Source organism: Paenibacillus etheri (assembly GCF_001012825.1).
Classification (GTDB): Bacteria; Bacillota; Bacilli; order Paenibacillales; family Paenibacillaceae; genus Paenibacillus_AQ; species Paenibacillus_AQ etheri.
On sequence record NZ_LCZJ02000014.1, the window covers coordinates 115,344 to 210,014 of the forward strand.

The 94,671-nt window shown below is 43.7% G+C and carries 79 protein-coding genes and 1 other RNA gene (1 of these 80 cut by a window edge); 71 read left to right on the plus strand and 9 right to left on the minus strand.

Going from position 1 to position 94,671, the window contains the following annotated elements:
* Both mtaB and UQ64_RS02610 read left to right on the plus strand, forming a co-directional pair.
* Positions 1-284, plus strand: partial view of a tRNA (N(6)-L-threonylcarbamoyladenosine(37)-C(2))-methylthiotransferase MtaB gene (gene mtaB, locus UQ64_RS02605; RefSeq protein ID WP_060621970.1) — the 3' end only. Its footprint begins 1,063 nt before the window's first position; the window shows 284 of its 1,347 coding nt (coding positions 1,064-1,347); its start codon lies beyond the left edge, outside the window; its stop codon occupies positions 282-284.
* 167 nt (positions 285-451) lie between these two features.
* Entirely contained in the window at positions 452-793 is a 342-nt protein-coding gene (locus UQ64_RS02610; RefSeq protein WP_060621971.1) for a hypothetical protein, read from the plus strand.
* A 222-nt stretch (positions 794-1,015) separates the two neighbouring features.
* Here UQ64_RS02610 and UQ64_RS02615 read toward each other — a convergent pair whose 3' ends face one another.
* Positions 1,016-1,342: an AzlD domain-containing protein gene (locus UQ64_RS02615; RefSeq protein ID WP_060621972.1), complete on the minus strand. Its 327-nt coding sequence runs from the start codon at positions 1,340-1,342 to the stop codon at positions 1,016-1,018.
* Entirely contained in the window at positions 1,333-2,067 is a 735-nt protein-coding gene (locus tag UQ64_RS02620; protein WP_060621973.1) for an AzlC family ABC transporter permease, read from the minus strand. The genes UQ64_RS02615 and UQ64_RS02620 overlap by 10 nt, the downstream gene beginning before the upstream one ends.
* A 210-nt stretch (positions 2,068-2,277) precedes the next feature.
* Here UQ64_RS02620 and UQ64_RS02625 point away from each other — a divergent pair, with 210 nt between their 5' ends.
* The 4 genes from UQ64_RS02625 to UQ64_RS02640 all read left to right on the plus strand — a co-directional run bounded on the left by UQ64_RS02625 (position 2,278) and on the right by UQ64_RS02640 (position 7,876).
* Entirely contained in the window at positions 2,278-4,506 is a 2,229-nt protein-coding gene (locus UQ64_RS02625; RefSeq protein WP_060621974.1) for a hypothetical protein, read from the plus strand.
* A 165-nt stretch (positions 4,507-4,671) separates the two neighbouring features.
* Positions 4,672-5,232: an ECF-type riboflavin transporter substrate-binding protein gene (locus tag UQ64_RS02630; RefSeq protein ID WP_042190972.1), complete on the plus strand. Its 561-nt coding sequence runs from the start codon at positions 4,672-4,674 to the stop codon at positions 5,230-5,232.
* A 110-nt stretch (positions 5,233-5,342) separates the two neighbouring features.
* A complete protein-coding gene (locus UQ64_RS02635) occupies positions 5,343-7,049 on the plus strand; it encodes an ABC transporter ATP-binding protein (RefSeq protein ID WP_060621975.1) in 1,707 nt (568 codons plus the stop codon).
* The gene (locus UQ64_RS02640; protein ID WP_060621976.1) at positions 7,046-7,876 is read left to right on the plus strand and encodes an energy-coupling factor transporter transmembrane component T family protein; all 831 of its coding nucleotides are present in this window, start codon (positions 7,046-7,048) and stop codon (positions 7,874-7,876) included. Before UQ64_RS02635 ends, UQ64_RS02640 begins: the two co-directional genes overlap by 4 nt.
* Positions 7,877-7,928: 52 nt before the next feature.
* Here the strand turns inward: UQ64_RS02640 and UQ64_RS02645 are convergent, their stop codons facing one another.
* Positions 7,929-8,915 carry a Na/Pi cotransporter family protein gene (locus UQ64_RS02645; protein ID WP_060621977.1) on the minus strand — a complete coding sequence of 329 codons (987 nt, stop codon included), beginning with the start codon at positions 8,913-8,915 and terminating at the stop codon, positions 7,929-7,931.
* A 99-nt stretch (positions 8,916-9,014) separates the two neighbouring features.
* Here UQ64_RS02645 and UQ64_RS02650 point away from each other — a divergent pair, with 99 nt between their 5' ends.
* The 40 genes from UQ64_RS02650 (at position 9,015) to rnpB (ending at position 59,452) form a co-directional block, all read left to right on the plus strand.
* Positions 9,015-10,439, plus strand: a complete 1,425-nt coding sequence (locus UQ64_RS02650) for a class I SAM-dependent rRNA methyltransferase (RefSeq protein WP_060621978.1) — start codon at positions 9,015-9,017, stop codon at positions 10,437-10,439.
* Between the two features lie 290 nt (positions 10,440-10,729).
* Positions 10,730-14,242 (plus strand): helicase-exonuclease AddAB subunit AddB, encoded by a 3,513-nt coding sequence (gene addB / locus UQ64_RS02655; RefSeq protein ID WP_060621979.1) that lies wholly within the window; start codon positions 10,730-10,732, stop codon positions 14,240-14,242.
* The gene (addA, locus tag UQ64_RS02660) at positions 14,239-18,366 is read left to right on the plus strand and encodes a helicase-exonuclease AddAB subunit AddA (RefSeq protein ID WP_060621980.1); all 4,128 of its coding nucleotides are present in this window, start codon (positions 14,239-14,241) and stop codon (positions 18,364-18,366) included. Before addB ends, addA begins: the two co-directional genes overlap by 4 nt.
* 41 nt (positions 18,367-18,407) lie before the next feature.
* Positions 18,408-19,589, plus strand: coding sequence for an exonuclease SbcCD subunit D (locus UQ64_RS02665; protein WP_060621981.1), 1,182 nt, complete (start codon positions 18,408-18,410; stop codon positions 19,587-19,589).
* 1 nt (position 19,590) lies between these two features.
* Positions 19,591-23,007, plus strand: coding sequence for an AAA family ATPase (locus UQ64_RS02670; protein WP_060621982.1), 3,417 nt, complete (start codon positions 19,591-19,593; stop codon positions 23,005-23,007).
* A gap of 368 nt (positions 23,008-23,375) precedes the next feature.
* Positions 23,376-23,735 (plus strand): histidine triad nucleotide-binding protein, encoded by a 360-nt coding sequence (locus UQ64_RS02675; protein WP_042130338.1) that lies wholly within the window; start codon positions 23,376-23,378, stop codon positions 23,733-23,735.
* 139 nt (positions 23,736-23,874) lie between these two features.
* Positions 23,875-24,048 carry a 30S ribosomal protein S21 gene (gene rpsU, locus UQ64_RS02680; protein WP_036657994.1) on the plus strand — a complete coding sequence of 58 codons (174 nt, stop codon included), beginning with the start codon at positions 23,875-23,877 and terminating at the stop codon, positions 24,046-24,048.
* A 15-nt stretch (positions 24,049-24,063) separates the two neighbouring features.
* Entirely contained in the window at positions 24,064-24,507 is a 444-nt protein-coding gene (locus tag UQ64_RS02685) for a GatB/YqeY domain-containing protein (protein ID WP_060621983.1), read from the plus strand.
* Positions 24,508-25,406: 899 nt separating this feature from the next.
* Positions 25,407-25,811 carry a hypothetical protein gene (locus UQ64_RS02690; protein ID WP_060621984.1) on the plus strand — a complete coding sequence of 135 codons (405 nt, stop codon included), beginning with the start codon at positions 25,407-25,409 and terminating at the stop codon, positions 25,809-25,811.
* Between the two features lie 373 nt (positions 25,812-26,184).
* Positions 26,185-27,273 carry a hypothetical protein gene (locus tag UQ64_RS02695; RefSeq protein ID WP_060621985.1) on the plus strand — a complete coding sequence of 363 codons (1,089 nt, stop codon included), beginning with the start codon at positions 26,185-26,187 and terminating at the stop codon, positions 27,271-27,273.
* Positions 27,274-27,859: 586 nt separating this feature from the next.
* Positions 27,860-28,732, plus strand: coding sequence for an ABC transporter ATP-binding protein (locus tag UQ64_RS02700; RefSeq protein WP_060621986.1), 873 nt, complete (start codon positions 27,860-27,862; stop codon positions 28,730-28,732).
* Entirely contained in the window at positions 28,726-29,946 is a 1,221-nt protein-coding gene (locus UQ64_RS02705; RefSeq protein WP_060621987.1) for a hypothetical protein, read from the plus strand. The genes UQ64_RS02700 and UQ64_RS02705 overlap by 7 nt, the downstream gene beginning before the upstream one ends.
* A 1-nt stretch (position 29,947) precedes the next feature.
* Entirely contained in the window at positions 29,948-31,960 is a 2,013-nt protein-coding gene (locus tag UQ64_RS02710) for a DUF5050 domain-containing protein (protein ID WP_245237835.1), read from the plus strand.
* 380 nt (positions 31,961-32,340) lie between these two features.
* Entirely contained in the window at positions 32,341-32,889 is a 549-nt protein-coding gene (locus tag UQ64_RS02715) for an RNA polymerase sigma factor (protein WP_060621989.1), read from the plus strand.
* Positions 32,890-33,061: 172 nt separating this feature from the next.
* A complete protein-coding gene (locus UQ64_RS02720; RefSeq protein ID WP_060621990.1) occupies positions 33,062-33,469 on the plus strand; it encodes a hypothetical protein in 408 nt (135 codons plus the stop codon).
* A 91-nt stretch (positions 33,470-33,560) separates the two neighbouring features.
* Positions 33,561-34,619 carry an ABC transporter permease gene (locus UQ64_RS02725; RefSeq protein ID WP_060621991.1) on the plus strand — a complete coding sequence of 353 codons (1,059 nt, stop codon included), beginning with the start codon at positions 33,561-33,563 and terminating at the stop codon, positions 34,617-34,619.
* Positions 34,616-35,902, plus strand: coding sequence for a hypothetical protein (locus UQ64_RS02730; protein ID WP_060621992.1), 1,287 nt, complete (start codon positions 34,616-34,618; stop codon positions 35,900-35,902). The genes UQ64_RS02725 and UQ64_RS02730 overlap by 4 nt, the downstream gene beginning before the upstream one ends.
* A complete protein-coding gene (locus UQ64_RS02735) occupies positions 35,899-36,582 on the plus strand; it encodes an ABC transporter ATP-binding protein (protein WP_342447559.1) in 684 nt (227 codons plus the stop codon). Before UQ64_RS02730 ends, UQ64_RS02735 begins: the two co-directional genes overlap by 4 nt.
* Before the next feature lie 530 nt (positions 36,583-37,112).
* Positions 37,113-38,444, plus strand: coding sequence for an NfeD family protein (locus UQ64_RS02740; protein WP_082650953.1), 1,332 nt, complete (start codon positions 37,113-37,115; stop codon positions 38,442-38,444).
* A 63-nt stretch (positions 38,445-38,507) separates the two neighbouring features.
* A complete protein-coding gene (gene floA / locus UQ64_RS02745; RefSeq protein ID WP_060621995.1) occupies positions 38,508-39,509 on the plus strand; it encodes a flotillin-like protein FloA in 1,002 nt (333 codons plus the stop codon).
* 18 nt (positions 39,510-39,527) lie between these two features.
* Positions 39,528-40,079 carry a hypothetical protein gene (locus UQ64_RS02750; protein ID WP_060621996.1) on the plus strand — a complete coding sequence of 184 codons (552 nt, stop codon included), beginning with the start codon at positions 39,528-39,530 and terminating at the stop codon, positions 40,077-40,079.
* A 172-nt stretch (positions 40,080-40,251) separates the two neighbouring features.
* The gene (gene yqfC / locus UQ64_RS02755) at positions 40,252-40,545 is read left to right on the plus strand and encodes a sporulation protein YqfC (protein WP_060621997.1); all 294 of its coding nucleotides are present in this window, start codon (positions 40,252-40,254) and stop codon (positions 40,543-40,545) included.
* Positions 40,542-41,723 carry a sporulation protein YqfD gene (gene yqfD, locus UQ64_RS02760; RefSeq protein WP_060621998.1) on the plus strand — a complete coding sequence of 394 codons (1,182 nt, stop codon included), beginning with the start codon at positions 40,542-40,544 and terminating at the stop codon, positions 41,721-41,723. The genes yqfC and yqfD overlap by 4 nt, the downstream gene beginning before the upstream one ends.
* 15 nt (positions 41,724-41,738) lie before the next feature.
* Positions 41,739-42,710 (plus strand): PhoH family protein, encoded by a 972-nt coding sequence (locus tag UQ64_RS02765; RefSeq protein ID WP_060621999.1) that lies wholly within the window; start codon positions 41,739-41,741, stop codon positions 42,708-42,710.
* 14 nt (positions 42,711-42,724) lie between these two features.
* The gene (locus UQ64_RS02770) at positions 42,725-44,980 is read left to right on the plus strand and encodes an HD family phosphohydrolase (protein ID WP_060622000.1); all 2,256 of its coding nucleotides are present in this window, start codon (positions 42,725-42,727) and stop codon (positions 44,978-44,980) included.
* Positions 44,977-45,474 (plus strand): rRNA maturation RNase YbeY, encoded by a 498-nt coding sequence (gene ybeY / locus UQ64_RS02775; protein ID WP_060622001.1) that lies wholly within the window; start codon positions 44,977-44,979, stop codon positions 45,472-45,474. The genes UQ64_RS02770 and ybeY overlap by 4 nt, the downstream gene beginning before the upstream one ends.
* A complete protein-coding gene (locus UQ64_RS02780) occupies positions 45,474-45,869 on the plus strand; it encodes a diacylglycerol kinase family protein (RefSeq protein ID WP_060622002.1) in 396 nt (131 codons plus the stop codon). The genes ybeY and UQ64_RS02780 overlap by 1 nt, the downstream gene beginning before the upstream one ends.
* A gap of 269 nt (positions 45,870-46,138) precedes the next feature.
* Positions 46,139-46,558, plus strand: a complete 420-nt coding sequence (locus UQ64_RS02785) for a cytidine deaminase (RefSeq protein ID WP_060622003.1) — start codon at positions 46,139-46,141, stop codon at positions 46,556-46,558.
* 521 nt (positions 46,559-47,079) lie between these two features.
* Positions 47,080-47,973, plus strand: a complete 894-nt coding sequence (era, locus tag UQ64_RS02790; protein ID WP_042130317.1) for a GTPase Era — start codon at positions 47,080-47,082, stop codon at positions 47,971-47,973.
* A 112-nt stretch (positions 47,974-48,085) separates the two neighbouring features.
* The gene (locus tag UQ64_RS29825; RefSeq protein ID WP_082650952.1) at positions 48,086-48,229 is read left to right on the plus strand and encodes a YqzL family protein; all 144 of its coding nucleotides are present in this window, start codon (positions 48,086-48,088) and stop codon (positions 48,227-48,229) included.
* 36 nt (positions 48,230-48,265) lie between these two features.
* Positions 48,266-49,021 (plus strand): DNA repair protein RecO, encoded by a 756-nt coding sequence (recO, locus tag UQ64_RS02795; protein WP_042190931.1) that lies wholly within the window; start codon positions 48,266-48,268, stop codon positions 49,019-49,021.
* A gap of 423 nt (positions 49,022-49,444) precedes the next feature.
* Positions 49,445-50,332 carry a glycine--tRNA ligase subunit alpha gene (gene glyQ, locus UQ64_RS02800; RefSeq protein ID WP_042130314.1) on the plus strand — a complete coding sequence of 296 codons (888 nt, stop codon included), beginning with the start codon at positions 49,445-49,447 and terminating at the stop codon, positions 50,330-50,332.
* Positions 50,325-52,400: a glycine--tRNA ligase subunit beta gene (glyS, locus tag UQ64_RS02805; protein WP_060622004.1), complete on the plus strand. Its 2,076-nt coding sequence runs from the start codon at positions 50,325-50,327 to the stop codon at positions 52,398-52,400. Before glyQ ends, glyS begins: the two co-directional genes overlap by 8 nt.
* 264 nt (positions 52,401-52,664) lie before the next feature.
* Positions 52,665-53,141: a YaiI/YqxD family protein gene (locus UQ64_RS02810; protein ID WP_060622037.1), complete on the plus strand. Its 477-nt coding sequence runs from the start codon at positions 52,665-52,667 to the stop codon at positions 53,139-53,141.
* 39 nt (positions 53,142-53,180) lie between these two features.
* Positions 53,181-55,001, plus strand: coding sequence for a DNA primase (gene dnaG, locus UQ64_RS02815; RefSeq protein WP_060622005.1), 1,821 nt, complete (start codon positions 53,181-53,183; stop codon positions 54,999-55,001).
* A gap of 40 nt (positions 55,002-55,041) precedes the next feature.
* Complete coding sequence (gene rpoD / locus UQ64_RS02820) at positions 55,042-56,175, plus strand: RNA polymerase sigma factor RpoD (protein WP_042130309.1); 1,134 nt, start codon at positions 55,042-55,044, stop codon at positions 56,173-56,175.
* Positions 56,176-56,281: 106 nt separating this feature from the next.
* Positions 56,282-57,106, plus strand: a complete 825-nt coding sequence (locus UQ64_RS02825; protein ID WP_060622006.1) for a hypothetical protein — start codon at positions 56,282-56,284, stop codon at positions 57,104-57,106.
* 5 nt (positions 57,107-57,111) lie between these two features.
* Positions 57,112-57,882 carry a tRNA (adenine(22)-N(1))-methyltransferase gene (locus UQ64_RS02830; RefSeq protein WP_060622038.1) on the plus strand — a complete coding sequence of 257 codons (771 nt, stop codon included), beginning with the start codon at positions 57,112-57,114 and terminating at the stop codon, positions 57,880-57,882.
* A complete protein-coding gene (locus UQ64_RS02835; protein WP_060622007.1) occupies positions 57,858-58,973 on the plus strand; it encodes a Nif3-like dinuclear metal center hexameric protein in 1,116 nt (371 codons plus the stop codon). The genes UQ64_RS02830 and UQ64_RS02835 overlap by 25 nt, the downstream gene beginning before the upstream one ends.
* A gap of 63 nt (positions 58,974-59,036) precedes the next feature.
* An RNA gene (gene rnpB / locus UQ64_RS02840) (RNase P RNA component class A) lies at positions 59,037-59,452 on the plus strand.
* A 1,673-nt stretch (positions 59,453-61,125) separates the two neighbouring features.
* Here the strand turns inward: rnpB and UQ64_RS02845 are convergent.
* Positions 61,126-62,346, minus strand: a complete 1,221-nt coding sequence (locus UQ64_RS02845; protein WP_060622008.1) for an aminotransferase-like domain-containing protein — start codon at positions 62,344-62,346, stop codon at positions 61,126-61,128.
* A gap of 92 nt (positions 62,347-62,438) precedes the next feature.
* On the opposite strand from UQ64_RS02845, the gene pdxR reads away from it, so the two are divergent.
* Positions 62,439-63,878, plus strand: a complete 1,440-nt coding sequence (pdxR, locus tag UQ64_RS02850) for a MocR-like pyridoxine biosynthesis transcription factor PdxR (RefSeq protein ID WP_060622009.1) — start codon at positions 62,439-62,441, stop codon at positions 63,876-63,878.
* 9 nt (positions 63,879-63,887) lie between these two features.
* On the opposite strand, the gene UQ64_RS02855 is transcribed toward pdxR, so the two are convergent.
* Entirely contained in the window at positions 63,888-65,825 is a 1,938-nt protein-coding gene (locus tag UQ64_RS02855; RefSeq protein WP_060622010.1) for a S8 family peptidase, read from the minus strand.
* Between the two features lie 309 nt (positions 65,826-66,134).
* On the opposite strand from UQ64_RS02855, the gene UQ64_RS02860 reads away from it, so the two are divergent.
* The 6 genes from UQ64_RS02860 to thiI all read left to right on the plus strand — a co-directional run bounded on the left by UQ64_RS02860 (position 66,135) and on the right by thiI (position 70,984).
* On the plus strand, positions 66,135-66,632 hold the full coding sequence (locus UQ64_RS02860) for a YpuI family protein (protein WP_060622011.1): 498 nt from the start codon (positions 66,135-66,137) through the stop codon (positions 66,630-66,632).
* 240 nt (positions 66,633-66,872) lie between these two features.
* Positions 66,873-67,094 carry a DUF1540 domain-containing protein gene (locus tag UQ64_RS29830; protein ID WP_082650954.1) on the plus strand — a complete coding sequence of 74 codons (222 nt, stop codon included), beginning with the start codon at positions 66,873-66,875 and terminating at the stop codon, positions 67,092-67,094.
* A 12-nt stretch (positions 67,095-67,106) separates the two neighbouring features.
* On the plus strand, positions 67,107-67,520 hold the full coding sequence (locus UQ64_RS02865) for a DUF5353 domain-containing protein (protein WP_245237836.1): 414 nt from the start codon (positions 67,107-67,109) through the stop codon (positions 67,518-67,520).
* 182 nt (positions 67,521-67,702) lie between these two features.
* Positions 67,703-68,413 carry a lytic transglycosylase domain-containing protein gene (locus tag UQ64_RS02870; protein ID WP_060622012.1) on the plus strand — a complete coding sequence of 237 codons (711 nt, stop codon included), beginning with the start codon at positions 67,703-67,705 and terminating at the stop codon, positions 68,411-68,413.
* Between the two features lie 129 nt (positions 68,414-68,542).
* Positions 68,543-69,694, plus strand: coding sequence for a cysteine desulfurase family protein (locus tag UQ64_RS02875; RefSeq protein ID WP_060622013.1), 1,152 nt, complete (start codon positions 68,543-68,545; stop codon positions 69,692-69,694).
* A gap of 3 nt (positions 69,695-69,697) precedes the next feature.
* Positions 69,698-70,984 (plus strand): tRNA uracil 4-sulfurtransferase ThiI, encoded by a 1,287-nt coding sequence (gene thiI, locus UQ64_RS02880; protein WP_209445700.1) that lies wholly within the window; start codon positions 69,698-69,700, stop codon positions 70,982-70,984.
* 34 nt (positions 70,985-71,018) lie between these two features.
* On the opposite strand, the gene UQ64_RS02885 is transcribed toward thiI, so the two are convergent.
* Complete coding sequence (locus UQ64_RS02885; protein ID WP_060622014.1) at positions 71,019-71,711, minus strand: TerC family protein; 693 nt, start codon at positions 71,709-71,711, stop codon at positions 71,019-71,021.
* Between the two features lie 171 nt (positions 71,712-71,882).
* On the opposite strand from UQ64_RS02885, the gene UQ64_RS02890 reads away from it, so the two are divergent.
* The 6 genes from UQ64_RS02890 (at position 71,883) to UQ64_RS02915 (ending at position 77,437) form a co-directional block, all read left to right on the plus strand.
* Positions 71,883-72,542, plus strand: a complete 660-nt coding sequence (locus UQ64_RS02890) for a TerC family protein (protein ID WP_060622015.1) — start codon at positions 71,883-71,885, stop codon at positions 72,540-72,542.
* Positions 72,543-72,726: 184 nt separating this feature from the next.
* Positions 72,727-73,224: a hypothetical protein gene (locus tag UQ64_RS02895; RefSeq protein WP_060622016.1), complete on the plus strand. Its 498-nt coding sequence runs from the start codon at positions 72,727-72,729 to the stop codon at positions 73,222-73,224.
* A gap of 216 nt (positions 73,225-73,440) precedes the next feature.
* Positions 73,441-75,282, plus strand: a complete 1,842-nt coding sequence (typA, locus tag UQ64_RS02900) for a translational GTPase TypA (protein WP_060622017.1) — start codon at positions 73,441-73,443, stop codon at positions 75,280-75,282.
* Between the two features lie 126 nt (positions 75,283-75,408).
* The gene (locus UQ64_RS02905) at positions 75,409-75,705 is read left to right on the plus strand and encodes a YlaH-like family protein (RefSeq protein ID WP_060622018.1); all 297 of its coding nucleotides are present in this window, start codon (positions 75,409-75,411) and stop codon (positions 75,703-75,705) included.
* An 83-nt stretch (positions 75,706-75,788) separates the two neighbouring features.
* Positions 75,789-76,886 carry an LCP family protein gene (locus UQ64_RS02910; protein WP_060622019.1) on the plus strand — a complete coding sequence of 366 codons (1,098 nt, stop codon included), beginning with the start codon at positions 75,789-75,791 and terminating at the stop codon, positions 76,884-76,886.
* A 98-nt stretch (positions 76,887-76,984) separates the two neighbouring features.
* On the plus strand, positions 76,985-77,437 hold the full coding sequence (locus UQ64_RS02915; protein ID WP_060622020.1) for a PNPOx family protein: 453 nt from the start codon (positions 76,985-76,987) through the stop codon (positions 77,435-77,437).
* Positions 77,438-77,464: 27 nt separating this feature from the next.
* Here the strand turns inward: UQ64_RS02915 and UQ64_RS02920 are convergent, their stop codons facing one another.
* Entirely contained in the window at positions 77,465-78,037 is a 573-nt protein-coding gene (locus UQ64_RS02920) for a YhcN/YlaJ family sporulation lipoprotein (protein WP_060622021.1), read from the minus strand.
* 105 nt (positions 78,038-78,142) lie between these two features.
* Between UQ64_RS02920 and UQ64_RS02925 the strand changes: the two genes are divergently transcribed.
* Positions 78,143-79,474 (plus strand): PhoH family protein, encoded by a 1,332-nt coding sequence (locus tag UQ64_RS02925; protein WP_060622022.1) that lies wholly within the window; start codon positions 78,143-78,145, stop codon positions 79,472-79,474.
* Between the two features lie 370 nt (positions 79,475-79,844).
* Positions 79,845-81,071 carry an extracellular solute-binding protein gene (locus UQ64_RS02930; protein WP_060622023.1) on the plus strand — a complete coding sequence of 409 codons (1,227 nt, stop codon included), beginning with the start codon at positions 79,845-79,847 and terminating at the stop codon, positions 81,069-81,071.
* Here UQ64_RS02930 and UQ64_RS02935 read toward each other — a convergent pair.
* Positions 81,063-82,190, minus strand: a complete 1,128-nt coding sequence (locus UQ64_RS02935) for a coiled-coil domain-containing protein (RefSeq protein WP_245237837.1) — start codon at positions 82,188-82,190, stop codon at positions 81,063-81,065. The genes UQ64_RS02930 and UQ64_RS02935 overlap by 9 nt on opposite strands.
* A gap of 140 nt (positions 82,191-82,330) precedes the next feature.
* Positions 82,331-82,567 (minus strand): DUF2626 family protein, encoded by a 237-nt coding sequence (locus tag UQ64_RS02940; protein WP_042130273.1) that lies wholly within the window; start codon positions 82,565-82,567, stop codon positions 82,331-82,333.
* Between the two features lie 345 nt (positions 82,568-82,912).
* Between UQ64_RS02940 and UQ64_RS02945 the strand changes: the two genes are divergently transcribed.
* The 10 genes from UQ64_RS02945 (at position 82,913) to UQ64_RS02990 (ending at position 94,285) form a co-directional block, all read left to right on the plus strand.
* The gene (locus tag UQ64_RS02945; protein WP_060622024.1) at positions 82,913-83,563 is read left to right on the plus strand and encodes an RsfA family transcriptional regulator; all 651 of its coding nucleotides are present in this window, start codon (positions 82,913-82,915) and stop codon (positions 83,561-83,563) included.
* Between the two features lie 164 nt (positions 83,564-83,727).
* Positions 83,728-84,690, plus strand: coding sequence for a ketopantoate reductase family protein (locus tag UQ64_RS02950; RefSeq protein ID WP_060622025.1), 963 nt, complete (start codon positions 83,728-83,730; stop codon positions 84,688-84,690).
* Positions 84,691-84,712: 22 nt separating this feature from the next.
* Positions 84,713-85,099: a DUF3397 domain-containing protein gene (locus tag UQ64_RS02955; RefSeq protein ID WP_060622026.1), complete on the plus strand. Its 387-nt coding sequence runs from the start codon at positions 84,713-84,715 to the stop codon at positions 85,097-85,099.
* 150 nt (positions 85,100-85,249) lie between these two features.
* Positions 85,250-86,959, plus strand: a complete 1,710-nt coding sequence (locus UQ64_RS02960) for a peptide ABC transporter substrate-binding protein (protein WP_060622027.1) — start codon at positions 85,250-85,252, stop codon at positions 86,957-86,959.
* Between the two features lie 221 nt (positions 86,960-87,180).
* Positions 87,181-88,113, plus strand: coding sequence for an ABC transporter permease (locus tag UQ64_RS02965; RefSeq protein WP_060622028.1), 933 nt, complete (start codon positions 87,181-87,183; stop codon positions 88,111-88,113).
* A gap of 36 nt (positions 88,114-88,149) precedes the next feature.
* Positions 88,150-89,064, plus strand: a complete 915-nt coding sequence (locus tag UQ64_RS02970; RefSeq protein WP_060622042.1) for an ABC transporter permease — start codon at positions 88,150-88,152, stop codon at positions 89,062-89,064.
* Positions 89,065-89,075: 11 nt separating this feature from the next.
* A complete protein-coding gene (locus UQ64_RS02975) occupies positions 89,076-90,071 on the plus strand; it encodes an ABC transporter ATP-binding protein (protein ID WP_060622029.1) in 996 nt (331 codons plus the stop codon).
* Positions 90,068-90,988 carry an ABC transporter ATP-binding protein gene (locus tag UQ64_RS02980; RefSeq protein WP_042190873.1) on the plus strand — a complete coding sequence of 307 codons (921 nt, stop codon included), beginning with the start codon at positions 90,068-90,070 and terminating at the stop codon, positions 90,986-90,988. Before UQ64_RS02975 ends, UQ64_RS02980 begins: the two co-directional genes overlap by 4 nt.
* A gap of 229 nt (positions 90,989-91,217) precedes the next feature.
* The gene (gene bshC, locus UQ64_RS02985) at positions 91,218-92,849 is read left to right on the plus strand and encodes a bacillithiol biosynthesis cysteine-adding enzyme BshC (RefSeq protein ID WP_060622030.1); all 1,632 of its coding nucleotides are present in this window, start codon (positions 91,218-91,220) and stop codon (positions 92,847-92,849) included.
* Between the two features lie 164 nt (positions 92,850-93,013).
* Positions 93,014-94,285 carry an adenosylhomocysteinase gene (locus UQ64_RS02990; RefSeq protein ID WP_209445701.1) on the plus strand — a complete coding sequence of 424 codons (1,272 nt, stop codon included), beginning with the start codon at positions 93,014-93,016 and terminating at the stop codon, positions 94,283-94,285.
* Positions 94,286-94,671: the final 386 nt, after the last annotated feature.

Consider the following 94,671-nt stretch of genomic DNA (forward strand, 5'->3'; position numbering starts at 1 on the left):
TTCAGGAACTGATTGATCTTTCTGAAGAGATGCAAATAGCTTATGCCCGTAAGTTTGTAGGACAGACGCTTAGCGTAATTCCAGAAAGATCGGCCAAAGGTGCGCCGGGCCGCAGTACTCAACATGGTTTCAGTGATAACTACTTGCAGGTATTCTTTGAGGGTGAAGATTCACTTCAAGGTGAGTTATGTCAGGTGAAGATCACTGAAGCTGGTGTGAATGAATGCCGAGGCGAACTGGTCGGGGTAAGTCAGAGTGGTCTTAAGCAAGCTGTCCTTAAGTAATAGACTTTAGTTAAAAGACAGCAAAGGAGCAAATCTCCCGTTAATGGAGAATTGCTCCTTTGTGTGTTTGGCGTTAGCTGAGAAATGCAACCGCATAGCAGAGGAATAGCTGCTACATGGGAGAGGCATAGCTCTCCTAATCTTGCGGTTTTCTATAGGATACTAGCATGCTTTTTAGTCATTTGAGCATACTTTCGGACACTAGGGACAATATTCTTGGGAAAGTGGTACATATATTAGCAGTGATTTTGCAAAGAAGCCCAAAACTGCACCCGTATCGCCCGGAAGGTGTGAAAGGTGAAAAAGAGGGGTATAAATCCCCCAGATATCGCCCGGAAGGCGCAAAAGGTGAAAAAGAGGGGTATAAATCCCCCAGATATCGCCCGGAAGGCGCGAAAGGTGAAAAAGAGGGGTATAAATCCCCCAGATATCGCCCGGAAGGCGCGAAAGGTGAAAAGAGGGGTATAAATCCCCCAAATATCGCTGAGAAGGTGGTGCGGAACGCCTGAAAGAGAAGCTCTCGCTTACAATCACTATAAATGACTTGTACTACGTCATCTTTTTAACTCTTTTATGGACGAAACTGGCATGATGAATTCTGATCGTTACGCAGAAATAATGCAGCTATTCCTGATAACGAATTCTTACGAGAAGCGCCAAGAAGTGGTCAGATAAGAGACGGGGGGACCAGCAGCCACAGTAACTCATTGCTTTTGGGGTCCCCTGCATGGTCAAAAAAACATCCGCAGGATCATAAGGGAAATAACACCTACCAGCACAGTACCTAGCAAACTCCGGGTCTTTACCGCGATCCAAAAAGTAGGGATTGCCGCAAAAAGCTCAACGTTATTAGCTATAGACGAGAATTTTCCATCATTTAAGAGGATCTCCTGACCTATTAGTGCCGCCATAACAGAGATAGGAACATAATTTAACCAGCGCATTCCCCATTCAGGCAGTTCGAATCGGCTTAGAATCATTAATGGAACCACCCTTGGAATGAAGGTTACCAATGCTGCCCCTAGAATAATTAAAAATACTTCCCATCTCACTTCCATTTTTCAAGCACCATCCCTACTGTTGACGCAATGAGCGTTGCAAGAATGACACCTACACTACCGGAGAATACGAAGGAGCTAGCTACAGCAATGATTACTGCTAGGATTGCGACAACCAAATCGAGTTTTATTTTATTACGATCCATCATGGAAATAACAAGGATGCCAATGAACATGGCAGGTAAAGCAAACTGTAGACCGAATTGATCTGGATCAGAAATCCACTGTGCCAAAAAAGCTCCCGCTATATTCGCAATAAACCAATTTAAATAAGCAGTGATATTGAGGCCATGCATCCATTTTTCACTGATTTGTTGCTTATTCACCGTTTGATTAATAGCAACCCCAAAGGTCTCATCTGTCAATAAGGTTCCAACCAGCATATTTCGTAGTGGGGTAAGATGCCGGAAATAAGGTGAAAGAGCTGCACTAAGCAAAATGTGCCGAAGATTCACGATAAATATCGTAACGATAATAGCAACAGGCGAGCTGCTTACTGCTATCATTCCAGCAGCTATAAACTGTGCAGAACCGGCATAAAGCATCAGACTTATCAAGGCAATCTCAGCAATGCTCAGCCCGGCTGTCTTTTGAACAACACCTGCTGCAAGTCCAATGCTTAAATAACCAAGTAGTGTGGGAATACAATCTTTTACCCCTTTAAGGAAGCTATCTTCCTGCTTTGGAGAAGGGATTGCATCTAGTTGAATGTTCTGTGTACTCATCGTAACCCCCTTGGTTCATTAAAGAATGTAGTAGCTAGCATATTACTTCCTAATATATTGATCAACCCTTCACCTGATTATCTAGTCTGAAAGTCCTGAATTTGGCTTTATGGAGATATAAGGTAAACACTTGGTGTACAATTGTCGATATAAGTAAAAGAGTGTGGGGATAAACCACCAAACGACATTATAGCCCAAGGGAGAGAACAAATGACTGTGTACAGGAAAATGACGAAAATGCTCCTCATCATGATATTGTTAGCTACTGCGGTTTTTCCGGTAAGTGTCTTTGCAGCTGCCGGCGACATTAACTCGATCGAATTCGAAAGCTCAGCCAAAGTGCAGCTTACGGTTGGACAAACGCCAAAGCAACTGAAGGTATATGCGAATGTGGAAGGGTCCTCCTCCAAAAGAGATGTGACTGGTGCAGTGGTATGGAATTCTTCTAACACTAACGCTGTGAAAGTAGTAAATGGCTTATTGACTCCAATAGATAGCGGAAAAGCTATTATTACAGCTACTTATAATAATGCGCTCGCTACTATTGAAGTAGAGGTAACACATCCGATCAAAGAATTGAAGCTCGAATATAGCTCCGAAGGGAACTATAAATTGGGTGACGAAGAGGATAAACTGTTGGTCAAGGCCAATGCGATTGGTGGCGAAACAGCGACTTCTGCTAAGGATGTAACGGCTGATACCACTTGGAGCAGCTCCAATACAAGCGTATTGACGATTGCAGAAGGTAAGATCAAACTGGCAGGTGAAGGTACCTCAACCATTACTGCCAAATACAAGGACTTAACAGCAACCTTTAAAGCTGTAGTGAAATTGCCTTATTCTGAAATTGAGCTTAAAAATGATAAGGGCATCGTAATTAAGGAAATTGAAATGCTCGTTGGCGATAATCCGGTGAAAGTAGCTGCGTTTACCAAAGAGACTACAAAGACGACCGCAAATGATATTTCAGAAAAAGCGGAATGGTCTTCTTCTAATACGAGTGTCGCTACTGTAGACAAGGGAGAAATCAAAGTACTGTCCGCAGGAAAAGCTGTAATTACAGTATCTTATCTGGGGATTACACAAACTGTGGATGTATATGTACGTGCTCCTTACGAGGCGTTATTGCTTACTCCATCAGGCGATCAATTCTTGTTTATGGGTGAGAGTTTGAACGTTAAAGCAGAGGTTCGAGATGCTGCGAATTCCACTCCGAATGTATCGGGTAGTGCAGTATGGAGTTCGGATAACCAGCTCGCGGCAACGGTTACTGCGGGAAGTGATGCTGCAGCGATCACCGCAAAAGCAGTGGGAACTTCGGTTATTAAAGCAGAGTACAGAGGGATTAGTAAAAGCTTTAAGTTGACGGTATTCCCTACGATTACTGAGTTGGAAGCTGATAAAAAGGAACTGGACATGTACACAGAGGATTCCGTTAGTTTGCCAAAGGTAAACGGAACTAAACTAGATGGAACGAAGCTGGATTTCAGTCAAGAAATCGAGTGGACTTCTGCCAACGATGAGATCGCCATCATCAAAGATGGCAAGCTCGTTGCTGAAATGGCTGGTACTGTTAATATTGTCGGCAAGATAAAATCGGAGAACCCTACCTCCTCTAAAGCAGCAATTCGTGAAAAAAGTGTTGTAGTGAGTGTTACAGTTAAAGATAAGGTTCATATTTTGCTCGGACCAGAGGAAAACTTTGTGATTGTTACTGGTGAAGAGAAGGCTGTTCCTGAAGTTAAAGCTGTAATGGAAAATGGGAATGAACTCGATGTTACAAGTACTATGGAATGGGAGATTACCGGTACGAATGCCATTATCAAGACAACATCTTCCGGCAAGGTAATCAAAGGATTGGTGAAGGGTTCTGCCACTTTAAAGGGAACCTACGCTAATAAGACCATCAGTATCCCGGTTACTATTGAACAAAAGGTTACTAAGATTGTTGTAGAACCGAATGCGATTGAATTGAATATTAAAGGTTCTAAATCCGTAAAGGTAACGGCTTACTACTCTAATGGTAAGACGGGGAATATCTCCAGCAGCATGAATTGGGAGTCCTCGAATGAGGCAGTTGCCACGGTTAAAAGTACATCTGTTAAAGCCATAACAGAAGGAACTGCGACGTTATCAGGTTCTTACCAAGGGCTCGCTGCTAGTGTCAAAATTAATGTTGTTCCTAAGCTAATGAAGTTGACTGTTAATGAGAAGAGACTGAAGATGGCTCCGGGCGCTGTTCAGAACGCAGTTGTGATTGCGCAGTATGATACGGGGAAGACAGCTGTTGTTACTGGAAGTGCGGCGTGGACTAGTTCTAAGCCTTCTGTAGCTAGAGTATCTGCTAGCGGTCAGATTGTAGCTGTGAGCAAAGGAACGGCATCCATTAAAGGAAAGATTGGCACCAAGACAGTGACGGTAACCGTTACTGTGAAATAGATAGAGCAAATCATTTGAATAATGAATCTATAAGTGGTCTGGGTCTGCAAAGCCAACATTAATGTTGCTTTGCAGATTTTTTTATTATTTTATTCTATAGTAATTCATACTATTCCGATGTATAATCACATAATATAAAAAAGATGCATTGGGGGAGATGAAAACATGGCAAAACAAAAGGTGTTATCGATTAAGACGATTGTTGCGATTGGTATCGGTTCTGCTCTATTCGTTATTTTGGGCAGGTTCGGTTCGATTCCATCCGGAATTCCAAACACTAACATTGAGACTACATATGCTTTACTGGCATTGTTCGCACTGTTATACGGTCCTTTTGCCGGATTACTCATTGGCCTGATCGGACATACACTGAAGGATGCGATTTTTTATGGTTCCCCTTGGTTCAGTTGGGTGATCGCTTCTGGAATTGTTGGGCTCGTTGTGGGTCTGCTTGTGGCTAGAATTGGGATTCATGATGGGGAGTTCGGACGAAAGGAATTGATTCGTTTTAATCTGGCCCAGATTGTAGCGAACGCAATCGCCTGGTTCTTAGTAGCACCTGTACTGGATATTCTAATCTATGCGGAACCAGCGAATAAAGTATTCACACAAGGACTTATCGCCGGAGCATCCAATATAGTCACTGTGGCAGTGATTGGTTCACTACTCGCAATTGCATATGCTAAGACAAGAACGAAGCAAGGCAGCTTGACCAGAGAAGCCTGAGTAGCATATAATCCAAACCAAAAGCCGGTGGAGATCACCGGCTTTTTCATGGCTATAAAACATATAATGGAAGTGGAATTCTTCAAACGAAGCTAAGAGGAAGGTCAAGGATGAAAAAAGCAGTGATTGAATTTAAGGATTTCAGTTTTCAATATCGGGCACAGCAGGAACCTACACTCGCAGACATCAACTTAACGATTGCCGAAGGGGAGAAGGTACTTATTGTAGGACCCTCAGGTTCTGGAAAAAGTACACTGGCCCATTGTATAAACGGACTCATCCCTTTTGCATATAAAGGTGAAATGTCTGGGTCATTGCGAATTATGGGTCTGGAGCAGAAAGAACTTAGTATTGCAGCATTGTCGGATCAGGTAGGGACTGTATTGCAGGACCCGGATGGACAATTTGTTGGATTAACGGTTGGAGAGGATATCGCCTTCAGTCTGGAGAATCACGCAGTTCAGCAGGCTGAGATGATAGAAAGGGTAGTGGCTGCAGCAACAGCGGTGGATATCCACGAATATTTGGAATCTTCGCCCCAGGAATTATCAGGCGGTCAGAAGCAGAAAACGACCTTAGCTGGTGTTCTAGTTGGTGATGTGGACATCCTGTTGTTTGATGAGCCTTTGGCAAACTTAGATCCTTATACCGGCACAAAAGCGATAGAGCTTATTGATCGAGTGCAAAAAGAGACCGGTAAAACGGTTATTATTATCGAGCACAGACTCGAGGAAGTACTTCACCGTGCGGTGGACCGCATTATTGTGATCCATGATGGACGCATTGCGGCGGATATGCCAGCAGCTGAGCTGTTAAGCACTAGCTTACTTTCAGAAGTAGGTATTCGGGAACCTCTCTATTTAACAGCTTTAAAGTATGCAGGATGTACGATTACATCAGATATGAATCCACAGCATATAGATGAAATTCGGCTGGACTCCTGCTCCAGTAAGCTTGAGTACTGGTATGATGACAATAAAGCGCGGCAGGATAAGATCGAGAATCTACCTATCCTGGAGTTAAGAGATATTTCATTCGGTTACGAAAAGAATCGACCAGTGCTTCATAAGCTTAACCTCCTTATTAATAAAGGAGAAATGGTCTGTATAGCCGGTCGAAACGGGGCAGGGAAATCCACGGTATCTAAGCTCATCTGTGGATTTTATAAGCCCACCTCCGGATCGATACGGATGAACGGAAGGGACATTGCAAAGGATACGATTAAGGAGCGGGCAGAGCGGATCGGTTTCGTGATGCAGAATCCTAATCATATGATTTCCAAGACGCTCATATATGATGAGGTTGCGCTAGGTCTTAAATTACGAGGAGTGCCAGAGGAGCTTATTCGTGATCGAGTGCATCATATTTTGAAAATATGTGGTCTATATGCTTTTCGTAGCTGGCCTATCTCGGCGCTCAGCTATGGTCAGAAGAAACGAGTTACTATAGCGTCTATTATGATCCTGGAGCCGGAAGTCATCATATTGGATGAGCCGACTGCAGCTCAGGATTATAGGCACTATAACGAGATGATGGAATTCCTTCTCACGCTGCGGGAGCAGGGAATGACGGTCATTATGATTACGCATGATATGCATCTTATGCTTGAGTATGCTGATAGAGCGGTAGTGTTATCTGATGGCGTGAAGCTTGCGGATGACAGCCCTGAGCGAGTACTAACCAATATAGAAGTAGTGAGAAATGCTAACTTGAAGGAAACCTCACTATTTACACTGGCTATGAAGGCCCAATTGGATCAGCCTGAAGAGTTCGTAAGAAGATTTATTGCATACGATAGGAGGAGCCGGGGCGGATGAAGGCCACAATGTTAACTTTTACGAAGCAAGATTCACCTATTCACCGTCTTACAGGCGCCACTAAGTTGATTCTATTTGTAGTTTGGTCTGTGACTGGGATGATTACATATGATACAAGATGTCTAATAGTGATGCTCTTATTTAGCTTGGTTGCCTTTAGAATCTCTAAAGTTCAATTTCAGGATTATGCCTTTGTGCTATATTTCATCTTGATCTTCTTTGTACTTAATCATATAGCTATCTTTATTTTTTCTCCATTGGAAGGTGTAAAGGTCTACGGTTCACGCCATGATATTGTTCATCTTGTAGGTCGGTATACCGTTACATGGGAGCAGCTATTCTATCAATTTAATATTGCCCTTAAATATGCAGTAGTCATTCCTATGGCATTGTTATTTCTTTTAACCACAAATCCTAGTGAATTTGCAGCATCCTTAAACAAGGTTGGAGTGAATTACAAAATCGCATATTCTGTATCGCTAGCTCTGCGGTACATTCCGGATATCCAAAGAGATTATGAGAACATATCGTTTTCTGCACAGGCACGTGGAATAGACATCTCTCGAAAAGAAAAGCTGCCTAAGCGGCTTAAAAATATCATTTCGATTCTTATGCCCTTGATTCTGACTAGTATCGAGCGAATTGAGAATATTAGTACGGCCATGGAGTTACGTGGCTTCGGAACTAAGAGTAAACGGACTTGGTACAGCAGTCGTCCGTTCTCAAGGAACGATTATATTGCTTTGATCTTATTTGCTCTGATCGCAATATCTTCGACAGTAATCACTTTTTACGATGGATCGCGGTTTTATAATATTTTCGATTGAAGTATAATAGTACAGTTGTGGAAAGTTTGGGTTCAGGCATTACAACATATAGTTACGATTGAAGACGTTTCTCCAGTCTTGACCAAACAGGCAGGTAACATAATGGTAGTGCGATTAGCGAGCATACTACATTAAAAATAGTCTGTGCATGGGCGATTTGTGAGGCGGGTCCTCCGCCAATCCATGCAGCAGTTGCTTGTAGGGGCCCGATTAGAGGTAGGAACAGTAGCGCACCGCCTACATTGAGCGCAACATGCGACCAAGCGACGAAGACGCCGGAAGATGAGCCGCCGATGGAAGCAATGACTGCCGTGAAGCAGGTACCGACATTAGCACCGAGCACGATGGCTATGCCGAGCTCTGGCGGCATGGCACCCGAGGCAGCAATACCCATGGCCATGGCTATAACTGCTGCGCTGCTATGTAACAGGGCAGTTAAGCAGGCACCTGCGGCGAGTCCCCATAGGGCACTTGTGGCAGCATGATTCAGGAACCAGAGGAATAGGCCACTCTCTTGAAGAGTACCGCCGATGGATTGCATGACTGCGATTCCCCATAAGACTAGGGCGAATCCTGATACAGCCAGGCTGATGAATTGCAGCGGCTCTGATATTTTCCGGCACAGTGCTGCCGCCCGTGACGTATGTGGTAACTCGCCTGCTATAACCGCAGCTGCCCACAGACTCAGCGAGGCAGCCAGCAATGGGGAGGCCATGGAATTGATCTGAAGTCCGATCAGTTCTGTGGTCAAAGTAGTGCCGATGTTGCTACCTAAGATAATGCCTAGTGTACGAGCATAGGTGAGCAGGCCGGCATTCACCATACCGATCGTCAACACGGTTACAGCCGTGCTGCTCTGAAGCAGGGCCGACAGCAAGCTGCTGGCAATCATTCCTTTGATTGGCGTTGAGGTAGCCTTATTAAGGCTTCTAGTCATCAGAGGGCCCGCGAGCTTGGACAAAGCTGTTTCCATTAGCTTCATGCCAGCCAGAAAGATAATAAGACCATATATGATAGGGAAAAGCAGTTCACGGAACATAGGGCATACTCCTTTGGACGAGGGTTGTACACCAATATATGAAAGTAACGAGTAGGACATGTATAAAATCATTTTTAGAAAAACAGGGAGTTGAAGTCATTGGCATCGGTTATTTTAGAACGCAATCGTAAAAAAAGACTGGAACAGGGTCATCCATGGGTCTACGCAGGTGAAGTTGCATCAGTAGAAGGAAACCCAGAGGCTGGGGGATTAGTCGATGTCCTTAACCATCAAGGTCGGTTTCTAGCTGTAGGATATTACAATCCAGCATCGCAGATTCGGGTAAGAATTGTATCACAGGGACCGTTGGCTATCATGGACACCGCTTTTTTCGCAGAACGGTTTACGAATTGTCTACAGCATAGAGAACGTTTCCTTCCTGAGGCAGATGCTTACCGGTTGGTTTATGGAGAGGCGGACTTTTTGCCAGGGCTTATTGTGGATCGATTCGGGGATATTCTGGTTGTGCAGCTCCTTACACTTGGAATGGACAAGCGCCGTTCAGAGATTGTTGAAGCACTTGTACAGGTTATGGCACCGCGTGGTATTTATGAACGCAGTGATGTTAGCGTGCGCGAACTGGAAGGGATGGAGCAGACTACAGGCGTGCTGTATGGGGAATGCCCACGGCATGTTACCGTAAGTGAGAATGGCCTGAAGCTGGTAGTAGATATCGAAGAGGGCCAGAAGACAGGTTATTTCTTTGATCAGCGTGAGAATAGAGCATCCATTGCGCCACTCATGAAGGGCTGGGGTGGACGAAGCGGCATTACACTGCAACAAATCGAAGCAGAAGATGGATCTCTACAGACTTTGCCAGTAAATAAGAGTGGTAAACATGTAACCTTCCCTTATTGGGATGGTGCTACAGTGCTGGAATGCTTCTCGCACACAGGCAGCTTCACTCTGCATGCTTGCAAGTATGGCGCGAAAAAAGTAACCTGCCTCGACGTTTCCGCTCATGCTATAGAGAGTGCCAAGGTCAATGTGGAGCTGAATGGTTTTAGTGACCGAGTGGAATTTGTAGTGGATGATGCTTTTGCCTACCTGCGCAATCAGGTTAAAGGGCTGGAGGAACGTTCGGAGCGGGCTACGGTTGCAAGCGGAACGGAATCAACAGTAGTGACTACAAATGCTAAATCTGGAGGCAAAGCAACCAAAACCGATACCTCCAAGCCGATGACAGCAGGTGGAGGCAGAACTTGGGATGTAGTTATCCTAGACCCGCCAGCGTTTGCGAAAACTAAAAGTGCAGTAGCAGGTGCTTGCCGTGGTTACAAAGATATTAATCTGCATGGTATGAAGCTGGTGAATGAAGGTGGATATTTGGTTACCGCAAGTTGTTCTTACCACATGCAGCCGGATCTGTTCCTTGAAACGATTGCAGATGCAGCTAAAGATGCTGGTAAAGTATTGAGACTTGTGGAATGGCGTGCCGCAGGCAAAGACCATCCGCAGATTCTAGGCGTTAACGAAGGTCACTACCTGAAGTTTGCGATTTTTGAAGTGAGAAGTAAGAAATAAGCTGGTTGTTCATATAGACAATGGACGTTGATCCGTAAAAGGAATCTTTAAACAAGGATTCCTTTTACGGATTTTTTGCTATGTTCTGAAAAGAGTTGGATTCGTGATTTACAAGATTCTTATTGTAAATCATTAGAAAATAATAGCAAACGCATGTTCTGATTTGTGCAGTTATGCTATACTGAGGGGACGAGGAACGACTGAACTTTTTCAATTAAACATCATCAAACGGTGAATATTTCACCTTATATCTTATACATTTTCTCCGCTACGGAAGGAGTCTATCATTTATGTCGGTAACCTTTTTACTAGGCCGCTCGGGCAGCGGCAAGACAACAAAAATATGGGAGTCTATCTCTTCTTCATTAGAGAAGGAGCCTCTTGGCGCACCGATCATTATTCTTGTACCGGAACAAGGTTCCTTTGGAGCAGAACGGGGGCTTCTGACCGTAGGGAACGTAAAGGGAAGCATTCGGGCGCAGACACTAAGCTTTTCTCGGCTTGCCTATCGAGTGAAACAGGAAACTGGAGGCAGCGCTAGTCTGCCTATCAGTGAAGAAGGTAAAAAGATGTTAATTTACAAAATCATCCGTCGTCGCAAAGAGGAACTGAAATTGTTCGGTGCCTCTGCAGACAGACCGGGTTTTGTGGAACGGCTTAATCAACTGCATACGGAGATGAAGCGTTGCTGCTTGGCTTCCTCTGATTTAGAGGAGCAGTTATCCGCAATGCGAGGCGCTATTGCAAAAAGTCCTATTCTTGAAGGCAAGCTGGATGATTTACAGCTGGTATTCAGCGATCTAGAGAAGGAGATGTCACGTCTCTACATCGATGAAGAGGATCGTTTAGCGGAACTAGCTGAGCATATTCCTGACTCCTCCTACATTCATGGAGCGGAGATTTGGGTAGATGGGTTCCACGGCTTTACCCCGCAGGAATTCGTAGTGCTTCGAGAATTGATGCAGCAAGCGTCGAAGCTGACCGTCTCCCTTACGCTTGATCGTTCGTATCCCTATGGAGATCAGTTGAATGAGCTAGAATTATTTCACCCAACTGCGGTTACTTACATTAAACTGCGTGGAATAGCCGAAGAGCTAGGCATCGATGTGTGGGACGAGCTTCTGGAGCCAGCGGTTCTTCCGCGTTTTGAAGAAAGTCCTGTTCTTGCTCATCTCGAAAGGGGATATGACCGCCGAAAGATCTGGATGGGTGCAGATGAACTGGCAAATGAAGCGATATCTATAGGCGCGGCAGTTTCTCACAGAGCAGAGGTTGAGGGAGCACTACGTGAAATGATCAGGCTGGCACGGGATGAAGGTGCAAAATATGGCGAGATGGCCGTATTGATGCGTAATATTGGAGATTACGAGCAACTGATTAAACCTTTGTTCCAAGATTACGGAGTGCCATTTTTTCTGGACCAGAAGGTAAATGAGCTACACCATCCATTGGTGGAGTTTGTACGTTCAGCACTGGATGTGGTGCGCCGACGTTGGCGTTACGAGGATGTATTTCGCTGCGTAAAGACGGATCTTTTGCGACCGCTGGATGGTAGTATTACGCGTGAGGATATGGATGCCTTAGAGAATTATGTGCTGGCTTGCGGGATTCAGGGGTATCGCTGGACGGATGGCCGCTCATGGAAAGGGATTCCTAGCTTGTCGCTTGAAGGCGGCAGACAGATGGATGAAGAACTGCTTGCTGCGATGGAGCGATGCCGTGCTAGTATAACGGATCCTCTATTTGCTTTTGAGAAACGGATACAGAAGAGTAGAAGCGGTCTTGAACTTTCTACCGCAGTGTACAAGCTGCTAGATGAAACGGATGTAGCTCGAAAGCTGGAGAAACTTAGCGTTGAAGCTATGGAGAAGGGGCAACCAGAGAAGGCTAGAGAACATAGTCAGCTGTGGGGTGCAGTGCTTGATCTGCTAGATCAGATCGTCGAAATGATGGGCAACGAAAGACTTGAATTTGATGTGTTCACTGGAGTCCTAGAGACAGGACTTGCAGAGCTTAAGATGGGACTTGTTCCTCCCGCGCTCGATCAAGTACTGGTTGGTAACATGGATCGGACTCGACCAACGGGAGTTAAATACGCTTTTTTGCTTGGATTTAATGAAGGTGTTGTGCCTGCGCAGTTTAAGGAAGATGGAATTCTCTCGGAAGGCGAACGCTCCGTGCTTGAGAACGCCGGTATGGAGCTTGCTCCTGGTGCTTCTCGTAAACTGCTGGACGAGCGGTTTTTGATCTATAATGCGCTAACGACAGGAAGTCGAAAGCTCTGGATTAGCTACGCCACTGCTGATGATGAGGGCAAGGCGCTTCTTCCCTCCGAGGTAATCCGTCATTTGCATAGAATGTTCCCAAGGGTTCAAGAGCACAGCTTATCCGCACTTCCCTCTGCAGGACTACCAGAAGAAGTCAGAGATTCTATTCACCTCGGTTACATTGGTCATCCAGAACAGAGTCTTCGTGCATTGATTATGCAGCTACGCCAGTGGCGCCAGGGGACGGAGATACCTGAATTATGGTGGGATGTGTATAACTGGTTCGCTGCTGATGATATTCGTAGTCTCGAATTGAAACGTCTGCTCAGTTCATTGTTCTATCGTAACGTGGGAACGAAGCTAAAGCGTGGAACAAGCCTTAGATTGTACGGTGGATCGACACTGCGAGGCAGTGTTTCCCGAATGGAGAAGTTTGTTGCCTGCTCCTTCTCCCATTTTGCATCCTATGGACTTAGACTGAAGGAACGCCAGCTATATAAGCTGCAAGCACCTGATATTGGACAACTGTTCCATGCTGCGTTAAGTGACATGGCGGTCAGACTGAAAGAAGAGGGCCGCGGCTGGGGAAGCTTGTCTCCAGAGGAGTGCCGGCGTGAGGCAAGTGAGACGGTAGAACGTTTATCGCCTATGCTGCAGGGTGAAATTCTGATGAGCTCTAAACGTTACGGATACATTTCACGTAAGCTAAAAAACATTGTTGGACGTGCTTCTGTAATTCTGGGCGAGCATGCCCGCCGAGGTAGCTTTGAGCCGGTAGGGCTGGAGCTGGATTTTGGACCGGATAAGGAGTTGCCTCCTTTAAGAATTACGCTGCCGAATGGCTGTGTGATGGAGGTAGTTGGACGGATTGACCGAGTAGACATGGCGCGTGGAGAGAATGGAATTCTTCTGCGAGTAATTGATTATAAATCGAGTCAAAAAGACCTCAAGCTGCACGAGGTGTACTATGGATTATCGCTACAGATGCTGACCTATCTGGATGTGCTGCTTACGTACTCTGAGCAATGGCTTGGGCAGCCGGCACTTCCAGCAGGGACGCTGTATTTCCATGTGCATGACCCACTGTTAACCTCATCTAATGGGATGAACAAGGAACAGGCAGAGCAAGAATTATTGAAACGCTTCAAGATGAAAGGGCTGCTTACAGCAGACCGTGAGGTTGTATCTCTAATGGATACAACTTTAGATAAAGGGTATTCTTCTATCGTGCCTGTAGCAGTAAAGGTTGATGGCAGCTTTTATAGTAGTGCTTCTGTAGCTACACCAGAGCAATGGGGGCACTTATTGTCTTCCGTTCGGGGAACGATCTCGGATATCGGGACTCGTATTACGGAAGGTGATGTGGCAATTGAGCCCTATCGGATTGGGCAAGAGACAGCCTGCACATTCTGTTCCTTTAGACCCGTCTGCCAGTTCGATGAAGCCGTGGAAGGCAATGGCTACAACAATCTGGGTAAGCCAGGGAAGGACGTCATTTGGGATCTGCTGTCCCGTAAAGGAGGAACTACACCATGAGTATTAAGCCTGGAATAGAAGCGAAACCGGAAGGAAGCGTATGGAGTGATGACCAGTGGCGCGCTATCGCTGAGAGCGGTGACGATATTCTTGTAGCTGCGGCAGCAGGCTCCGGAAAGACGGCGGTGCTGGTAGAACGGATTATTCGCAAGATTAGCAAAGAAGAGAACGGTTTCAGCGTAGACAGATTGCTAGTAGCTACGTTTACCAAAGCTGCTGCTGCCGAGATGCGCCAGCGGATCAGGGAAGCACTTGATCGGGAGCTGGAGGAGAATGGAGAGAATGATCATTTACGCCGTCAGCTGTCATTGCTTGGGAAAGCTTCGATTACAACACTACACTCTTTCTGTCTGGAAGTGATCCGGCGTTACTATCAGATTATTCCGATAGATCCCGGTTTCCGTATCCTGAACGAACATGAAGCAGAAATGATGCGACAGGAGCTGCTTCAAGAGCTGCTGGAGGAAAAATATGGTGAAGCAGGCGCGGATGGCGAGGATAGCGTATTTATACAGCTTGCTGACTGGTTCAGTGGTGAGCGCAGCGATGATGCAGTACATGCGCTCATACAGCGACTGCATGATTATGCCCGCAGCCATCCTTGGCCAGAGCAGTGGCTTCGTGATACCGCAGCAGATTTCTCATTACCAGACACAGGAAGTCTGGGCCGAACACCGTGGGTGCTAAGTATCCTAGAAGAAGCGAAGCTTACCCTTGCGGGTGCAGCCAGTCAGCTTATCCAAGGTAGGGAGATCGCACTACAACCGGGTGGTCCGGCGCCATATGCCGAGAATTTTACGGCTGATCTTGAGATGGTAAATGCATTGCAGGAGGCTGTAAATGAACGGCCCTGGGCAGAATTATATGATATTTTTATGGAAGTATACTTTGGAAAACTGAAAGCTTGTAAGAAGGATTCGACAGATCCTGGACTGCAGGAAATGGTTAAAGAACTGCGCGACAGTGTGAAGAAGAGTATTTTAGATCTTCAGAAGGCATTGTTTGGTCGTCCTGCAGATGTTTTTTTGAGAGAACTTAACGAGGCGGCTCCTCTTATGGCAGAGCTTGCTGAGACGGTGATAGCGTTCGGTGAACGTTATCGAATCGAAAAAGCAGGACGGGGTCTAGTCGACTTCAGTGATTTGGAGCATTATTGTCTGCAAATTTTACGCCATCCAGAATCTCTGCCAGGCCATTCCCTGCCTTCTGATGCAGCGATGGAGTACCGTGCTCAATTCGATGAGGTTCTGCTGGATGAATATCAGGATACGAATAGTGTACAGGAAGAGATTGTACGGTTAATATCTCGTGAAACACCTGGTAACCGATTTATGGTCGGAGATATGAAGCAAAGTATTTATCGATTTCGTCTCGCGGAGCCGGGGCTGTTTCTGGATAAATACCGTAGCTTTGGCGCAAACCATGCCGGAAGTGGCAGTAATGTAGCAGGCGAATCCGAGTTAAGCGAGTTATCTGAGAAGCCTAATGATTCGTCTGGCGGTTCGGTTATCGATCTAGCCCGTAATTTCCGTAGTCGTATGGAGGTTGTAAATGCCGTAAATATGATTTTTCGGCAGATTATGAACGAGACGGTGGCGGAGATTAATTATGACGAACGTGCTGAGCTTGTGTATGGTGCGAATTTCCCGGGTGCAGCAGAGAAGGGGCCAGATACTTTTTTTGCGCCAGAGCTATTGTTGATCGATCGCGGAGCGGCAGCGGGTAAAGTAGAAGAGACTGCTGAGGACGGTGAGACTCCACTTCAGGAAAGTGAAGCCATTGAGAGTGAGACTGCGCAGCTGGAAGCACGGGCGATTGCTCGGCGTATATCACAGATGACTGGCCAGAATGGCGGATCTCCGCTGCTGATTTATGATAAAGGGCTTAAGATTATGCGCCCAGTGATTTATGGTGATATCGTGATTTTGCTTCGTTCGGCGAGAATATGGACCCCTTTAATCATTGAAGAGCTTCGTATGGAAGGAATCCCTGCTTACGGAGATCTGAATAAAGGATATTTTGAAGCCACAGAAGTAGAAATTGCGCTCTCACTCTTAAAAATAGTCGATAACCCTCAGCAGGATATTCCACTTGCTGGCGTGCTTCGTTCACCTGTTGTTGGTTTAACTGAAGAGGAACTGGCTACGGTTCGGATGTGCAGCCATGGTTCTTTCTATCGTGCTGTACAAGTGGCAGCGAACATGAAAAATGCAAAAGAAGCTGAGGAAGAATATGATCTTTTCTCGGCTCATGCGATAGAAACAGCAAGTACAGCGGAAGAGGAAGTTACCTCAGATAATAACGATGAAATCATTAATGACGTGGAATCTGGAAGTGGGGCTTTACCGCAAATCAGCCTTAAGCTGAAGCATAAGCTTAAGAATTTTATAGAACGGCTTGAACGCTGGAGAGATGCGGCTAGACAAGGCAGTCTCAGTGAGCTGATCTGGCGTATTTATGGTGAGAGCGGCTATCTGGAGTGGGTTGGAGGCTTGCCTGGAGGCTCGCAGCGACAGAACAATCTTAAAGCTTTGTATGATCGGGCTGTTCAATTTGAGAATGATACTGCGGCGCGTGGGCTGTTCCGTTTTCTGGTGTTCATTTCACGGCTTCGTGAGAATGGCGGAGATCTTGGTGTAGCTGGTGGTGGCGGTGAAGAGGGCAATGGGGTCAGAATTATGACCATCCATAAATCCAAAGGCTTGGAGTTTCCTGTTGTTTTTATAGCGGGTATGGCGAAGCAGTTTAATCGGCAGGATTTGCATTCTCCTTTCCTGATGCACAAAGAGCTTGGCTTCGGGCCACGTTTTGTGGAGCGGGAAACACGGGTCAGCTACCCAACGCTTCCTTATTTGGCTATTAATCGTCGTACACGACTTGAATTATTGGCTGAGGAAATGCGGGTATTATATGTAGCTTTAACTCGTCCGAGAGATAAGATGATTCTAGTCGGTACCGTAAGAGATTTACCACGGAAAATTGCTAGCTGGAGCAGTGTGCAGAATCGGAATGAGCTACTGCTTGCTGATCATTTACTAGCCCGGGGTCGCAGCTATCTGGATTGGGTTGGACCAGCATTGATCCGGCATCCGGCGGCGGCTATTCTTCGTAAGCTAGGCGGTTCTGAAGGTACCGTCTCGACAGTGCTGCACAGCGATGTCTCGAACTGGAGCATCAGTGTGCAGAATGCTTCCGAACTGAATTCCGGGGCATTCCTTCCTTCGGATAACTCAGAGGACAAGGCAGAAGAACGTCAATCTGTACTCAAGGCGCTGCAAAAAGGTGAATCTGTAAGCGTCTATGGATCAGAGAATAGCGAAGAAATTGCTAGAAGACTAGAATGGCCTTATCCGTATGCGGCTGCCTCTGGTATTCCTGCCAAAACCTCTGTTACGGAGTTAAAAGCTTTATTGTCGATGCAGGACCAGCCTTCTTATGATCTCCTAGAGGAAAGCAGCTATCCTGCTAACTCAACAGAAAACAATAAACGTCCAAATGAAGCAGGAGCAGACAGTCTTCATTTGCGGCGTCCGAAATTTATGGAAAAGCGCAGCCTAACCCCAGCTGAGCGCGGGACAGCCTACCATACGGTTATGCAGCATATTCCGCTGGAGGGTTCAGTTGATCCTAAAGTTGTGGAAGAAACATTAGCCCGCCTGCAGAGAGTGGCTATTCTAACTGCTGAGCAGGTGGAGGCAGTGGCTCCCGAGCAGATAGAGGCTTTTTATACGAATGAACTTGGTCGTAGATTAATAGATTCTACTTGGAAGCTTAGAGAAATGCCGTTCAGTTATATGGTTTCCGCAGGCGAAGCTTATCGAGGGCTTGATTATATGAATAAAGCCGTCTCAGAGCTAAGCCCTGAGAATAATAATGAAGGCTTTAGTGAAGCTGTGCTGATCCAAGGGGTGATTGACTGCCTGTTCCGTGAAGAAGAGCGGATCATTCTGCTAGACTATAAGACGGACTCTGTATTAGAACATCAGGGTGGTTTAGAAGCGCTTAAGGAAAAGTATCGTTTTCAGCTAGAGTTATACAGCAAGGCATTACATGATATTTTGGGAGAACCGATCAGCGAGATTTGGCTGTACTTTTTTGACGGCGATCATGCTGTGAAATTATAAATCTATTCATTGCCGCATAGGAGCGGGGAAAGAGGACGAAGATGCGGATATTGCATACGGGGGATTGGCACCTTGGCCGTACGCTGGAAGGAAGAAGCCGGCAGAAGGAGCAAGAGCAGTTCATAGATGAATTGGTGGAGATCGCCGATTTTCATAAAGTGGATTTGATTCTGATGGCGGGAGATGTGTACGATTCCGTTAATCCACCAGCGGCTTCAGAACAACTATTCTATGAGGCAGCTGCAAGGCTGACTTCAGGAGGCAGACCACTTGTTGTGATCGCCGGAAATCATGACCAACCGGAGCGCGTATCTTCAGTTTCCCCGCTTGTTTTAAGACAGGGGATTACATTGGTTGGACTTCCTACCTCTGAGCCGGTGACTGTTCATGCTGCGCGCACAGGTGAGATAGCTAAAATAGCAGCCCTTCCCTATCCCTCAGAGGCACGTCTCGGTGAGCTACTTGCAGGGGATAGCGGAGAAGAGGAGCTTCGACTGGCTTACAGCGCACGGGTAGGCAAGCTCATGCAGCTATTGGGACGGGAATTCACGTCGCAGACCGTAAATTTAGCGATGAGCCATATTTATGTGCTTGGTGGGGTGGAAAGTGATTCAGAACGTCCGATTCAAGTGGGCGGAGCGTATACCGTTGATCCTTCTGCTTTGGCTTGTGGAGCGCAATATACTGCACTAGGTCATCTTCATCGCGCTCAGCGTGTCAAAGGGGAAGGAATGATCCGTTACAGCGGGTCCCCGCTGGCATACAGTTTTTCTGAAGCAGGACAAGCCAAGTCGGTGACGTTGATTGATGTTGCGCCGGGCGGTGAGCCAACCTTCGAAGAAATTTATCTTCGCTGTGGGCGTCCGCTTGTAAGATGGAGCTCCACTGGTGGATTGCAGGAGGTATATAACTGGCTGGATGAAGGTAGAGATGCTTCTGCTTTTATAGATTTGGAGATTCGGCTTAGTGAAGCCATGTCGATGAATGATATACAGCGCCTGCGCAAGTCACGCGAGGGAATTATTCATATTCGTCCAATTTACCCGCAAATGGAGATGGAGCTCGAACAGACTTCCCGTTCGCGTATGCCGGTGCAAGAATTGTTCCGTAAATTCTATCAGCGTCAGACAGGTGGAGCGGAACCGGAAGATAGCTTGATAGAGCTGTTCTTACAGCTAACCGAAGAAGAACGGCGTCAGCCGGAGGAAGGAGAGGAGAACTAAGGTGAAGCCTATTCTATTAAAAGTAGCAGGATTACAGAGTTATAGAGAAATGCAAGAAATAGATTTTGAAAGTCTGTGTGAGACGGGTCTGTTTGGGATTTTTGGACCTACGGGCAGCGGCAAGTCTAGCTTGCTGGATGCTATTACTTTGGCGATGTATGGGAAAGTGGAACGCGCCGTTAATGGAACACAGGGGATTATGAACCACTCTGAAGATTCACTCAGCGTAGCGTTTACCTTTGAGCTCACTTCTTCCGCGGGGGCACATCGTTACCGGGTTGAACGTAAATTCAAACGTACAGGAGAGCAAACCGTCAGCAACACGATTAGCCGTTTCATCGAAATCACACCTGATGGAGATAACGTTATGGCGGATAAGCTCGCAGATGTTACGCGCTGTGTGGAGGAGCATATCGGTCTGAAAATGGATGACTTCACGCGAGCGGTTGTATTGCCGCAGGGAAAATTTGCCGAATTCTTATCACTTCGTGGCGTAGACCGCCGGCAAATGCTGCAGCGGCTGTTCCATCTGGAACAGTATGGCGATCAGCTGGCAATCAAGCTTAGCCGCCGGGTGAAGGAGAATGAGGCTGCGCTCCGCGCGCTGGAGGCGGAGCAGCAGGGTCTTGGCAGCGCAGGTAAAGGGGATGTAGAGGCAGCGGCAGAGCGCCTCGAGCAGGCCACCCTTTATGCTGCGGAATGCCGCCGCAAGCTGGAGTCGGCGCTGCAGGTCTCGGAGCGTTTCGCGCGTATTCGCGAGCTCCAAGAGGAACGGACCCGCCGCGAGTTGCAGCGGCAGGGTCTGCTCGCCAAGGAGGAGGAGATTCTCCTCCTTGAACAGAAGCTCGGCCAAGCTGACGAGGCCGAGGCAAGGCTTCCCGCGCTGAAAGCATGGCGCAGCGCGGAAGAAGCCTTTAAGAGCCGATTGGCCCGCGCAGAGGGCCAAGAGGTGCTGGCCGCCGCCGCCGAGCAGGAGGCAGCGCTTGCCGCAGCCGCTGCGGCTGCTGCGCAGGCCGCGCTTGCGGCGGAAGAGCCGGCCCTCCGGGAGGGGGCCGGCACCTACCGCCGCGCGCTCGAGCTCGAGTCCGAGCTCGGGGCGCTGCGGCGCGAACTCGCGGCTCTGCGCGAGCGCCGCGAAGAGGCCTCCCGCAAGCTGGCGGAGCTGCGGGAGGGCATGGCCCGGGAGCGTGAGCTTTTGGCCAAGGGCCAAAAGCGCCAGCAAGAGCTGCAGCAGAGCTTGCAGCCGCTCGGTGTCCGCTCCCAGGAGCGGCAGTCTCTGCAAGAAGCGATGCAGAGACTGCAAGGGCTGCACTCCGCCGAATCCCAGTGGGATAAGGCGGAGAAGGAGCGCCGCGAGCGTGCCGCTGCACTTGCGGCTGCCCAGGCGCGACTCGCGGAGGCCGAGGGCCGTCGCGAGCTGCAGGAAGCTGCTCGCGGGCAACTGATCCGCGAGGCGGCGCTACATCAAGAGAAGCTGCTGGCAACAGAAGAAGCAGCGCGTGCCGCAGCGGAGAATCTGGAGCAACAAGTCATTGCTTGGGAAGCAGCTATGAAGGATCAAGAGCTTCACAGACTGTCGCTTGCGCTCGCTAAGGAGCTGGAAGAAGGGCAGCCTTGCCCTGTATGTGGCAGCGAGCATCATCCTGCACCTGCATTATTGCAGGATAGCTTAGAGCAACAAGAACTGGAAATGAAGCTTCAACAAGTCCGGGCATTGTCCAGACGGGCGTTGGAGGCTCGTCATCTCTTCCGTAGTCTTCGAGAACAGGATCAAGTATGGCTGGAGCAGGTATTTGGAAATGAAGCTATCGAAGCGGCAAATCACCCTGCAGCTGCAGGTTCAGAAGTAAGTAGTGCAGTTGCTTCTTCTACCGATTTAATCATTCCAGATGAAAAAGCCTTGGCAGAACTTGAAGCTGCACATTTGGCATTAAAAGGACAGTCAGGTGAACTACGCCGAACTGCGGTACAGTGGCAGCAATCGATGCAGGAGGTCCAGCAGCTGTGCCTCAAAGAAGCGGCAGGTGTTGCAGGTGAGCGGAGCTGGGTAGAAGGAATTACTACCAGAGCTGAGGAACTCAGCGCCCATCTAACGGCTCTACGGCAGAACTGGGCACAGCAGTTCCCGGAACTGGCACCAGGAGAAGTGGAACAAGCTTACCGTGAACTGGTAGCTAAGGATGCACAAGCTGAAGAAATTAGATCCCGCCTTGATATCAGTGTCAAGTTTCTGGAAGAGAAAAGCGCTTCAGTGCAGAATCTTCAGGAGACCATAACGGGGCTGGATAAAGAGTTGGCCCAGTGGATCACACAGATCGAAGGCAAGGAAGAATTGCAGCTTGAAAAAGATCAGCGTCTACTGGAGTGGACGAATGGCCGTGCTGCTGCTTCTCTTCTAGCAGAGTGTGAAGGACGTTTGCAAGAATTGTTAACTGCTCTGGAGACAAGCAAGCAATCACATCTCGCAGCGGCGGAGAAGGCTCAGCATGAGATTAAGGAAGCCGCGATTACTCGTCAGGCTGCGGAATCTGCGCGTGAACATTACGTAGCAGCTACCAGTCATTGGGAACAAAGCTTGGCTTCTTCACCTTTTAGTTCATCCGCTGAGGTTGAAGGAGCAGCGCTCACACCTGAAGAACGGGAAATGGCTTCTTCCAGGGTACGTGCTCATCGTGCCGAAGAAGCTGAGGTCTCCTTGCAGCTGCGTAACATTGAAGAGAAGCTTGACGGGGCCAGCTTAAGTGAAGAGGAATGGCAAGTAAGCCAGGGGACCTTAAGAGAAAGTAAGGCTGAGGATGAAGGATCACTTCAGGCAAGAGCACGTGCAGAACGTGATCTGGAGGATCTGCGGCATCGACATATTCGCTGGATGGAGCTTGAAGCTCAGCGGATTGAGCACGCTTCTTTGCAAGATCAACTATCCAAACTGCAGACGGTTTTACGTGGGAATGCCTTTGTTGAGTACATTGCTGAGGAACAATTGATGCAGGTGTGCCAGTCCGCTTCTCAGCGGCTTCGTTTCCTGAGCAAGCAGCGCTACGCGCTGGAGGTTGATTCGGGTGGCGGCTTTGTCATCCGAGATGATGGGAACGGTGGTGTGAGAAGACCCGTCTCAACGCTGTCTGGTGGGGAGACCTTCCTTACATCCCTTTCACTGGCGCTTGCTCTTTCAGCTCAGATCCAACTCCGGGGACAATATCCGTTGCAATTTTTCTTCCTAGATGAAGGGTTTGGAACGCTTGACCCAGAGCTACTGGATACAGTGATTACTTCACTTGAAAGGTTGCACAACGATCAGTTGTCAGTCGGCATTATTAGCCACGTTCCAGAGCTTCGAGCAAGGTTGCCGCGCAAGCTGGTAGTAGTTCCTGCTGAACAGGGTGGAGGGGGATCACGTATCCTTTTGGAAAAAATGTGAAGAAGTTTTATGTGTGTGATTGATATCACAGATACAGTATCATCGCGCTGTTATAATACAGCTAAGCCGACATTACTTTAGAAACACCTCGGCGGACGTATGACCGGGAATGTAGTCCTTTTCATACGTCCGCCGCCGAATCAGCTTTATAAGCTGTGAAGGGTGTTTCTCTTTTTTTTTGCCTTTTTTAGACCCGACGGGTGTATATATAGCTCTGTTCCATTTGTTAACGGATTTCTTTCTGTAATAGATACAGTTTAAGGATGTAGATTTTGAATCTTCTAGCGTCTTTCGTAATTGGTGATTATCCTGTATGATTATCTTATGATGAAGCGAAATTTCACCAATTTTTAGGAGGCAAGCACTCTATGGAGACCGTGTTTAGCAAAATTATTGAGGGTACTATTCCTTCCAAAAAAGTATTTGAGAACGAACGTATTCTTGCATTCTACGACATCGAGCCGGCTGCACCGGTACATGTGTTGATCATTCCAAAGAAGTTCATTGCTTCCATGAATGATGTCACACCTGAGGATCTTCCGCTGATTGCAGAAATTCACAGTGTAGCGCAACAGATCGCTATCGACCTTGGGATTGCCGAGTCTGGTTATCGTTTGATCAATAATTGTGGTCCGGATAGTGGACAAGCTGTGCCTCATCTTCATTATCATTTGCTTGGTGGGGCCAAGCTGGGAGCCCTCACAGGAAACTCAGCTTCTCACGCATAGTACAATCATTAAATGTTGAAGAACTTGCCAGAAAAAAAGAATAACACGAAGGTTGACACCCTATTTCCGTTTGACCTATAATGGAATTTGATAAACCGTGTTATGCTCTTGGACGGTATGGTCGGAGGGAGGGGAAACTGTGTCTGAAACGAAAGTTCGCAAAAACGAGACAATTGATGCTGCACTTCGTCGCTTTAAACGTTCCATCGCAAAAGATGGTGTCTTGGCTGAGGTGAAGAAACGCAAACATTACGAAAAGCCAAGCGTTAAGAAAAAGCTGAAGTCTGAGGCTGCTCGTAAGAGAAAGTTTTAGGAGGATTACCCACGCATGAATCTTAGCGAGAGATTGAACGAAGATATGAAGCAAGCGATGAAGAGTAAGGACAAGTTCACGCTCTCCACGATTCGAATGGTTCGTTCTACAATAAAGTATCTTGAAATAGATTTGAAGAGAACATTGGACGACAACGAAGTGCTTGATATCCTTAGTCGTGAAATCAAACAGCGCAAAGATGCCCTCCAAGAATTTGAATCAGCGGGTCGCGAAGAGCTTGCCGCGAGTACGAAGGCAGAAATCGGGATTATTATTAAGTATCTTCCCGAGCAACTTTCCGAAGAAGAAATTAAAGCAATTGTACAGCAGACCATCCAGGAAACCGGTGCTTCTTCGAAAAGTGAAATGGGTAAGGTCATGAGCGCACTGATGCCTAAGGTCAAAGGTCGCGCCGATGGTAAACTCGTGAACCAAGCGGTTCAGCAATTTCTGCAATAAATTAGTGAAAGCCCTCCTTGTGTTAAAGGGGGGCTTTTTCTTTTAAGTTTTATAATAGCATATTCTAAGTAGTTTAGATTAACTCGAAAATCGAATTAACATATTGCAACGAATGGTGGAGGATATCGAATAAAAAAGGCTTGAACTAGCGCACTAGAACGAAAGGAAGCACCAAACTTTTATATTCTATCTTTTTCATTCTTCTCTTGATTGCAAGAAAAAATAGCATAGCTACTGTGTTACAGATACAAAAAGATTGCTAAACATCTAAGAGCGGGATTACTTATAAGTACTGATATACGAATCAAATTTGGTGGAGTGACTTAGTGCAGTATCCGACTCCAGCATTAAAAATTAGATTATGAAGATAAGATGTTTGTAATCACTTTGAAAGTGTTCTTTAATTTGCACAAGGTCCTTCAACTGTTTTTCTATGATATGGAACAGATACCATAGAAAATTTTCATGAGATTTATTGTTTAATATCTATTTTAAAAAGTAAGATTTATCAGTGATAATACCGATTTTTCTAAATGTAAAAAAAATTCACTTTCAGAGTATGAAAAAATAAAAAAAATGGTGTGCTATAACAAAAAATGTAGAAATATGTGATTTCTTGAGTTAAATGTAATGATATATATAAGGGTGCTTTTAATGATATTTCTTTGAATAAATTCAGAGACTGTGAGGGCGTAGATTCTAAATAATAGGATTATTCTAACACCAGCTTTTCATAGCATCCCGTGACGGTAAGGAGTTGGTTTATAAGGAATAGATAAAAAGACGAAATTTTTGATGATGTTAAATATTAATAAATCAGAGCAAACCAGAAGCCCCTTAAGAGATTGGTTCTTACAACAGAACTTTTCTCGTCTTATAAAATTAGAGGAGGAGTTAACATGAAATTCAACAAAAAAATGATTGCTGGAATTACTGCTACTATTGCTTGTTTGTCCTTGGCATCAGTACCTGTGTTTGCAAATACGGACACCACTAGTACACAAGGTTATGGGACGTTGAAAGGAAACTTATCGGCTGAGAGTTACGGTGCTTATTTTCATACGATGGTAGATCAAAATAATGACAACGCTTACTTGACGATAAAAGGAACAGTGCAAAATCAGAATGGTAGTACAATCGCTACGAAACAGCAAGTTAACAGTGCTAGGGGGCAGACCTTTTTCTCAGATAATTTGTCACCGTTGCCAGCGAATAGTTACGCTGTTTATGGGACGCATGGTGTACAAGGTGGAAACACGTATGGAGCTGCTGCTGTATACACTTACACAAATATAGGCGGTTAATTATAAAAATTTTCTGAAGTATGTTTATGTCATGCAAATAGAGTGAAACATTCTCTTTTTGCATGTACATAAACATTTTTCTCTATTTGAATTGAATTTTAAAGTGCAAAAAAACTCCACTTTTTTGCTTTCCTTAGCATAAAAACTATATTGAAGGTGAATTCAGCCAAATCGAAAACTAAATCTTAATTAAGTCTGGTATTTGTGGAACTTTCAGGATATTTGAAATCTAAATCAAATTCATATCATCAGTTAGCTCAATCTCTAAACAACGAAGCCTTGTTTAGGTTGCATAACTCTAAAGTCGTAAAAATAACACTTTATAAGGGAATATAGTACCCTTTGACAAGAGAATAAGAAAGGAGATCGGATTATGAAGAAATTCTTGGGTTATAAACTAGCAATATTACTAACATGCATTTTTATTCTAACGACAGCTTGTTCCTCTGGAAACCTTAAGGCTGTCAATTCTAGTACTACTAATGAGGTTGAGTCTGGTACCCAGGGAGTCCACTCACAGAATCCGTTTGAGGCGAACGAACACAATGTAGTCGTCTTAGGTAGTATAAGCCATCGTGCATCAAATTTGAGGATTGATGAAACGGGAGGGATACAACCCTTCCAATATGATGGTAGTGAACTGAAAATCGATTATCAGGTGTCCGCATCGGGAAAAGCCAAAAATGTGGGGTTCCTTCTCTTTATTAACGGTCAGCCACAGCCTTATAAATTTAATTCAGCCGAAGTTCCTTATGAGTATATGCATATTTTCGATCTAAAAGAGGATAATCAGGATACCACATTTACTTTTGTATTCACTCCAGTTACTGGGAAGAAAGGGCAAACCTTGCCTATAAGATTCGTCAGCATATACAATCCAGCCTTTTCTCCAGATATGAAAGGTACCTCTTCTTATGGTGGTTATCAGACAACATTGGAGGCAGAGGGCAAGATATTCTTTAATAAAGATGTAGTTGCGCTGGATGTCTCTTCAAATTTGCAGCAGAAGGAGCTAAGGAATGTCTGGCAATCAACAGAATTGGTAACAGAAGAACTGCTGGAAAGGTACAGTGGGATTGATAAGGTAGGTATGGATATGTTGGACCAAAAGGTGTATAGCGAACTGTACGTAAACGGTGCTATGCAACAAGATTATTTGCAGGTCAATGATAGCGGCACACTTCATGTGACCTTCAAATTGTTCGGCCATCCAGGGGTGCATTACAGAAATACTTTTTATCTCAACCATGAAGCTTTAACCAGTCTGGAAGGTACCTCCTTTGAAACAATACTGACTAAGGGAAATGTTGAGATGCTCGGTGCCGAAATTAGTCTGGAGAAATTGGACGATTTTAGCACTTTTTATGTTGTTTCTGTTCCGGTAAATGCAGAGGATTTTCCTAATGATGTGATCATTTTGGAAAAGTCACCGTCCTTGTTACTTTACAAGGGAAAGGAATGAGGCAGATGTTGAGAACAAGTAAAGAAGTACTTTCCTAGCGATTGCAGTTCTCTGTTAAGTAAAGCAAACCCAAATGGAATCATATATACCGCTGAGTCAGAACCATTACATTTAAAGAGTACTCAGGTTCCTATTTAGGAAGAGATGCAAATGAAAATAAATATTATGAGAAGGTAGAGACATTTTTAACAAGGATCGAATTCAAATTTCCTTTTCAATGCCAGATTGCATTATATAATCTGAAACCGACATATTAAGCAATTGATTGAAGCGGCGAAGGATATTTTGGAGTCAGCGAATCCTATCAATACAACTATGTGTATCAGAGTTTGAAATTACCATTTGCTTAAGGGAAGAAATATAGTTTTTTCAAAAAGCGATCACTCATTTTATTGGACGGTGTGCAAATAATCAAGGGTGCTAATAACTTATAGAATACACGAATGTCATGCTCAAATTGCAATTTGTAAGCGAGGCAATTATATAGCAAGAAATAAGTGGACGGAATGATCTCTAAACGATCGTAATTGTATTCTACTTCTATGCAAATAAGGTTAAACGAGTGTATAGCGGGAAGGAGAGAATTATGAAGGTAACGTTCAGTGAAATATCTAAAAAATATAAAGATAAATATGCATTACAGGATTTTTCAGCACAATTGGACAACGGAATTTATGGACTTCTAGGGAATAATGGGGCTGGCAAAACGACGTTGATCAATATTTTTGTGGGTATTTTGAAGAGTGATAAAGGCCAGATCTTAGTCGAAGGTGTGGATGTACGAAACTTGGGTGTGCATTTTTTATCTCTGATTGGGTATTTGCCTCAATCACCACATTTTTATAAGAATTTTACTGTAATTGATTTTCTTAACTATATGTGTGTGTTAAAGGCGATTCCCAAATGGCATGGGGAAAGAAGAGTTAAGGAACTGCTGAGCATCGTCAACTTAAGTGCAGTTGCAGGCAAGAAGATCAGTTCACTCTCCGGTGGAATGCGGCAACGCGTCGGTATTGTTCAAGCGATGCTTAACGATCCTGCTATTTTGATTCTCGATGAGCCGACTGTAGGTCTTGACCCGCAGGAACGTATCCGATTTCGAAATCTAATCACTAAGTTCTCCGAGAATCGGATCGTTTTACTAGCCTCACATATTGTATCCGATATTGAATTTATCGCCAATCAAGTTATCTTATTGAAGGATGGACGATTGCTTAAACAGGATACACCCCAAGCACTGGTAGAAGGGCTGGCAGGCAAAGTGTGGACAGTAACGGCAACGGATGCCACGCTGGACGAGCAACTTCACCGACTCAAGATTAGTAATATGCTTCGGGAGCGGGAAGAAATCTATCTGCGGGTGATCAGTGAAGGGAAGCCACATGTCAATGCTGTTAAAGTGCAGGCAAATCTTGAGGATGTGTTTCTGTTTTATTTTGGAGAGAGGGAACAATGGTAACATTAATCTGTTATGAATGGCGCAAGCATTTTCGTAAGGTATCACTAATCACGGTGTTACTTCTTTTTACAATGATCAATATCGGAAAAATTCACAGTGTTCGTGAAAGTAACTCGTTGCTTGCAAATCCAGGTTGGAAAGCACTCTACTTGGACGAGTTTCAAGATTTTGGTGGAATAATCACAGATAGAAAAATAAAAGAACTTATGACAATCTATCAACCACTAGTGAACCAGACAGCAGACCTCACGCTAAGTACAACCTATCGTCCAGTGGGCACTCGTTTAATTAATATTTATGAGGATTGGAATTTTTTTCGTTATTGTTTTGTAAATCCAATGAAATATAACTACGAATATAAAGCATATGCCATCGACGTGGCAAACAAAGCTGAGGAAAATAAGGTTTTTTTTAAATCTATTGGTAATTATTATGAATCAAAAAAAAATTCTGCCATTTCGAGGTTATTCCTAGGTAGGGAAATTGCCAGTTTCTCTTATACAGAAATGTATAAGTTTTATGTTCAATATGATTTTTCAGCGCTGCTAGTGTTGTTGCTTAGCCTGTATGGGCTCATGAGCGTATTTTTGTCTGAGAAGGAAACGGAGATGGACACACTGCTGTTAACGACTACAATGGGAGGCGCCCGAACCGTTTGGGCCAAGGTTATGGCCTCGGCTCTTTATGTATGTTTTGTCTCATTCTGGTTTTGGTTCGTTGATTATATGACCTTTTCCATCGTATTCGGATCATGGAATGCCTCTGGTTCACCCTTATACGCTCTGGAGGATTTTATTCATGCAGGGCTAAATGTAAGTCTTGGTCAATATGCCCTGTTGTCCGGGCTATTGAAGACGTTGGGAATACTTGTAGTCGGAGGGGGATTTTTGTTTATATCGAACTTGTTCCAAAACGCTTTGATTCCGTATATTGCTAATTTGATTCTAGCATTCGGATGCATCTATCAGCAGGAGGCTTTTATGAGCTCTGGGCATATCTTGCTGAGAATTATTAACCCATTTGTGCTGGTTGTCAATCGAGATCTATTTCGGAAAGCAGAATTTGTATCCCTGTTGGGGTATCCATTACCAGGATACATCGCAGCTATCTTATTTGGATTGGTTTGGGGGATAGGATTTCTTTGTGCCCTCGGATTGTGTATAAGAAAGAATGCACTACGAAAGGGCGGGAAGCGAGTTGATATGGTTATATGAAATGAAAAAAATGTTTTTTTTGCAGAAACATTTACTGTTCATCCTGCTATATCTCATATTCAGTCTTTTCTTATTCTTTTTAGATAAGCCGGTGAACCCAGATGTCGAGATGAACGCTGCGCTCTACTCCTCATATCTACAGCAGGTGAAAGGGAGGTATACTGAGCAAACTGAAGAGTTTTTCATGAAGGAAGCCATTAAAATTTCCAATGCAAAAGTTGCTCTCCAGAATGCAATTGATGATTACTATGATGGTGAGATCGAGGAAGGAGAATTCTTAGCTGCATCCAGTCCATTGGAGCAGTTATTGAAAAAAGAAATTGGTTTCCAACTGGTCTACGATCAATTTACTTATATACGTGAACATCCAGCCGATCGTTACTTTCTATACAGAAACGGTTGGGATGGATTACTCTCCAATGAAAAGCTAGATTTACTTTGGGTATTGTTGGTGTTGCAACTAGTTACACCGATGTTTTGTTTCGAATATGAAAGTGGGATGGACAAGCTCCTTCTCACAGTACGAAAAGGGAACTTTCATCATACTATCTGCAAGATAAGCTTGACGTTATTGACTATTAGCCTACTCAGCTTGTTGATGTCGGGCATGCGCTATGCTTTCTATCAACTGAAGTATGGCTTGGAAAATGGAGGTTATCCGTTACAAAGTTTGTCTTATTTTAGTACTTCGACCAGAGATTTCACGTTGTTTGAAGCGTTTCTTTTGATGGCGTTTGGCAAGCTTTTCGGCAGTTTGATTTTGGCTCTGCTAATATTATTTCTTTCTGTATGTCTAAAACGATATACGATCACAATGTTTTTCTGCACGGGAGTAATTTTGCTCCCATATTATGCTCTTCATTTGGAATCAAGCAAATATGTTCTGCCGGGGCCGCTCGGCTTTTTGCTTTCATCTGGTTACCTTCGTGGCACTGAATATGAGCGAGACTCATTCACTGATCAACTGACAATGGTATTTAAAGAAGTTTCTTTTACAACATTTATGACCGTGTTCGGGGCGACCCTGCTACTTTGTTTCATTATGTTGGTAGTGATTTTCATACGGCGTAGCAATACATGTAGTGCAGTAAATAGTCGATGGCGAGGAAAATCGCTCATTCTGTTTATGGTCCTGGGGATGGTCGTTCTTCTTTCGTCTAGTTGTGCTTCTAACCAAAACTCGGAGGCGAGCGCTAGCTATAACTTTTCTACCCGACATTCCTTTGAGAACAAAAGCTACAGCATTAATGTGGATGAAACCGACCTTGATAATACTCGCATAGTATTTGAAGATAAACAAACCGGTGAGCAGCGTGACATTATCAGGAATGCTATGTCTTCTCTGACGGAAATACAGAATATAATTTACTGTAATGGAACTCATATATACTATATAAAGTATGATTTAGAGGAAAAAAGTAAATTTGTTATAAAAAAACGATTTTTCGTAATTGAGTTGGATATTAAAACCTTTAGCGAACGGATTATTTTTGAAAAAAACGTGAGCGGAGGGAAGGATAATCTACTAGGTTTAAACAATGCGAACTTGTATGATACGGCCTTCTTTTTTTCTATACAAGCTTTTTTTTTGGACGAACAGAACATTTACTTTGCCGGATCAGATGAAATTCGGAGCGTCAATAGAGTGACAGGAGTGATGGAAGTAATTCTTCGAATTCCGATTATAAGTAGTTTAGCGTTTGATGGTAATACTATATATTACATTAATAGCAAATTACAGGTAGTTAGATATGACATCAAAAGAGCATCTGAAACAGTGATTTCTGATCTTGTTACTCGCTCCTTTCTGTTGAGTGATAATGATTTGATTTATATAAATCGGAAAGATCATCAAAAGCTTTATACTTTTAGCTTACTGGACACTGTTTCGAGAAAGCTGACCGAATTGCCTGTGCTCAGTTTTCGCTGTGAAGGGCAAAAAATTATTTATATGGATAATGGTAGTTTAAAGGAACACGAGTTGAATCGAACAGAAACTGGAAATAGACAATAAGAAATATAGTGAAAGATCAAAAGCTGATCACAGCTCTCATTTGTAAGGCTCTCTCTGATGCTATGAGTTAATGATCTAAATGGACAGACTGAGTTCAATTATAGAAAAAACTGAAGATTAGTAAATGGGAACTCAATTAATCAACCAATCAATTTGTTCGCTTCAAGATGAAAGGGCCTACCTTTGTCCCATTATGTTTTGTCAATGGAAGATTTGAGGTTTTTTTAGTGGAGCTATTACTAGTATTTTGAGAGATAAAGGATTGTAAATTACATCCTAAATAGTTACAATTAATAATATATATTAAAATAAAAGAATATAGTGGGATTTATTACTGTAATTATCTAAATTTCAAAAAAACTAGAAAGGGGAGGGGAGTATTGCAAACAAGAAATAAGCAACAAGATGTGTTCTATGAACAACTTTGCCAAAAAAACATCAAGAATATTTACCGGTACTGTGCTAGATTAACAAAAGGACAGACTCAACTTACTGATATTGCCGAAGAGTGCACTCAAAATACCTTTCTTGAAGCCCGCAAGCAAATTGTTAAGTTGCAAACTCATCCGAATGTTGAAGGTTGGTTATATGTTACGGCGAAAAATTTGGTGAGAAATAGCTATCGTGGTATGTATATTAAAAGGAAACATGAGATAGTATTTGATGATAAAATACAGCTCTTCAGTGATGATAATGAACTGGCTGCTTGTTTAGAAGAGACTTATGATATAAAAGAACTAAGTGAGAAAGTATTGAGTGTTCTTAGTGAGGATGAGAATAATTTATATAATGATTATTTTAGAGATCGAATGTCTATTCTCGAATTAGCCGAGAAATATCATATATCTAGCACTGCTGTGACTACAAGAATATACAGAGTTAAGAAGAAATTAACAAATGTGATTAAAGATTATTTTAAAAATATATAGTCGATATTAGGCAAAATAAAGGAAAATTTATAATTTTTTGTGATTTCATTGGATAAATGTAATGTACATATTAGGAATGAAAATAAATGAAAATAGAATTGAATACAAAATGCATATAGAATCGAATATTCGGTACTGCATTTTTGTATAAAAAAAATTAGGAGGAATAAAAATGAAAAAGAAAAGAATATTTGCTCCGTTTCTTGCAGGTCTTACGCTTATGGTTGGACTATCCAGCTCTGCACTAGCTACTACAGGTCTGATTGACAGTACCGTTTCCGGCGGATGGAGTGAAGATGAAGGTTATTTTACTAATAATAATTATAAAATTTCTCCAAGGGGAGACGTAGTAATGGAACATAGCGGTTGGATAGAAAAGGGTATGTCAGGTATGGAACGAGCTGTGTGTACTACTTGGTGGAAAGAGACTCTTCATTATTCAAGAGCACGTATGGAGGCTGGGGGGGGGATGGCTATCACAGATAGTGGTAGAAAATGGGGGGTAGAGAATACTTATGCGGAATCACCGTATGCAGCTTCTAGTTACTTAGCAAAAACTTATTATGGAAAAGATGAATAAATTAATTAAAAGAAAAATAATCTGAAAATAGTGAGATTGCCTCTTTTCGAATTTGGCAATCTCACTATTTTGTAAAGAGGGTTATATTAGTATGAAAAAACTCAGAGTGCTTAATATTGATACTTTATTAATTGTTATTTTATATACAATGCTAAGTTTGATTGTGATTGCATTTACTTACTATCAAATCAAACAAATTGAACTTAATAAATTATCAAGGAGTCTTTATAACGAAAATAGCATATTTTTTACTATAAAAGATAATATAAATGAAATTGACTGGAGTAAAATCGACACTCCACATCCTTATACTATATTTTCTGAACTTGGCTTAGTCAAAAAAAATGAGAGCATGCAGGAGATTCGTGCAATTTATTTTAAAAAAAATACATATTTCCCTCCTCTTTCAGCAGGAAGATTCTTTAATAGCCAAGATTTTAACAATAATAAGAATTTAGCTGTAATCGGTAAAAATATAGATAAAACTGAGTTAATAGAGAAGAACGAGAAGCTTTATTATCCTTACCAAGGAAAAAATTATGAGGTCATAGGGATCATGGGAGCATCGTATTCATCAATTATAGACGACACTATATTTGTAAATCTAGATGCACTTGAATCTGATGCTTCCCTGAAATCGAATATTTTTATATTGAATATTAAAAATAATCCAATAACCCCTGAAGGTAACATACTATTTTATGATTCTAAACTTGCTGTATATATGTTTGACCGGGGAGATAGTGGCACTGTTCGAGCTTTGAATACAGAAACTCAACAAATAACCCTATGCATTGCTATTTTAATTTTGTTGTTAAGTTCCAGTGTTATATTTGCTAATTATTGGAATCAAATTAAAAAAAAGGAAATATTAATTCTTTGGTATAGTGGCATCAAATTTAAAGATATCTTCAACCGCTTTTTGCTCTCATTTATTTCTATAACGCTCGGTTGTTATATTTCTGTTTCTATTGCCAGTTTAATTTTTTTTAGAAGTCTTTTGTTACTTAATGTTAACTCTTTTTTTATGTATTCTCAGGGTCTGATTATAGGATTATTAGTCATTCTAGTATCTTCTGTAATTTCTGTTGGGATATATTTTTATCATACAGTTAAGCAGATAACTTTGAAAGGAAATGCCTATAAATGAGGATGATATTAAGCGAAGTTATAGAGAGCTTATTTCGAAAAAAGATATTATCAACTCTACTTGTGGTACAAATATTTATATTTTATTGTGTTATTTCTATTCTGTTTTTACAGCTTTCATCCATTGGAGAAGCATCGGAACAAGTCAATTCCATATCAGATATGAAAGACTATCAACTATCAGATAATCTAATTAATGATGACGATATGAAGAAGTACACCAAAAGACCTGAATTTATAAGTAATGTCAAAAAATTTTATAGTAACTTGAATGAACTTTTCGATGGCCAATATATATATTTATTTGACCAACCAATTGCTATATTACCTGAAAAAGTGGAGTGGGAAAAGAAGTTTACGTATGGATACGAGGAAGGAAGGGAAAGTAAAACCTTTACATTGTTTGATAAAGGTCCATACTATACATCCAAAGCAGTTCAAATGAATTATCATGCTTTTGAAAAATATGCTTTTGAACTAGAAGATGGTATCCCTTTTACCATGAAAAGTTTCAGTAATACAGATAATAAATCCATTCCAGTATTACTTGGTTCTGAGTATAAACTCAAGTACAAAATCGGGGAAATCATAAAAGCGAATTACCTGATGAAAGATTTCGATTTAATCGTAAAAGGGTTTCTTCGTAAAAATACAATGGTATTTAATTCTCAGTTACCCGAATTGTTTTTAGATCGCTATATTGTTATGCCGGCACAAATTTTTCAAGCCCCTGAAAGTTTTGAGGATCTTTCATTTCAAAAAAAACATTATCTTCAAATTGTTAATGGTCATATTTTTAGTTCAGATGATGAGTACACAATCGTCAATAAACTAGAGAAGGTGAAATATCTTTCGAATTTTCATGAAACAGGAATTCTTGGGGTTCAAAAACTCCCTCTGAATTTCTTTGTTACTACAATTCAGATAAGTACTAAATGGTTATTAGTTATAGCAACTGCCATTTTTTTCGTCTGTATTATTAGTATTAGTATATTATTTCTAGCTAAAATGAATAATCAATTAAGAAATATGATGGTTCACTTGATTTCTGGAGCAACATTGAATCAACTGCGATTATACTACTTAACAGAACTTATATCTGTTGTCTTATTTCCCGGAATTTTAGTAGTGTTAGCGTATAGCTTTTTTATTGGTGTCTCCCTCTTGTCGTTTATTTTTTTTCTAGCTGTCACTATGCTAGTAATTATCCTTTTCTCAGCATTGCCAATTATTTTTCGTTTTAGAAGAATTGACGTTAGTAAATACTTGAAACGGATGGAGTGAAAAAGGTGATTCGAATTACTAATTTGCAAAAATCCTTTTTACTAGGACCTAAAAAAAACATGGTTCTCAAAAATGTAAATCTAGAAATAAATAAGGGGGAGATGGTTGCTATTATGGGAAGGAGTGGATCTGGCAAATCTACTCTGTTAAATATACTAGCTGGTCTCGTTAAAGCGGATAGTGGTAGTTATCATTTTGATAATAATGACGTGTTAAAAATGGATAGTAACCAGGTTGCCGAATTTAGAAAATGTAATATCGGTTATGTTTTTCAAAACTCTGTTCTCATTGATACTAAGGATGTTTACCACAATATCGTATTGCCATTAAAATATAGTAACTACTCAAAATCTGAAGAAAAGAAAAAGATTTCTTTGGTACTTGCTGCCCTTCATATTGAAAAGTTAAAACATAATTCTATAGATACACTATCTGGTGGAGAAGGACAACGAGTTGCTATTGCCAGAGCTATTATACAAGATCCAAAGGTAATCATAGCTGATGAACCAACTGGTTCCCTCGACGAGAAAACTGAAGAAGACATTTTAAGACTTTTTACGATTTTCAATAAACAAGGAAAAACAATTATTATCGTAACACATAATCAAAAGGTTGCTGATAGCTGTGATCGAATTTTCTACATCGAAAATGGATGTTGTAATTTATTTACCGGATACTGACTGAATTATAATAAAGCCGTTTAGAAAAATATACAAAGTTCAATCTGCTTGATGATTACAACAATTCGCAAATGATGTTTTGATCTTAGCTGCGAACTAAATACGCCTTTAACACTTCGTCCAAGCAGAACTTTAACTTGAAATCGTTCTTTTTTATATAAAATAGCATTCCTTTCAACGGAAGAATATATCTAAAAAGAAAATTAGGGTGTTAGTCTGTCCTACCAATAATGGAGTCTTTATGAAAAGAGAGAAACTAGCGTGCAACTAAAAACGGGAAAGAAAACTTATTCACTCACTAGAGTGGACAAAGCTAAGGGAAGAAGTCTAAGTACTTGCTTTCCTTTTTTTTTATGGATCTTCTACCACTGAAGGAGATTAACAGAGAATAGTTACACATTGGTTGAAACGTATTTCTGAGATTACCGTATAAGAGCATGAACTAGACTTATTTTTAAAAGAAAGGAGGTCTAGTCTTGAAAAGATTTCGTAAAATCGCCTTTTTGGGTATTTTCGCAGTTCTATTGTTGATGATGCTGACACCGTTTACGACCAGTGTGAATGCACATGTTTCCTCTACAACTGAAAATGGAACAGTTGCTAAAAGCGTTAAAAGTGGCCCAGTGTTTATTATTCCGGTTGATCAGAAAATTGAAAGAGGTCTGCAAAGCTTTTTGGAAAGAGGGTTCGCAGAAGCTGCTAATTATGGAGCGGTTCTAATTGTACTGGAGGTGGATACACCGGGTGGACTGGTGAATTCAGCAGAACAGATTGGGACGATGGTAAGAGATAGTGACATACCTACGGCTGCCTTTATTAAAGGTGATGCCGCTTCCGCAGGCAGCTACATAGCACTTAACGCAGGTGCAATTATCATGAAGCCGGGCAGCATGATCGGTTCTGCATCTCTCGTGGACAGTAGCGGCCAGAAAGTAGATGACGCCAAGATGGTGTCCTACTGGAAATCAAAAATGATTGGAGCCGCTGCTCTGAATGAGCGTGATCCTGATATTGCTGCGGGAATGGTCGATAGTAATTTGGTTGTAGATAAGCCAGATCTAGGCGTAACTAAAGCGCAGGGCGAAATTATTGCCTTGTCTAGTGACGAAGCTTTAAAAGCTGGTTATGCTGATCAAATTACAACCACTCCAGAAGAGGCGATTACTTGGTTAGGTTATACTACAGATGACATTTTTCGTGTGGAGCATACAGGAGCCGAGAAAATGTCGCAATTTCTGACGAATCCGATTATTATGACGATTTTGTTATTCATCGGGATCACAGGCATTGTGATTGAGTTGATCGTTCCGGGCTTTGGTGCACCTGGGATTATTGGTACATTAGCCTTTGTTTTATATTTTTTCGGAAATTCTGTAGCAGGGTTTGCCGGGTCAGAGACTTGGCTTTTGTTCATAATCGGACTTGTCATGCTTGTGCTGGAGCTGTTCGTGCCGAGCTTTGGGATATTGGGGATACTCGGTTCCGTGAGCCTTGTGGCAGGTGTCGTACGAGCAGCATACAGCTTCACACATGCATTGTTTAGTCTCGGTATCGCATTCGCGGCAGCGGCTGTAGTCATTGTGATTGTGGCTATGGCATTTAAAGAACGTGGAATTTGGAATAGGTTTATTTTGAAGGATACGCTCTCTAAAGATCAGGGATTTGTACCCGTTGAAGAGAAGTTAAGCTTAGTCGGAGCTATAGGTAACAGTATTACTCCACTTCGTCCATCCGGAACGGCCATGATTGGCGGCGAGCGTGTGGATGTCGTTACTGAAGGTAGTTTTATTAGCGTTAATGCACCGGTCTCAGTTGTAAAAGTTGAGGGCGGGCGGATTGTGGTGAAGGAAATTAAGGATTAAGGTAAAAGATAAAGGGTATGAAGAATAGTAGCTCCACAATAATTTACTGGAGGTTATAAAGTTATGGAAGCATCTTTAATTACTTTTTTGTTGATTGCGGTAGTCGTAGTCATTTTGTTGAGTGTCTTTTTAAGCTTCTTCCCGGTCATGCTCTGGATTTCTGCATTGGCGTCAGGGGTTAGAATTAGTATTATTACGCTAGTGGCGATGAGACTGCGTCGTGTAACGCCAAGTCGAATCGTTAACCCAATGATTAAAGCGACAAAAGCTGGTCTTGGACTTAACATTAATCAATTGGAGAGTCACTATCTCGCCGGTGGTAATGTAGACCGGGTGGTTAATGCACTGATTGCCGCTCAGCGTGCAGATATTCCTTTGGAATTCACTCGCGCAGCAGCAATTGACCTCGCAGGACGTGACGTGCTTCTGGCCGTTCAGATGAGTGTAAATCCACGTGTGATCGAAACACCTATTGTAGCGGCTGTAGCTAAGAATGGTATTGAGGTTAAAGTAAAAGCAAGGGTTACTGTTCGTGCTAATATTGACCGCCTCGTGGGTGGTGCAGGTGAAGAAACGATTATTGCCCGGGTCGGTGAAGGGATTGTAACTACGGTAGGTTCGAGTGATTCGCATAAAGATGTTTTGGAGAATCCGGATTCGATCTCACGTACGGTTTTGGCCAAAGGTTTGGATTCCGGTACGGCTTTTGAGATCCTCTCCATTGATATTGCGGATATCGATGTAGGTAAGAACATCGGTGCTTATCTTCAAACCGAACAAGCAGAAGCGGACAAACGTATTGCACAAGCTAAGGCGGAAGAACGCAGAGCAATGGCTGTCGCTCATGAGCAAGAGATGAAGGCGCGCGTAGTAGAGATGAAGGCGCTTGTTGTGGAAGCTGAATCTCAGGTACCTATGGCGATGGCTGAGGCGCTCAGAAATGGTCAAATCGGTGTGATGGACTACATGAACATCAAAAATATCGAGGCGGATACACAAATGCGAGGCTCCCTCGGCAAAATGAATGATCAGGACGACAATAACCGTCCTAACAATAATAAATAAAAGGGGATGTGAATCTCCATGAGCTGGATCTATATTGTTGCGGTAATTATCTTCGCGGTTGTATCCAATGTGAATAAGGCTGCGAAGAACAAACCTAAAGGTGCTACACGTGGAGGAATGCCGACTTTTGGTGGAGGAGAAGAGAATCCTTTACGTCGTAATAAGGATGTGGATGGGAGCGGAGACCACCCTGAACAGTCTAGGAGTGGGTTTCCAACTCCTGTGACTACATCCTCCCGCGAGTATGACACATCACCTGCTTTTCCAGAGCCTGCGTACATCCCAACGCCAGATTATACTACTGAAGAAGGAATGTCTTTGGAGTATGCTGATGACGGAGTTGAATTGCGCACGCAAAAAATGCAGGAAGAGGTGCGACGTATTCAAGCTGCTTTTGATGGAATCGCGGGAGCAGATCCCAAATCAAAGAAGACGAAGAGTACATCCTCTGACACAGCTGTCCAGTCAAATAGAACAGCGAATAGGGATGAGCTACGTAATGGTGTGGTTTGGGCGGAGATTCTAGGACCTCCGCGTGCGCGTCAGCCGCATTCCACCCGAAGAACGTAATTTTCGGTCAAAGTAACAATTAAGCCTTGGCTTTCTTATCTTAACGATAGGAAAACCAAGGCTTTTTTTATGTTTTTTTATACCTGAAAGGTGCTCCTTTATGAGTTCTTCTCATAAACAAAAGCGTTGCCGCATAAGGTGTACAGAAGGCAGGAAGGGGGAACGTCTACTTATGACCCGTATTGGCCGCAGGCTGCGGGGATGGACAAACGGGGTATTGGATTTACCACAGGACTTACTACAGGAGATGCCCCGGATCACCCTGATCGGCAATAAGGAACTGTATATCGAGAATCATCGCGGCGTGCTGCATTTCTCCTCAGGCCAGCTTAAGCTCGCGTTAGCTAAAGGATCGCTTGAAATCACGGGCGAGGATCTTGTCATTCGTAATATTCTTGGCCAGGAGCTGGCGGTAGAAGGCATAATCGGAGAGATCAGATATAAAGAAAGCGAGGGAAAATCATGAAGGAACCACCTCTTTCATCACTGCGGGGATCCGTTACACTGCATGTGACGGGACCTCAGGTGGAGAGATTCATTAATGTCATTTCTGAAGCAGGTATAGTGATTTGGGATGTGAGGCCCGCTGAGGGCGGCGCTTCCCTTAAGCTGCTTCTGAATGATTTTTATGTCCTCCGTCCGATTTTAAAAAAGACAGGCTGTCGGATGCACGTTTCAGGAAGAAGCGGACTGCCATTTTTGATGGCGCGGGTTTTGAAACGTAAATTTTTTGGCATGGGAATATTGGTATTCGGGATTATGCTCTTTATGTTATCTACGATGGTATGGAGCATTAGAGTCGAGGGGAATGAAAAAATTGCGTCTGAGGATATATTGGCAGCTGCTCGCCAGGAGGGGGTATATCCTTTTCAATGGATATGGCGTCTGGATGAGCCGGACAAGCTCTCTAAGGGGCTCCTGGCCCAATTACCCGGCGTTTCATGGATAGGGGTGCAGCGGACGGGGACGAGCATTAAAATTCAGGTGGTGGAATCTAAACAGCCGGATATCAAACCTCTACTTAGTCAGCGGCATTTGATTAGCAGAACAGATGCGGTGGTAACTGAAATATATGCGGAGCAGGGCAGGCCGGTTGTAGCGCGTAACTCACGGGTTAAAAAAGGGGATATCCTGATCTCGGGTGCTCTAGGCGATGAAGAGAATGTACAGTACGTGGTGGCTAAAGGTGAGGTTAAGGGTCTAGTATGGCATGAATACAATATAGAGGTGCCTCTTACAACAACGAATAGCTCATATACAGGGGAGCGTAAGGATCGAACCTATCTGGTGCTTGGCAAATGGGCTATCCAGCTATGGGGTTATGGCGAATCTCCTTTTGAGAAATCACGAACGCTTACTGAGCATGATCCACTGTCCTGGCGGTCCATTAAGCTGCCGCTGGGTCTAATGACTGAGAAAGAACTAGAAATTAGTGAAACGAGTGAGTCATTAACTCCTGAGTCTGGATTTGAAAAGGGGATAGAACGAGCGAAGAAGGATATTTTGGCGCGTTATGGCGTTGATAGCGTCATCAAAAGTCAAAAAGTTTTGCATGAGAAGAAAGAGAATGGTAAAGTTTATATGAAAGTGATCTTTGAAGTAGAAGAGAAAATTTCCGAAGAACTGCCAATAGTAAACAATTGAGGAGAATGAGGCTACTTGTCAGAACAGACTGCAAGCATTCGTATTACTTTGCAAAATGCGGGAGAAGCGCAATCGCTGTTCGGCCCGCAAGATGGATTCCTGAAAATCATCGAGAGTGAAATTCCTGCTATTATTGATTCCCGTGAAGCAGAGTTAACGATACGTGGTGCGGAGCGGGAAGTAGACATGCTGGGACAATTGTTTAATGTGCTGCTGTCCCTCGTTCGGAGCGGTTACATACTTACTGAACGTGATGTGCAGTACGCTGTGGAGCTGGCGAAAGACTTTCGAGCCGATCAGCTGCTCGATTTGTTCAAGGGAGAAATTACAACAACTTTTCGCGGAAAGCCTATCCGTGTCAAAACGATTGGCCAGAAGCATTATGTGACAACGATCAAGAAGCGTGATATTGTATTCGGAATCGGTCCTGCAGGAACGGGTAAGACCTACTTGGCGGTAGTGCTTGCAGTTACGGCACTAAAAGAAGGTTCTGTTAAGCGTATCATTCTTACGCGCCCAGCAGTAGAAGCAGGAGAGAGTCTAGGGTTCCTCCCAGGGGATTTGCAAGAAAAGGTAGATCCATACCTCCGTCCGTTATATGATGCCTTATACGACGTTATGGGGCCTGATCAGGTGGCTAAGGCGCTTGAACGGGGATTGATTGAAATTGCTCCGCTCGCTTACATGCGTGGTCGTACGCTGGATGATTCATTTATTATTTTGGATGAAGCCCAGAATACAACGCCTGAGCAAATGAAAATGTTTTTGACTCGACTCGGCTTCGGGTCCAAAATGGTGATTACGGGTGACGTTACCCAGATTGACCTGCCTCGCGGCAAGAAATCCGGTTTGATTGAGGCTAAAGCGATTTTATCCGGCATAGAAGAACTCGGTTTTGTTTATTTTGTGGAGCAGGATGTAGTACGGCATTCCCTGGTGCAGAAAATTATCGTTGCCTATGACCGCTCTGCCGAAAACCTCCAATAAAGGGGATTGTCTTCATGGCTTCAAAGCAACCATCTAAATTAAGCGGATTTGTATATACGAATAACGGGTGGAAGTATAGCGCAGTGACACGCTATGCTCTTTTCCTGTTACTCGGACTGGTGTTCTACTTTAGCTTGTCGCCAGATCTGCTTCCTAAAAAATATGATATTAAAGAGGATACTTACAGCGCAAAGGAAATAACGGCACCTAAACAAATTAAGGACAAGAAAGCTACATTAAAAGCGGCGGAAGAAGCAGCCGAAAGTGTATCACCAAAATATAAAATCATCCCCATGAGGGTTGATAACCTAGTTACCTCACTACTGGACCGGATTGACCGCCTCAACCAGGATGATTTGGTTCCACAAAGCGAAAAAGTCTCTATTTACAAGGATGTGATTCCGGAGCGAGCCAATGACTTCATTCTGAACTTTATAAATTCGAGCCGCAACTCAAACACTTATTCCGATACGCTGCTAGATGAGATGCAATCTGTTATTAAAGAGCAGACCTATGTCATTCCGGAAGAGACTTATATTAAGATTCCACGGCTGACCTCTCAGGACTTTATCGAAATGAAATCTGTAGCACGAGATATTGTAACAAGGCTGATGAATGATCAGATCACGGATGCGCAGTCTGCACGTGCCAAAGTGGCGGAGCAGGTAAGTATCAGTTCTTTGAGTCAGCGCACAGCACGTGAGGTTGTGCAGGAATTAGTGAGACTCGTGATTACAAGCAATAAGTTCTATGATGAAGATGCAACGAAGGAAGCGAAGGTACAGGCGCGTGAGAACACGCCTGATGTGTTCATTGAACAAGGGGAAGTCCTCGTCGCTAAAGGGCAAAAAATCACTCCAGAGCTGTACGCCCTTTTGGATGAGAATGGCCTGCTCAACAACGAGGTCAACTATTGGCCTCAGGTTGGATTGCTGCTGCTTGCTACCATGTTATCTGCAGGTCTGATGGTATTCATCCGTTATTCGGGAGGCACTTCAGGCTTCAAGTATAATAACTCCCAATTATTGATGCTGGTGCTTGTATTTGTTATTACGATTATCTCCTTGCGATTGACCGCAATTTTGCAGACGGATGTCCATTCCTATCTCGGGTATCTGGCACCGGTAGCTATCGGCGCTATGCTGATCACGATGCTTTTGGATATGACATTAGCATATTTCTGTTCTATTCTGATCAGTATACTCGCCAGTATCATTTTGAATGTTCAGCAGAATTCGGTGTTTGATTTTACCTTTGGCTTCTTTTCGATTGTTGTTTGTTATGTGGCTATTTTTGCCACTCACCGTGCAGGCCAACGCTCCACATTGTTAAAAGGTGGAATTATGGTTTCCCTTTTTGGTTGTGTGACCGTGTTTATGCTGACCCTATTAGCTGGTGGAGAATGGAAAGATGTTAGCACGCTGTATGCCGTTGGTTTTGCTTTTGCGAGTGGACTTTTGACTGCGGTGCTTGTGATAGGTCTGATGCCTTTCTTTGAAGCTACCTTTGGCATTCTATCTGCACTGAAGCTGGTAGAGTTGTCTAATCCGAACCATCCCTTATTGCGTAAGCTTCTTACGGAAACCCCGGGAACCTATCACCATAGCGTAATGGTAGGTAACCTGTCAGAGGCTGCCGCAGAAGCGATTGGAGCAGATGGTCTACTGTGCCGGGTAGGATCGTATTATCATGATATTGGCAAAACAAAACGTCCGTTTTATTTTATTGAGAATCAGAATAATATGGAAAACCCGCATGACTCTATTGAGCCGAAGCTTAGTAAATCTATCATTGTGGCCCACGCCCGCGATGGGGTGGAAATGCAACGTGAATATAAGCTGCCCAAACCGATTCGTGATATTGCCGAGCAGCATCATGGAACTACGTTCCTGCATTATTTTTACCATAAGGCCTTGAAGCTGGCGGAAGAAAAGGGTGTTGAGCCTGATTTTACCGAGGAAGATTTCCGTTATCCTGGCCCGAAAGCTCAGTCGAAGGAATCGGCTGTTGTAGGAATCGCCGACAGTGTTGAAGCTGCGGTGCGATCCTTGCGCAAACCAACCGTCCTTCAGGTGGAAACGATGATTGAGAAAATTATTAAAAGTCGACTGGATGATCATCAGTTTGACGAATGTGATTTAACGATTAAAGAATTGGACATTATTGCACGGACGCTGAAAGAAACGGTCATGGGTATTTTCCATTCACGGATCGAATACCCAGAAGATGTGCGTAAGCCGAAAAAAGAGGAAGGGGCAGCTAACCCATGAGTTTGGAGATCGTTTGGGATAACGAGCAAGAAGAATACGAGATAAAGGACGATCTCATAGCACTGCTGGAGAGCATTTTGCAAAAAGCAGGTGAAGCAGAGGGGATCGATCAGGGAGAGGTTGCACTTACTTTTGTCGATAACACTCGTATTCATGAGTTGAACTTGGAGTACCGGGGAATTGATCGTCCGACGGACGTACTTTCTTTTGCGATGAATGAAAGCGGAGAGGACGAGCTGGACATTATATACGAAGTAGAAGAAGGCGAAGCGCTGGAAGATGTTCCCGACGTACTGGGAGATATCATCATTTCCGTTACTCGTGCTCAAGAGCAAGCAGATGAATATGGTCATTCGCTGGAGCGTGAGTTAGGTTTCCTCTTTGTGCACGGATTTCTGCACTTGTTAGGATATGATCATCAGGATGAAGCTTCAGAGGCAGAGATGATGTCTAAGCAAGAGAACGTACTAGCTCAGGTTGGGTTGACTCGCTAATGGTGAAGAACACGGCGGTAGGACACAAGAAGTTCTGGCACTCTTTTCGGTTTGCATCGCAAGGCATCGTGTCGGCATTCAAATCCGAGCTTAATATGAAGGTGCATTGCTGTTTGGCTGTGGTTGTACTTGTTGCCGCTGCCGTGTTCAGACTTCCGCTGGCCAGTTGGATGTTGCTGCTCTTCTCAATCACGCTTGTCTTAACCGCTGAGCTGCTCAATACGGCAATTGAAGCGACGGTAGACCTGATCTCGCCGGAGATTCATCCACTGGCTAAGAGAGCAAAAGATACCGCCGCAGGAGCTGTGCTTCTTACGGCGGTGTTTGCTGTCTTGGTTGGGGTTTATGTTTTTTATCACCCGGTGATGGACTGGATTAGCGGAATTATGTCATAATCAGGTTACAATTCAATTCAGGGGAGAGGCGGACCCGCGTTTTGCGATTCCGCCTCTTTGGTTACTGGATGTTTAGGAAGCGAGTTTTGTACGAAGAAAATTCAATGAAGTAACGCTAACAAAACTAAGTAGATGCTTTAGAAGTAAGTTTTGTCGAAGAGATTCCACGATGTAACGCTATACAAAACTAAGTAGATGCTTTCGAAGTGAGTTTTGTACGAAGTGATTCCACGATGTAGCGCTAAACAAAACTTTAGGAGGACCCAAATATGGAATCCACTCTTCTCATGCAAGAAGCGATAAAAGCACGTGCTAAGGCATATATTCCTTACTCCCGATTCGGAGTTGGAGCCGCCCTTCTTGATCAGGATGGTCATATTCATCACGGATGTAATGTGGAAAACGCTGCTTTTGGCCCGACGAATTGTGCGGAGCGGACAGCGTTATTCCGTGCTATCGCTGACGGTCATGCTATCGGTTCTTTTAAGGCAATCGCCGTTGTTGCCGATTCCGATGGTCCCGTATCACCTTGCGGTGTGTGCCGCCAAGTTATGATTGAGTTGTGTTCACCCGACATGAAGGTTATCCTTGGAAACATGAAGGGTGATATTGTTGAGACCACGGTGGGAGAATTACTCCCCGGCGCTTTTGGTCCCGTAGATCTGAGGCAAGGACAAGCTCCGGAGTAAATTGAGGCTCGTTGTTAGCGTGAGTGAGCTGCTTTAATTGCACAGAATACAATTTGAACACCAAAAACATAACATAAGCTCAAATCAACTGTACAAAATACACTTAAAAGGGTTCCAGCTCTTTCAAGTTAGGCTAAACTGGTGCAAACTGAGTGTTAGAGGAGTAACGTTAATAAGCGATGCGGCGTATAGCCGCCAGCGATTCCTAGCACAATGTAAATTGTAAACCTGCCTGTAGTCGCTCATTTCAGTAGCTTTGCCTACCACGGCGTGCTTCAAGCGAGCCATGTGAATAAGTCACAGTGAAGCGTGTTCCCAACAGGGGACGAAAGCGCTCATGCACTATCGCCCCTCTAATCCCGCCGGACGTTGCAGGTACGCCCATTTCCGGGTGTCCAGAGGGCGGAGCCCTTGGGGTCCCCCTTGGCTAAGGGGGATTTAGGGGGATCGAAAAAGCTTTTAAAAAAGATTGAATGATTCAAAAAGATTGAACTAGAAGGAAAGTATGGAAGGAAGATAATATGAAATTCAAATCAGGCTTTGTCGCAATTATCGGCAGACCGAACGTAGGTAAATCGACACTCATGAACCAGGTTATTGGACAGAAGATTGCAATCATGTCGGATAAGCCACAGACCACTAGAAACAAAATCCATGGGGTCTATACAACGAATAATTCGCAAATCGTGTTTCTGGACACACCAGGTATTCATAAAAGACAATCCAAGCTAGGCGATTACATGAACCAAACTGCAATGAGCACGCTAGGTGAAGTTGAAGCTGTGTTGTTCCTAGTGGACGCTGCAGACGGTTTGGGCGGTGGAGACCGATACATTGCTGAGCAATTAAACGGACTTAAGACACCAGTTATTCTTGTGCTCAACAAGATCGATAAAATAGAGCCGGAAGCATTGCTCCCACTTATGGCTGAGTATAACAAGCTGCATAGTTTTGCTGAAATCATTCCGATTTCGGCTAAGATGGGCAGCAATGTTAACACGCTGTTAGAGCAAGTCGCTAAGTATTTGCCAGAAGGTCCACAATACTACCCAGAAGATCAAATTACGGATCACCCTGAGCAATTTGTGTGCGCAGAACTAATTCGTGAGAAGATTCTGCATTTGACGCGCGAAGAAGTACCACATTCCATTGCTGTGGCTATCGAAGATATGAGGGTTGAGCCGAATGGTGTGGTGCATGTGTCTGCCGTTATTTTTGTCGAACGTGATTCTCAGAAGGGGATCATCATCGGTAAGCAAGGTGCGCTGTTGAAAGAGGTTGGAAGACGCGCTCGGACAGACATTGAGAACCTTTTGGGTTCGAAGATTTTTCTGGAGCTATGGGTAAAAGTGAAAAAAGACTGGCGTAATCAGGACCGCGTTCTGCGGGATTTGGGCTTCCATAAAGACCTTTAAGATCTATATCCGTCATTCCTCGTTTGGCAGGAATTGCAAGGATAGAACCTGGCTCATCGCACATCCTAATTCTTGAAGAGACATCGTCTTTCCCAAGAAAGGATGAATACGAATGCGGAACTTTTCGTGGAAGTATTTTGCAATGACAGGAGACGTCGATGCTTACCTGCTATACAAGGAAGCTGGCCTTCCACTTGAAGATAGTGTATTACAGCTAGTGGAAGAAGAGAAGGTCTATGATGAAGAAGCGCAATAAGGACTGGTTGCTTGCCGAATGGTTGGGGGAAGAGGCATGCTACACAGGGTGGAAGGGATCGTCATCCGCAGCATGGACTACGGCGAGGGGAACGCAATTATTACGCTTTGCACCGAGAACGCCGGGAAAGTAGGGGTTCTGGTACGAGGTGCTAAGAAGGTTAAAAGCCGCCATGCTGCCCTGATCCAGCTGTTCACCGTCGGGGAATTTGTTTTTTTTAGAAATAATGGAGGTCTTGGAACGCTGAATTCTGGCGAAATTACGAAGTCTCACCACCCTCTGCGTGAGGATTTGATCAAAGCTGCATATGCATCCTATGCTTGTGAATTGCTTGATAAAGTCCTGCATGATGAGGAAACGGGGAGCTTCTGGTTTCGCCAGCTTACGGCCTGCTTGAACGCACTTGAAGAAGATAAGGAACCTGGAGTTATCATAAATGTTTATGAAATGAAGATTTTGCAAGCAGCCGGTTATGGTCCAGAATTCGACACCTGTGTTATATGTGGAGCTGAAAAGCCTGATGAACAACTGCTCATAAGCCCTCGCCTTGGTGGAGCACTCTGCCGCAGCTGTAAACATAATGATCCTCCAGCAATGGAGGTCTCTGCTCGCGCATTGAAATTGCTGCGTTTATTCGCCAGACTTGATCTAACTAGATTAGGGAATGTGGATGTCAAAGAAAGCAGCCGTGATGAGCTGAAAAAAATTATGCGAGCTTTTATGGATGTGCAGCTTGGATTAAAGCTAAAATCACAGAATTTCCTGGATCAGCTCGACAAGTACAAGATTTGACGAAATCTGATTTTTCCGTTACTATAGGAACAGTTTAATTATAAGATTATCGCCGTTTTGCTCCATTTCGGGAGAACGTGCATTGATCGGGAAAGTAATGAGCGATATTGTCGCGGTTCAGCGAGCTGGGGGTAGTGAGAGCCTGGCGGGACAATGTTCATGAACATGGCACCCGGGAGTACGGATATGGTGAATGAAAGTGGATTTCGTTCTTGTCTTTAGCAGTGATATTGCTGAATCAAGGGTTGAAATCAAGTAGGGTGGAACCGCGGGAGAATAAGTTAAGCTCTCGTCCCTATGTCTGTTAATCAGGCATGGGGGCGGGGGTTTTTTGTTGCTGTCAGGAGCAAAAAATGCCGCCTCCATGGTAAGAAGTTTTAAGCAAGCTGATCAAAAAACTTGTAAAGCGAAGGAGACGGTATTATGAACTTTCAGCAGATGATTTTGACGCTGCAGCAGTTCTGGGCTGAACAGAACTGTATTATTGTACAGCCTTATGACACTGAAAAAGGCGCCGGCACGATGAACCCTATGACTTTTTTACGCTCGCTGGGTCCTGAACCATGGAGGGTTGCGTACGTAGAACCTTCACGTCGTCCATCCGATGGACGTTATGGAGAGAACCCGAACCGTCTATATCAGCATCATCAATTCCAAGTAATTATTAAACCATCGCCTGATAACATTCAAGAGATTTACTTGGATAGTTTGAAAGCACTTGGTATTGATCCACTCTTGCATGATATCCGTTTTGTCGAGGATAACTGGGAGAACCCTTCACTCGGTTGTGCTGGTCTTGGATGGGAAGTATGGCTGGATGGTATGGAAATTACTCAGTTTACCTACTTCCAACAGGTGGGTGGGATTGAAGCCAATCCAGTAGCCGTAGAAATTACTTACGGTATGGAGCGGTTAGCATCCTACATTCAAGATAAAGAAAATGTATTCGATCTTGAATGGGTTAGTGGTATGACTTATGGTGATGTTTTCCATCAACCGGAGTTTGAACACTCTACTTACACCTTTGAAGTATCTGATGTAAAAATGTTATTTTCACTGTTCAACATGTACGAAGAAGAAGCGCGTAGAGCGATGGAGCAGCATCTTGTGTTCCCAGCCTACGATTACGTGTTGAAATGCTCACATAGCTTTAATCTGCTGGATGCACGTGGAGCCATCAGTGTTACTGAACGGACTGGATTTATTACCCGAGTGCGTAATCTTGCCCGCTCTGTAGCGGCAACATATCTTGAGGAACGCGAGAAGCTTGGCTTCCCGCTGCTGAAGAAAGAAGGTGCTGACCGTGTCTAAAGATATCCTGTTTGAGATCGGTCTGGAGGAAATCCCTGCACGTTTTATCCGCGCTGCGATGGAACAGCTACAAGACAGAACATCCAAGTGGTTGGATTCTGTACGGATTACTCATGCTGGAGTTACTGCCTATGCAACGCCACGTCGTCTTGCTGTTTTTGTTAAGGATGCGGCTGAGAAGCAAGAGGACATTAGCGAAGAGGTCAAAGGACCATCACGCAAAATCGCACTGGATGCAAACGGGGACTGGAGCAAAGCTGCTTTAGGATTTGCCCGTAGTCAGGGTGTATCTCCAGAGCAATTTACCTTCAAAGAACTAGCTGGAGTAGAGTATATTTATGCTACTAGAAACAGTGCTGGGGTAGAGACAGCTTCATTGCTCTCAGAAGGACTTTTAGAAATTGTAAATGCGATGACTTTTCCGAAAAACATGCGTTGGGGAGCTTACGATTTTAAATTCGTGCGTCCGATTCGCTGGTTAGTTGCTCTTTTTGGGAAAGATATTATTGATTTGGAAATCACGGATGTAAAAGCAGGTAATGTGAGCCGTGGACATCGTTTTCTGGGAACAGAGACCGTAATTTCGGAGCCTGCACAATATGTGGAGAGCTTGCGTGCGCAGCATGTGCTCGTAGATGTGAAGGAACGGGAAGACCTGATCCTGAAACAAATCAACCATTTGGCTGAAGAAAAAAACTGGACGATTGCGATCAAAGAGGATCTTTTGGAGGAAGTACTGTTCCTAGTGGAAACCCCAACCGTGTTGTTTGGAACCTTCGATCCATCGTTCTTGAACATTCCACAGGATGTCCTGATTACTTCGATGCGTGAGCATCAGCGGTATTTCCCTGTATTTGATGCAGCAGGCAAACTGCTACCTTTCTTCGTAACGGTCCGTAACGGGAATGCAGTATCTTTGGATGTTATTGCTAAGGGTAATGAGAAGGTACTCCGTGCTCGTCTATCAGATGCCAAATTCTTCTATCAAGAAGATCAAAAGATGAAGATTAACGATGCACTAGCCAAACTAGAGAATATCGTCTACCATGAAGAGCTTGGCAGTGTTGGAGATAAAGTGCGTCGTATTCGCCAAATCTCCGATCGTCTTGCTGTAAAGTTAGGATTGTCTGATACAGCCCTCTCTGAAGTAAGCCGGACTGCTGATATTTGCAAATTTGACCTTGTGACTCAAATGGTTTATGAATTCCCAGAACTTCAAGGCACCATGGGCGAAGATTATGCACGCAAAGCCGGAGAGCCTGAAACTGTGGCAAAAGCAATCTTCGAGCATTACCAGCCACGGTTCGCGGGAGATGCAGTACCTTCGACGGATGCTGGATCGGTTGTCAGCATTGCAGACAAGATCGATACAATTGTAGGTTGCTTCTCCATCGGTATCATCCCAACAGGTTCTCAGGATCCTTACGCACTACGTCGCCAGGCTGCAGGGATTGTACAAATTGTGCTCGAGCATAAATTGCCGATTACGCTGCGCGAAATTTTTGAAGCAGCGATTGAAATTCATAAAAATTCAGGGAATTCGAAACATTCTGACGATGAACTACGTATAAACCTGTACGAGTTCTTCAGTCTGCGTGTTAAACGCCTTTTATCCGACAATGTACGCTATGATGTTGTGGACGCTGTTACAGCAGCTGGCTTTGACGACGTGGTAGATGTTGTGGGCAGAAGCCGTGCACTTATGGGTGCTGTGTTAGACCAAGAAGACTTCAAAATTACCGTAGATTCACTCACTCGTGTCAGTAATCTGGCAGCTAAAGCGACCAGCGAAGGGATTGATCCTTCTTTACTTAAAGAAGATGCTGAGCTACAGCTGTACAATACATGGCAGGAGTTACACACACCATACCTTGAAGCGATGTCGGCGAATAATGCCGAAGAAGCACTCCGTATTCTCTCGGGTCTAAAAGATGCTGTTACAGCATTTTTCGATTCCGTTATGGTTATGGCGGAGGATGAGCAGGTACGCGCTAATCGTTTAGCTTTGCTTGCTGGGATTGATGCCGACTCTAAGGCGTTTGCTGATTTTGGTAAGCTCGTCTGGTAAGGACTGAGCACCGGAGTTCCCGGCAGAATTCAAGATTCAACGTCGATATCGCTTCTCAGATTAGACTTCGTGATCAAAGGGCAGCTTTTTGAACAACATCTATAAGAAAAGTTTGTGTCTTATGGTATAGAACGTTGGTTTGGGGTATAAATATACGGAACGGTGCCAATGCGTCATTTGACATCCGTTCCGTATTTATGCATAGAAAGAAGGATTTCTTGCGGTAAGGGCGTATATATATTACACGGGAAATTGGTGATGATCATGGAGAAGAAGTCCCGGTCTAGAACTATAGTCGTGGATGGGGATGCTTGTCCGGTCAAAAAAGAGATTGCTGAAGTTGGTCGCGCCTTTGGTGTGCCGGTACTGATGGTATCTTCTTATGACCATGCACTGAAAGCTGAAGAAGGTGTAACGGTTGTGCAGGTGGACCGGGGAGATCAGAGCGCCGATCTATATATTGCCAATCATATTTCTGCAGGAGATGTGGTATTGACTGCGGACTATGGTCTCGCAGCACTTGCGCTCGGGAAACGCTGCAGTGTGCTTTCTTTTCGTGGCCAGGAATATGACGATTCCAAAATGGATTTTATGTTGGAAGGTAGGCATGCCAGGGCCGTGGAACGAAGACGGGGACATTACTCTAAGGGTCCAAAACCTATAACGGCAGAAGAAAAAATATATTTTCAACATAAAATGACAAAACTTTTAATACTTTTGCAGGAGAATGTGGAGCAATAGCGAATTATATTTATTTGTTAAGAATTGAAGGTGGTTGAAGTGGCTAGCGGACACGGGAATATTCCGGAAGAAGTTATCGAAAGCGTGCTTGCACGTCATGATATTGTCGATACAGTCGGTAAGGTTGTCCATTTGTCCAAGCAGGGGAAATATTTATGGGGCCTCTGCCCGTTCCATTCGGAGAAAACCCCTTCCTTTACAGTTACCCCCGACCGGGGAGTGTTTCATTGCTTTGGCTGCGGCATGGGTGGAAATGCCATCAAATTTAGGATGGAAATCGAAGGATTAACCTTCCCCGAAGCCGTCAAAATAATGGCTGAAGAAAGTGATATTCCCGTTCCCGAAGGTAAGGGAGGCCTGATGTCTCCTCCTGATCCGGAACGCGATCGGTTGATTCAAGCTTATGAATGGTCGGCAAAGTTTTATCATTACTTGCTGAAGAATACGGAACACGGCAAAGCCGCAATGGAGTATTTAAGAGCCCGGAACTTCAGCGATAAAATGATTGACCAGTTTCAGATCGGATATGCTCCGGACCGCTGGGATACTTTGCTACAATTTTTGGAGAAACGGAATTTTGATCTTGCTGAGATGGAGAAAGGTGGACTCCTGTCTGCACGAGGTGAGGGCAAAGGGTATATAGACCGTTTCCGGGGTCGGATTATTTTTCCGATTGCGAACCGCACAGGCAAGGTGATTGCATTTGCCGGAAGAATTTTTGGAGAAGGACAACCCAAGTATCTAAATTCTCCAGAGAGTAGATTGTTTAACAAAAGCCGGATTTTATACAATTTGCACCAGTCCAAAGCATCCATCCGTAAAACGCGGCAAATCGTCCTCTTTGAAGGATACGGAGATGTCATTTCGGCCTGGGAAGCAGGTGTGCATAACGGTGTAGCAACAATGGGAACATCTTTAACTGAAAGTCATGTAGCACTGATGAAGAGTCTGGCTGATGAAATTGTACTGTCTTATGACGGTGACCGGGCAGGACAAGCAGCTGCTATAAAGTCCATTCCAATGCTTGAAGGCAGCGGCCTGCGTGTAAAGATCGCCTTACTGCCAAGCGGACTCGATCCAGATGAATTCATCTCCAAGCATGGTGGAGAAAGGTTTATGGATCAGGTTATTGATTCAGCGGTTTCATCCATAAAATTTAAGCTTATATATCTGAAAAAAAACCATATACTCCTAGAGGAAGATGGCAAAATTGCCTACGTCAAAGAAGCTTTGGAGGTCATTGCTTCGTTACATTCCTCGACCGAGAGAGAGGTTTACCTAAGGGAAATCGCTTCTGAGCTGGAACTTTCATATGATAGTTTGAAGCAGGATTGTAATTTACTTAGGGCATCGATGCAAAAAAACATCCCTGAAGGGGATAATAACGACAAAAGGTGGAATAATGGTAGGCATAAAAAAGGGCAAGTGCAGACACCAACTTTACTGCCCGCTTATCATGTCGCGGAACGGCGTTTACTGTCCTTTATGATTCAGGACCCGGAAGCCGCCACGTATGTGGGCGAACGCCTCGGAGAAGAGTTCAACATCGATGATCATGCGGCAATTGCCGCTTATCTATATGCCTATTACGCGCAAGGCAAACCACCCGGCATTAGTCGGTTTCTGTCATCGCTTCAGGATGATCGTCTAGAGAAAACTGCTACATCAATTTCCATGATGGATACACCTCCAGACTGGAATATGCAGGTGCTGGATGATTGTATCCGTGAAGTACGGAAATACCCACTGCAGCGCAAGATGGATCAGAAGCGTGAAGAGATGATTCAGGCGGAAAAGTCAGGTGACTTTTTGCGTGCGGCACAAATAGCAAGTGAGATTATAGCCCTAGAGAGACAATGAAATGTTGACAGGATGTACCTAGGGAGGAGGGAGTCGAATTATGGCGAACGATCAGCATACTGAATTGGAAGCAGAATTTACTTTGGATCAGGTTAAGGATCAGCTTATTGAGCAAGGCAAGAAAAGATCATCATTGCTATACAAAGATATTATGGAGAAATTATCGCCGTTTGATCAAGACCCCGAGCAAATGGAGGAGTTCTATGAACAACTCAGTGATTTGGGAATTGAAGTTGTAAACGAGAACGATGAGGAGGTTAACAGTCTCCGACCAAATGAGGACAATGAGGACAAAGAGGGCGATGAGTTCAGCTTTGATGATGATTTGTCACTGCCGCCAGGGATCAAGATTAATGACCCTGTCCGTATGTATCTGAAAGAAATTGGACGCGTTCCGCTGTTATCGGCTGACGATGAAGTGGAGCTTGCTATGCGGATTAAGAATGGTGACGAGGAAGCTAAACGTCGTCTTGCGGAAGCAAATCTTCGTCTCGTAGTAAGTATTGCTAAACGTTATGTTGGACGTGGAATGCTGTTCCTCGATCTGATTCAGGAAGGTAACATGGGTCTGATCAAAGCGGTAGAGAAATTTGACCATAACAAAGGGTTCAAATTTAGTACGTATGCAACTTGGTGGATTCGTCAGGCCATTACCCGCGCGATTGCAGATCAGGCACGTACAATTCGTATTCCTGTACACATGGTGGAGACGATCAACAAGCTGATTCGTGTCTCTCGTCAATTGCTGCAAGAACTTGGACGTGAACCTTCGCCAGAGGAAATTGCGGCTGAGATGGAGCTGACGGTTGAGAAAGTTAGAGAAATCATGAAGATTGCCCAAGAACCAGTATCGCTCGAAACACCGATCGGTGAAGAAGACGATTCACATCTGGGAGATTTCATTGAGGATCAGGAAGCCTTGGCTCCTGCGGATGCAGCAGCATATGAACTGCTGAAGGAACAGCTGGAGGATGTACTGGACACGCTCACGGAGCGTGAAGAGAATGTACTTCGTCTGCGTTTTGGCCTAGATGATGGCCGGACGAGAACACTTGAAGAAGTGGGCAAAGTGTTCGGCGTTACCCGCGAACGGATTCGCCAGATTGAAGCTAAAGCATTACGTAAGCTTCGTCACCCTAGCCGCAGTAAACGGCTTAAGGATTTCCTTGAATAGTATTTCATGAACTGGACCTTCTGCTGCTCAGTAGCAGGAGGTTCTTTTATTTGAATTACGACCCTAAAAGTGCTGACCTTGTGTATCTGGAAAGAAGGATGAGCCAGTGAATTTGGAAAAACGCGAAATTATTATAAATGAGATACAGTATTGGAGAAATAACAAATTGCTGCCAGAGCAATATTGCGACTTCTTAACCAACCTGTATGATGATGAAGCTGCGGAGAAGGATAACAATCCGATTTCGCTGAAGAATCTACAGCAGGGAAACATCAAAATTTGGCTGTTTGGTTTTGGAATTATTTCCTTGATTTTCTTGATTAGTCTTTATTTTAGCGTTTTTCCCTGGCCTTTGCAACTTGCAACAGCACTATCCGTATTAATTGTCTGTTATGGATACTCAGCGGTTTACAGGGGCCGAAATCATGTTATTAGTCTTATCCTAGCGGGGCTAGGAAGTGTGTTAACGCTTGGTTTTGGACTATGGATGATTGCTTTGCATGATCTTGATCCTCAGCTCTGGAGACCGATTCTGATTGGAGCCTGTGGCTTGTTATGGTGCATTCTGGGATTTTTACTCCGGATTGGATTGCTGCAGTACTGCGGTTATGCTTTTTGGGCATTACTATATGCGGGATTCTTCGGTGGAAAACGCCCTGAGGCTTCGATACTAGAGCTTGAGCTCTTATGGCTTCCCTTGTGTGTAATGATGGTGTGGTTAAGCTGGCTTTTACATCACAGAGTTAAAGGCGTCGCTAGTGTTTTTTTTGCAGTGGGAGTATCGCTATGGATTATGCCTGAGCTCGATGCCCTTTTATTGAGACAGGATTATCCACAGTGGATTTCGTTTATGTTAATTTTAAAAATTGCGGTAGGGTTGGCCCTGCTGTTCTTGTTTCGAAAAAAATGGATAACGTGGGTGGCAACATGAATAATGTGAAATTATCAGATCGGCTTCAGCAATTGCTGGAGCAAATTCCGCAAGGAAGCAGGTTGGCAGACATCGGCTCTGATCATGCTTTGCTTCCTGTAGCTGCTGTAGAAAGCGGTAAGGCTGTATTCGCGGTAGCAGGTGAGGTGAACCCGGGTCCTTTTGATGCTGCTTGTAAAGGCGTTGCAGAGGCTGGACTAGGAAAGGTGATCTCGGTGCGGCGAGGAGACGGTCTTGAAGTACTGGAACCTGGTGAAGTTAATTGTATCACGATCGCTGGCATGGGAGGGGCTTTAATTGCCTCGATCTTAGATCGTGGTCAGAGTCAAGGCAAGCTAAAGGATGTTACAACACTTGTACTTCAGCCGAATGTAGGCGAGGATATTTTGCGCCGCTGGTTACTAAATAATGAATGGGTTCTTATCGCTGAAAGTATTCTGGAAGAGGACGGCAAGTTGTATGAAGTGTTGACAGCTGTACCAGAGAACGCAAGTGCCGGAATTACAAATGCCAATGTATATCGAGAGGTTACGTTAGGCGATTCCACTATGGTTCGTGGTCAGGATACCTTGCTACAAATGGGACCTTTTCTGATTCAAGCACCAAATGAAGTGTTTTTTGCCAAGTGGCAGGGAGAGATTCAGAAATTGGAAGGCATACTGACATCATTGTCGCGTTCAGAACTTGAATCTGCGGAGAATAAACGGAAATTAATTCGAGATCAGATCAAGGAGATTACGGAGGTGCTGCAATGCTTGCCAAAGGACAAACAGTAATTCAATATATAGAACAACTGGCTCCGAAGCATTTAGCCGAAGATTGGGACAAAGTCGGTCTGCAACTAGGTTCCTTACAGAAAGAAATAACCAATGTGCTAGTTGCACTGGATGTTAATGATGAAGTCGTTGAAGAGGCAATTAGTCTCGGCTGTAATCTAATCATTGCCCACCATGCCATTATTTTTCGTCCGCTGCAAGGGATTCAGACCGATACACCGATGGGCAGAATGTATGAAAAATTGATCAAAAATGACATCGCAGTATACATCAGTCATACGAATCTGGATGTTACAGAAGGTGGAATGAACGACTGGATGGCGGAAGCTCTAGGCATAGAGAACGGAGTGCCCATCAAAGACATTCATTCAGAGCAATTATCAAAGCTGGTGGTATTTGTGCCAAAGGATCATCATCAGAAGGTGCTGGATGCTATCCTGAATGCAGGAGCTGGGGCAATCGGCAACTATAGTCATTGCAGCTTCAATATTGAGGGATACGGAACTTTTATTCCGGGAGAAGGCACAGATCCTTATATTGGGGAAAAAGGTAAGATGGAGCGGGCCGAGGAGATTCGTATTGAGACGATCGTGCCACACACTATCCGCAATAAAGTGGTACAGGCTATGCTCAAGGCTCATCCTTATGAAGAGGTTGCCTATGATTTGTATACGATGGATCTTAAAGGGCGCACTTTAGGGCTTGGGCGAGTAGGTAAGCTCAAAGAGCCTACAACCCTTGGGCAATTCGTTGAGACAGTAAAAAAAGGTCTGAAAGTAGACCATGTACGTGTTGTAGGTGATTTGGATCGTCCGATTCGTAAAGCTGCTGTTCTCGGCGGTTCGGGTGGAAAGTATTATAATAGTGCTATTTTCCGCGGTGCGGATGTGCTGGTCACAGGGGATCTTGATTACCATACTGCACAGGATGCCGTACTCGCTGGTATCACTCTGATTGATCCGGGACATAATGCGGAGAAGATCATGAAAGAGAAAGTAGCAGAGTGGATGACTGGGAAACTAGTGGAGCATAAGTATGATACAACTGTACATGCTTCGCAGGTGAATACGGAGCCATTTAAGTTTCTGTAAAATTTCCAGTTAATTATGCTTGTGCCAGACAGGTGATGTCTGTATAATATATAATGTTGTCGGAAAGTTTGACAGACAATCGCCGGTGACGTGAAGACGTCACGGGAGGAAAGTCCGGGCTCCATAAGGCAGGATGCTGGATAACGTCCAGTCGGCGCGAGCCGAAGGATAGTGCCACAGAAATGGACCGCCGATGGCCGCCTTAGGGCGGCACAGGCAAGGATGGAACCGAGGTGTAAGAGACCCCGAGGAACGCTGGTGACTTCGTTCCTGGTAAACCCCATCTGGAGCAAGACCTAATAAGACGCAGCAGATTCCTTTATTGGAATAGGCAGCCTTAGCCTGAGGCGCGTCTAGGTTGGTCGCTGGAGCTGTGCAGTAATGTATGGCCTAGATAGATGATTGTCGCTTATGGTGGGAGGGTAGTTCCCGATCGAACCACGACGAGCACAGAACCCGGCTTACGGCAAACTTTCCTAACTGCAACGTTTTTATTTAACAACACCATACAAGCGGCGGCGTATCTCGGGAAACCGGATCACGTCGCTTTTTTAAAATATAAGAAAGTATAAGTTTCAACGTCGAAATTGATAAAGAAGGCTTTTTTGTGCAAGCTTCGAAACAAGGTGAGTGTGTGAAAGTGGGGAAGACATCCGTAACTGCCCTAGCTACTGACCGGAGCATATCTTAATTGTCATTGGTGCTGTGAGGGAAGACGAACTAAGCAAATAGTGACCAATTTATAGGGAAAACCTCCCTATAAATTGGTTAGTTTGAAGGGAATAGGTGCTTATTAAGGGAGTTATGGGGAGAATTCCCTATAATCATGAATTTTTAGGGATAATCAATATATCATAGGGAGATTTTTCCTATAGTTACGTGGCAAGAAGATAAGTAGAAAGTGGGACATGTGTAACATGGGAAATTATCAGATATGCGATTTCTGCGGACATTTATATGAACGAAATAATAAGAGGATGTGCAGTAGTTGTGATGAGATGTATCAGAGAATCAGGCGTATCGTAGAGACTTCACCCGACACGATGGTATTAAACATAGCCCTTCAAACAGGGGTAAGTGTCAGTCGAATCATGTCATTCGTTGAAAATGGTTATTTTAGGCTCAATAAAGATAGCATAGAAGTGTTTAAGAAGTAGATTAGAAAATAAATAACCCGGCTTTCCCATCCTATAAAGGATAAAGAAGCCGGGTTATTTAAATAGCAGAAAGTATAAGTTTCACGCAATACTCTATGTCTTATATTTCTCGCTTAAACGCTTACCGCCCTTATAAGGACGATTATAGAAAATATATATTTGGAGCCCCCACAAAGTACCTGAGTACGCATCGGAGCAGAGCCCCTCTTAAAGATCCGATGTTCCATTAAGGTTCTGTGTACCAAAACTTCTAGGTGACATTCTAATGTAGTTACTGCAATAGAATTCAGCGAAATTGCCTCAGAAAAACAATCTAGTGTATTTCATACAACAGAATCGAGCGTTTATATATCATTTAGGTTAATCTATAAGATTCTAATGCACAAAGTGTTACAGAATCACAAATTAGGTTTATTTAACCTGATTTGATTGCACGAAATGCAATAGAATCATTAGTGCGCATTCTATACTGTAACTTTTGCTGGAAATTAACTCAAATTAAAACGGATTTCATTTAAGGTACAAGAGAATATAAGTTTCACGCAATACTCTATGTCTTATTTCTTGCAAAAACGATTACCGTCCTTTAAGGACGGTAATCGTTTTTGCTTACCACACAATCCATGGTTATTTGTTTGTGTGGTAACGGACTCAGATGCAACTATATGCGCATTTTAAGCGTTTTGGAGCGAGTTTCGGACTGGAGGGACATTATTTATCATAATTAGGGGGGCATATCATGCCATTTCAGTCATATATCGACCCAAGAGTCCGTTAGCATCCCAAAACAGCGTAATTGTTGCAGATAAGGGCTCTGGTGTTTTTAGCTGCACAGAGTGATTGAAGAAGTTCTTGTTTCAACCATATAAAATGATAAAAGAAACAAGAACTTCAACAGCGATTGAAACCATATTCGTCCCCTCCCGCGCTGAAGCGGTGGATTTACTCCAGATCTTTAAAGGACCGAGCCGTTAGGTGAGGTTTTTCTTGTATGATTACGATTGAACGATGGATTGACTCTCCCGCCATTGTACCAACGCCTTCTCCAGACGCTGAACAGCAACGGGTACCCGCTCAGGTGGCGTATGGGTGAAATTCAGACGCATCTTGTTCTTATGAGGTTGTGATGAATAGAACACTTCACCTGGAACAAAAGCAACACCGTGCTCTACAGCTAGTGGAAGTAATTCCTTCGTGTTGATCTCTTGGGAAAGCGTCAGCCATAAGAACATACCGCCTCGTGGCTCCAGAAAATGAGCTCCTTCCCAGTTCTGTGATTTAAGTTCTGCTGATAAAAGCTTCATTCGAGAATAATATTCTCGTGAAATAACACGTATATGCTGCTCAATATCGAAATGAAGCAGAAGTTCATCTAAAGCGCGCTGATCAATGGTGCTAGAATGCAGATCAGCAGCTTGTTTTGCCTTGGCAATCGTCTTGATCAGATTCGAATCGCCGATAATCCAGCCGGTACGCAGGGCGGGGGCTACGATTTTGGAAAAAGTTCCAGTGTAAGCGACACAATAATCGCCGCCATAGCTTCTGTCGATGGACGCTAGAGAGGGTGGATAAAGATCCTTATTTTCCTCAAAGGTTATTTCACCATAAGGATTATCCTCCAAGATAAGAACATTGTAGCGGCGGCAAATTTCAACTATTTTCTCACGACGTTCCTTACTCCAGGTTGCTCCTGAAGGATTGTTGAAGGTCGGAACTGCATATAGAAGCTTGGGCCGCAGCTTTTGAATTTGATCTTCCAGGTGATCTGGCAGAATGCCTTGCTCGTCGTTATTGATCGTATGAATGTCCGCTCGATAAGATCCGAGTACTTGTAAGGCTGCTAGGTAAGTGGGGGCTTCAACAAGGACAGCATCACCGGGATCAAGTAGCATTTTACATAGTAGATCAATGGCCTGCTGGGAACCTGTTGTAAGAATCATCTCAGACGCTGTAACAGGGATTCCTTGCCGAGTAAGTCTTTCAGCGATTTTGTCACGTAGTGGAGTAAAGCCCTCGGTTAGTCCGTATTGAAGCGTTGAGGTATCGCTGGAGAGCACACGGTTATAAGCGTTCCGCACGGCCTCCAAGGGAAACAAATCCTCGCCAGGCAGCCCGCCAGCAAGTGAAATGATGTCATTGCCCTGTGTAACTTTTAGAATCTCGCGAACGGCTGATGATCCTAGATGATTGGCTGCTGTTGAGTATTTGATATCCATAAATGGTTCTCCACCTTTCGATTTGGTGCTATCATAATAGGAGTGCTGTATAACAGTAAAGCGTTGAATATAACAGTGGAGGTGAAGGGTTCATGCATATCGATTTGAATCGCAACGGCAGTAAATCTCTGCCCCATCAAATCAGTGAAACCCTAAGTCAGCGGATCTCATCAGGACTGCTCCAGCAAGGTGTCCGGCTGCCCTCCGTAAGAAGTTTGGCTACAACCTTGAGAGTAAGCCAGCTTACAGTAAGCAAGGCGTACGATGTGCTTGAGAAGCGGGGGCTTATTTATTGCAGACAAGGTAAAGGCTGCTTTGTAGCCGACCCTAAGCACACTAAACGTCAGGAAGATGGTCGCTGGCAGGATGTATATGATGATTATTTGCCGCGAGCGCAGCTTTGGCGCAATTTTGATTACTCTGAAGTAAAGTATCCCTTTCATATCGCTGCAATTCATAGTGAGTTACTACCTCTAAAAAACATCGGCGACTCCTTCGCATCATTAGTCACGCAGCAGCCGGAGCTTATGGCAACCTATGGGAACTTCCAAGGTGATCTGGAGCTGCGAGGAATTATGAGAGATCATTTAAAAACACGTGGAATTACACTTACCTCCTCCGATGTGATGATCACAAGCGGAACTCAGCAAGGCATTGATTTGGTGGCTCGTACCTTTGTCGGACCTGGGGACACAGTGTATCTTGAGGCTCCCAGTTATACCGGGGCTATAGATGTTTTTGCAGGTCGAGGTGCAGAGATGATCTTTGTACCTACGGACAGTGAGGGTATGCGGGTGGATATTCTAACAAGAATGTGTGATCAAAGACCGCCTAAGCTAATTTATACAATCCCTACTTTTCAGAATCCAAGCGGAGTAACCATGAGCATAGCAAGAAGACAACGTCTGCTGGAATTAGCTCGCAGTTACCGTTGCCTTATTGTTGAGGATGATCCATTTAGTGATTTATATTTCCATGCGCCTCCGCCGCCTACGATCAAATCGATGGATTCCGAAGGGCATGTAGTTTATATGAAGAGTTTCAGTAAAGTTATTGCACCTGGCTGCAGAATTGCTTGTGTAGCCGCTGGTGGAAATATTCTGTCGCGTCTTATCGCCGCCAAGTCCGCAAGTGATCTTGGGAGTCCGCTGCTCACGCAAAGGGCGGTACTGCCGTTCATAGCCGGCAAGTATGAAACCTATGCTGCACAGTTGCGAGTTACACTCCGTACTCGCATGGAAAAGGCGACGAAGCTTCTGAAGCTTTACGCGCCGCCTGGAGTGAAATACATTCTCCCAGAGGGAGGACTTAATCTCTGGTTGGAGTTGCCGGCTTCTCCTGATATCGCAAGGCTGCATGAGCTAGCCGAGCAGATGAGCATTTCTTTTTTACCTGGTGATGTTTGTTACTCAGCGGAGACCTCTTCCCGGCATATCCGTTTGTGTTATTCACAAATGAATGAAACGGATATGGAGGAAGGTTTACGGCTATTTCTCCGTTTGCTTGGCCGATTTTTGCAGGTGAGTGGTTAAGAAGGAGTGTTACTTTGAGTTACTTAATCTTTGTTTCAATTGATTCATTTGCTTTTGAACATGCTGTGGCCATAGCTGTAGTGGAACCTGATTACCGCTAGCGGCTTGCAGTGTTTTATAGATATCGACCTGACCCCAGCCAAAATATTTGTCATGACCGGGAGTGCCTAAATCAACGGCATTTTTGGTCATAAGATCCATAACTTCCGTATTCGTCAGATTCGGATTCAGTGAACGCACCAGACCCGCCAGCGCAGCGACATGAGGACTGGCCATCGATGTACCGGATAAAGCGGCATACTGGCTATCAGGATAAGTACTTGCTATGCTTTCTCCGGGTGCAGCGACATTGATATAATCGCCGTAGTTGGAGAAGGAAGCTTTTTCACCTGAAGCATTCGTTGCAGCTACTGCAATCACTTCGGGATACGCAGCTGGAAATCCTGGTCGTTCTGTATTATCGTTGCCTGCGGCAGATACGAGGACGATATCTCGATCGTAGGCATATTTGATTGCGTCATGAAGAAACTGGGAATCCGCGTAGTTACCTAGACTTAAGTTTATGACTTTTGCACCGTTGTCAGCTGCCCAAATGATTCCTTCAGCGACGGAATAGGTAGTACCTGCTCCTGAATTATCGAGTGCCTTTACTGGAAGGATCTTATTGTACCAGCTGATTCCCGCTACTCCTTCTCCGTTATTAACCAGTGCACCTATAATTCCAGATACATGTGTGCCATGTCCTACATCATCTTCTGGGGTGGAACCATTGGTGATCGCGTTATACCCTGTCAAAAGCTTACCCTTTAGATCCGGATGATTGATTTGGACTCCGGTATCCACTACGGCCACAATCACTTCTTTACTTCCCTTGGATAAATTCCATCCTAGTTCCGTTTCTATCGCCGGCAGGTTCCATTGATAAGTGGAGAATAACATGTCATTTGGAGTAACAGTTCCCTCTGCGTTTTTAGTTATCGTATCATTGGTTAAATACATATAGTGAGGCTCTGTATATTCAGGATGCCATTTATTGGTGAAATAGTCTTTGAGTTCGTAATAAGTCAGCTTCTCCGAACGAAAAATATAGGCATACCCCAGCTTACGTGGTTTCTTACCGTTGATGTCGGCAGTGATCGTTTGAAGCTGCTCCGGGGTGAGTGAGTTGTTACGGAAACGGACGACAATTTCATTCTCATAAAAATGGCTGGCGTTTTCGTTATCATGACCAGTTTTGACGGTGATATCCTTTAAATTGTCGGTATGGACGGACTCTACACGGTAATTGCCTTCCTTCGGATAAGGAATGAGACGCAGGTTCTTCAGCTGATGGTCTGCCACACGCCCAAGCACCTTTTGGTTAATAAGTGCGATGATGCCTATATTTTTTTCTTTGTTCCGCTGAGCGATAAAGTAATATTTCTCTTTACCAATTGTAAACGTTGGAGATTCATAGGACTGATGACCACGAATTGCTGATTTCGCCGTCTTAAGATATTTTTGCAGCTGTTGATTCTCTTGTTCAGTTCCTTGAGGAAATGAGGAGGATTTAAAGGTTTCCGTTTTATGCTTACGAAAATCGATCCACATAAGCATAGTGATAAATCCGTGGTTCTGCTGCAAACGTTTCGCATACACTGATTTATCATGAAGCGAAGAGATTCCATCCGTTTCAGAGAGGAGTTTAGTCAAATGTCTGCTGACATCCACTCTATTCAGGTGATCCGTCGCATCAACATCTTGTGATAAAGAGCTTTTCTTCAATGTTTTTTCTTGTGAAGGATTTGGTGCTGAATGTAGGGCTGGAGTTGGAGCAGGATTGGGTACAGCGACATTAGCGACTTCTCTGGTCGTCCCATTAGTGGCAGGACGTAGCGCAAAGGTAAGTAAACCAACTGTGAACGCAGCTGTTACCAGACCTGCAACCGTTAGATTTTTACGTGACATGATTTCCGCTCCTCTATGCATTGTAATGTCTATAGGTTTAGATGAGAGCGTATGTTTTATGCATCTTAGAAAAGGATACCTTCCTAACGTTTTTTATGATAATATCAGAGAGAATAAGCATCTCGAGTTCGCATCCTGATATTGCAGGAGAGATGTCGATAGATGTTCTTTTAATTTTCAGAAGGTTAGACTTCTCTGTGTTCACATCCTGATATTGCAAGAGTAAAGAGATACGTCTAGAGACTATTTCTTCATAGGATTAACTTTATTGACTACAAGAGCAGGGAATAATAAGGGGGAGCAACCGCCATGTCAGCAGCCAATGTGCAGAAATTATGTGAATCGACGAGAGACAAACTTAAAGATGTAATTGATAAGATGGAGATTTTTCTTAACGAGCATGCATTGCCTCAGCTTGCAACAGAAGGTGATGAAGAATCTGTACAATTTTATCAAGGATTCTTGTCCGATGTTCGTCATCTGTTAGTGTTCTCAGAAATGTCTTATGAGAAGCTGGGAGTTGCGCTGCGTCGTGCTACATTCGATGAATCTTTTGCGCAGAAAGCGCTTTATAATGTATATCACTATGGGGTGAATAACTTCTTCTATCCAAAGAATGAAAGCTATTCTGAGGATGGTCGTTATGCTTATACTGGACAGGATGCCATTCGTTTCCGTAAAAAACCAGTTCGTCCGGCGCGTGATATCATTCTTGAAATTACCAAGACCTATGAAGAGCTACGCGATGACCTTACTTATTATGAGAACGACTATTTGACTGAGAAACGTATGCAAAATCAGGTTTAACAGTTAACTTGTTCGTGTAAAGGATCAGCACTTCGTCAATTTATATTGACGAGGGCTGATCCTTTTTTTGACGTATTAGAATTTATATATTTGGGGCCCACACAAAGTACCTGAGTACGCATCGAAGCAAACCCCCACTTTGTGGGGATATTTTGCGTTTGGCATCGTTACATCAACTGGAAACCAGCCTATCGAATAGGGGGTGAATTGTGCGGACATAATGAAGCCGAGGTGATAAATATGTCGAGTGTAAAGCCATTAGTCAAATGTAGTGTGAGCAATTGTCATTATTGGGGCGAGCATAATTTATGCCGGGCTGAAGAAATTATTATTGAGATCGACAAGCACGTGGGTAGTGGATTTAAAGAAGAATATGCTGAAGAAATGACGAATGAGGGTCACCACGATCATGTCGCAACATCGTCCGCAACATGCTGTTTAACATTTAAGCCGAACTCCTAGGAGGCCGCCCTTATGGACAGAGAAAAGGAAAATGAATCAAGTTCATCAAATGGACAATCCGGTCCGAGAAAAGTCATTTTGCGCCCGCGCAGAGTAGACTATCCACGGAGGGACAGGGAACATCAAGAGGAGTATGCCGCAGAGGTGAGTCCAGTTTCGATGCCGGTCCGGGATACAACACCACGTGTGGCGAGTGAAACTAAGGAGAGCGAAGAGGAATATAGCGGAAGTAAAGCGATTGGTTATACTGGGCTTGCTATGGGTATTGCCTCCTTGTTTCTCTGGTCCATCATTCTTGGACCCATTTCAGTTGTGATTGGTTATTATGCATATGCCAAAGAGCAAAAAACACTTGGGGCATGGGCGATTGGGTTAGGGATTGTATCCACACTTAGTTACTTTGTGATGATCCCCTTTGCTCGCTAAAAAGAAGCGTAAAGTTTGAATTATAACAGGCTTTTAGACCTAAATATCAGGGTCTGAAGTCTGTTTTTTCATTCCAGCATATAGCAATAATCACGAATAAAATGTAATATTAAGCCGTAATTCATCGAAATCTAATGTTAGACCAATAGATATGATACACAGGATAAAAGGAGTGCGCCGGTATGGAGATTAATCCCGCTGCAACCAATGGGTTAGGGCAGCTTAAATGGATAAGCTTAAAGAGTGCAACCGCCAAGAGTAGTTCAGCGAATGGAACTGAAAGGTCAGGCGCATCAGCCTCTCAATTTGCAGCAATGCTTCAAGCTCTATCTTCTAACACCTCTAATAACGGGGATACAAGCTTCTTAACGTCACTCCCGGATGCATCATCTGTTAGTAGCCTGTTATGGCAACAGATAGGTGGGACAGCTGAAAGCATCGATGGTGTAATTTCCGGGGAAATAACGGATACTAAACCGACAAGCTATGATGACCTGATTCAAACGGCGAGTGCTAAATACGGGGTACCGGTCGATTTGATAAAAGCTGTAATCGATACAGAATCCTCCTTTAATCCAAACGTTGTCTCATCGGCTGGTGCTAAAGGATTAATGCAGTTAATGGATGGAACAGCAAGCGGTTTAGGGGTTTCAAATTCTTTCGACCCGGCTCAAAATATTGATGGTGGTGTACGCTATCTTTCTTATCAATTGAAGCGATTTGATGGACAGGAAAAGATGGCATTAGCGGCTTACAATGCAGGGCCAGGCAGGGTCATTAACCTTGGGGTAAGCAATGATCAGGAATTGTTAGAGAAACTCACGCTGCTTCCTAAAGAGACGCAGTCCTATCTCACTAAAATAGAACGCGCTCGCGCGCAATACGCTGTATAATATATAGGATCAAACGGGTAGTTCCCTTAAACCGCATGACTGGGTTTTGGGATTACCGTTTGATCCTTTTCCGTAATTTAAGAAAGAATGATTACTGTACTTTAACGAAGTAAAGGAGACAATCAATATATGCTTTACTGGGATTATGCCGCCGCTACACCACCTTATGAAGATGTGGTGAAGACGATGGAACAAATTATGAAGCTACACTATGCTAACCCGTCCTCTTTACATCGTGCAGGCAGTGAAGCGGCCAAGCTGATCAGGCGTTCACGAGAAGTATGCGCGGCTGCGTTATCTGTACAACCTAAGGAGATCCTATTTACATCCGGGGCTACGGAGAGTAACAATTTAGCCATTAAAGGTGCTGCTTTGCAGTATCAGTCAAGAGGACGTCATCTTATAACTACGGAAATAGAACATCCCTCTGTGTATGAAAGTTGTCTGCAACTGCAGCGAAATGGCTGGGAGATTACTTTTGTAGCGCCCGATAGTACTGGAATGATTGATCCAGAGCGAGTAGCTACTGAAGTACGGCGTGATACTGTGCTCGTAAGTGTGATGCATGTAAATAATGAGATTGGAACAATGCAGCCGCTGGTGGAGATTGGCAGGCTGATTAAATCTGTAAATCCACGAACCTTATTTCATGTAGATGGCGTTCAGGGTTATGGTAAGCTTGCTGTTGACCTTAAAGGATGGAAAGCGGATCTTTACAGCTTGTCTCCTCACAAAATTCGAGGCCCACGCGGAGCGGGGCTTCTCTATATTAAAGAAGGAATCCAACTGTTCCCCTTACTTTCAGGTGGTTCTCATGAAGAGGGACTACGTGCTGGAACCGAGAATGTCCCTGCAATTGTAGCATCTTCCAAAGCGGTGCGGATAAGTGGTGAGCAACGCGAAATCTTTTATGCACGAGTGCTTCCACTTCGAGACCGACTGTTACGCTTCTTGCACAGTGTTCCTGAATTTGTTATAAACAGCAGAGAGGATGGAGCCCCTCATATTGTGCATTTCTCATACCCTGGCATGAAAGGGGAAGTGTTCGCCCGTAAGCTGGAGGAACTAGGGATGGCTGTTTCTACCCGGTCGGCTTGCTCCTCCCGGCTGGCAGAACCTAGTCGTGTTCTATTGTCTATGGGTAAAGATGTTTCTGTAGCTTCAGGAGGCATACGCATCAGTTTCGGTGATAGTCACACTGAAGAAGATGTCGCGGCGCTTGAGAAAGCACTAATTACTGCGGTACGAGCTTTAAAGATTGCTGAAGGAGGTATGAAGTAACTAATGAATGAGAAGAATCAGGAATCTGCTAAAGGCAGAGCCAATAGTATAGATTATGCCGATATGCTGCTTTTGCGTTTCGGGGAGTTTACATTAAAGGGCAAGAATCGTGCCAGATTTGAGAAAACAGTATTACGTCATGTGAAGGAAATGACTAAGCCTTATCCAAAGGTGGTTCTAACCAAGGAGTTTGGAAGAATTTACGTGGAGCTGAACGGAGAACCTGCTGTTGACTTGGTAGAAGCGCTGAAGAATGTGTTTGGTATTGCTTCTGTCAGTCCAGTGAAAGTGGCCAAATCAGACCTTGAGGATATTGTGGCTGTCAGCCGTCAATTCTTAGAGATCATCGCTCCTGCACCGGGTACTACATTTAAAGTTAATGCACGCCGTGTATGGAAGGGGTTCCCATATGGCTCCATGGAGATGAATAAGCTAGTCTCGACACCACTGCTGCAAGGCTATTCCGGGCTTACTGTGGATGTAAAGTCACCTCAACTCGAGCTGAGAGTCGAAATTCGTCAAGGTCATACTTATATATTCTGCGAAAATATTACTGGTGTTGGTGGATTTCCGCTTGGTACGAATGGAAAAGCGATGTTATTGCTTTCCGGAGGCATTGATAGTCCTGTAGCCGGTTGGTCATCCATGCGTCGTGGACTTGAGGTGGAGTGCGTACACTTTTATAGTTATCCTTATACGAGTGAGCTTGCTCGGCAAAAAGTGGTTGATCTTACACGGGTATTGTCACGATATGCGGGAGTCATTAAGCTACATTTAGTACCCTTTACAGAGGTGCAGACGTCTTTTACTGGAATAGGACAGGACAATCTGATTATTACGTTGATGCGTCGAGCTATGCTGAGGATTACTACACAGCTTGCTGAACGTGAGGGTGCACTTGCGATCGTAACCGGTGAAAGTCTTGGACAGGTCGCTAGCCAGACGTTACCAAGCATGAACGTGATTGGTCGTGCTACTGATCTTCCTCTTCTACGTCCGCTGGTAATGATGGACAAAAGTGATATTGTGGAGCTGTCTAAGAACATCGGCACTTATGAGTTATCTATCCTTCCTTATGAAGATTGCTGTACTTTGTTTGTACCAAAATCCCCTACAACGAACCCGAATTTACGGATTGTAGATAAGATTGAAGCTACGCTCCCAAGTTATTCTGCATTACTGGACGCAGCGATTGAAGCCACGGAGACCGTGCTGATCACTCCGTATGGAGATGAGAAGCCTAGAGAGGTAGTAAGTGCTCAGGCTGGATTACAGGAAGAATGGTTCTAATTGTTATAAACAAAGACTGTCTCATTCGTAGCATCTACGGCTGAGGCAGCTTTTTTGATTTTTGATGGTTTGATTGGCGTCTCCAGTGGCCTCCGATTAAGATGCCGATAATGATCACAAATATAAACAGAGCCCTCAATAGTGGATGCTGGTCAAAAAATGGGGATAGCTGCTGCTCATCTGTAATCATGCTTGAAGCTGTAAAACCTAAGACTGCTGAGCCAATATAAATAATCCATGGATATTTGTTGATTAGTTTAATAAAGAGAGTACTTCCCCAGACCACGATTGGAACGCTGATTAACAGTCCTATGACAACTAGAGAGATATTGTGCTTAGCAACTCCCGCAATGGCGATGACATTATCCAGTCCCATCGCAGCATCGGCTAAAATGATCGTACCCACTGCAGACCATAGACTTTGACCAGCCTTGATATTCGTTGAATTATTCTCATCTGTTAACAGCTTATAGGCAATCAGAATAAGTAAAGTCCCGCCTGCTAGAAGTAACCAAGGAATTTTTAATAACCATACAACCAGAACCGTTGCGAAAATCCGTAATACGACTGCACCTGCTGTTCCGAGCACGATAGCCTTTTTTTGAGTACTGACCGGCAAATTACGCGCAGCAAGCCCGATGACTATAGCGTTGTCTCCCGCCAGAATGAGATCTAGAAAAATAATATTGAGCAGCGATAATACAAACTCCCAGATGGATGTATTCAAGGCATATTCACCCCTAAAGTAGTTAAGATGAGCACGAAGATATGCTTAGTTTTGTATACGCAAAAAAAGGGGCATACATGCTTTCATCCTCAAAAAAAGTTGGACAGGAAGCATAGCTTGTCACTTCCGAACATACATGTAGTTACATGTGATTCGGGGAGGTAAGAGAGAATGGAATCATTATTGCTCCTTGGTGAAATATTGATGATCAATCTTGTGCTGAGTGGAGATAATGCTATGGTCATCGCGATGGCCAGTAAGGACCTTCCGGAGAAGCAACGGAAGACTGCGGTATGGTGGGGAGCTGCTGGAGCTGTTATTCTGCGCTGTGTGCTTACTTTTGTCGCAGTATTACTGTTAAAAATTCCTTATATCCAGGCTGGAGGAGGAATTTTGCTGCTTTGGATTGCGTTCAAGTTGCTGCTGGAAGAAGAAGAGGATCTCAGGGTTGCTGAAGCGTCATCCGTATCGAAGTCAATCCGAACGATTCTCGTAGCTGATTTTATTATGAGTCTGGATAATGTCCTGGCGATTGCCGGTCTAGCCAAAGGTGATTTGGCTTTAATAGTCATCGGGATTGCACTCAGCATTCCGATTGTAGTATGGGGAAGTGGCCTCATTGTAGGCTGGCTACATAGATTTCCGTTACTCGTATTTATCGGCGCTTATATTTTAGCCTTTACAGCAGGCGATATGATGCTTCAAGATGCAAAATTAGGGACAATGCTGTCCTTCTTGCTTCCATCCACGCATTCCATACTGCCGATCGCTTTAGGAATATTAGTGGTTGTTACTGGAGTCTTTAAACGCAGAACAACATCAATAGGTTAATAAATTGCAATAAAAGGCAATACTAAAAGGACATCTCCATAAATTGGAATTGTCCTTTTTTGCATGGTCAGTGATGGCATTTTGTGTGTATTTCAGATAATATATGAATAAGAATCCTGTCGTTTTCTGGGTATGAGATGACAAGGTAGTGAGGTAGACGTGAATTTGAAGGGATTGGTGAAAGATGTCTTCCAAGAATGACATAAGACTAGGAATACTTATTGCAGTTGCTGGATTTGTGATTTTATTTGGTAAGCTGGGGGTCTTCGGATTTTTGGGACGTGCCCTTTGGCCATTAGTGATTTTACTTCCAGGATTAGTTCTACATATGTTATTTTTTAGCCGCCGTGCTTCCGCAACGGTATTGATTCCCGCGGGGATATTAACGGTGTATGGTATATTGTTTGTTCTTTGCAATATATGGGGATGGGGGCTTATGAAATATTTATGGCCTGTACTGCTACTCGGCATTGCCGTGGGCTTGTATGAATATTCCATTAATTCTCCAAGACGGACAGGGGGACTATCTGCAATTGCTGTTATATTAGGCGTTCTAAGCATAGCGCTTTGTATTTTCAGTCTCATGGGTACGGGTGTGATCTATCTAATTGGTATTGTATTCATCGCTGCAGGGATTTGGTTGATTACTGGACGGGGCAGAACACGCGGCTGGAATAGATGAAATCGAAGCTAGTTCATGTTTCATCCTAAAAAAAAAACGAAAATTGGAAACTGTTTTTTCATAAAAAGACTTGCTTTTCATAGTGCTTTCACTATAATATTAATGTTATGTTGAAGCGTCGGCTTTCTGCCTGGCGCTTCTTTTGTGAGACTGCCGTGACATGCTATGAATTTTAACAGTTTTAATTTGATAAATGAGAGGATTTGGATACAAATCATGCATTCAAGAAAAGATATTCGCAACATTGCGATCATTGCCCACGTTGACCATGGCAAAACAACACTCGTCGATCAGCTTCTTCAGCAATCGGGGATCTTCAGCGCACACGAGCACCTACAAGAACGCGCCATGGACTCTAACGATATCGAGCGGGAACGCGGAATTACAATCCTAGCTAAAAATACAGCAATAACTTATAAAGAGTTTTTGATTAACATTGTGGATACACCTGGACACGCTGACTTCGGTGGCGAAGTAGAACGGATCATGAAGATGGTTGATGGTGTATTGCTGGTTGTTGATGCTTACGAAGGCTGTATGCCACAAACGAAGTTCGTACTTCGTAAGGCATTGGAACAAAAGCTGACTCCAATCGTTGTCGTGAACAAGATTGACCGTCCAGCTGCTCGTCCGAAGGAAGTAATTGATGAAGTACTTGATTTGTTCATCGAGCTTGAAGCAAGTGACGAACAATTGGAATTCCCGGTTGTTTATGCATCTGCTCTTAACGGAACATCAAGCATGGTTCCTGAGAAGCAAGATGAGACAATGCTTTCACTTTACGAAACAATCGTTGAGCATATCCCAGCTCCAACTGAAAGTGTAGAAGAGCCGCTTCAATTCCTCGTAACGTTGATGGATTATAACGAATACTTGGGTCGTATTGCTATTGGCCGTGTAAACCGCGGTGTAATCAAACAAGGTCAATCTGTAACTGTAATTATGCGTGACGGTAAGAGTAAAACCGCGCGTATTGAGAAATTGTTCGGCTTCCAAGGTTTGAAACGTATTGAAACAGAAGAAGCGGGTGCAGGGGATATCGTTGCTATCGCAGGGATCAAGGACATCAACATTGGTGAGACCATTGCTGATCCAGCGAATCCAGAAGCGCTGCCAGTTCTTAAAATCGACGAGCCAACTATGCAAATGACTTTCCTTGTAAATAACAGTCCTTTTGCTGGTAAAGAAGGTAAATGGGTAACTTCCCGTAAGCTTCGTGAGCGTCTCTTTAAAGAACTTGAGACAGATGTGAGTTTGCGTGTGGAAGAAACGGATAGTCCTGATGCATTTATCGTTTCTGGGCGCGGTGAGCTTCACCTTGGTATTCTGATCGAGAATATGCGTCGTGAAGGTTATGAAATGCAAGTTTCTAAACCACAAGTAATCATTAAAGAAATCGATGGTGTTAAATCGGAGCCACTTGAGCGTCTTATGATTGACATTCCAGAAGAAAGCATGGGCTCTGTTATGGAAAGTCTGGGCACTCGCAAAGCCGAAATGGTCAACATGATTAACAACGGTACGGGTCAAGTACGTCTGGAGTTCCTGATTCCTGCACGTGGTTTGATTGGTTACAACACGTATTTCTTGACTTTGACACGCGGTTACGGCGTTATGAACCATGCTTTTGACAGCTACGCTCCACTGGTTGCCGGTCAAGTTGGCGGACGTCATCAAGGTGTGCTTGTAGCAAGTGAGACCGGATCAACAACACAATATGGAATAGTGGGTGTTGAGGATCGTGGTATTCTCTTCTTGGATGCAGGTACAGAAATTTATGAAGGTATGATCGTAGGCGAGCATACCCGTGATAACGATATTATCGTTAACATCTGTAGAGAAAAAGCACTTACCAACATGCGTACCTCAGGTAAGGATGATACTGTAAAAATGAAGACACCACGTACCTTCTCTTTGGAAGGCGCGCTTGAATATTTGAATGAAGATGAATATTGTGAAATCACACCTAAATCCATTCGTTTGCGCAAAAAGATTCTGAACAAAGGCGAGCGCGAACGTGTAGAGAAGCAACGTAAAATGGCACAAGCAAACGCGTAAGATCAACTTAGCATAGTAAAGATCCGTCGGAGGTTTAACTTTCGGCGGTTTTTTTTATAACAAAAACTTCCCTTACTGATGATATAATGTAAACGTATCTTAAATTTGGGAGGAGTGTTATTAGCTATGCAGGTCTGGTTTGCTGATCATCCAATTATTGCTTATATTGTTATTTTTATATTACTTACTTTTGTGTATAACCAGGTATTTCGTGTGAATCAAAAGTTATCGATTGGCAAAGAGATCATGTTGTACATAATGATGGCGATTGGCTCCGGCATGCTCCTTATTTTCCAGCACGATAAACTTCCGATTATCCAATGCCTGCTTGTTGCTGTCGGATTAATGCTGATGGTACGGATACGTTATATCGTAGAAGCTCGACAGAAGAGAAAGGCATCAGCTGCAGCAAAAAGACAGTAATCGAAACTTTTACTGCATAAGGAACGTCTATTTAAGTGTAGCAATTTTAATTCCAAATGAAATGAAGAGGACTTTATTCTACTATGAGTACACGAAACAGCAGTTTACCTCCAAGAGCTAGTGGTCAACAACCGAATAATAGAAAACAGCCTGTGAAGGGTGCTTCTAAGAAAAAAAAGAAGAAACCGCAAAAGAGAGGCTTTTTTGGCAGATTAGTTAGAATCTTATTAACCTTACTCATTATTGCGATTCTCGGCGTATTGGGTTACGGGGGCTATCTGTATTGGAAGCTTGAAAATGGGGTCTTTAATGCAGGGAGTAAAGGAACGGTTGCTCCAGGACATTCGGCTACAGAAAAACCACTGACGATGCTTATCCTGGGTACGGATAATAGACCAAAACATCAATCTAGATTGACAGATGTTATTATGGTTGCAGCACTTAATCCTAAGACAAAATCAGCAACCATTGTCTCTCTTCCACGCGATACCTTAGTTGAGCTCAATGGATACAAGCAAACGAAGATTAACGAATTCTATGCTCGCTTTAAGGGGAAAGAAGATTCTTCTGGCATTTTGGCAGAAGATGAGATGAAGACAATGATGGGGAAATATCTAGATATTGATGTAGATTATACAACGATTCTGGATTTTCAAGGTTTCCGTGATGTGGTGGACGAGCTTGGCGGAGTCAAAGTCAACATTAGCGATAATATGTGTTATACAGACAGCGTAGACGGTACGAATATCAATCTGAAAAAAGGTCCGGCAGAGCTTGATGGAGATAAAGCGCTAGATTATGTGCGATATCGTAAATCTAATTGCAAGCCTAAGACTAAGGGTTCAGATGATTTTGATCGGAACAAACGTCAGAATGAGGTCCTTCATTCACTGGTGGATCAGATGCAATCGCTTGGTGGAGTATTAAAAATAGGCAAGGTTCTTGACGCAGTGGACAGTAATATGAAGACTGATATCGAAAATTCGCAGATTAAAGATATGATTGCGACTTATTGGAAGATTTCCAAAGATGATATCGAATTTAAGCCCGTGACTGGAACGTGGCGAAGTCCGTATGTATATATTAATGATGAGGAGCTTGAGGCTGCCAAGAAAAGCCTACAGAATCGGTTAGCAGGAGTTTCTGCTAGTTCTACTTCTGAATCTACTGAGGCGCCTTAAAGACCTTAATTTACTCATCTAAAATTGAATGCAAGTTTCAGCCTGTGCTATAATATAATAAATTGAATGAATTTACGCCGCATAGGGGGCTAGTACTTATGTCCGAAGCCGTTGCTCAGCTGAACGAAACCTTGTTATCGATGCTGCAATCGGAAACTTTTGTTCTTCTCAACACAGTTGATGCGGAATCAGGAGGTCCAACGTCCACGGCCATTTCGTGGATTTATGCAGTTAGTCCTAGTAGTGTGCGTCTGGCTGTAGATCATCGTTCCAGACTCGTGAACAACATGAAGGTCAACCCGTTAGTAACCGTTACTGTGTTCGGTGAGGGTACTGTCTATGCTATTAACGGCAGTGCCGTTGTAAAGCAGGATCCCCTTCAGGATGTGCCTTTCAAGATGTGCTGCTTTGATGTTGAAATTATGGCGGTGCGTAACGCCCTTTTTTATGGAGCGCAGCTTGAATCCGCCCCAAGATATGCAAAGGTTTATGATGGACGTGCCGCTGAGAAGCTGGACGGACAAGTATTTACTGCCATGAAAAAAGCCTAGTGAGAATATCACTGGGCTTTTTTTGAACTATTGTGCATTTTTTCGTGGCTTAGTATCCTCTGGTAGTTGCGGCATAATTCGGCCGATGATATCAGCCAGTTCGGAGGAGAATCCGGAAATTGGATTTCCCTCGGAGATATGGCGGCTCATGTCCGCTAATCTGCTAGAGAGATCCATATCGGCTGTAACAAGTGCCCTTACACTTCTTGGATCTTTACGAATAGCTTCCGCTACAGAATATTTAATGCTTCCTACACGTGATCGTTCTAGAGAACCTTCTACGTCAAGACCTACAATGGCGACCTTGTTCATGACTACACAGTGTGCGCCATTCACACCAGGAACTCTTTTGGCCAACTGTTCAAAATGATCCTTAAGTGCAATTTCACTTTCTCCCTTAACACTGACGGTGTGACCAGCTTTTGAGGTGGCCTTAGGATTAGTTATACCATCATTGGACAATTGCCGAACCTCATGGTTTCCCGTACCCTTTACAGCATTCGCAGATTGTTTATTCTGAGGAGAGGGTGATGTCTTTTTAGCGATACCGCAGCTTGTCAGTAGCAGCAGTACCAGCAACAGACACATTGATTTTCTCATATGTGATTACTCCTTTCAGCCAAGATCGTTTCTGTACCTTATCTTTTCCCTTGGCGGAAAGAGTTATGTATGATCAATCAAACCAGGCGCTGTGGAGGGGATAATATGAACAAGATATTTGTGTTAGATACCAACGTGCTTTTGCACGATCCCAATTCGATTTTCTCTTTCAAGGAGCATGAGGTGGTAATTCCGGCGGTTGTGCTGGAAGAAATCGACTCCAAGAAGCGCAACGCTGACGAAATTGGTCGGAATGCCCGCACGGTTTCCCGATTGCTTGATGGACTCCGTGATCTAGGTCATTTGCATAGTGGTGTGGACCTGGAACATGGAGGCAAGCTGAAGGTAGAACTAAACCATCGCAGTTTTGTGAAGGTACAGGAAATGTTTGGTGAGGTATCTAACGACAATCGGATTTTGGCCGTAGCTCTCAATTATTTAATCGAAGAGAATGAGAAGCCTGATCCGCGTCCCGTAGTGCTTGTGAGTAAGGATGTGCTGGTCCGTATCAAAGCGGATGTGCTAGGAATTACGCCAGAGGATTATTTGTCAGATCGTACTGGAGATTTAAATGAACTTTACACTGGTTACCAGTCTCTGCAGGTTCATCCGGCATTGATTGATGAATATTATAGTCACCGTTCTTTAACGGTTAAACAGCTCGCATTGTCGTATCCTTTGTACCCTCATGAATTTGTGATCCTCAAGGATGAGATAGGTACGGGCAAATCAGCTCTTCTCAAAGTGAATAGTGATGCGAGTCGTCTCGAGCCGCTCTATCTGGGCAATGATTCGGTTTGGGGGATTAGCGCGCGAAATGCTCAACAACGAATGGCCTTGGAGCTGCTGCTCAATGATGACATCCCACTTGTAACCATTACAGGTAAGGCTGGTACAGGGAAGACGTTATTGGCACTTGCTGCCGGATTATTCAAGGTTGAGGATGAACATAAATACAAAAAACTCCTCATTGCCCGTCCAGTAGTTCCTATGGGAAAAGACATTGGTTATTTGCCGGGAGAGAAGGATGAGAAGCTCAGACCCTGGATGCAGCCTATTTATGATAATCTAGAGTTCCTGTTCGATACCAAAAAAGCTGGCGATATCGATAAAATCTTAATGGGATTAGGCAGTATACAGGTAGAAGCCTTAACTTATATTCGTGGCCGTTCAATCCCTTCACAGTTCATTATTATTGATGAGGCTCAGAATCTTTCTCGTCATGAAGTGAAGACGATCGTCTCCAGGGCAGGTGAAGGAAGTAAGGTCATTCTTATGGGTGATCCGGAGCAAATCGATCATCCATATCTGGATGCTGCGAGCAACGGACTTAGTTATATCGTTGAGAAGTTTAAGCAGCAAGGAATTAGTGGACATATTACATTGGAAAAAGGTGAGCGTTCCCGCTTGGCCCAACTGGCGGCAGACCTACTCTAACCTATCTTCAATCTCAGCCGGGAGAAGCTAACTCCCGGCTTTTTCCTGCCCGCCCACAAACGGCGGAGGAATAAAAGGTTGTGTTGGTGATTTGAGCCATGGAAAGAAAGTTTGGAACTGTAGAAGCGAAGCGTTCGCCTTTATCCTCGGATTTCAGCCGCAATATGGCGTAATTAAATCAGGAAATCTGAGGATAACAGCGATCGGAAGTCCAAAGCTTTCTTGTAATGGCGGATGGATCACCCTAAGCTTTTAATTGTCTTCGCCGTTTCCCCTATATAATAGAAAGAGAACGTTTTCACATTCTAAAGACAAGCAGCGGCGGGTTTGGTAAAATAGGGGTGAGGAATCATGGGGAAGGTGGGAAATCGTGCTGAAACGCAAAAATTATTGGCTGCTTTTTGCAATTTTACTACTATCGCTGACAAGCTTGTCGCCCAGTATGGAATTGAGTACCAATAACGACCCACATCCTATGAAAAAACCGCAAAGTCAGTCGACAAATCCTTCTTCAGGGAAAGAGGGGACTATAGATAGCCTGCGCATAACAGTATCGTTAAATAGCGAGGAATTTAGTGAACTGGAGCTTCTAAGCAACCGTTATACTTTAGAAAGTGGAGTAAAGGTAATATTAAGCAATATCGATAGCGAGAATGCAGACGAGGTTTTGAAGCATGATCTAACCATCGGGGACAGTCCGGATATCGTCATGGCGGATGGGCGAAGTATTCTCGACTGGGCTACACGGGGATATTTATTGCCGGTGGATGTTTATCAGAGCATTCCAGGGACTGCGCCTTTAACTCAGTTGATCCCATGGATGCAATGGAACGGATATAATTGGGGAGTGCCGCTGGATATCGACCCGTACATACTTGTTTATTCACCACAGCGTCTTGCTGAACTGGGGTTCACCACCTTACCAAGAAATCTGGAACAGTGGAACACATTGCTTCAGAATGTGCTTAAAGAGCAAGGGAAATATTTGCTTGCGATGGATACACGTAATCCATATGGATTGTCGGCGGTCATGGAGAGTATGAACAGCAGCTTGCTATCGGATAACCAAGAAGTGATGAACTGGACTCAAAATGCCCGCAGTTATTTTTACCTTACCAGTCGATATAACAAAGATGTTTGGGATATGATTCAGAGCGGGAGCATTGCAGTTGCAGCTCTACCGCTATCAGAGTGGAAAAAGCATGGGAATTCATCTTTAGTTGCTGAAGCACCACTAACCGCAAGTAACGGGAAAGGGCTTGAATCCTATTACAGTCGTTCTTTTGCACTTCCCGCACAATCCCAAAGTCCGAAGGAAGCTGTGAATTGGCTGACGTTTATCACCTCTGAGGATTCTCAGATGGATTGGCTGGAGAACACGGGGAGCTTGCCTGCACTGGATATCCTTTATCGTTCGGAGCATGATTTCAAATATAAGCTTCCTTTCGGAGTTGAGCTATTACTGACAGAAGAAACCGCCCCGGAGGTTGAATTCCAAGGCGGCTGGAGTAAGCTTGTTGAAGCAGTATCCTTACTGCTTACAGGAAAAATAGATGCGGCAGGGTACAAAGACTTCATCAAGGAAGGACTAGAATGAAATAGAAAGTTTAACTTGCAGGATGCCCTCTTTACTATCTACTTCTGTGGCACGTAAGAAAGAAACGATTTTCCCAGGGTAAAAGCCTAAATCAAATTCTTCCTCAAGTGTCCTTCTAGTTGTGTCAGGTAATTCGAGACCATTAAATACAACATGATCTACTTGGAATATAAGTCCGTTGACGGGTTCTTCCTGTATGATGTAGTGACCGGTTAATGAGAGAGCTAAAGCTCCACTTTGTCCAGTGGCGGTAATCGTTCCGTCATTGAAATGAAATGCGAAATCATTAAATAGCTTATTCTGAGACTGAAGGAATTCGTTTAAATCCTCTTCCTTCAGATTCAGAACATAAGTCATCCCCTTACGAGTAAGAACTCCCTCTCGATTCTGGACAAACTGCGGTAATTTATTCATTGCGGAAGATAATGCTTTGAAGTAGGTCTTTACCTCGCGTAAACCAATATTCTCCCAATATAATGTGAATTCTTGAAGTAGAGCGCTCATATTATCAGGATCACTACTGTCTTTAATCCCACCTTCAATTTCTTTATTGAGTGTGGCTACCCGAATTTTCTGTTCCTCCAGAGCGGTTCGCAGCTGTGCAAGATCCTTCGAGCTACGTTGTGCAGTCTGGAGGGTCTTCTTTAGATCCTTATACTGCTCCTCATATTGTGTGAGAATATTGCGGTCATTTCCGATAATGATTTCATAATAATCGAATAGAGCTAGAAATCTGCTAATGCTTTTCGCGGATAGAAACGCGGACAAGAAACCGTCTCTATCCCCCATATAATAAGAACGCAGGACTGCGCCTGCACGCTCTTGTTGGTTGGCGATGGCAGATTTTTTCTGGGTGGCCTGCTCTTCGAGGTATTCTACCTTTTCTTCAAGCGCTTTTTGTTCGGCTGTAATCTTGATGATCTCCCGTTCGATTTCTGCGGAAGACAAAGTCTGTTCCAGAAGTTTACGGGTTTCTTCATTATCTGGTATTGAGGAATTGAAAAAAGAACCGCTTGGATCGGCAGACAGGTACATCGTAGTTTGTAACGGAAACAATGTACAGCAGAAGAGAATTAGTATGGTTGCCATCATGCGGCTTTGGGCATTGCGGGAGCGCACCACACCACCACCTTTTTTTTGAAATGATATATGTATGTTCTAATAATATGTTTAACCCTTCTAAAATATCATACAAACAAAAAAACGGAAGTGATCCTTATTAGATAAGGACCTCATCCGCTTCAAGAGAGTACTGCAATTTATAGTGGAAGACCCATTTGAAAGATCGTCCAGTAGCTGAAACCGGTGAAAGTCAAAATCATGTATGCCCAGAAAAGCAGGACATAAGTTTTTTCAGTAAACTTCAGATAACCGAGAATTACGAAAAAAGCGGTTTGCAAAAAGAAAAGCAAGGCCATTTCTGTCAGACCTCCGGCAAAAGCCATCAATCCAATAGCCAGTGTAAAAAAACCTAATACCCGAAACATGCGGTCCAAGAGAGAGTCCCCCTTCCAGTATGTATCTCACGAATATTCCTTCGACTTATTATACCCGTTCAGTAAAAATGTGTAAACGAATTCATTGAAAAAAATACACTAATCTTGAAAAAATGTGATTTTTATAATTGACTGAGGTGAATAACGCTTAAAAAAAGAGAATTTATAACTTAAGGCGTATGATGTGGGCAGATAATGGAAATACAATTTAGTATCAAATAGATTCTATGAACTCTATGAGAAGCATAGAAATGGAGTAAGCAGCTTTTATCCCTATTCACTACCCGGCAGAGCTGCCGGTTATGGAGATGGTTATTTCAAGATGTTGTTAGGAGGTTTGGTTGGATGACAGCCGTTAGACAGGATGCTTGGAGTGCAGAAGATGATCTAATACTGGCAGAAGTAACCTTGCGTCACATTCGGGAGGGCAGTACACAACTTGCTGCTTTTGAAGAAGTGGGCGAGAAAATCGGCAGAACGTCGGCTGCTTGCGGATTCCGCTGGAACAGCTGTGTTCGAAAAAGCTATGAAGGCGCAATTGGAATTGCTAAAGGTCAACGTCAAAAGAGAAGTTACCTGAAAAAGCAACCGTCAGTAAGAGGAGCGCAGGTAGCGGGTCTGATTCTCGGGGATACCAATGAGGAGTTCGGACGAGGCGAAGGATTAAGTGAGAACACATTATCTATTGATGCGGTTATACGTTTCCTGAGACAATGGAAAGGTACGATCCAGGAGGCAGGACGCCAGCTGAAAATGCTGGAGAGAGATTTGCGCGAGAAGGAAGATGAATTAACAGAATTAAGATCTGAGAATGAGCGGTTGTCAAAAGAGGTTAATCTTGCTCAAAGTGACTACCGGGTAGTCAATGATGATTACAAAGCTTTAATTCAGATTATGGATCGTGCTCGCAGGCTCGCTTTTTTAAATGAAGAAGAAGAAGAAATGAAGACACGTTTCAAAATGGATGGGAATGGAAATTTAGAACGTATCGAATAAAAGATTGGCAAACTAAAACACCCGTAAGTGGTTCGCTTTATTAGCGCCATTTGCGGGCGTTTTAGTTTTGTATTGACATCTATAAAGGACGACAATGATAGTTCTTCTTGGTATATTAAGGATATACTTAGAAAAATTGCGCTTGAAATTAACAGGAGGATCAGATGAGAATCGATATAATTGGTGGGGGTTCACTTGGGCTGCTTCTGGCAGGGAGGCTGATCCAGTCCGGGAATGAAGTGAGATTGTGGTGTCGAGGGATAGAGCAGTGCCGGCAATTTGAGGATAAGGGCTTAACTGTGAGCTATGAAGATGGCCGTAATCCGATTTCGGTTTCAGGGGATCGATTTGCATCCGCACCAGTAGAGGGGTTTGCAGATGTCTATCTTCAAGAGCCAAGTGATTGGATCATAGTGACGGTTAAACAAAATATACTACATAATGTTTTACCTAAATTCCTATCCCCCCTCAGGGAAGAACAGGTACACATTATTTGTTTTCAAAATGGTACAGGACATATGGAGATGCTCAGAAACCTGCTGCCGAAAGCTAATTTATATGCTGCTGTAACAACAGAAGCTGCGAAGCGAAAATCTTTAACTGAGGTCATTCATGCAGGTGCGGGGGAGGTATGGGCAGGGGAATGGAGCTTAGAAAATGGACAAGCTCATATCATACATACTGATTTACAAGCTAATTATTTAATAGAAGTCCTCAATATGGCAGGATTCTCCGCCTTTTTGTCGAATGAAGTGGGTACCATGATTTACCGGAAGCTCTTAATCAATGCCGTTATTAATCCGCTCACGGCGATTTGGCGTATTCCAAATGGGGAACTGCTGGCATCAGAAGGGCGCCTGCAGTTAATGAGAGAACTTTTTAGAGAAGCTACTATGGTATATGATGCCTGCGGAGTTACTTATGATCATGATGCGTGGGATAACATCCTTAAAGTGTGCAGGACAACGGCTGGTAATACTTCGTCCATGCTGGCAGATGTTCTCGCTTCGAGAACTACTGAAATTCACTGGATCAATGGGAGTCTTGTAGAAATGGCAGAACGAAGTGGAACCTCGGTTCCTTTACATCGCTTGATCTGCCAATTAGTAGAGGGAATAAAGGTATGATCTCGGAGGGAGAGGTGAAGCAATGGGATTGCTGATGGATTCGGTTATTGCTTTAAGCTTGATTCCAATAATACCGTTTTTAATGGTTTATTTCATTGGAAGAGGCTTGAAAAAAGATAAAAAGAAAACTTTTATGCTCGCTATGGACGTAACCACATTTTTTTTATTATTATCAGTTTCAGCATTGTTTAACAACTTGTTTGATAACGGTTTTGGGTTTTATCTTATACTACTTATTGTATTAATATCCACTGGATTGATTGGCGGAGCTCAGAATCGACTGAAAGGAAAAGTAGATGGGAAGCGGTTATTTCGGGCAGTTTGGAGACTTTCCTTCTTTTTTATGAGCGCCGGATATTTATTATTTATGTTTGTAGGGCTAATTAAGTACATATCACAAGCGATGTAATGTTCCACTGCTCCGGTGAAGCGGCAACGTCACAAAAGTTTAAAGTTTTAATAAAAAAAGAATTTTCTGAAAACATACCACTAGATTTTTTTGACCACTGGTTGTATAATCATAAACCATATACCACATTCTATTTAGGGGGAACGCTAGATGAAGAAGAGTAAAAGTCTATTACTAATGCTTGCATTAGTACTTGTTATCGGCACAGTGCTTGCTGGCTGCGGCGGAAACAACGCGAACAGCGGCAATAAAGGTAATGCTGGTAACACTGGTAACACAGCAACTGGTAATGCGGCTACAGATGAGAAATTGGCTGCAGACCAAACATTGAGAATCAATCTAAGCGCTGAGCCTCCGACATTTGACCCAGGATTGGCACAGGATAGCCAAGCTAACACTGTCCTGAAAACAATGTACGAAGGTTTGACTCGCATGAATCCTGAAACAGGTCAAGCTGAACAAGGTGTTGCTGAAAGCTGGGACATTTCCGCTGACGGTCTGGTATATACTTTCAAACTCCGTGACTCACAATGGAGCAACGGCGATCCTGTAACAACAGAAGACTTCGTTCGCGCTTGGAAACGCGTGCTCGATCCTGCTGCTGCATCCGCTGCGCCTTACGCTGGTCAATTGTATTACATCAAAAATGCTAAGAAATACTTCAAAAAGGAAATTACTGATTTCAGTCAAGTAGGTATCAAAGCGGTTGATGAGAAAACTCTAGAAGTTACTCTTGAAGCGCCAACTCCATACTTCCTTGGATTGCTTTCCTTCTATACTTATTACCCTACTCATAAATCTACTGAGGGTAATGCTAAATGGGCAACAAGCAAAGACACTATGATCGTTAACGGTGCTTTCACTCTTACTGAGTGGACTACTGGACAAACTCTTGTTGTATCTAAAAACGATAAATACTGGGATAAAGATTCCATTAAACTTAGCAAAATCGACTTCTCCCTTGTAAACAGTGGTGCAACAGAACTGCTCAGCTACAAGAACGGTGAATACGATCGTGCGGGCGGACCTACTGGTGAAATTCCATCAGAACAAATTCCAATCGTACAAAAAGAACTTCCTAACGAATTCACCCGCAAAGGTATTGGCGCTGTTTACTACTACGAATTCAATATCACTGAAAAACCTTTCTCTAACGTTAAAATCCGTAAAGCTCTTGCAATGTCCATTAACCGTCAAGCTTTTATTGACAATGTAGTTCAAGGCGGACAATTCCCAGCATTCGGTTATGTACCTCCAGGTATCGCTGGTGCTGATGGTGAATACCGTACAGCAGTTAAAGATAACTATTTCACAGAAGATCTAGAACAAGCTAAAAAATTGCTTGCTGAAGGTCTGAAAGAAGAAGGTCTTACTAAACTGCCTACATTCTCACTGATTTACAACACAAGTGAAGGCCACAAGAAAAACGCTTTGGCGATTGCTGATATGTGGAAAAACAATCTTGGTATCGATGTACAAACCGTTAACCAAGAGTGGGGTGTATTTATTGAAAACCGTCAAAATCTGAACTACCAAGTTGCACGTGCTGGTTGGACTGCGGATTACAATGATCCAATGACTTTCCTTGATATGTGGGTAACAGGTGGCGGTAACAATGATACTGGTTATGCTAACCCTGAGTATGACAAACTGATCGAAGAAGCTAAAGCAACTTCTGACTTGAAAGTACGTCAAGACAAGTTTGCAGCAGCTGAAAAATTGCTTATTGAACAAGACATGGTCTTGATTCCATTGTACTACTACACTAACAACTCCCTGACTAAAGAGTACCTCAAAGGTGTTACTCTTGACTTCAGTGGTGCAATTGACTTGACTCGTGGATACTTGCTTGAGCACTAAGATTTTGCTCTAGTAATTTAAACAGAATAGTTAGTTGACTGAAGTAACACAATACTTCGGGATATATATGTGGAACTCCATATATATCCCTTTTTTTTGTATTTTCGGATATTTGTTATTTCTTGTTATTTATAACATATTTAGAAAATGGACAAAAATCCGTTTTTTTCATAAAATCAATATAATGCTCTAAAAAATTTGTCGGAGGAGGTGTGATGGGGATGGTTCGTTATGTCGCAAATAAATTCTTCTATATGTTGGTTTCATTATTGGTACTGATTTCAGCAACTTTTTTCTTGATGAAAGCTATTCCAGGGGATCCGTTTACTTCTGAGAAAAAAGTACCGCCAGAAATTAAAGCGCGTTTGATGGAGCAATATGGTCTGGACAAGCCGCTCTCTCATCAGTATTTTAAGTATTTAGGTGATATTGTCCAAGGTGATCTGGGTGTATCCATGAAACGGCTGAATCAAGATGTATCACATTTGATCGGTCAAACCTTTTCAGCGTCGCTGAAGCTGGGACTCGTCGCAATTGTTGTGGCGGTTATTGTTGGGGTTCTTCTCGGCATGTTAGCGGCACTCTATCACAGAAAGTTTCTTGACAGCGCCGCGATGGTGTTGGCAGTTCTGGGGATTGCGGTTCCGAGCTTTGTAGTCGCGTCATTATTACAGTATGTGTTCGCTTTCAAATTGGGTTGGGTACCGGTTTCAGGTTTTAAAGGGCCTATCTATTATTTCCTACCTGTAGCAGCGCTCTCGGCACAGCCAATAGCATTTATAGCTCGCTTGACCCGTTCAAGTATGCTTGAAGTTCTGAATGCGGATTATATCAAAACGGCTAAGGCTAAGGGATTAAGCTGGATGGCAATTCTGAGCCGTCATGTACTTCGAAATGGTATCCTGCCTGTTGTTACTTACATGGGACCTATGACAGCTAACATCGTAACTGGTTCGGTTGTTATCGAGCAGATCTTTGGTGTTGGGGGTATTGGTAAACAGTTCGTGGAAGCGATTGGTGTTCGTGACTATACCGTTATTATGGGGATAACCATTTTCTATGGTGTGCTACTCATGGTAGCCCGTTTCATTACTGATATTGCTTATGTATTGATTGACCCACGTATGAAATTAAGTGGAGGAAAGGAGGGCTAAAGAGTGGCAACTGATAATAATTTGGTTCCGAACAACATGAATTTAAAACCGGAAGATTTTCAAAAAATCGGTATGGATGAAAAAGAAGCCGAGGTAATTCAGCGGGAGAGTCTCTCTGCCTGGAAAGACTCTTGGCAACGGTTGCGTCAAAACAAAATGGCAATGACCGCGCTTGGGATTCTAGGCTTGATCGTGCTTGCAGCGATTATCGCTCCCTTATTCTCGAAATATAACTATTACTCCAATGACTTGATGAATACCAATAAGCCCCCTTCCTCCGATCACTGGTTTGGAACGGATGATCTTGGACGTGATATTTTCGTACGTACTTGGTACGGCGCACGGATCTCCTTGATCGTAGGTTTAGCTGCAGCAGCTATCGACTTATTCATTGGTGTTATCTACGGTGGAATTATGGGTTACTTCGGTGGCCGTGTAGATAATATCATGAACAAATTCTCTGAAATTTTGTACTCTATTCCTTATTTGCTGGTTGTAATTTTGCTCTTGGTTGTGCTTGAACCAAGTCTTGGTACAATCATCCTAGCTTTAACCATAACAGGCTGGATTACGATGTCATGGATTGTACGCGGAGAAATTATGCAGCTCAAGAATCGCGAGTTCGTATTGGCTTCCCGTTCCATGGGTGCAGGTTCTGCGAGACTGTTATTCAAGCATCTTCTGCCGAACGCCGTTGGTCCGATTATCGTAACCATTACACTTTCTGTACCAAATGCTATTTTTGCTGAGGCCTTCCTAAGCTTCTTGGGTCTTGGTGTACAAGCTCCTATCGCTTCACTTGGATCTATGATTAACGATTCACTCACCGGTTGGTTGTACTATCCATGGCGCTTCCTGTTCCCTGCCATTCTGATCAGTTTAACCATGCTTTCTTTCAACATTTTCGGTGATGGTCTTCGTGACGCGCTTGATCCTAAGCTGAAAAAATAGGAGGTTTATGGATGGAACCTATTTTACAAGTCAAAGATTTGCATGTTTCGTTTTTTGTTAAAGGCGGAGAAGTGCAAGCTGTCCGTGGTATGAATTTTGAAATTGGCAAAGGTGAAACGGTTGCCATCGTCGGCGAGTCCGGCAGCGGTAAGAGTGTAACTGCACAATCGATTATGCGTTTGATCCCTACCCCACCCTCTAAAGTGAAAAAGGGAGAAATTATTTTCCAAGGACAAAATCTGCTAGACAAAAGCATGAAAGAAATGGAATCCATTCGCGGTAAAGATATTGGCATGATTTTTCAAGACCCAATGACTTCTTTGAACCCAACCATCAAAGTGGGCAAACAGATCACTGAAGTTTTGATTAAACATCAGAAAATGTCAGCGGCCGAAGCGAAAAAGCAAGGTATAGAGATGCTTAAATTAGTTGGCATCACAAATGCTGAGGCTCGCTTTAACCAATATCCCCACGAGTTTTCAGGCGGTATGCGCCAGCGTGTAATGATTGCAATCGCGCTAGCCTGCCGTCCGGCTTTACTCATAGCGGATGAGCCTACAACGGCTCTTGACGTAACCATTCAGGCGCAGATCATGGAAGTTATGAGAGAGATGCAGCAAAAACTAGGTACCTCCATCATTTTGATTACCCATGATCTTGGCGTTGTTGCCGGTATGTGTGATCGGGTTATTGTAATGTATGCAGGTGAAGTTGTGGAGACCGGAACAAGATGGGAAATCTTTAAGAATCCACAGCATCCATATACCAAAGGTCTGCTGCGCTCAATGCCGCGTCTGGACCAAAAGAAAGGCGAGCCGCTTATTCCGATCATCGGCACACCGCCAGATCTGATCAAGCCGCCGATCGGCTGTCCGTTCACCGCGCGTTGCAACGAAGCAATGCATGTTTGCGAACAAATCGATCCCGGCGCCACAGAATTCAGCGAAACGCATATGGCGCGTTGCTGGAATCTGCATTCGATGGCCAAGGAGGTGCAGTACTCTTGAGTAAGAACCTAATAGAGGTAGAAGGTCTTAAGAAATATTTTAATGTGGGTCAAGGCAAGGTTCTTAAGGCTGTTGATAATATTAACTTCTCCATCCGTGAGGGCGAGACGCTTGGAATGGTAGGAGAATCCGGTTGTGGTAAGACTACTGCTGGACGTACAATTCTTCGCTTGTATGAGCCAACTGCCGGAAGTGTGAAATATAATGGTACAGACATTTATAAATTGCCGTCTAACAAAATGAAAGCTATGCGTCGTGACATGCAGATGATTTTCCAAGATCCGTATGCATCGCTTAACCCGCGTTTTACGGTTTCTGATATTATCGGCGAGGCACTGGACATTCATGGAATGGCTGGTAGCCGTGCAGAACGTAAAAAACGGATCGAAGAGCTGCTCGATATGGTTGGTCTTAACCATGATCACGCTACTCGTTATCCGCATGAATTCTCTGGTGGACAACGCCAACGTATTGGGATTGCCCGTTCGTTAGCGGTAAATCCTAAGTTCATCGTTTGTGATGAGCCGATTTCCGCGCTTGACGTATCCATTCAGGCTCAGGTTGTAAACTTGCTTAAAGAATTGCAAGATCGTCTGGGATTGACTTATCTTTTCATCGCGCATGATCTGTCTATGGTTAAACATATCAGTGATCGCGTAGCTGTAATGTACTTGGGTAAAATGGTAGAATTGGCGGAAAGTGAAGAGCTTTATGCAAATCCTATCCACCCTTATACCAAATCTCTCTTGTCAGCTATTCCAATTCCGGATCCGGAAATTGAAGTTAACAAGAAACGCATTCACTTACATGATGAGCTTGGTAGTCCTATTTATTCCGCTAACGAAAAGAGCAATGATAGTGACTTTGAATTAGTTGAAGTATCAAAAGGACACTGGGTAAGCAAGAAATTTGCTTAAATCCATAGCGAGTATAGACAGGCGGGAGCGTTATGCTCTCGCCTCTTGTATGTAGTGGGGATATTTAATAATCATTTTATAGTATAAGAAAATAATACGGCTGCTAATGTATTGCTTTTTTGCAAGTTGCAATTCTTTTGACGTGGCCCCTGACTTTGGATACAATCATAAAGAGTTTACGAACTTGGATTTACATATAACTGCTCAGTAGAACTGGAGGCACTAGCAAATGAATATTGTAAAGGAACCGCTCCCGGGTGGATCTGCACTCGCGCGCGACTATATAGAAAATTTTGAGAAGGTTAGTCATTTGTATGGTGGGGATTTTCGAAGTAGAGAGCGTAGAAGCATTCGGGCAGAATGGCTGGATCGTAATGAGAGTCTCCGTGCCGACCGAACACAAATTGCTGAGTGTCTACGACAATATAATGAAAAGCATAATTCACATGATGCGGTGAAGGCTTCACTAGCGCTTTTGGAACAGCAGGGAACGTTAGTGGTTACTGGTGGACAGCAAAGTGGATTATTTACAGGACCCCTACTTGTAGTGTATAAAGCAATGACAACTATTATGGCGGCAAAAGAAGCGGCTGAACAGCTCGACCGACCTGTAGTCCCATTATTCTGGATTGCAGGTGAGGATCATGACTGGGATGAAGTGAATCATACGTATGTATTGAATCGTACGCAGGAGATTACAAAGATTAAGATAGAGAAATCAGAGGAGAAACGCTCCTCGGTGAGTAATATTCGTGTAGAAGAGGAAAGCTGGCAGCAAGTAGTGGAACAACTGGATGGGCTGCTTCAAGATAGTGACTTCAAACTGCAAATTATGGAATTTATTCGATCTTCTTCATTTAGAGCAGATAGTATGACGGATGCTTTTGCCAAGCTAATGGGTTCTTTATTTGGTAAATTTGGTCTGATTCTGCTTGATTCTGCTGATCCTAACCTACGTAAGTTAGAAGAGCCATTCTTTACATCGCTAATTATGCAGAACGATGCACTGGAAACAGCGTATATGAATTCTGCTTCTGATATCGTGAATGCTGGCTATGAGCTTCAAGCTGACGTTACGGCAGGCAATGCCAACCTCTTTTATATTCATGAAGGTGTACGTTTGTTGCTTCATAAGAAAGATGGAGTTTTTGCCGATCGCAAGGACCAGGTATCGTTCACCCGTGATGAATTGCTAGAGGAAGTGAAGGCACATCCGAAACGCTTCAGCAACAACGTTCTGACACGCCCGCTTATGCAGGATTATGTGTTGCCGGTTCTAGCGACGGTGCTAGGCCAAGGTGAAATTGCTTATTGGGCCATTCCGCATCGTGCGTTTGAGGTGGTCGGGGGGCAAATGCCTTTGATCATCCCAAGAATGTCTTTCACAGTCGTAGAAGGTACACTTCATAAGCATATGGATAAATATCAACTAAGCTTTGAGGATGTAAGACAGGGACTAGATCGTAAAAGACATGAATGGTTGGCTGCACTGGATGAGCTGGGGATCGAACGTCGTTTTGAGGAGACCAAAGCATCTTTCTCCGCCATGTACGAACCGCTCATCGAACAGCTTGGAACTATACAGGCAGGTCTGCTTAAACTAGGGAATAACAATAAAGATAAGATTTTAGATCAGATTACTTTTTTACAGACGAAAGCCCAAGATGCAATGGTAAAACAGAATGAAGCTGCAATCCGTCAATGGGAGCGAATCGAGCTGTCGTTAATGCCACTGGGTAAACTGCAAGAAAGAGTGTACAATATCATGTATTACTTGAACCGCTACGGACTTCCATGGTTAGATGAGCTGATGGCTATTGAGCCGGATTATAGTGGGACGCATCGCATCATTTATATGTAGAGAAGTATTGCTCCATAAAACTTGGATTATGCTTACGAAGCGAGTTTTATTGCGAAGTAAAACATAGAAGTATTGCTCCATAAAACTTGGATTATGCTTACGATGCAAGTTTTGTACGAAGTAGATTCAGTGTAGTAACGCTCACAAAACTTTTAGGAGGTTTCATTATGAGTTCATCTAAACAAAATAGTATCGTGACTGATATGTCACTCGCACCCGAAGGACATTTGAAAATCGACTGGGTTCGTCAACATATGCCGGTATTGAACCGTATTCGTGAGCAGTTCGAAGCTGAACAGCCATTCAAAGGACTAAAAGTCTCCATTACGCTTCATTTGGAAGCTAAAACCGCTTATCTGGCGAAGGTAGTCAAAGCAGGCGGTGCAGAAGTAACTATTACTGGATCGAATCCTCTTTCTACACAGGATGATGTATGTGCGGCGCTTGTAGAGGATGGAATTACTGTATTTGCTAAATACAACCCGTCTCCTGATGAGTTCAAGGCCCTTAACATCAAGGCACTGGAAAGCAAACCGGATTTGATTATTGATGATGGTGGGGATTTTGCTACATTGCTGCATTCGGAGCGTCCTGATCTAATGGAGAATATTCGTGGGGGTGCTGAAGAAACAACAACCGGCATCATCCGTCTAAAAGCTCTTCAAAAGCAAGGTGTGTTGAAGTTCCCAATGGTCGCAGTAAATGATGCTTATTGCAAATATTTGTTTGATAACCGTTATGGCACAGGCCAATCCGCATGGGATGGAATTATTCGGACAACCAACCTGATCGTTGCGGGCAAAACCGTAGTTGTCGTCGGGTACGGCTGGTGCGGTAAAGGTGTTGCTATGCGTGCTAAAGGTTTGGGCGCAAAAGTGGTTGTCACAGAAGTGGATGCTATTAAAGCTGTTGAAGCACATATGGACGGTTTCGAAGTTATGCCTATTATGGAAGCCGCTAAGGTCGGTGATTTCTTCGTTACAGTAACTGGTAACCGTTATGTCATTCGCGGTGAACATTATGATGTAATGAAAGATGGAGCAATCATGTGCAATGCAGGCCATTTCGACGTTGAAGTGAATAAGCCTGAATTGTCTGAAAGATCCGTATCTCAGCGTACTGTTCGCAAAAATATTGAAGAGTACCAGCTTCGGGACGGACGTAAACTATATCTGCTTGCAGAAGGCAGACTTGTAAATCTGGGTGCTGCGGATGGACACCCTGCCGAAATTATGGATACGACCTTTGCGCTGCAGGCGCTGTCGCTGAAATATGTAAATGATAATTATAAGAGTATTGGCGTAAAAGTTGAAAATGTACCGTATGAGCTGGATGAGCAGGTAGCACGCTACAAGCTGGAAAGCCTGGGCATTAACATCGATAGTCTGACTCCAGCACAAGTGGATTATTTGGACAGCTGGAATCTGAACGATTAATAACTGAACGCACAACAATAAAGTATATTAACCAAGTGTACCTTGAACTGAAGCACCTTTTTTTATTTGGGGCCCCCCGCAAAGTACCTGAGTTCGCATCGAAGCAAAGCCCCACTTTGTGGGGATATTTAACAAAGCCATGCAGCGGACAAGATTCCGATTGTATGGCTTTTTTTGTGGAGAAATGATTTTTGGGTAACGATCATTCTGATTTAGCAAAAAATTCCTTTATCCAGAAAAAGGTTTTTGATTTTTAATGGCGAATCTATTATGCTTAAGTGGTGAAAAGTGGGGCAAAGTGGGGATTCGGGGATTAGGGGTGGGAAAAAGGATGTTCATGGGAGAGTATCAACACAGCATTGACGACAAAGGCCGAATCATTATTC

Coding starts and splice junctions, on each gene's coding strand:
- UQ64_RS02610 (WP_060621971.1), top strand. CDS start 452: ATGCTTTTTAGTCATTTGAGCATACTTTCGGACACTAGGGACAATATT.
- UQ64_RS02615 (WP_060621972.1), bottom strand. CDS start 1,342: ATGGAAGTGAGATGGGAAGTATTTTTAATTATTCTAGGGGCAGCATTG.
- UQ64_RS02620 (WP_060621973.1), bottom strand. CDS start 2,067: ATGAGTACACAGAACATTCAACTAGATGCAATCCCTTCTCCAAAGCAG.
- UQ64_RS02625 (WP_060621974.1), top strand. CDS start 2,278: ATGACTGTGTACAGGAAAATGACGAAAATGCTCCTCATCATGATATTG.
- UQ64_RS02630 (WP_042190972.1), top strand. CDS start 4,672: ATGGCAAAACAAAAGGTGTTATCGATTAAGACGATTGTTGCGATTGGT.
- UQ64_RS02635 (WP_060621975.1), top strand. CDS start 5,343: ATGAAAAAAGCAGTGATTGAATTTAAGGATTTCAGTTTTCAATATCGG.
- UQ64_RS02640 (WP_060621976.1), top strand. CDS start 7,046: ATGAAGGCCACAATGTTAACTTTTACGAAGCAAGATTCACCTATTCAC.
- UQ64_RS02645 (WP_060621977.1), bottom strand. CDS start 8,915: ATGTTCCGTGAACTGCTTTTCCCTATCATATATGGTCTTATTATCTTT.
- addB (WP_060621979.1), top strand. CDS start 10,730: ATGTCGGTAACCTTTTTACTAGGCCGCTCGGGCAGCGGCAAGACAACA.
- addA (WP_060621980.1), top strand. CDS start 14,239: ATGAGTATTAAGCCTGGAATAGAAGCGAAACCGGAAGGAAGCGTATGG.
- UQ64_RS02665 (WP_060621981.1), top strand. CDS start 18,408: ATGCGGATATTGCATACGGGGGATTGGCACCTTGGCCGTACGCTGGAA.
- UQ64_RS02675 (WP_042130338.1), top strand. CDS start 23,376: ATGGAGACCGTGTTTAGCAAAATTATTGAGGGTACTATTCCTTCCAAA.
- UQ64_RS02685 (WP_060621983.1), top strand. CDS start 24,064: ATGAATCTTAGCGAGAGATTGAACGAAGATATGAAGCAAGCGATGAAG.
- UQ64_RS02690 (WP_060621984.1), top strand. CDS start 25,407: ATGAAATTCAACAAAAAAATGATTGCTGGAATTACTGCTACTATTGCT.
- UQ64_RS02695 (WP_060621985.1), top strand. CDS start 26,185: ATGAAGAAATTCTTGGGTTATAAACTAGCAATATTACTAACATGCATT.
- UQ64_RS02700 (WP_060621986.1), top strand. CDS start 27,860: ATGAAGGTAACGTTCAGTGAAATATCTAAAAAATATAAAGATAAATAT.
- UQ64_RS02705 (WP_060621987.1), top strand. CDS start 28,726: ATGGTAACATTAATCTGTTATGAATGGCGCAAGCATTTTCGTAAGGTA.
- UQ64_RS02710 (WP_245237835.1), top strand. CDS start 29,948: ATGAAAAAAATGTTTTTTTTGCAGAAACATTTACTGTTCATCCTGCTA.
- UQ64_RS02720 (WP_060621990.1), top strand. CDS start 33,062: ATGAAAAAGAAAAGAATATTTGCTCCGTTTCTTGCAGGTCTTACGCTT.
- UQ64_RS02725 (WP_060621991.1), top strand. CDS start 33,561: ATGAAAAAACTCAGAGTGCTTAATATTGATACTTTATTAATTGTTATT.
- UQ64_RS02730 (WP_060621992.1), top strand. CDS start 34,616: ATGAGGATGATATTAAGCGAAGTTATAGAGAGCTTATTTCGAAAAAAG.
- UQ64_RS02740 (WP_082650953.1), top strand. CDS start 37,113: ATGATGCTGACACCGTTTACGACCAGTGTGAATGCACATGTTTCCTCT.
- floA (WP_060621995.1), top strand. CDS start 38,508: ATGGAAGCATCTTTAATTACTTTTTTGTTGATTGCGGTAGTCGTAGTC.
- UQ64_RS02750 (WP_060621996.1), top strand. CDS start 39,528: ATGAGCTGGATCTATATTGTTGCGGTAATTATCTTCGCGGTTGTATCC.
- yqfC (WP_060621997.1), top strand. CDS start 40,252: ATGACCCGTATTGGCCGCAGGCTGCGGGGATGGACAAACGGGGTATTG.
- yqfD (WP_060621998.1), top strand. CDS start 40,542: ATGAAGGAACCACCTCTTTCATCACTGCGGGGATCCGTTACACTGCAT.
- UQ64_RS02770 (WP_060622000.1), top strand. CDS start 42,725: ATGGCTTCAAAGCAACCATCTAAATTAAGCGGATTTGTATATACGAAT.
- ybeY (WP_060622001.1), top strand. CDS start 44,977: ATGAGTTTGGAGATCGTTTGGGATAACGAGCAAGAAGAATACGAGATA.
- UQ64_RS02780 (WP_060622002.1), top strand. CDS start 45,474: ATGGTGAAGAACACGGCGGTAGGACACAAGAAGTTCTGGCACTCTTTT.
- UQ64_RS02785 (WP_060622003.1), top strand. CDS start 46,139: ATGGAATCCACTCTTCTCATGCAAGAAGCGATAAAAGCACGTGCTAAG.
- era (WP_042130317.1), top strand. CDS start 47,080: ATGAAATTCAAATCAGGCTTTGTCGCAATTATCGGCAGACCGAACGTA.
- UQ64_RS29825 (WP_082650952.1), top strand. CDS start 48,086: ATGCGGAACTTTTCGTGGAAGTATTTTGCAATGACAGGAGACGTCGAT.
- recO (WP_042190931.1), top strand. CDS start 48,266: ATGCTACACAGGGTGGAAGGGATCGTCATCCGCAGCATGGACTACGGC.
- glyQ (WP_042130314.1), top strand. CDS start 49,445: ATGAACTTTCAGCAGATGATTTTGACGCTGCAGCAGTTCTGGGCTGAA.
- UQ64_RS02810 (WP_060622037.1), top strand. CDS start 52,665: ATGGAGAAGAAGTCCCGGTCTAGAACTATAGTCGTGGATGGGGATGCT.
- rpoD (WP_042130309.1), top strand. CDS start 55,042: ATGGCGAACGATCAGCATACTGAATTGGAAGCAGAATTTACTTTGGAT.
- UQ64_RS02835 (WP_060622007.1), top strand. CDS start 57,858: ATGCTTGCCAAAGGACAAACAGTAATTCAATATATAGAACAACTGGCT.
- UQ64_RS02845 (WP_060622008.1), bottom strand. CDS start 62,346: ATGGATATCAAATACTCAACAGCAGCCAATCATCTAGGATCATCAGCC.
- pdxR (WP_060622009.1), top strand. CDS start 62,439: ATGCATATCGATTTGAATCGCAACGGCAGTAAATCTCTGCCCCATCAA.
- UQ64_RS02855 (WP_060622010.1), bottom strand. CDS start 65,825: ATGTCACGTAAAAATCTAACGGTTGCAGGTCTGGTAACAGCTGCGTTC.
- UQ64_RS02860 (WP_060622011.1), top strand. CDS start 66,135: ATGTCAGCAGCCAATGTGCAGAAATTATGTGAATCGACGAGAGACAAA.
- UQ64_RS29830 (WP_082650954.1), top strand. CDS start 66,873: ATGTCGAGTGTAAAGCCATTAGTCAAATGTAGTGTGAGCAATTGTCAT.
- UQ64_RS02865 (WP_245237836.1), top strand. CDS start 67,107: ATGGACAGAGAAAAGGAAAATGAATCAAGTTCATCAAATGGACAATCC.
- UQ64_RS02870 (WP_060622012.1), top strand. CDS start 67,703: ATGGAGATTAATCCCGCTGCAACCAATGGGTTAGGGCAGCTTAAATGG.
- UQ64_RS02875 (WP_060622013.1), top strand. CDS start 68,543: ATGCTTTACTGGGATTATGCCGCCGCTACACCACCTTATGAAGATGTG.
- thiI (WP_209445700.1), top strand. CDS start 69,698: ATGAATGAGAAGAATCAGGAATCTGCTAAAGGCAGAGCCAATAGTATA.
- UQ64_RS02890 (WP_060622015.1), top strand. CDS start 71,883: ATGGAATCATTATTGCTCCTTGGTGAAATATTGATGATCAATCTTGTG.
- UQ64_RS02895 (WP_060622016.1), top strand. CDS start 72,727: ATGTCTTCCAAGAATGACATAAGACTAGGAATACTTATTGCAGTTGCT.
- typA (WP_060622017.1), top strand. CDS start 73,441: ATGCATTCAAGAAAAGATATTCGCAACATTGCGATCATTGCCCACGTT.
- UQ64_RS02905 (WP_060622018.1), top strand. CDS start 75,409: ATGCAGGTCTGGTTTGCTGATCATCCAATTATTGCTTATATTGTTATT.
- UQ64_RS02910 (WP_060622019.1), top strand. CDS start 75,789: ATGAGTACACGAAACAGCAGTTTACCTCCAAGAGCTAGTGGTCAACAA.
- UQ64_RS02915 (WP_060622020.1), top strand. CDS start 76,985: ATGTCCGAAGCCGTTGCTCAGCTGAACGAAACCTTGTTATCGATGCTG.
- UQ64_RS02920 (WP_060622021.1), bottom strand. CDS start 78,037: ATGAGAAAATCAATGTGTCTGTTGCTGGTACTGCTGCTACTGACAAGC.
- UQ64_RS02925 (WP_060622022.1), top strand. CDS start 78,143: ATGAACAAGATATTTGTGTTAGATACCAACGTGCTTTTGCACGATCCC.
- UQ64_RS02945 (WP_060622024.1), top strand. CDS start 82,913: ATGACAGCCGTTAGACAGGATGCTTGGAGTGCAGAAGATGATCTAATA.
- UQ64_RS02950 (WP_060622025.1), top strand. CDS start 83,728: ATGAGAATCGATATAATTGGTGGGGGTTCACTTGGGCTGCTTCTGGCA.
- UQ64_RS02955 (WP_060622026.1), top strand. CDS start 84,713: ATGGGATTGCTGATGGATTCGGTTATTGCTTTAAGCTTGATTCCAATA.
- UQ64_RS02960 (WP_060622027.1), top strand. CDS start 85,250: ATGAAGAAGAGTAAAAGTCTATTACTAATGCTTGCATTAGTACTTGTT.
- UQ64_RS02965 (WP_060622028.1), top strand. CDS start 87,181: ATGGTTCGTTATGTCGCAAATAAATTCTTCTATATGTTGGTTTCATTA.
- UQ64_RS02970 (WP_060622042.1), top strand. CDS start 88,150: ATGAATTTAAAACCGGAAGATTTTCAAAAAATCGGTATGGATGAAAAA.
- UQ64_RS02975 (WP_060622029.1), top strand. CDS start 89,076: ATGGAACCTATTTTACAAGTCAAAGATTTGCATGTTTCGTTTTTTGTT.
- bshC (WP_060622030.1), top strand. CDS start 91,218: ATGAATATTGTAAAGGAACCGCTCCCGGGTGGATCTGCACTCGCGCGC.